Origin of the sequence: Paenibacillus sp. F411, assembly GCF_017582705.1 — a bacterium.
GTDB lineage: Bacteria > Bacillota > Bacilli > Paenibacillales > Paenibacillaceae > Paenibacillus_AQ > Paenibacillus_AQ algicola.
Window position 1 is genome coordinate 1 of record NZ_JAGFIP010000016.1, and the last position, 115,343, is coordinate 115,343.

Consider the following 115,343-nt stretch of genomic DNA (forward strand, 5'->3'; position numbering starts at 1 on the left):
GTCGCCTGGAGTTAACGCTGCATCCGACCAAAACGCGTATTGTCGGATTATGGACAGGAGAAGAAGGCTTTGACTTTCTAGGCATGCACCATCGAAAGACGAAAGCGGAGACATCTCAAGGCAAAATATATTATACGACCCAGCAGTGACTGTGCCGCAAGGCGGAGGAACGAATCAGAGAGGTCGTGAAGGAGCGACTTGCTCCGCCGAATATGCGTCACAAGACTTTCCAGGACCACCTGGAATATTTAAACCCAAAAATACAGGGGTGGCGCAACTACTACTACACAGCCTACAGCCAAAAGAAGATGGCAAAACTAGATTGGTACATCTTGCAGCGCTTAGCAAAGTGGGTTGCCAAGAAGCGTCAACGCACGCGATGGATGAGTTCGTTAAGCGAAGTGAAAGCATTGTCCAAACAATATGGACTTAAAACGCTCTTGTGATCTGCATGCACATGAATGACGAACATCGGAAAGCCGTATGAGGGAAAACCTCACGTACGGTTTGATGAGGAGGGGCAGAGATGTCTGCCCTTTACTCTAGAGAAGGAATGATGATTTAACGTGAAAGCAGAGGGTCATACAGGTTATAATACAGAGTACGGGCTGTAGATGATACCGATACGCTTGAGGTCAGTAAGGTGAATTGACGGCGCAGGCAGGGATATGATACTATAGCCATTATTCTTTACTTTATTAGCAAGGTAGCACTTTACCATAATAAAGAGTCGGGTGTTATTTTTTAGAGGATAATACCGGACTTGATCGTTTAAAAATAGAATTCGAGGTGACTACGCCATGTCTAAACCGAAAGGTTTTGAAAAACCCGCCGGTGTGCGGGACTATCTCCCCCATGCGGTATCCCGGCTGCGCCAGATTGAATCCCGGGTGCTTCAATGCATGGAGCGCTGGGGTTATCGGCAAATCATGACCCCGACGATTGAATTTTATGATACGGTGGGTGTGTCGAGCTCCACCTCTGACCAGAAGCTGTTCAAGCTGCTCAATAACCGGGGCACGACAATGGTGCTGCGTTCCGATATGACGGCCCCTATTGCCCGGGTTGTATCATCTCTATTAAAGGAAGAAGCTCTGCCGATTCGCTTGTCCTACCATGCCAATGTGTTTCGGGCGATTGAAGAGGAAGCGGGACGGGAGGCTGAATTTTACCAGACTGGTGTGGAGCTTGTGGGAGACGACTCTCCGGAGGCGGATGCCGAGGTGGTGGCGCTTGCGATTGAGAGCCTTCGGGCGGCAGGCGTGAAGACGTTCAAAATGGCTATGGGTCATATGGGCTTCCTCAACGGACTGCTCGAAGAGGTGCTGCCGGACCGTCCGGGCGATCAGGAGAGCCTGAAGCGTGATCTGCTGAACCGGGATTATGTCGGCTACCGCAGCACTATTCAAGCTCTGCAGCTGCCCCCGCAGGAGGCAGCAAAGCTTGAGGGCATTCTCCGTCTACGCGGCGGCCGGGAGGTATGCACGGAAGCGAGAGAGCTGAGCCTGAACCCGCTGGCCCGGGCCTCGATCGAGCATCTATGCAAGGTGTGGGAGGTGCTGGAGGCTTACAGTGCTTCTAGTCATGTGCTGATTGACCTGACCATGATTGGTGACTTCTCTTACTATACGGGTATGACCTTTGAAGGCTATGCGGCCGAGATCGGTTCTCCTGTAGCCAGCGGCGGACGCTATAACAAGCTGCTGCAGCAATTCGGCAGAAGCGTGCCGGCCACGGGCTTTGCTTTGAAGACGAACCGGATTCTGGATGGTGTGGATGCAGAGGACAGCGAAGCCGTGAAGCCGGTGCTGATTCAGTACACGCTGCAGCATCGCAAGGAAGGCTTGGCCAAGGCCAGTGCCCTCCGGGAAAGCGGCCGGATCGTAATTACCTCCATGATGGGGGATGGCGAGCATGGAAGCTTGCAGGATGCACGGAATGATGTTCCTGGTGCCAGCCTGCTGCATCAAGGCTATGACGAAATTATTACCTTACAATAGATCTCAATCCTAGACAGGAGGTGCCTCACATGGCAGAAACCTTAAAAGTAGCTATGCCCAAGGGACGGATATACAAGAAAGCCTCGGCCCTGTTTCGCGAGGCCGGGCTGCCGATTCCCCTTGACGTGGATGAAACGCGCAAGCTTGTGATCCCGCTGCCGGAGGCGGGAATGGAATTTATATTGGCCAAGCCTGTCGATGTTCCGACGTATGTCGAGTACGGCGTGGCGGATATCGGTATTGTCGGCAAGGACGTGCTGATTGAGGAAGACAAGGATGTATATGAGCTTCTTGATCTCGGCATTGCCCGCTGCCGCATGTCGGTCATTGGCCTGCCAGACTGGACGCCGGGCATCCGGCAGCGCGTGGCGACGAAGTATCCCAACACAGCCTCCCGTTACTTCCGGGAGCAGGGACAGCAGGTAGAGGTCGTCAAGCTGAACGGATCGATTGAGCTTGCCCCTTTGATTGGCCTGGCCGATCGCATCGTCGATATGGTTGAAACCGGTCAGACGCTGCGGGAGAACGGGTTGGTTGAGATGACGAGCATGTTCGAAATTACAAGCCGGCTCGTTGCCAACCGGGTCAGCTACCGGATGAAGAATCGGGAAATTCAGGAGCTGTGCGACCGGCTTCAGAGCGTTATTTTTGCAAATACAGACAAATAGATCGGCAGCATAATTCATAGGAAGCAGGCGGGGAGGAATCAGGAATGAGAATAGTGCCGGCAGAGGAGTTTGATTTAAAGCGGGAAAGTGACTACGGCACACCCGAGCAGAATGAGGCCGTCAAGGAGATTGTCCGGAACGTTCGCCGCGAAGGTGATGCCGCCCTGCTGCGGTATACGGAGCAGTTCGACAACACGAAGCTGACAGCAAGCGGCCTGCGGGTACAGCACAGCGAGCTGATGGCTGCGTATGACGAGGTGGAGGAGTCGTTCGTGACCGCAATCCGTTCGGCAGCAGAACGGATTCGCAGCTATCATCAGAAGCAGAAGCGCAGCTCGTGGATGGATGTGCAGCCGGATGGAAGCATCCTGGGCCAGATTATTCGGCCCCTGCAGCGAGTCGGTGTATATGTGCCCGGCGGGAAAGCAGCCTACCCCTCCTCGGTGCTGATGAACGTCATTCCGGCGCAGGTAGCCGGGGTGCCCGAAATTGTGATGGTCACCCCTCCGGCAACGGGAGGCACGGAAGGCATCAATCCGTACATTCTGGTGGCAGCAGCGGAGGCTGGTGTGACCGAGATCTACCGGGTGGGCGGCGCTCAGGCGATTGCAGCGCTGGCTTACGGAACCGCGTCAATTGCTCCTGTCGATAAAATTTGCGGGCCCGGCAACATTTATGTGGCGCTGGCGAAGCGCGAGGTGTACGGTGCTGTAAACATTGACAGCATTGCCGGCCCGAGTGAGATCGTCGTTCTGGCCGATGACAGTGCTGAGGCAGCGTATGCGGCAGCGGACCTGCTCTCCCAGGCTGAGCACGATGAAATGGCTTCGGCGGTGCTGGTGACGACGTCAGCAGCCCTCGCAAAAGCCGTCAGCGCAGAAGTAGAACGCCAGCTGGAGCTGCTGCCGCGCCGCGATATTGCCCGGGCATCGGTTGACAGCTACGGGGCGGCTATTGTGGCTCGCTCCATGGACGAGGCCATCTCGATCGTGAACAAGCTGGCACCGGAGCATCTTGAAATTATGACAGAGGACCCGATGGGCATCCTGGGCCGGATTGAAAATGCAGGTGCCATCTTCCTCGGTCCGTACAGCTCAGAGCCGGTCGGAGATTATTTTGCCGGTCCCAATCATATCATTCCGACCAACGGGACGGCACGCTTCTCCTCGCCGGTCGATCTGGACGATTTCATTAAGAAATCCAGCATGATTTACTATAGTAAGGAAGCACTGCTCCGCGACGGCGAGACCATCATGGAGCTGGCACGCCGGGAAGGGCTGGAGGGTCATGCCCGAGCGATCGAAATCCGGCTGGAGCAGGAATCACAAACAGGGGGGAATTCAGAGTGAGCTTTGAAGCTAACGGGCGGACGTCAAGCGTCAGCCGCAAAACGAATGAGACCGATATTTCCTTGAAATTCAATGTGGATGGTACTGGGGTGTCACAGCTGGAGACCGATGTGCCGTTCTTGAATCATATGCTGGATCTGTTCACGAAGCACGGACACTTTGACCTCAGCGTGAATGCGAAGGGCGACATCGAGATTGATGATCACCATACTGTAGAGGATATCGGGATTTGTCTGGGTCAGGTGCTGCGGGAGGCGCTCGGTGATAAAAAGGGCATCAAACGCTATGCCAGCGTCTTTGTTCCCATGGACGAGTCTCTCGCTCAGGTCGTCATTGATATTAGCAACCGGCCTCATTTCGAGTACCGCGCGGAATATCCGACTCAGCAGGTCGGCTCTTTTGATACGCAGATGGTGCATGAATTTTTGTGGAAGCTGGCTCTGGAGGCGCGCATTACCCTGCATGTCATCGTGCATTACGGACACAATACGCATCACATGATTGAAGCGGTGTTTAAAGCACTGGGACGCGCTCTGGATGAGGCAACGAGTATTGATCCCCGCGTTACGGGCGTGCCATCCACGAAGGGAGTGCTGTAATACATGGCCATTGCGGTAGTGGATTACGGCATGGGCAATCTCCATAGTGTCAGCAAAGCGGTAGAGCGGCTCGGCTATGAGCCGCTGATTACCGGAGTGCGGGAAGAAATCTTGTCGGCGGACGGCATTATTCTGCCAGGGGTCGGCGCATTTGGAGATGCGATGGAGCATTTGCGGGAAAGCGGGCTTGATCAGGTCATGCGTGAGGCTGCGGCCAGGACAGCGCCGCTGTTAGGGATTTGTCTCGGGATGCAGCTGCTGTTCAGTCAAAGTGAAGAGCATGGTGTGCATGAGGGCTTGAATATTTTGCCCGGCAAGGTCGTCCGGTTTACAGGTGGAGATTACAAGGTGCCGCATATGGGCTGGAACAGCCTGAGCTTCCTGCAGCCGGATGTGCCGCTGTTTGCGGGGCTTGAGGAGGGCCATGTGTACTTTGTCCACTCGTATCATGTTCTTCCTGAAGTGAAGAGTGATCTTCTGGCCGTGACGGATTACGGGCAACCGGTGACCGCCATTGTCGGCCGGGGGCATGTATACGGCATGCAGTTTCACCCGGAGAAAAGCGGGGAGCTCGGCATGAGCCTCTTGCGCGGCTTTCTGGCGTTAACGGATGGAGCAAGCTAATTATTTCTACAGAAACGGGGAATCTGCAAATGTCATCATTCATTATTTATCCCGCGATTGATATCCGCGGCGGCAAGTGCGTCCGGCTCGTGCAAGGAGATTATAACCAGGAAACGGTTTACAACGACAGTCCGCTGTCTGTAGCCCGTTCATGGGAAGAGCAGGGAGGCAAATTCATTCATCTGGTGGACCTGGATGGAGCGAAAGCGGGGCATCCCGTCAATGATGAGATCATTGCTCAAATTGCAGCCCATGTTCAGGTTCCGGTTCAGGTTGGCGGCGGACTGCGCCGGATCGAGGATGTTGAGCGTCTGCTCTCTCTCGGTGTGAGCCGGGTTATTATCGGCACAGCCGCCATTGAGGACCGGGTATTCACGGAAACGGTACTGGGCCGCTATGGAGATAAGGTGGCGATCGGCATTGATGCCCGAAACGGATATGTCGCAACCCGCGGCTGGCTGGAAACGTCAGAGGTGCAGGCTGAGGTGCTGGCGAAGGAGCTTGCGGCGAAGGGCGCGGAAAACTTTATTTTTACCGATATTTCCCGGGACGGCATGATGCAGGGACCGAATGTGGAAGCCATTGTAGCTTTAGCCAAAGCCAGCGGCCGGACGGTTATCGCCTCAGGCGGTGTGACGCGGATGGAGGATCTGGAGGCTCTGGGCAAGCACCGCGAGGACGGTGTCGGCGGCGCCATTGTAGGCAAGGCGCTGTACACAGGAAATATTGATCTGGCAGAGGCTGTCCAGAAGATTCAGAAGTAAAATTAATCGGGGGAGATGTGAAGGATGCTGGCCAAGCGGATTATACCTTGTCTGGATGTGAAGGATGGACGGGTCGTTAAAGGGGTTAACTTTGTCAATCTGCGTGATGCCGGAGATCCGGTAGAGCTAGCTGCGCTGTATGACCGGGAAGGCGCCGATGAGCTGGTCTTTCTGGATATCTCCGCTTCCGTGGAAGGCCGGGCGACGATGGAGGAGGTTGTACGGCGGACGGCGGGAGAGATTGCGATTCCCTTTACCGTCGGCGGCGGCATTTCCTCGGTGGACGATATGAAGCGGATCCTGCGCGCCGGTGCGGACAAGATCGGCATGAACACGGCAGCTGTGAGGCAGCCAGAGCTTATATCCGCTGGTGCACGGCGCTTCGGCTCTCAGTGTGTCGTCGTAGCCGTGGACGCAAGGTTCAATCCGGAGTGGGATGAGTGGGAGGTGTACACGCACGGCGGACGTACCCCTTCCGGCATTAAGGCACTGGATTGGGTTAAACAGGCGGAGTCGCTGGGGGCCGGAGAAATTCTGCTGACCAGCATGGATGCCGACGGCACGAAGGATGGCTTCGACCTGAAGCTGACCTCGGCCGTGTGCAGCACGGTGTCCATTCCGGTGATCGCCTCTGGCGGAGCCGGGAAGGAAGAGCATTTCTATGATGTGTTCACCGACGGCCGGGCAGATGCGGGGCTGGCGGCGACGATTTTTCACTATAAAGAAATCGGGATTCCTCAACTGAAACAACAATTGAAGCATAAAGGAGTGGAGATCCGATGAGCGTACATGATGACATGATGCAGGATTTGTCCTTGCAGCAGGTGTCGGAGCATATCCGCTGGGACGAGAATGGTCTGGTTCCGGCGATCGTGCAGGATGCAGAGACGAAGGAAGTATTAATGATGGCGTACATGAACCGGGAATCCCTGCAGCTGACCCTGGAAAAAGGAGAAACCTGGTTCTGGAGCCGCTCCCGAAAGGAGCTGTGGAACAAGGGGGCAACCTCTGGCAATACGCAGACGGTGATCTCTCTGTCCTACGATTGTGATGGTGACACGCTGCTGGTGCTGGTAGATCCTAAAGGACCTGCTTGTCACACCGGCGAGAATACCTGCTTCTTCAACACGATTACCGTTCAGGGACAATCGACAGTGTCCGGCGAAGATGTGCAGTCCTCGGGCAGCCAAGACCGCTTTGCAGTGCTGGGTGAGCTGGAGCAGGTCATTGCACAGCGGGAAGCAGAGCGTCCGGAAGGGGCATATACAACCTATCTGTTCGATAAAGGCGTGGATAAGATTCTGAAAAAGATCGGGGAAGAAGCCTCCGAGACGATTATTGCGGCTAAAAATCGCGATAACGAGGAGCTGCGCCTGGAGGTCAGCGATCTGATTTACCATCTGATGGTGCTGCTGCAGGAGCGCAAGCTGCCATTGGATCATATTCTGGACGAGCTGGGCCGCCGTCATGAGCGTCCACGCCGCGACGGTTAAAGAGGGCACAAGGCTATGCATATTGACTATCACACTCACCATGCCCGGTGCGGACACGCTGTTGGAGCACTGGAAGAGTATGTATTGCGGGGCATTGAGATTGGGCTGGACCAGCTGGGCCTGTCCGATCACATGCCGCTTATTCATATCAAGCCGCATGAATATTACCCGGAGATGGCGATGCCGATGGAGGAGCTTCCACGCTATGTGGAGGAATGCCTGACCCTCAAGGAGCGCTATAAAGGCCAGATTGAGATCCGTGTCGGCCTGGAAGGGGACTATATCGAAGGCTATGAAGAGGACGTCCGGAAGGTGATTGAGGCGTATCCTTGGGATTATGTGATCGGCTCGGTCCATTTTCTCGGAAAATGGGATATTACCGATTACCGCCAGACCCATGGCTGGGAGGGGCGTGACCCGATCACGGTATACAGGCGCTATTACGATGCGGTCTGCAAGGCGGCATCGACAGGCTTGTATGACATTATGGGACATCTGGATGTCATCAAGCGCTTCGGCTTTACCCCTGGGCCGGAGCATCAGGATGAGGTTGTGGCGCTGGAGAATGAGGCGCTGGCCGCTGTCCGCCGGAGCGGCAAGGCGATGGAGCTGAACGCCTCCGGTCTGAGCAAGGACTGCCGGGAGATGTTTCCAAGCCGGCGTATGCTGGAGGAGGCCCTTCGGCTCGGTATTCCGCTGACGCTCGGCTCTGACGCGCATCAGCCCTTGAAGCTCGGTGAGCATCTGGATCAGGCGAGGGAGCTGTTAATCGAGCTCGGAGTGAAGCAGGTGGCTGTCTTTGAGGGACGGCAGCGGGACATGGCTGCGCTGTAATGGAAGCGGCCAGCCTTTTTGAAGCTGTTCTAAATGTACCGCCAACCATACAGGCTGTTTCCTGAAGTCATAGTCCCGCGCTCTATGTTCTTATGAGGAGCGCGGACTGGCGTCTGATGGAGACGGCCTGCTTGCGCGACAGCGCTTTCCTGATGCGCTATAATAGAGTACAAGCAATCCCTATACTTTGGGTATTCCAGGAGGCATTCATGTATCAGAAACTTCGTCTGTTCGCCGGATCATCCAATCCGCGGCTGGCCGCGGATATCAGTCGGCAGCTGGGCGTCGAATTGGGCAAGATCAAGCTGTCCCGTTTCAAAAATGGAGAAATCTACGTCCATTATGAGGAAAGCATCCGTAATTGTGATGTGTTTCTGCTGCAGTCCTTCTCCCATCCGATTAATGAAATGTTCGTAGAGCTGCTGGTTATGATTGATGCGGCCAAGCGGGCCTCTGCACGCACGATAAATATTATTGTCCCCTACTACGGCTACGCCCGGCAGGAGAGAAAAGCTGCACCCCGCGAGCCCATATCCGCCAAAATGGTCGCCGATGTGCTGACGACAGCCGGAGCCAGCCGCGTCATTACCATTGATCTGCATGCCCCGGCTATTCAGGGCTTCTTCAATATTCCAGTCGATCATCTGACGGCCATGGATCTGATCACCAACTACCTGAGAAGCAAGCAGCTGGAGCAGCCGGTCATCGTCTCTCCTGATGCCGGCCGGGCTAAAATTGCCGAGAAGCTGGCAGGCCGGCTGGGTGCGGGCTTTGCGATGATGGTCAAGCAGCGCCCGGCCCATAATGAAGCGGTCATTACGCATGTGGTTGGAGACGTAGAAGGACGCACGCCGATCATCATCGAAGATATTATTGACACAGGTACTACCATTGTACAGGTCGTGGAGTCTCTCAAGAAGTTAGGCGCCAAGGATACGATCGTATGTGCGACGCATGGCGTATTCTCGGGGGAGGCATTGTCCCGCCTGGATCATGGCCATATCAAGGAGCTGGTAGTGACAGATTCCATCGCGCTTCGGGAGCCGCCGATGAAAGGCATGACCATCTTATCGGCAGCGCCGATCCTCGCTGAAGCCATCCATATTATTATGGAAGGCGGCAGCATTGCGACCTTATTTAAAGACGCCGGCGTCTGATGACCGGCGTCTTTTTCTCTGCAAGCGGCAGGAGATCATGGTATACTGTTGAGGATAGAGAGAAGCAAGTTAAAGGAGGTGTCTTGCTTCGATGCATGCAAACATTCCAGGTCATCAGGACCTGCAAAATATAATTCCTATCGATTACAACGCTAATTTTTTCTTTGAACGCGCCGTGAAGTCGCTGGACCGTTTCCAATATGGCAAGGCGCTGAAATATTTTCGCAAGGCTGTGGAATATGAACCGGATAATCCTGTGAATCATTGCAATATGGCGGGTATATTATCAGAGACCGGTGATTATGAGGGCTCGAACCGGGTATTGAAGCATATACTGGATCAGGTAGATTCCTCGATGACGGAATGCCATTTCTATATGGCGAACAACTACGCGAATCTGGAGCAGTTTGAAGAAGCCGAGCAGGCGCTGATTACGTATCTGGAGGAGGATTCCAGCGGCCAGTTTATGGACGAGGCCGAAGAGATGATGGAGCTGCTTCACTATGAGCTGAACCGGCCCACGAAGGTGAACAAGATCAAGAGCCGCGAGGGCATGGTGGAGCATGAGCAGGCACGGGCGCTGCTGGAGGAAGGAAAATTCGCTCAGGCTGCCAAGCTGTTGGAGACGATTGTAGAGGACTGTCCGGACTTTATGTCGGCCCGCAACAATCTGGCGCTTGCCTTCTATTACATGGGCCGCTTCGCGAAGGCGAAAGAGGTCATCGGTGATGTGCTGGACAAGGAGCCGGGCAATCTGCATGCGCTGTGCAATCTGGCGATTTTTTATCAGCATGAGAAGGATGAGGAAGGGCTTCACCGTCTGCTGGACATGCTGTCTGTTACGGTTCCGTTTCATCAGGAGCATGTCTTCAAGCTCGCGACAACGATGGGCATTCTGGGGAGGCACGAAGCGGCCTACGGCCATTTTCGCCGTCTGACGAAGGATGAGGAATTTAGCAGTGATGCAAGCCTGTATCATTATACAGCCGTTGCAGCCTGCAACAGCGGCAGAATGGAAGATGCGGTCAGATACTGGCGTCAGTGCAAGAGGCTGGACCCGGCAAATGATGTCGCTGATTTCTACCTGGCTCAGCTGGACTCTTTGCAGGAAAGTGATTCCGGAAGCTTGAAGGTCAGCTATCACTATCATCTCCCCTTTGAAGAGCAGTTTAAGGTGTGGGAGCATGATGGAGCTGCCTTGACTGAGGAAGCGAAGAGCAATCCGTTAATCCGCTCCTCCTTCTTCTGGGCGCTTCGCCATGGCGAGCCTCACATCAAGCTGCAGGTTATACAGACGCTGGAGCTGATTGCCGATGAAGAGGTTCAGCATGCGCTGCACCTGTTTCTTCAGGAGCCAGGAGAGGATGTAGAGCTGAAAGCTGCGGCGGAGCTCGTGCTAACGCGCTTGGAGGGAGCTTCAGGCCGGGAGGCAGCGGGCGAGATGCCCAGCGACTCGTTAAACGAGGTCCTTCCGGAGTGGCATAAGGAATGGCAGCAGGTGCTGGATCTGGCGGTCTCTATGGGACAACGGCAGGACCCTTACCGCAAAAGAGAGATGGAAAGGCTCTGGTCACAATTCCTGAGCCGGATGTATCCCGACCTTCCGAAGATGCGTAATCTTTCCGGCTGGGCGGCAGCGCTGGATTATACGGCCGGCAAGCTAGCGGGAGACTCGTATACGTACGAGAAGCTCGCGGAGCGCTATCAGATTTCATCCTCTACCGTGAGGCGTTACGCCCGGCAGCTGGCAATGACGGATGCCGATCGGGAAGAGGCTCGCAATAATTTTCGCCCGTTTACAGAAAAATCGTAGAACCGGGACAAGCTAACCAACAGGACCCAATAAAGGAGGCAATCTCTATGTACAAATCAATCGTAATCGGAACCGGCCCTGCCGGACTGACCGCAGCCATCTACCTGGCACGCGCGAATATGAAGCCACTGGTCATTGAAGGAATGCAGCCGGGGGGCCAGTTGACCACAACCACCGAAGTCGAGAACTTTCCGGGATTCCCTCAAGGCATCATGGGACCTGAGCTGATGGATAATATGCGCCAGCAGGCAGAGCGCTTCGGTGCGGAATTCAAGAGCGCCTGGGTAGAGTCTGTTGATTTCTCGCAGCGTCCATTCAAGATTAATGTCGAGGGCATGGGAGAATTGCAGGCTGAGTCGGTCATCATTTCTACCGGTGCCTCGGCCAAGTATCTGGGCATTCCCGGGGAGCAGGAGAATGTGGGCCGGGGTGTCAGCACATGTGCGACCTGCGACGGCTTCTTCTTCCGCGGCAAGAAGATTATCGTGGTGGGTGGAGGCGATTCCGCGATGGAGGAAGCGAGCTTCTTAACACGCTTCGCTTCCAGCGTCACATTGGTTCACCGCCGGGAAGAGCTGCGCGCTTCCAAGATCATGCAGGATCGCGCTCGCGAGAACGAGAAAATTCAGTGGGCACTTGACCGTACGCCGCTAGAGGTCGTAACGACGGAAACGGGCGTGAAGGGCTTGAAGGTTCGGAACAACGAGACTGGCGCCGAAGAGCTGATTGAAGCGGAAGGCGTATTCGTGGCAATTGGCCATACGCCGAACACAGGCTTCCTGGGAAGCCAGATCAATACAGATCCGACCGGATATATTCTGGTGAAGCCAGGCACAACGGAGACGAATATTCCAGGCGTGTTCGCCTGCGGTGACGTTCAGGATACCCGGTATCGCCAGGCGATTACCGCAGCCGGCTCTGGCTGTATGGCTGCCATGGATTGTGAGAAGTTCATTGAAGGTCATATGGTCCATGACTGGAGCGAAACGCTGAATCCGTAAATGGAGCTTTGAAGGTGAGAGGCCGGGCAACCGGCCTCTTTTTTGCGCGGCTCTATGATATGGATGATGATGGGCGAGAGCGATATGTATGTTATAATGCGGATGAAATGAGGCACGGGACAGGGTCCACGGCCGATAGAGGAGCTTACAGATGCTAAACGACTATTTAAAGAAAAATAAAATGACCTGGATTGTGCTTGCCCCTTTGCTGGGCGGCTGGTTATTTCAAGCCCTAATGACGCGGATACCTGCGTCGGGCGTGCTGATCTGGACCATTCATCTCGGATTCGTGGTGTTCTGGTTCTGGGCCGGGCGACAGTTCTCGCAGATGAAAAAGAGTACAGCGCTCAGCTTTGTCATGGGTAACTCGCTGTGGCTAATATGTCTGCTGCTGTTTCTGTGGCAGTTTATGCTGGCCGGCGACGAATCCCGAAGCCTTGTGCTTGCACTGATGGCCCAGCTGTATGTGCTGCTGATTGTAGGATTTGGAACCCAGCTGCAGCTGCTTCTGACGGGGAGTATCGATGCTGCGCAAATCATTATTATGTCTTACATACTCATGCTGCTGGTGTTTACGGCGGGCTTTGTGTATGAGCGGGTGCGCAAGCCCAAGCCCGAGAACCACACGCTGTAAGCAAGAAAGCTCACCAAGGTGGGCGGATTGCATATAATATCTCAGAACAGGACGGGTGCACACTTAAAAAGCGGACGCCATGCTGGCATCCGCTATCGGATGGACACGGCATATGGCCATGTCAGTATGACAATGCTTTATAACGTTTGCGGACCAGCCATGGCTATGCGCTGCGCTGTTAGCAGCGCTTCGACTTGGGCTTTGCGGTTCGCTTGCGCTGCAGTGAGGGGCGCGGCTTCGTCCTGGCTGGCTTGGAAGGCCCGCCTGCAGCTGCTCTTTTTTTGCGCTTCTTGAGGGTCTTCTTCGGCGTCCAGCCCTCGCTGGCCCAGCTGCAATGCTCGCTGCCGAAGGAGTGGCTGCCGCCAACACCGCTGGAGCCGTCGTATGCGCCCCACTGATCCGGCGGGTGGAGTCCATCCGGGTACAGGCCGGAATGGTGGCTCTGCGAGTGATGACCCGTAGAGGCATGGCCGCTGGAATGATGGCCGTGCGAATAGTGGCCTGCAGAGGCGTGGCCGCTGGTATGATGGCCGTGCGAAGCATGCCCGAGCGAGCCGGGGAAGCCGGATTGATGCCCATGGTGCGCTTGACTGAGCGGCTCGCCGGGGAAGTAGCCGTCGTTAGCGCCCGGGGAAGCCTGACCGCCTGAGGACGGGGTTGCGGCGATTCCCTCTGAAGCATTGCCGGCTGCGGGAGACCACGGCCAAGCGGTGAAGGCTCTGACGCGTGCGGTTGTTCTTTTGGAATATGGAGAGACTGGCTTCGTTCTATTTGTACGCACTGTCCCTACTCCTTTCAAGATGGGAATGAAATCTAACTGCCACATTATATGTAATGAAGGTCAATATGGGACTGGTTTCATGCAGGGTAGGCTGCAAGATCAGCAGCTGCCTGCCTGGGGAAGGAAGGAGGCCTGGTATGGAGCTGCCGGTGTACCGAATCCTGATTGAGGACAACAAGCTGGCCTGGCTTAACAAACACATCTGGTCGGAGCAGTTCGTCAAAGCCCGCATCTCTTATAAAGGAAAAGAGGTACCCATCTCCCTCCGTTACCGCGGAGGGCACACCCGGGAATATCCCAAGCGCTCTTACGAAATTCGTACGGCGTCAGCCACCTATCATTTCAATGCTGAGCATGATGATCCATCATTGATTCGTAATGCCCTGTCTTTTCAGCTATTCGAGACGTTGAAGGTACCGAGTCCCCGAACCCGTCATTGCCTGCTTTATATTAATCAACAGCGGGCGGGCGTGTATTTGCAGATTGAGGCTGTGCTGCCGCGATTTTTTCGCAGGCGGAGGATTCCCGTGAAGAGCATCATTTACGCGGTGAACCGCCATGCCGACTTCTCCCACAAAGAAAGCCGCGGGCTGTCCTGGTTCGCAGGATACCGGCTGATCGCCGGGGACGAAGGGGAGCGGCGGCGGTTCGTTGCCTTTTTGCAGGGAATGCATGAAGGGAGCAGGGCGGAGAGGGCGCAGAGGGCGCAGTTTCTTGAGCAGCATCTTCACGTGGAGCAGTATTTACGCTGGCTATGCGGGGCGGTGCTGACAGGGAATTATGACGGATTCAATCAAAACTATACGATCTACGAGCATGGAGAAACCCGGCGTTATCAGATGCTGCCTTGGGATTACGAGGGCACCTGGGGGCGCAACTGCTACGGAAAGAGAGTAGGGGCGGATTTGGTCCGGATTACGGGATATAACAAGCTGACCGAGCAGATTTTGAGCATCCCCTCCTACCGCAGGCTGTACCGGAGCCTGCTGCTTCACAGCATGGATACGGTGTTTACTCCGCATAAGCAGCTGGAGCAGGCGGGAGAGCGGTTTGATGCTATCGCAGGGGAGCTGTACAAGGATAAGGAATATAAATGGAGCAGGCAGGAAATCCAGGCTGATCTCGGCGTCATCTACCGCTACATTCAGGATCGCAGAGGGTATATTTACAGCCGGCTTCATCAGCTGTGAACGTATTGGTATTCCCCCGGGACATATAGTAGCTAACAAAGAAAAATAACCAGCCAGGTATAACACCCTGAGCTGGTTATTTTGCCGTATATATGCTTTTGTCTTACAGATGTGGGCATCTTCAAATATAATGATCTACTTGGGGGATGGCTCCCTTGCTGGGTTTACATTAATTGACTTCGAAGTAAGTCGCAATCTCTTCCAGCAGGAGGTTGGCTGCGAGGTAGCCGCCAGCCAGGTTCCATACAACCTCGTTCACTTGATGAACCTCGCCGGTCTTGGCCACATTCAGGCTCTGGAAGAGCGGCTCGTTCATCCACTCCTCGGCTGCCTTCTGAGCATCGGTGGAGCCTACATCCTCCTGCACGAAGTAGAACATCACGTCACCGTCCATCGCCGGAATACGTTCCTTCGTCAGCTTCTCCACGAACTCGTTCTTGTCCTGATCGGCAGGTCTGGCAATGCCGAGCTGCTCCAGCATGACGCCGCTAAAGCTGTCCTTCATGTAGGTACGGACATCTGCTGCTGTGAAACGAACGACAGACACTTTCGTATTCGCCTTCTCGCCAAGCTTGGATTTCACTTCCTCCACACGCTTGTCAAAATCAGCAAAAGCTTGCTCGCCTTCGGCTTTCTTGTTTACCGCCTCGGCATACAGCGTCATATTGTTCTTCCAGTTGCCGGACAGTTCTTCGGCAAATACAGTCGGAGCAATCTGCTTCAGCTGATCATAAATTTGCTCGTGACGAACCTTGTTGCCGATAATGAGATCCGGCTTCAGTCCCGCAATCAGCTCGATGTTCGGCTGGGTTTCCTCCCCCAGCACTTCAACGCCTTCCATCTGGTCCTTAATATGATCATACCAAGGGTCACCTACCCAGGATTGAACGGCACCGACAGGCTTCACGCCAACGGCCAGCAGCGCTTCTGTACCTTCGTTCGTCAGCACGACGACGCGCTCCGGTGTGCCTGTCAGCGTCTCTTCTCCCATTGCATGCTTGATGGTGCGGGACTCGCCTTCTGCAGCACTACCACTACCTTCGTTCGTGTTGTTATTGGAGCCGGAAGCCGCCGGCGTCTCTGCTGGAGTATCACTGCTGGAGCTTCCACCGCAGGCCGAAACGATCAGCAGCATGGACAAGGCCAACAGAACCAGCCAGGATTTATTACGGAATAAAGATGACATGTTTAATGCTCTCCCCTTATGTACATTTTTATATATGATAATGACAATCATTATCAATTAACTAAAATATAAAGTGATAACAAGCACTTGTCAAGACTTTAAATGAAAATGATTATCACATTCATTGACACGTAAAGCGCTCACATCTACAATAAAGGGGTTGATTGAACCATTAAACATCCTTTAGGGAGTGGAATACCATCATGGGAGTGCTTCAAAGCCGCAATGCCCGGCTCTGGGGATTGCTTGGGGGGCTAGTCCTGCTGCTGGCAGTCATGCTGATGAGCATCTTGCTGGGTTTGCAAAATTTCAATTTCAGCATGCTGCTGGATACCTATCAAGCCTTCAATGGCTCTACCGAGCATATGATTATTCGCGATACGCGGGTGCCGCGGACCTTGATCGGAGCCATGGTCGGTGCGGGGCTTGCAGCCTCGGGAGCCGTTATGCAGGCCATCACCCGCAATCCGCTGGCGTCTCCGTCCATATTCGGCATTAATTCCGGCGCCGTACTGTGCATCGTCATTGCGATTGCCGTTCTTGGGGGCGGTTTGACCATGAGCGGCATGATCTGGATTGCGTTTGCAGGCGCGGCCCTGACCGCTCTGCTTGTGTTCGTGCTTGGCTTTAGCGGGCCCGGGGGCTTTGCCCCCGTCAAGCTGACTCTGGCAGGCTCCGCCATTGCGGCATTTTCGGCCTCCATCACCTCAGGCATTATTCTGATTGATAAGCAGTCACTGGATCAGGCGATGTTCTGGATGATCGGCTCTGTCGTGAACCGGAGCATCGAGCACGTCACGGCGATGCTTCCGTATTTCGCAGCCGGCATGGTCGTGGCGCTACTGCTGGCAAGAGCCTTGAATGTAGCCATGCTGGGCGATGATGTGTCCAAGGGACTCGGCATCTCGTTGCTTCTGGTGCGGGCCGGCGCCTGTGTGTCGGTCGTGCTGCTCGCCGGCAGCGGCGTTGCGGTTGCGGGGCCGATTGCTTTTGTCGGGATTGTGGTCCCGCATCTGTGCCGCTCGCTGGTCGGTCACGACCATCGCTGGCTCATTCCTTACTGTGCCATTGGCGGTGGGATCCTGCTCGTCTCAGGGGATCTGGTCTCGCGCTTCATTATTATGCCAAAAGAGGTGCCTGTGGGGGTTGCCATGGCATTGATTGGCGTTCCATTTCTGATTTATATCGTACGGAGGAAGTCCTATGTCTTATAAACTGAATGCAGTCCGCCACGATCCTGCCTCCCGCCGCCGAAGAAATGCGCTCATCTTAAGCGTGCTTTCGCTGCTGGTCATCCTGCTAGTGCTGATCAGCATCTCGGTCGGCAGCACCACCATCCCGCTGCTAGAGGTAGCCGCTTCCCTGCTGGGGCTTGGAGAGAGCGGCAGTTCCTTGATTGTCATCCAGTTCCGTCTGCCCCGAGTCTTGGCTGCCTTGCTGGTAGGAGCCATGCTGGCGGTAGCCGGCGCCTTGCTGCAGGGCGTGATTCGTAATCCGCTCGCTGCCCCGGATCTGATCGGTGTCACCGGCGGGGCCTCTGTGGTGGTCGTGGCCTTCATGACTCTGTACACCGGCGCATTCAGCTATCACTTCATTCCGGTGCTGGCGATTCTCGGGGCACTGGGAGCGGGCATGCTGGTATACGTGCTGGCGTGGAAGAATGGCGTTTCACCGCTGCGGCTCGTGCTGATCGGCGTAGGCATTTCGACAGCCCTCAGCGCGATGACCACGTTCCTGCTGATCAGCGGCACAGCTTATCATGCGGCTCAGGTGCTGAACTGGATTACGGGCAGCGTCTATGGCACAGGCTGGAAGCAGGTTGCGGCCATCACGCCCTGGGCAGGTGTCATCATTCCGCTGTCCTTTCTCTTCTCCCGCTCGCTGAACGCGCAGTCGATGGGCGATACGGTCGCTATCGGGCTTGGAACGCGGATTCAGCGGGACAGGATGCTCATTATTCTGTGCAGCATTGCCCTGGCGGGAGCGGCGGTGGGCATTGCCGGCACGCTGTCCTTTATCGGCTTGATTGCTCCGCATATCGCAAGGCGACTGGTAGGCAGCGCCTACGGCATCCTGATGCCAACCGCGGCGCTGATCGGCGCGGTCATTCTGCTGCTGGCGGACCTCGCCGGGCGGATGCTGTTCCAGCCGCTGGACATACCGGCAGGCGTGTTTACCGCTGCGATTGGTGCGCCGTTCTTTTTTTACCTGTTATATAAAAGAATGTAGCTTCCCATGAAGTGCCGTTGTCTCTAGAGAGAGCGGCGCTTTTGTATATCCAACCTGTGATATAATGGACCGAAAGCCCGGCAGGGAGCCGTGACCATTCAGAATGGAGAGAGAACCGATGGAAGTACACGTTGATTTACACAAAGAAGATTTTTGGCGCTTTAACCGGTATGTGATGTTTCATATGCCGAAGTATAGAACGATGATGCTGTCAGCGCTGATTTCCGTACCGCTGCTCAGTATTCTGCTGCTGAGATTCTCCAGCTTTGACTGGGTGTATTCAGTGGTGGTGGGCGTGCTGATCGGCATTCTGTGCGACCTGCTGTTTGTATACCGGATCAAGGGCCGTACGATGAGCATGGTGAAGCATAATGAGGGCATTCTGGGAGAACGAACCATTACCGTGGACCGTACAGCGGTGCACGAGTCCAACGACAAGACCCAGCTGCGCTATGACTGGAGCGGCATTCATGATTTGCGGCGGGATGGGGATTACTTGTATATTTTCGTGAATTCGATGCAAGCGGTCATCATTCCGAAGCGTTCCTTTGGAAGTCCTGAGGCAGAGCAATCATATGTGAAGGCAGTTGAGGACTACTCCAATAAGACATTTGCATGAGCGGTCGGCGTTAAGCGGATGCTCCTAGCCAGAGGAGAAAGGAGAGGAGGTGGAATCCATGGAGCAATGGGAGTACAAGACGGTCAAGTACGCCACCAAGGGATTTCTGGGCGGAAAGGTGGACGAGGAGGATCTGAGCGAGCTGTTCAACGGTCTCGGGTACGAGGGCTGGGAGCTGGTGTCGTGCTTTGATACGAGCATTTCTCAAGGACAGTCGCGGGATATTATTGCGATCTTTAAGCGCCGTGCCTTTACAGGATTATAAATAAAGCGGCTTCTTGGCCGCCGTATAGCACGGTAAAGGCTGGATTCTCATGATGAGATCCAGCCTTTTTCTTCGGCCAGAGCAATGGCCTCCAGCCGGTTTCGGGCCCCCAGCTTGTTCAGTGCCTCTGACATATAATTGCGAACCGTTCCGTAGGAGAGGTGAAGCTGCTGTGCGATGTCACTGGAACTGCTGCCGTTCGCAGCCAGGCGCAAAATCTGCTGCTCCCGCTGCGACAACGGGTTGGCCTCTCTCACGGTGCCGAACACAAGCTCTGGCGATACCTCCCGCCGGCCGTCCATAATGCGCCGCAGCGCTTCAGCCAATCGCTCGCTGGGCTCGTCCTTCAGCAGATAGCCCTGTACACCTGCCTTCACCGCCCGCTCGAAATATCCCGGCCTTGCGAAGGTCGTGAGTATCACGCACCGGCATGCCGGGACAGCTGCCGCGATTTTTTCGGCAACCTCAAGTCCCGACAAGACCGGCATCTCGATATCCAGCAGCGCAATGTCCGGCTGCAGCTGCCGGATGACATTCAGCGCCTCCTGGCCGTCGCCCGCCTGGCCAACCACCTCAATATCCTCTTCTAAATCCAGCAGCAGGGCCAGTGCTCCCCGCACCATGCGCTGGTCTTCTGCAATAAACACCCGGATGCTCATCCTGCCTCACTCCTTTGGGGGTCCTTCACGACAATCGGTACTGAAAGCTGAAGGAGTGTGCCCTTTGCGTTCAGCAGCTCCATTTTGCCATTGACCAAGGCTAGCCGTTCTGCCATACCCTTCAGCCCGTTCTTCTCCCTGAGGTTAAAGCTTGCGGCCTCACGGGAAATCCCGATACCGTCATCCTGTACCGTCATTTGCCAGTCTCTGTCCGTCTGCTGAAAAGAGAGGCGGCAGTGGGAGGCCTGGCTGTGCTTCACGATGTTCGTAATGGCTTCTCTCAGGCAAAGACTTAGAATGTTGTGCGTCGTATCCGGCATCCTCTGAAAATGGGGCTCGCCTTCGATCGTCATCTCTATTCCCGCGCTGCTTAAAAGCACAGCGGCCTCCTGCAGCTCGCCGGCCAGCGTGGCGGTGCGCATATCGGACACAAGCTCGCGAACCTGGCGGAGCGCGGCGCGCGACTGTCTCTCGATCTCCCGGGCTTCCTCCCGGACCTGATCCGGATTTACGGCAGCAAGCTTGTCGATCACCTGGCTCTTCAAAGTAATCAAGGACAGCGTATGTCCCAGCGTATCATGCAAATCCCGGGCAATCCGCATCCGTTCCTCCCCCTTGATCAAATTGCGTATCTGCTCATTCGCCTGATCCAGCTGCGCTTTCAGCTCCAGCTTGCTGTTCATGGAGCGAATGGCGAATGGAGAAAGCAGCATAATGATCATAAAAGGAAATACAAAGAGCAGATCGGGATTCCAAGCCTGGCTGATTCGATATATCAGCGGGATCAGCTCTACCATATAGAGCAGCAGCAGGGCACTCCAGAATTTACGGGACTGGGTATACCAGCCGATAAAATTAGCCGTATAAAAGCCCATAAACAAATACGTAAGACCGTAGAGCATGGAGAACGTGAATATGATTCCCAGCTGCAGCAGCAGCCAGAATAGAAAGCCGGGCCGAGTTTCCCCGAAGTACAGCTCCCGGTATGACACGAGGAACAAGAGCAGCATGACCACGCCAAACCCGAACCTCAGGCCATCCTCGTAAGTAAACAGATTGACGATCGGGAGAAATAAATAAATGAGAAATACATAAGGGAGCAGTCCCAGCTTGCGCGGAAATAGCTCAATTGGCTGCTTCAATGGGCATCATCCTCTTAGACAGCTTGCTGTTTGTGGCGTACATACGTGGATATTACCATAAACAGGACTAAATATCCTGTCAAAATAAGCACGGACTGCAGCTCCGGCAGGCTGCCCTCGGTTATGGCCCAGCCTCCGCTTGCAAAGTGGTAGGAAGGCAGCCACTTGCCGATGGATTGCAGGAAGGAGGGCAGCATCTCCAGCGGCATCCACATGCCGCCAAGCAGCGCCAGTACCAGATAAATTCCGTTGCTCACGCCGCTGGCGGTGTCAACGCGCTTCATAGTGCCAATGAGTGTGCCGATGGCCAGAAAAGGGGCAGATGCGGCCAGGATCCATACACCGCTGCTGATCCATTGCCAGGCCTGCAGCTGAACATCATTGATCAGGACACCTGCTGAGAAAATGACAGCAATGGAGAGCAGCAGCAGCAGCGTCTGGCCGAACATTTTTCCCAGGAAATAAATGCTGGCCGGCAACGGCACGACCTTCATCAGTGTGGACCAGCCGAGCGATTGCTCCTGCACGAGCCGGATGCCGAGCGTCATGATCGCCGAGCCCATCACGCTGAATGTGGTCATGGACATCAGATAGCGAGCCTGGTATGCGCCGGGGTCCCCAGCCCCCGTATTGACGACGCGGGTAAAGATGTAATAGAACGCAATGGGCATCACGAGCGACCAAAAAATAAAATACGGGTTCCGCAGGATGCGAAGCAGTTCCATGCGGCACTGCAGGGAAATCAGCTTTCCAGTCATATCAGACGACCTCCTCTTTCCGGGCTGTGAGCTGTTCAAACGCTTCATCAAGACTGCCCTGATCCATCTGGATGTCGTGAACGGGCAGCTCCTCTTTGAAAATGATCGATAACACCAAATCAGTATTGTTAGTGTAAACGTGCAGGCGCCCCTGCTCCTGCTGGAGCCCGGTGACGTCAGGTACAGCCTCCAGCCGGGCAATGATATTCGCAGCGGTGCCGCTGCAGCACTGGAACGACAGGGATTTACGGGACAGCTTGGCTTTGATCTCAGCCGGGCTGCCGTCTGCAGCGATACGCCCGTCCTTAAACAGCACAATCCGGTCTGCATTGTCGTCGGCTTCTTGAAGGTAGTGAGTCGTAAACAGGATGCTTTTTCCTTGTGCCGCCAAACTCCGGATCGTAGACCAGAACAGCCGCCGCGCGGTCGTATCCAGCCCCACGGTGGGCTCGTCGAAGAAGAGCAGGTCCGGATTACCGGCCAGCGCCAGGGCAAAGCTCAGCTTGCGCTTTTGTCCGCCGGACATTTTGGTCGCCCGCTTGCTAAGATCTTCTTGGTTAAGCCCGGTCAGCTGCATCACCTCAGCCATTTCCATGGGCTTGGGGTAATAGCCTCTGATCAGCTCCAGGATTTCACCAGCCTTCAGGCTGTCCATCACACTGACCTCCTGCAGCATCGCCCCGACCCGGCGCCGGACCTTCAGGTCCTTCGGACTGCCGCCAAGCACCTCAACCGTGCCGGCATCCGGCTCCAGCAAGCCCAGCATCATGGATAGGATTGTGGTTTTTCCGGCCCCATTGGGACCCAGAATGGTTGTAATGCTGCCTTGCTGGAGGGTAAAGGATACCCCATCTACGGCCCGCTTGCTGCCAAACTGCTTGCTGACGTTATGAATTGCCACTGCCACCGCCGTATTTTGCGTAATATTTAAACTCAATGCAACCGCACCTTTCTATTGCTTGGTATGGTTATCTTATCGAAGAGGCCCCCGCCCTGATGAGTAAACTTTGTCATGACTTGATATGACTTTTGTCATCTCGGGACAATCTAGAAAGAGACCTGCGGGGCGAGGACGGCCAGAAGAGTGGGAGACAAGCGTTTTTGAAAATTCGGCAAATGGTTTAATGAAGTAGTATCAACCGCGGGGGCAGGCTCCGGCGAAGAGGAGGTAAGGCATATGTACGGAGATTTGCAAGGAAAGACTGTGATCGTGACGGGAGCGTCCTCCGGGATCGGGAAGGCGATCGCTCTTCGGTTCGGCAAGGAGAAGGCCAATGTGGTCATGACCTATAACAGCAATCCGGACCCAATGGAGGAAATGATCGCAGAGATTAAGGAGGCGGGAGGACAAGCCGTCGCAGTGCAGGCAAACGTATCGCAGGAGGAGGATATCCGCAAGCTGATCTCCACCGCGCACGAGCATTTCGGTGCCCTGCATGTCATGGTGAACAATGCCGGCATTGAGAATGAGGTTCCCTCCGAGAAGCTGTCCCTGGACGACTGGAAAAAGGTCATTGATGTGAATCTGACCGGGGCCTTCCTGGGATCCAGGGAAGCGATCAGCTACATGCTGGAGCATGGCATTGAGGGCTCGGTCATCAATATGTCGAGTGTGCATGAGGTCATCCCCTGGCCGCATTTTGTCCACTATGCTGCCAGTAAAGGCGGGGTCAAGCTCATGACGGAAACGCTGGCGCTGGAATTTGCCCCGAAGGGGATTCGGGTCAACAACATTGGTCCGGGAGCGATTTACACGCCGATTAATCAGGAGAAGTTCGACGATCCGGAATCGCGCAAAAGTGTAGAGGCGATGATTCCGATGGGATATATCGGCAAGCCGGAGCAGATTGCCTCTGTTGCCGCCTGGCTGGCGTCCTCGGAATCGAGCTATGTTACCGGGATTACCCTGTTTGCGGATGGAGGCATGACCAAGTATCCTTCCTTTCAGGGAGGAAACGGTTAGATTGGTGACATCTGTGTGCAATGCAGCGTCATGGCGAAGGAATTTCAAGCTTCGGGCCGAAGAGGGCTCGGAGCTTTTTTGGCGCAGGGGTCTTCTCTTGACCGAAATGATGCCTTCAATTATAGTGGGTACAGTAGAAGCAATCTATAATATAGAAGGAAAAAGGTGGCTTGTAACATGTCTGAGAACATCTACGTAGGTGTCGATTTAGGCGGAACGGCGATCAAGGTCGGGATCTGCAACGAGGAAGGGCAGCTTCTGCAGACATATGAGGGACCGACAGAAACGTCCAAGGGCGTGGAGGCGGTTATTAACAATATAGAGAAATATGTTCGTCATATTGTCGAGGAGTCTCCTTACAGCTGGGACCAGTTAGCGGGCGTGGGAGCCGGCTTTGCAGGCTTTACAAATATCCGTGAAGGCATCATCATATTCGCACCGAACGTAGGGTTCAAGGATGTTCCGATTCGCGCCATACTGGAGGAACGATTCGGCAAGCCTGTCAAAATAGACAACGATGCCAATGTAGCCGCGCTGGGAGAAGCCTGGAGCGGTGCCGGACGCGGCGTGGATAACTGTGTGTGCTTTACCCTGGGTACCGGCGTTGGCGGAGGTATTATTATCAACGGCAGGATTTATCAGGGCTTTGGCGGCATGGCCGGCGAGCTCGGGCATATTACCGTCGTGCCGGATCTGGAAGCGATTCAATGCGGCTGCGGCAAGATGGGATGCCTGGAGACGGTCTCCTCGGCAACCGGCATTATTCGGATGGCGAAGGACGCGGTGGCCCGGGGGGATCGCACCTCGCTGGCACTGGCAGACAGCATAACGGCGAAGGAAGTGTTTGATGCGGCAAAGGCTGGAGATGAGGTAGCTATGCGCATCGTCAACCGTGCGGCCTACTACCTGGGCAAGTCCATGTCTTCCGTGGCCGCGGTCCTGAATCCTGAAGTGTTCATTATCGGCGGGGGTGTATCCAAGGCCGGAGATTTCCTGTTTGATGAAATTCGTTCGGTATTTCAGAAGCTGACGCCGGAGCCGCTGCAGCGCGGTGTTCGCATCGTAGCGGCAGAGCTTGGCAATGATGCTGGAATCGTCGGCGCTGCCGGCCTTCACCTGCGCTCTTAATCAAGACGATAACGAAGGAGACGGCCTGTCACTAGAGGATAATGTTCAAGGGAGGGAACGCTGATGCTGGAAACAGAGGAACGCGGCAAGACCAATTCGATGGCCACGCTAATTATCATTACCGGCATGTCAGGAGCAGGAAAGACGCTGGCTGTACAGAGCCTGGAGGACCTCGGGTTTTTCTGTGTCGACAATCTGCCCCCGGTGCTGATTCCGAAGTTTGCGGAGCTGATTGAGCAATCGAACGGCAAGATCGGCAAGGTCGCGCTGGTCATTGATCTTCGCGGCCGGGAATTTTTCACCGCGCTGGCGGAGTCGCTGAACTACATCAAGGATCACTTTACGATCCACAGCGAAATCATGTTTCTGGATGCGACGGATTCCGTGCTCGTCCAGCGCTACAAGGAGAGCCGCCGCCGCCATCCGCTGGCGCCGGAGGGGATGCCGCTCGACGGAATCCGCCTGGAGCGCAAGATGCTGGATGAGCTGAAGAACTCAGCGACGCAGGTTATCGACACCAGCCTCATGAAGCCGGCGCGGCTGAAGGAAACGATTATTTCCCGGTTTACGCATCTGGAAAACCGCATGCTGACGGTCAATGTGACCTCCTTTGGCTTCAAATACGGCATTCCGATTGATGCGGATTTGGTGTTTGACGTCCGCTTTTTGCCGAATCCCCATTATGTAGAGACCCTTCGCCCCAATACGGGCCAGCACAGTGATGTATACGAGTATGTGATGAAGTGGCCGGAAACGCAGGCCTTTCTGACGAAGCTGCTCGATATGCTCCATTTCCTGATCCCGCAGTACCGCAAGGAAGGAAAGAGCCAGGTAATCATCGGCATTGGCTGCACCGGTGGCAAGCACCGCTCTGTGGCAATCTCGGAATATCTCGGAAAGATGCTGTCGGCGAGTGAAACCGAGAAGGTTTCGGTAAGCCACCGCGATCATGACCGGGACCGGCATTAACTGAGGGAAGTGATGAATGTGGCTCAAACAGCCGGAAAGCGTCCCCGCATCGTCGTGATGGGGGGCGGAACAGGACTGTCTGTCATGCTTCGGGGGCTTAAAGAGAAGCCGCTCGACATCACAGCAATCGTCACTGTAGCCGATGATGGAGGCAGCTCCGGCATTCTTCGCAGTGAGCTGCAGATGCCTCCTCCGGGAGATATTCGGAACGTATTAACGGCGCTTGCCGATGTTGAGCCGCTGCTGGCGGATATTCTGAAGTACCGCTTCAGCGCCGGCTCCAATCTGGCAGGCCACAGCCTCGGCAATCTGATCCTGGCAGCGCTCACCGACATGCACGGTGACTTTGTAACCGCGGTCAAGGAGATGAGCCGGGTTTTCGTCTGTCGTGGAGCGGTTTTGCCTGCGGCTGGCGAGGGCGTGGTGCTGCATGCGGAGATGGAGGACGGCAGTATCGTTTCCGGGGAATCCAAGATTCCGGAGGCTGGAGGCGTTATCAAGCGCGTATTTCTGGAGCCGGAGGAAGTGGAGCCGCTGCCGGAAGCGCTGGAGGCTGTCATGCAGGCGGATGCGATTCTGATCGGACCGGGAAGCCTGTATACGAGCATTCTTCCCAATCTGCTCGTGCCGAAGCTCGCGGAAGCAGTAGTACAGTCCAAGGCTATAAAAATATTTGTATGTAATGTTATGACACAGCCCGGAGAAACCGACAATTATACGGTCGGTGATCATCTCCAGGCCATTTATGATCATATAGGCCTTCATCTGTTTGACTATGTGATCGTCAATGACGGAGAAATTCCGCCACAGGTCCAGGATCAGTATGCGGAGCAGGGGGCGAAGCCCGTGCTTCTGGACCGGGATGAGGTCACGAGCCGGGGCTACAAGCTGATTGCCGACAAGCTCGTGCTGTTCCGGACCTACCTCCGTCATGATGCGGAACGTCTGAGCCAGCATATTTACCAGCTGGTGAACGACTGGATTTCCAGAGAGAGGTGAGTCCCTTGTCTTTTGCGGCTCAAACCAAAAAAGAACTAACCATGATCGAAAGCCAGAGCTGCTGCGAGAAAGCCGAGCTGTCCGCGCTCATTCGCATGAACGGATCCGTTCAGCTATCCAGCAAGAAGATCGTTCTGGACATATCGACAGAAAATGCCGCGATTGCAAGGCGGATTTATTCCTTGATCAAGAAGCATTTTCAAGTGCATACGGAGCTCCTGGTGCGTAAAAAAATGCGCTTGAAGAAGAATAATGTATATATCGTCCGGATTCCCGCTCAGGTTCAGGAAATTTTAAAGGGACTCCATATTGTGTCCGAGGGCTTTCTGTTTCTTCCCCGGATTGATGATCAAATTATCCGCAAAAATTGCTGTAAACGCGCTTACCTGCGCGGCGCCTTTATGGCCGGAGGCTCGGTGAACAATCCGGAGGGCTCCTCTTATCATCTGGAGATTGCCTCCATGTATGAGGAGCACTGTCAGGCCCTGGTCGATCTGGCGAATGAATTTCACCTGAACGCGCGCTGTATCGAGCGCAAGAAGGGGTTCATCTTCTACATCAAGGAAGGCGAGAAGATTATCGAGTTCCTGAATCTGATCGGGGCCCATCAGGCGCTGTTCAAATTCGAGGATGTCCGCATCATGCGGGACATGCGCAATTCGGTGAACCGGATCGTGAATTGTGAAACGGCGAATCTGAACAAGACGATCGGTGCCGCCATCCGGCAGATTGAGAACATCAAGCTGCTTCAACGAGAGGTCGGCCTCGACAAGCTGCCAGATAAGCTCCGCGAGGTCGCCGAGATCAGGCTTCAGCATCCCGATATGAATCTGAAAGAGGTCGGAGAGCTGCTGAAGGGAACCGTCAGCAAGTCGGGAGTGAACCACAGGCTGCGCAAGATTGACGAGCTGGCGGAAAAAATCCGAAACGGCTGAAGCTTTATAAACTAGTGTCCTGTATGGTAAGATGGTATAATATTAGAAATGTGAAGGCTGAAAAAGGTAATCAAGATTTTATAAATAGGGGGTAAACTTTCCATGACCAAGCACCCGGTAGTTGTTCGGCTGAAGACGGGTCTACATGCCAGACCGGCCGCGTTGTTCGTTCAAGAAGCGAATAAATATTCATCTGAAATTTTCGTGGAAAAAGATGATAAAAAAGTGAACGCCAAAAGTATTATGGGCATCATGAGCCTTGCCATCAGTTCGGGTACTGAGGTTTATATCAGCGCCGATGGCGCTGACGCGGAGCAGGCGGTTACTTCCTTAGTGAACCTGGTGAGCAAAGAAGAGCTGGAGAATCAGTAATGAAGGACGGCTCCGCCGTCCACTGTGACATAAGTAAGGAAAAGCCTTGAGCATCAAGGCTTTTTTAATATTAGCGCTGCGCTGGCACTAACGACACCGCTGTAGCGCATGATGGGGCCGCCCTCAAGATCCTTGGATCTTGAAGGCGGCCCCATTGTCGGTGTGGCGATATTCAGTATGTGTAACGCAGCGTCCTACTGCTGCATTTGCCGAAACATTTTGGGGGTGGTTCCATGCGCTTCACGGAATTTGCGGATGAAGTAAGCAGAGCTGTTGAAGCCGGTTTTGCTGGAGATGTCCTCAACAGTCAGCTCGGTCGTAAGCAGCAGCTCCTTTGCCCGGTCCATACGGACCGAATTGAGGTAGTCCACGAAGTTCATGCCGGTCTCATCCTTGAAGATTTTGCTCAAGTAACGCGGGCTGGTCTGCACGAGGTCTGCTAAATAATCCAGGGACAGCGGCATATGGTACTGCTCCTCAATGTAGGATTTAACCCGATCCACGACCTCGTAAGTCCGGTCATTGCTCTTCTTCTCCAGCATCGTCCAGGTCTTGACGATCATCCGGAACAGCAGCTGCTGAAACTCGACAATGTGCTTGACCTCCTTCAGCTCCTCCTGCATATAAGCAGACACAATATCCTTGGAGCGGAAGTTCATTTCTTTCAGGTAGCCGTAAAAAGCATTAATCGTCTCCGACCAGCGCTGCTCGCAATGATGCAGGGAGTAGCTTCCCTTGGCCATATGCTCGATGATCAGCAGCAAGGCCTGCTCCGTCACCTCCGGCTGGCGGCTGCGAAGGCTCTTGGCGAAGCTGTCTACAAGCTCCTCCGGAATCTCCTCCTGACTCTCCTCCCGGCGGAGCAGCTCAACCTCATACACCGCTTGCACTCGCGGCAGGTAGTACAGATAGCTTGACAGCTTCTCCGTCTGCTTATAGGAGTCGGGGAGCGCGAGTGCGGATTCTACAGTGCTGCCGAGCAGCACCGTAGCCTCGACCATAAAGTTGGCGTAGATGACAGACACGAGATCCTGACAACGCTCTGCCAGAGTGCTCATGGCGGGCTCCTCCAGATTGACGACGATGCCGATAATATCGCCCGGCAGGTCCGCGGCCATGACCCGCATGGTATCATGGCTGAGCTGCTCCTCCGCTTTACCCATGACATAGAACTTCACAAACTCTCGGGTTTCCGTGTCCATCTCAATCATCTGCTGCGGAGGAAGCTGAATCTGAACCGCTGTGTAGCGGCTGAAAGGGAAGGAGGAGCGCAGCAGCTTCAGGCGAGCGCTGACCTCTTCATTCGATGTATAGCCCTGCAGCAGCAATCCATATACGAAATTATGCTTCATGACCGGCAGGTTCGAGCTCAGCGTGCGCTGCAGCTCGTTCACCTGAACAGACAAGCCGCCAATCATCTCATTAATCATCAGGAACTCATTGGAGGAGCTGTTCTCTTTCCGCTTCACCTCGGCATGATCCTGCTCCAGCCACGCCCGGGCGGAGGTTACAATGGTCCGTACCGGGTTGTAGAAGCGGGAGGCGAAGATATGCGCCAGCAGCAGGCCGATGGCAATGACCGCCAGGCTCGTAAACAGCACATTGTTGCGAATGCGGCGGCCCTTGCTGTAGAACTCCTCCACGGGGGTGAAGCTGACAAGCCTCCAGCCATAGTAAGGCAGGGTCTGGTAGCCGGCAATGGTAGCCTGGCCGCCAAGATCGACAAGCTGGTGCAGGCTGGGCTGGGGCTCATTCACAATGCGACTTACCATGTCATCCCAGCCCTCACTGGGCAAAAAAGGCGCGCTGGAGGCGAGCACCTTCCCGGAGGCATCCAGCAGGAGCGTGCTGCTCTCGTCATTGGATGATTTATTGGCAATCAGCTGATCGATCAGCTGGGCATGCATATGAATCGCGATAAAGCCGCGCTGCTTTGAGCGGTCGGCTACCAGGGGATAAGGCCGGAGGAAGGTGAGCCGCTTGGCAGGCTGCTGCCCTGCCAGCCGCGTCTCGGCGTCGGTCAGCAGCCACAAGGAGGTCGGGCCTGTTTCGGCCGCGGTGGTAATCCACTCCAGCTTCTGCTTGCTGTCAGAGGCCGGATCATTCCCGTACGTGACGCCGCGCAGCGACGATACCCGCAGGGACGAGCCCAGCACGTACATGTCCACGGACTCTACAATGTCCGGTGCGGTGGCCGCGGCTGTAGACAGCAAGCTCTGGACGTTCCGGATCTTGGTATACTGTCCGTCGGCGGTATTGGTGAACAGATGCAGCAGGTCGGAATTTTGGAAGGAGTCGGTGACAAGCCCCAGGTAGATGGATTCCGCTTTCTGGACAATCGACATGTCAATCGTTGCGCTCCATTGGCTCAGAATCCGCTCATTGACCTGCTGAACCTGCTCATTATACTGCTCCGTGAACTGCAGATACGAGCCGTAGCCTACCAGCACAACCGCAAGCACGAGCAGCAGGATGTACGACAGAATGAGCCGGAAGAAGAAATTGCTTCTGCGCCGCAGTTTCGTTAGCATCGATCCTCCCCCTTATCGTACGTAGTCTTTAAAATGTAGGAAATAAGTGGATAAAAGTCAATGGATTCGCGGCATTCCGTCGCTTTTTATTATGAGGTGGAAATGTTTATATTGCCGAAATGACGCATTTTTATATGCCTGCGAATGTTTACGATGTTCAACAAGCATCAGGGCCGATATAGTTAGGCTACGCAAGCGGGATGCACGCTAAACCGCGATGAAAGACGAGGTGAACAACATATGAATAAGCTGAAGCTGCCTGCACTTCGCCCCTATGTCAGACACAAATATCTGGTGCTGTTGTTTCTGCCGGCTTTCCTCTATTATGTCATGTTCCATTATGTACCGATCTACGGACTCCAGATCGCTTTCAAGGATTATGTGTTCAGTAAAGGGATCTGGGGGAGCGAGTGGGTTGGTCTGGAGCACTTCCGGGACATTTTCGGGATGGAGAGCTTCTGGCAGGTGTTTCGCAATACGCTTATTATTAGTGCGTATAAGCTGCTGTTCGGCTTCCCGGCTCCGATCATCCTGGCAATTCTGTTGAATGAGATCCGGCTGGTGTTCTTCAAGCGGATTGTCCAGACGGTGAGCTACATGCCCCATTTTCTATCCTGGGTCGTGATCGCATCCTTATTCATCCAGTTTCTGTCCCCGTCTATCGGACCGCTGAATGCCGTGATTAAATGGCTGGGCTTCGATCCCATCTACTTCATGGCCGATCCGAAGTGGTTCCGTACGGTCCTGGTCGTTACCGACATGTGGAAAGAAATCGGCTGGAGCTCGATCATTTATTTGGCAGCGCTTACAGGTATTAATCCCGAGCTGTACGAGGCATCCAAGGTAGATGGAGCGAATCGTTATCATAACATCCGCTTTATTACGCTTCCTTCGATGATGCCGGTTATTACGATTATGTTTATTTTTGCCATCGGCAAGCTGGTGAACGACGACTTCGACCAGGTCTTCAATATGTACAACTCGGCGGTGTATGAAGTCGGGGACGTCCTGAGCACCTACACCTATCGAAGAGGTCTGGTCGATATGGAGTACAGCTTTGCAACAGCAGTGGGTTTGTTCAAGAACGTCGTCGCCTTTACATTGATCGTCATTACGAACGCCATAGTGAAACGGGTGAACGACTACGGCTTGTGGTAGGAGGGAAGCTGCAATGAAGCACAGATGGAGTTTATCGAGTGTAGCGTTTGACGTATTTAACTACGCACTGCTCATTCTATTATGTATAAGTATGCTATACCCGTTCCTGTTCCTGTTCACCCTCTCCTTCAGCTCGCCGGAATCGTCGTTCGCGACCGTTCGGCTGCTGCCGGAGACGTGGACGCTGGACAATTACGCAAAGGTGCTGTCCAATGAGTTCGTGCTGGCGGGCTTCGGCAATACGATCATAAGGACGGCCCTGGGAACGGCGCTGACGTTGATCGTAACCGTATGTACAGCGTATCCGCTGGCCAAGCGGCATTTTCCGCACCGGAATTTCTGGACGATGTTTGTTGTCTTTACGATGTTCTTCAGCGGCGGTCTCATCCCGCTGTTCCTGCTCGTTAAGTCACTGGGGATGATGAATACGACCTGGGCGCTCGTGCTCCCGACACTTCTTCATACCTTTCATATGATTATTTGCCGTAACTTCTTCATGGCGCTGCCGGAAAGCCTGGAGGAGTCTGCCAAGATTGACGGTGCCAATGACATTGTCATTCTGTTCCGGATTGTGATTCCGCTCTCCATGCCAATTCTGGCTACGGTCGTTCTGTGGACCGCGGTATGGCATTGGAATGCGTGGTTCGATTCCCTCATCTATATTACCGATCCGAACAATCAGGTGCTGCAGGTTGTCATGCGCCGAATCGTTCTGGAGGGTACGCAGCAGATGATGAATCTGAACGATGCTGAGGAGGTTGCCAACCCGGAGACCATCAAAGCGGCGACGGTGATGGTAACGACGATTCCGATTATCCTGTTCTACCCTTTCCTGCAAAAGCATTTCGTAAAAGGAATTCTTGTAGGCTCATTAAAAGGATAATAATTTATTCAGGGAGGTCCATGAAACATGAAAAACAAAGCGTCTGTATGGCTTCGAGGCTCTGCTGCACTGCTGCTGTCGTCAGCTCTGATCGTATCCGGCTGCTCCAAGGAAAGCACGAGTGCGGGGCAAGGCGGAACGAGCAGCCCAAGTACACCGGCTGTAGAGGAGGAAAAGGACAAGAAGCATACCCTTTCCATCGCATCCTATCACATCGGCCCGACAGACAAAGATGGGGAGCTTGTGAAGTATGCCAATGAAAAATACAACGTGGAGCTCGACATTCTGAACATCGAGAATAACAAATACGAGGAGCTTCTGAACCTGAAGTTCGCTTCCGGTGAAATTCCCGACCGGATGCAGGTGCGCAGCTTCGGCTCACTGCAGAAATATATCAAGTCCGATGTACTTGCAGAAATTCCGGAGGACCTGCTGAAGCAGCATGCGCCGACGCTGTATGCCAGCCTAGAGAAGAGCTTTCCTGGTATTTTTGAATATTCCAAAATTGACGGCAAGCTGTATGGCATTCCGTATGTCGTTCCACAGGGTCAGCACCGGGCACCGCTTGTGTATCGGGGCGACTGGATGAAGAACGTCGGGGTCGAAGAGGCACCGAAGACCCTTGAACAATTTGAGGAGCTCATGTATAAATTTGCAACGGAGGACCCGGACGGCAACGGCAAGAAGGACACGTACGGTCTATCCTATTCTGCGATGGCTGCAGTCTTTGGCGCCTTCGGCTATATGCCGGATATCTTCAACGGGGACAAAGGCAATGACAAGATGATCTGGCAGGTTCGGGATGACAAGCTCGTCTACTCCGCGATTCAGCCGGAAATGAAGGAAGCGCTTACGATGCTGAACCAATGGTTTAAGGACGGCATTATTGATCCGGAATTTATTACAGGGGAAAACCAGGGCGGCAACTGGGCACTGACCCATGCGTTTATTAACGGACGTATCGGTACATCTGGCCAGGGCTACTTCTATCACTGGATTCCGCAGCTGGGCAGCAGAAATGCAGGTCCGAACAATACGGAGCTGGGCAAGCTGAACAGCGCTGCAGCGGAAGCTCTCGTGCAGGGCGAGCCGCCGGTTGGCGAGGATGGAAAGCGGGGCATGTGGCAGCAAAATATGATGAGCGGCAGCTTTGTGAGCTTTGGCAAGCAAGTGGAGAAGGACCCAGACAAGATGATCCGCATGCTGGAGATGCTGGAGACGATGAACGCTACTTATCAAGAGCGCAGCATTATGTGGTACGGCATGGAGAACAAGCACTGGCATTACCAGGATGAGGATGGTGTTAAGGTAGCTACTCCGATCGATCCTGAGCATAATGCAGCCGCAATGGCGAAGCTTGGCGGTCACCTGGTTATCAATCCGTTCCAGATGCTGGAGCATCAGGATGTGGACAACAAGATGAGAAATGAATTCGGCGCAGAGCATAAGCTGGACGAGGGCGGCATCCAGAACGAGCTGTTCACGGCGCTGGAGTCAGAAGGCAAATACCGTGCGGAGCTCGACAAGCTGCAGGATGAGGCCTACATTTCGATCATTACTGGCGACAAGCCGATCAGCTACTTTGATGAATTTGTAGGGAAGTGGCGTAAGGCGGGTGGCGAGCAGCTGGAGAAGGAAGCTAATGAATGGTATTCGTCCATGAAATAAGGTTGGAATAGGGCTGGCGACGGCAGGGCTTGGAGATGACCATCTCTGAAGCCCTTCTTTCGCACCTGCCGGGCCGCATGATCATGACACCGATTCCACAGGCAGCTCCACAAAGCGTTCCACACTATGCAAGCATAAATGCTGACAGAAATGAGGCAAACGGCAATGAAGACTTTGAATACAGATGAACAGAGCATCCATGTTGGCGGACTCCGGTATTTTCTGAGCGAAGGAGAGCTGGCCAAAGCCATACAGATCTATAAAAAGCATTTCGCAGATGAGCTGGAGCAGGCGATGCAGACCGCTGACATGGCTGTCACGGGCTGCTATAAAGTACCTTTTTCCATGGCTGCGCGTGAATTTGTGCCGATTGGAGTTCCGCCCAGCTGGAGTGTAAATCCCACGGAGGATCTGGAATTCGAATGGATTCTGAACCGTCACCTGCATGTCATGAGTTTGGGGATTGCATACCTGCTGACCGGTGAGGAGAGCTACGCGGAGGTGTTTCAGCGCGATGTAATCACCTGGATTGAACAAAATCCGATGCCGGAGGGAGAGGCATATGAGGCCGCAGCGTATTTTCAAAAACGCGGGCCGTGGCGTCTGCTGGAGGTCAGCATGCGGGCACACAGCTGGCTCTGGGGTGCAACGCTGCTGCAGAGAAGCCGGGTGCTGCAGGAAGGCAGCTTCCAGGGGAAGCTGGAGGCGTCGCTGCGTCAGCATGCTCGTTACTTGACAGCCTACTTCGGTACGCCGGACATGAATCATGCCTCCATACATATGCAGGGCTTGTTCTTTCTCGGCATATGCCTGCCGGCTGCACCGGAGGCTCCGATGTGGCGTCAGCTTGCTGCGGAGCGGCTGGAGCTGTGCCTGCTGCGGCAGGTGCTGCCTGACGGAGTGCACAACGAAATGGCGACCTCTTATCATATTTCGAGCATGAACCTGTTTCTGCTTCCGGCGCTGATGGGAGCGCGCCTGGGCTATGTCCTTCCTTCTCTGTTCGGAGACCGGCTGGAGCGCATGGCACGTTATGTGGCGGCCATTACCCGCCCGGATGGCACCTGTACACCTTGGTCGGATTCGGACTGGAGCAAGAGCGGGCGCTATATGATCGGTCTGGCCGGGGCACTGCTGGAGGATTCCTCGCTGCTGGCACTAGGTGAGCTGTCCGCAGATGCCTTGTGGCAGCTTGGGCCGGAGGCCTATGAGGCCGCTTTTAACGCCATCCAGGAGTCACGGCATACCCCTTCAAATGGGGTCAGCACTGTATTTCCTGATGCCGGCTACTACATCATGCGCTCATCCAGACATTATCTGGCCTTTGATGCCGGTCCGCTGGGCGATGCTCACGGGCATGCCGATTGCCTCTCCTTCGAATGGGCGCTGGATGGCCAGCTGGTATTCGTGGACCCGGGCAGATACACGTACCAAGAGGGGGAATGGCGGAGATACTTCAAATCAACCTATGCGCACAATACGGTAACGATTGATGGCTTGGATCAGACCCCGTATGCCTCCACCCAGCAATGGGCAGAGCCCGAGGCCGTGCCGACAGTATACCGTCATCTGAGCACGGAGCAGTATGAGCTGGTGGATGCGGCTCATAATGGCTATGAACGCCTGGCTTCACCGGTCCGCCACCGCCGCTGGCTGTATGTGGACCGTCAGCTGCCGCTTATCATCCTTGCCGACTGGCTGCAGGGCACCGGCACGCACGAGGCGGAGCAGCGGTTTCAGCTGCAGGAGGGCTGGCTGGCAGTCCCGGCCGCAGAGCCGGACGAGGGCGTGCAGCCGCTTCATCTGGCTGGTGGAGGTCGCCAGCTGACGATGAGATGGTACACAGACGGCACCTTCAGCCAGGCCAGAAGCCGTGTGGGTGAGGCCTTTATTGCGCAGCAATACGGAACCAAAGCGCCAACGCTGGCCGTTTCCGTAAAGGGGGTGATTCAGGACAATGCATGTCTCTTGAGCATCATCTATGATGAGAAGGAGGTGAGCATTACGAACGCCTTGATCGAGGAGAGCGGCAAACGACTGCAGATCACGATCCGCTCCGCAGACGGAGCTTCCTCGACACTGAATCTGGATGAGCACTCCGTGGTACGGAACGACCATTAAAAGGAGGTCAAGCGTATGGGTAGTCAAGTTCACTCCCTGAAAGCACTCTCACTTTTGATCGTAATCAGCATGGTATTGGCCATGCTGCCCATGGTTACCTTTCCGACTCCAGCACATGCAGGTGCACATGACCGTGAGAACGTATCGTTAAACGGAATATGGGATTTTTACCCTAATGGCGGAGCTGCCCGGCATGATATACGGGTTCCCTCCTACTGGGACAGTCCTGACGATTTCGGGTACCCGGCGAGCTGGGAATCGCTGAATCACGGGATTTACCGAAGCAGCTTTACCGTGCCTTCCTCGATGGCGGGAAAAGAAATCTTTTTATCCTTTGAGCAGGTAGCTCCGCTGGCCAAGGTGCTGGTGAACGGTGTTCCGCTAGCTACCGAAACGGACGGCTATTTAATGACGCGGCTTCCCTACAAGCTGAATATTACGGCTGTCGCTCAAGTGGGTGGAAGCAATGCGGTGGAGGTGAGGGTGTGGAGCTCGAACCAGCTGCCTGCGGATGCGGTGGATGCCAGTGGACAATCTCTGTACCCGGTAGGCGTAGATGATCGGTCCTGGGGTCAGGGCCGTGGCATTACCGATGATGTCGAGCTCATCGCGTATCCGAAGGTGTACATTTCAGACACCCATATCCTTACTGATCTGAACAATAACAGTAATGCAGCTGATGATACCATCTCTGTATACGTGACCGTTACGAATGCGACCTCCTCTAGTCAGAGCGTGACCGTAACGAATAGTGCGTCTTTGATCGGCGGGAGCCTGGAAAAAAGCTTTGGCGACCGCACCGTAACCCTGGCTGCGAATAGCAGCCAAACGGTATCGCTGTCCAATGTACCCTGGACCGATGCCAAGTATTGGTGGACGCATGATCCCAAGCTGTACAGCCTGAATACCTCCTTGGTACAGGGAGGCGTTACAAGGGATTCCTCTGCGACCCGCTTCGGGTTCCGGGAATTTTCGGTGAACAGCAATTACTATCAGCTGAATGGAATCAAGACCAATCTGAGAGGCGATTCCCTTCAATCCAACTGGCATGTAAGAAGCGGCGCAGGAACCGCGCTCTCTGCAAAGGAATCCTATAAGGACACGAATATTGCCCAGGTTAAATTGCAGATGGATGAGTGGAAGGCCGTCTACAATGTGGCCCGAACTCATATTGGTGGAGCCATTCGGGAGCTGTACGATTATGCGGATGAAATCGGACTGCTGATTATTGATGAAACCCCTTTTTGGCAATATCACAATCGCCACAGCTTTAACCCGGCTGCGATGGACCATGTGAACAAATGGGTTCAGCAATGGGTCATTGGTAACAGAAATCACCCCAGCATTGTCATGTGGAGCGGCGGAAATGAGAATTTCCAGCATATTCCCGGCAATGCCAATACGCTGATTCCCGCAGTCACTAACGCCATCAAGGCGGTGGATACCACCCGCCCCATCATTCAGGATGACGCGACGACAGACGATCAGGAGAACCATCATTATACCGGCGGGTACCCGGACGGATGGATGAACCACAGCAATTTATACGGGCTGTATACGAACAATGCCTCCAAGCCAAAGGGCGAAGGCGAAGCCTACACCCCTTCTCAGGGCTGGACGGTGCTGGATGCAAGCGGCGCTTACACCAGCGGGAATACCAAGGATTATATGAACGATAATTTGGTTTCTCAGGCTGTCTGGCATCGTGCGGCGGATCGCATGGTCCGGGGTATGCGCTATGCAGGGTATGCAGACATCCGGTATTACCATAACTGGATTTACGCTTATGAAGTGATTGAGGATACGATTTACCCGGTATGGACCGACCTCTCTGCCAAAGGGATCAAGCCTGCCAAAATCGAGCGGCCCATGTTCAATGTCTTCTCTTCGTCGCATCCTGCCTTCATTCGTTCGGATTCTTACGAATATACCAAGAATACATTTTCTCCGGTGGCTGCCTTTGATAAGGAAGGAGACCGCTTGAACCGGATTGGCGTCCATCCTCCGGTCTTCGCGGCAGGCAGCAGTACAACCCGAACCATTATCGTGTATAACGACGAGCAGAGAGACGGAACAGGTATTGAGGTAGCCTGGGAAGCGGGCTACACGAACCCCGCGAACGGGACGTACACCAGCTTTCAGAGCGGCTCGTTCAATATCAATGTTCCCTACGGCAATAAAGGGGAGCAGGCCATCAGCTTTACGGTGCCGGCAAACGTATCGGCACGCTGGCTGCAGCTGAAGCTGACCGCTCGAAAAGGAGCTACCCTCAAATTTGAGGAGACCAATGAGATCGGCGCCATCGGCAGCATTCCGCCAGCCCAAATATATACTGCTCCTGTCATTGACATCGGCACCAAAACGATAGACAACCGGAATCAAATGCACAAAATCAAGCTGGTAAACCAAGGCGGAGGGCTCAGCACCCTGTGGTCCGCTGCCGGTCAGGGCGGAGGGTTAACCCTGTCGCAGACTTCAGGCAATCTGCGGGGAGAGCGGGAAATCTATTTCTCCATGGACCCCTCCAGTCTGGCGCCGGATACGAACTACAGCAGAGTGCTGACGTTTACGGAAGCCGGAGGCACTCAGGCACAGGTAACGGTTATGTTTCGTACCGGGCCAGATACCGGCGGCGCCTCGCCCGCCGTGCTGTTCAGCGACGATTTCGAGTCGGGGACCGCATCAGGTTGGGTGACGAATACCGGGTCATGGGCTGTGATGACAGACGGCAGCAAAGCGTATCGCCAGAGTGATACGACGGCGGTAAGTGCGAGGGCAGTACAAGGAAGTGCATCCTGGACAGATTACGAGGTGTCTGCCCGGGTGAAGGCAGGTGCCTTCGGCGGGTCTTACTCCGGAATTGGCTTGGAGGGGCGCTATCAGGATGCGGCGAATAAGTACACGTTCTCTTACTCCACGAACGGCAATATTCTCAAGATTCAGAAGACCGTTGGCGGGGTGTACACGGATCTGACCACCAAAGCGTATACCTTCAATCCTGGCACATGGTATACGTTCAAGGCTGTGTTGAACGGAAACAATCTGGAGTTTTGGGTGAACGGAGTGCTGGAGCTGTCCACTACGGACACCCAGTTTGCCGCCGGCTCCATCGGGCTGTTCTCTCACCGGAGTGATTCCCGGTTTGATGATGTGAGTGTGCTGAGCAGCATCCATTACAACTAAGGTTTGCTAATATATCAGTTCATGAGATCTGTAAAAATCTAATCATAATCCTTCTGGAGGGGATGTCCATGAAAGCTGTAATGCTCATGTTTGACACGCTGAACCGCCGCATGCTGTCCCCCTATGGCTGCGACTGGACCCATACACCGAATTTCCGCCGACTGGCGGAGCGCACGGCCGTGTTCGATCAGGCTTACGTAGGCAGCATGCCATGCATGCCTGCACGCCGGGAGCTGCACACCGGCCGGCACAACTTTTTGCATCGCAGCTGGGGGCCGATCGAGCCGTTTGATGACTCTATGCCGGAGCTGCTAAAGCGTCATGGCGTGTATTCCCATCTTGTAACAGATCATCAGCATTACTGGGAGGACGGCGGCGCGACCTATCACACCCGGTACAGCTCATTCGAGCTGATTCGGGGCCAGGAGGGCGATCCGTGGAAAGGACATGTGAAGGACCCGGTTCCTCCGGAGACGGTAACGACCCGTCCGCTGCAGGGCATGTTCCGCCAGGATTGGATCAATCGTCAATATTGCCGTCAGGAAGAAGATTTCCCGCAAGCGAAGACGTTTGCGGCCGGGCTGGAATTTATCCGCCGCAACCATGGCGAGGACCGCTGGTTCCTGCAGCTGGAAACCTTTGATCCGCACGAGCCGTTTCATGCACCGGAGAAATACCGGGAGCTGTACCCTCACACGTATGAGGGCAAGCACTTTGACTGGCCGATGTATCGGCGGGTGACAGAGACGCAGGAGGAGATTGATCATGTCCGGCTGGAGTATGCGGCACTGCTAAGTATGTGCGATGCCTACTTAGGCAAGGTACTGGACCTAATGGATGAGCTGGGCATGTGGGAGGATACGATGCTTATTGTGAATACTGACCATGGCTTCCTGCTGGGGGAGCATGACTGGTGGGCCAAGAGCAATATGCCGTTTTACAACGAGATTGCCCATATGCCGCTCTTTATCTGGGACCCGCGGACACAGGCAAGCGGAGTACGGCGCTCCAGCCTGGTTCAAAATGTAGACCTGGCCCCCACACTCCTCCGCTATTTCGGGATTGAGGTGCCCCCGGATATGACAGGACATTGCCTGCAGCAAACCATTGCTCAGGATGTACCGGTACGGGAAGCCGCGATCTTCGGCATTCACGGAGGACATGTGAATTGTACCGACGGCCGGTATGTCTACATGAGGGGACCGGCTTCTTCAGACAACAGACCGTTATATAATTACACGCTGATGCCGACGCGGATGCGCTCCCGCTTTGAGGTGGCAGAGCTGAGATCGTCTCAGCTGCACGAGCCTTTTGCCTTCACGAAGGGCGTGCCGGTGCTGCAAATACCGGTGGCTCACGGCAAGCCGATCGATGATCTCCGGACGATGCTGTTTGACGTGGAGCAGGACCCGCAGCAGCTGGAGCCGATCACTGATCCGGGCGCAGAGGAGCGAATGCTGAAGCTGCTGCAGGAGGTCATGGCCCGCGAGGAGGCGCCGGCAGAGCAGTACATCCGGCTGGGCCTTGAGCAGCATGCTGCTGTGCCTCTGGCCAGGAACGAATCTGAGTAAAGGATGGTGCTGATATGACTGCAGCCCGCTCGAATGAACAGCCTAATGTAATCGTTTTTTTTACAGATCAGCAGCGGTGGGATACTACAGGAGTCCATGGTAATCCACTGGGGCTGACGCCCAACTTTGACCGAATGGCAAGAGAAGGGACGCATGTCTATAATATGTTCACCTGCCAGCCGGTCTGCGGCCCTGCCCGTTCCTGTCTGCAGACTGGCCTGTATGCGACAGCAAGCGGCTGCTACCGCAATTCCATACCGCTGCCGCGAGACCGCCGTACACTGGCGCATCATTTCAAGGATGCCGGCTACGACACCGGATACATCGGCAAATGGCATCTGGCGTCTCAGGAGCCGGTTCCCGCTGACGAGCGGGGCGGATATGAATACTGGCTCGCATCCAATGTGCTTGAATTCTCCTCGGATGCCTACAACACGGTCATGTACGACAACGACTGTAAAGAGGTCAGGCTGCCAGGATACCGGGTCGATGCCCAGACCGATGCAGCGATTCGATACATGGATGCCCATCAGGATCATCCGTTCTTTCTTTTCTTATCCTATATAGAGCCTCATCACCAGAACCATACCGACAATTATCCTGCACCGGACGGCTCGGAGGAGCTGTATACGGACCGCTGGACACCGCCGGATCTGCGGGCGCTCACGGGCAGCTCGCCGCAGCACCTGGGAGGCTATTACGGCATGGTGAAACGTCTGGATGAGGGCTTGGGAAGAATCCGGGACGCGCTAAAAAGCCTAAATCTGACCTCGCGTACAATCATTCTCTTTACCTCTGACCACGGCTGTCATTTCAAAACGCGGAATGAGGAGTATAAGCGCAGCGCCCATGACAGCTCCATTCGCGTACCGACAGCGCTGTATGGCCCTGGCTTCCTGCAAGGCGGACAACTGCGTGAGCTGGTCAGCCTGGTGGACCTGCCTGCGACCCTGCTCGACGCCGCTGGCATTGAGGTGCCGGCAGACATGCAGGGTCGCTCGATTTTGCCGATTATTCAGAAGCAGCCGGTATCCTGGCCGGAGGAGGTCCTTGTGCAAATCAGCGAATCTCAGGTGGGCAGAGCGATTCGGACGCAGCGCTGGAAGTATGCCGTGACCGCGCCGGATGCCCACCCGAAGGATGATGCAGGCTCTGCCCGGTATGTTGAGGAGCTATTGTATGATCTGGAAGCAGATCCGTATGAGCTGAGCAATCTTGCAGGCATGGAGGCCTACCGTACTGTCGCTGACGAGCTGCGAGCACGGCTGATCACGCGAATGGTGGAGGCCGGCGAGGATGCGCCGGAGATTGTCGCTCATGAGGTGCGCAGTGGAGAACAGCGCAGAGTGTCGATTGAGGAGTGCCGGATTAAACTTTAGAGAACTCTCTTTCTTCTGCAACATTTACCAGTACAGCTTCGTCAGAAAAGTAAGGCAAGCTACAGTAGAGGGGCTGCCATATATTTGATGAAGGAGGCTGATGTTAACATGAATAGTCTGACCAAGCGTTTAGGTGCTGTCATGCTGGCTGGCTCGCTGCTGACCGGCGGCGCGGCTGTGCTTTCTACTGCTGGAGGTGCGGCAGAGGTGCTGGCTGTGGAAGCCGCGGCACAGCAGGGAGTGACGGTGATCGGTAAGGGCGAGCTTTCGGTGAAGCCGGATATCGTCTATCTGTCCATTGGAGCAGAGTCCACGGCCGCTACTGCAGAATCGGCCCAGAAGCATAACGCCGAGAAAATGGATAAGGTGCTGAAGGAGCTGAAGAACACCTGGAAGCTCCAGGATAAGGACATTCAAACCGAGCGGTTCCACGTACAGCCTAACTATACCTATACCGAAAAAGAGGGTCAGCAGGTTAAAGGCTACACGGCCCGCCATTCGCTTCAGGTGACGCTGCGCGATCTCAGCAAGGTCGGTGAGCTGCTGGATGGCGTATCCAAGGCAGGAGCGAACGCGATTGGCGATGTCCGCTTCTCCGTGGAAAACCGCGATGCGTTTGAAGCCCAGGTGATCGAGAAAGCGATGGCGAATGCAGAGATGAAGGCACAAGCTATTGCCAAGTCCGCTAAACGCCAGTTAGGTGTGGTGACCCAGGTGGTAGAAGGTCAGGTTCAGAACTACGGTTTTGAATATGTACAAAACGAAGCCAAGCTGTCGTCCTCAGCAGACTTCGCCTCCACAGCGGTGGAGCCGGGCGAAATCAAGCTGAATACACAGCTGCAGGTACAGTACGAGTTAAAGTAAAGGGATCTATATGCCTTGCAGATCCGCATGAGAGCCTAAGTGATGCCTGGCTGCCCCTTGGTGCAGCCGGGCATTTTTTGCGTGGAGTGAAGCTTGTTACAGGATGGGGCGAAAACCGCCCTCTGCAAGAGATTACATCTGACAAAAGTGTTGTGTACCGCATCAAAACAAGGTATAGTGAATATGCAAAAATCGACCATGACTATAGTCCGGACCATACCGTGTGGATATGGTCTTTTTTCTTGGTATCGCAAAAAGACGGTTTTCCGAAACGGGAAGGGGAGGAACTTATCTGTGATAGAGCTTGTCCAGATCACCAAGCAATTTCAGGGACAGACCGTCGTGCAGCCGCTGTCTCTGTCCATTCGGGAGGGAGAGTTCCTGACTCTGCTCGGCCCCAGCGGCTGCGGAAAAACGACGATTCTCCGCATGATTGCCGGCTTTGAGAACCCGACGGAGGGACAAATCTGGCTCGCAGGGCAGGATGTAACACAGCAGCCGGCGAACCAGCGGGATCTGAATCTCGTGTTTCAGCACTACGCGTTGTTTCCGCATATGACGGTAGCGGACAATATTGCCTTCGGACTGAAGATGAAGAAGCTTTCCAAATCCGAAATCAAAAAGCGCGTCGATGAGGCTGTCGCCATGACCCAGCTGGCTGCGTTCACGGGGCGCTATCCGCATCAGCTGTCCGGCGGCCAGCAGCAGCGTGTGGCTATTGCCCGGGCCATTGCGAACAAACCTAAGGTGCTGCTGCTGGACGAGCCGCTGGGAGCACTCGATCTGCAGCTGCGCAAAAGCCTGCAGTCAGAGCTGAAGCATCTGCAGCGAACGCTGGGCATTACGTTCGTGTACGTGACGCATGATCAGGAGGAGGCGATGATGCTCTCCGACCGGATCGTCATTATGAACGGAGGCCGGGTAGAGCAGATCGGCACGCCGCGGGAGATTTATGCGTCGCCCAAGACGCTGTTCGCCGCGACCTTTGTCGGAGAGAACAATATATTCTCTGCGCCGGAGGGTCTTTTTGCTGTCCGGCCGGAGAAGCTGATTCCGCTCCCTCAAGGAGACAGCCGCGCTCGCAGGGCAGGCGTCATTCAAGATATCCAGTATCTTGGCAATGTGCACAAGCTGGTGGTTCAGCTGGATCAGGAGCCGATGAAGGTGACGCTGGCGCTGGACCTGTCCCAAGAGCACCTGTATGACATCGGAGATTCTATTGGCCTAAGCTGGAACGACACGGATCAAGTGGTGATTGGGCCATGAACAGAAACAAGCTGCTGCTGACACCTGTGCTGCTGTGGATGGCTCTGTTTCTGATTGTACCGATGCTGATTGTTATCGGCATCTCTCTGCTGCAGCGGAATGCACTCGGCCAGCTTCAATTCTCGTTTAGCATAGAGGGCTACAAAACATTTTTTGACCCTCTCTATATCGGCATTTACTGGGATACCATTGTGCTGTCTGTGCTAACGACCGTTATCTGCCTGCTCATTAGCTACCCTATGGCCTACTATATAGCCAACGCTTCCCCGCGTGTCCAGACCTGGGGCCTGCTGCTGGTAACGGTACCGTTCTGGATCAATTTCCTGATCCGCACCTATGCTTGGGTGCTTCTCTTGAGAACGCAGGGTGTAGTCAATACGCTGCTGCTGGAGACGGGCTTGATTGCCGAGCCGCTGCAGATGCTGTACACGCCGGGAGCCGTGCTGCTCGGCATGGTGTACAACTTTATTCCATTTATGGTGCTGCCGATTTATGTTGCACTGGAGCAGATGGACAAGCGCCTGCTGGATGCCGCTTCCGATCTGGGCGCTTCCCGCTGGAAAGCTTTCCGATACGTGACTCTGCCTCAGAGCCGCTCCGGCATGATGACCGGCTGCGTGCTGGTTTATGTGTCTACCTCTGGCATGTTCGTCGTGTCGGACATTCTGGGCGGCGCCAAATCCAGCATGCTCAGCAACATCATTCAAGCCCAGTTTCAGGGGGCGCGGAACTGGCCTTTCGGTGCCGCGCTGTCAGTTATTTTTGTGCTGACCTCGCTGGTGATGATCCTGCTGTTTAACCGGGCCATGCAGGCCCGGCATCTGAATGTGAAGGAGGGGAGATCTTGAACAAGCGCGGCTCTGCGTTGCTAGGTCTGCACTCCTTGCTCATGATGGTGTTTTTGTATTTGCCGATCCTGATGATTGTCCTCTACTCCTTTAATAACACGCGGCTCAGCGGCAGCTGGGAAGGCTTTACGTTTGATTGGTACCTCTCGCTGCTGGATAACCGGCATGTGAAGGAGGCGCTGATAAACAGCCTGAGTATTGCACTGGTATCGACAGCGGTCTCCACGGTACTGGGCACGCTGGCGGCCTTGTCGCTCCGGACCTTGAGCCGCCGCAGCCGCGGGGGATTGAACGGACTCTTGTATTTGCCGGTCATCATCCCGGATATTATTATGGGGCTGTCTCTGCTCGTGCTGTTCTCCCAGCTGCAGCTGGAGCTCAGCAAGCTCACGGTCATGATCGCCCACATTACATTCAGCTTGTCGTATGTGTACGTGGTGGTGTCTGCTCGCCTGGCCAATATGGGCAGGCAGCTGGAGGAGGCGGCGATGGATCTGGGTGCGAGCGGCTGGCAGACCTTCCGGCATGTGACCCTGCCGCAAATTGCTCCCGGCATGATTGCCGGTGCGCTGATCGCGTTTACGCTGTCGCTCGATGATTTTATGGTCAGCTTTTTTGTGGCGGGACCCAGCTCTACCACGCTGCCGATCTATATTTATGGACAGGTCAAGCGCGGCATCTCGCCGGAGATTAATGCACTGTGTACGCTGCTTATTCTCGTCAGCGTGATATTGATTCTGCTTGCACAGTATATGCTCAATCGCGGCAAAGGACAGAAGAAGCAAAAGGCGCTTCCGTTCTAGTCTGCAAGCCACGCAGCAAATGGATGTCCGCATTGCATTCAGCTTAGCTGAGGCTGGCGGTTTATTTTGAAAGGAGATGGATGGAATTGAATCTGAAAAACAAATGGACCCGGCTCCTGCTGGCCGGAATGCTGTCTGCAGTGGCAGCTTTGTCTCTGGCCGGCTGCGGCTCGGAGAAGGAAACCTTGAATATTTATAGCTGGGCGGATAATTTTGACCCGGAGGTGCTGGCGGATTTCGAGGAGAAGTACGATGTCAAGGTGACGTATGACAACTACGCCAACAATGAGGACCTGCTGGCGAAGCTCCAGGCGGGCGGCGGCGGCTATGACTTGATTCAGCCTTCCGATTATATGGTGAAGACGATGATCAGCGAGGATCTGCTGGAGCCGCTGGAGCTGGACAACATTCCTAATTTTGCGAACCTGTCGGATACCTTCAAGAACCCGGATTTTGATCCGGGCAACAAGTATTCAATCATTTACACCTCCGGGGTTACCGGTATCGCCTATAACAAGAACTATGTGAAGGAAGACATTGGCAGCTGGGACGACCTGTGGAATCCGGAATACAGCGGCAAGCTGCTGCTGCTGGATGACAATCGCGAGGTCATCGGCATGTCGCTGAAGAAGAATGGCTATTCCAACAGTTCTGCGAATGAGGCCGAAATTCAAGAGGCAGTGAATGATCTGAAGAGCCTGGTGCCGAATGTACTGGCCTTCGATACCGACAGCATCAAGCAGAAAATGATTCAGGAGGAAGGCTGGATCGCTACTGTATGGTCCGGGGATGCCTCCTTTATTGCGAAAGAGCTGCCGGATCTCGGCTTTGTCGTGCCGGAAGAGGGGGCGACCATATTCTCTGACAACTATGCCATTCCTAAGGGAGCAGAGAACAAGGAGCTTGCCGAGAAGTTTATGAACTACATGATGGAGCCGGAGGTCAGCGCAAAGAACTACGAATATATCGGCTACAGCAACCCGAACGTCAAGGCAATGGAATTCCACAGTGAAGAATATCGCAATGACCGCATGATTAATCTTACAGCGGAAGAGCTGGAGCGCACGGAGTGGCTCAGCGATGTCGGCGAAGCGCGGCCGGTGTATGACCGGGCCTGGAGTGAGCTGAAGAGCGGACGTTAAGACCGTCAGCGGTGAGTTTGAATGTGCATAAGAGCTGCCTGAAGCGGAGAAATCCGATGCGGAGGCAGTTCTTTTTTTTGCATTGTTTTGCATTGCAGAATTGTCACTGTCATTGTTACCTTTCACCCCTGTGCCGTTAGATATAATGGGAGACGGGTAATGACATATACATAATTTTTCAAAATAAGGAAAAGGTGATGGAAATGAACATACGCAGAACATGGATCACAGCGATGCTGGCAGCAGGCGTTGCCTTGGGCAGTGTCATGGACGGCGGGGCGCAGGGCGCTGAGGCCGCGACGGTCTCCCGGAGCCACCTGCAGGCCGTGAATGAGATTACCGTAACCTGGGATGGAAAAGAGCTCTCCCGCAAGGGCATAGTCAGCCGCGGCTCTTCATATGTTCCAATCACCGAGGTGCGGGATGTTCTGGGCTTGTCCTTGCATTATGATGCCAAAGAGCGTTCCTATACGCTGAGCGGAGCTCTTCACGAAATCAAGATCTACGTGTACGGGGGAGATGAGATCGGACTGCTCGTGAACGGCTATTACAGCAACAGCAAAGACGCAAAGCTGGTCAACGGACGACTATACCTGCCATACAACCTGCTTCATCAATATATGGGCGTGCAGGGAGCTTGGAGCTCTGCAGAACAAACCTTGAGCCTGACCAGCCTGCCGCAAAATAAGCTTACCCTTGAAACCCGGACTCTTCGTGAAGTGACGCCAAAGGCAGACATCTCGGTTCGCTACCCGGTTCTGAGCGGGATGGCGAATGCCAAGGTGGAGGCGGATATGAATGCCGTCTTCAGACAGCATGCCGAGGATTTTATCTCGGAATCGGTCGAGGGATTGAAGGAGATGCCGGCTCCGCGGGAAGGGATACCGTATGAGTATACCGGAGATTTTATCGTGCACCATAATCGTGACGGTATTCTGAGCCTGACTGCACATGAGTATACCTATGCTGGCGGGGCGCACGGAATGACCTATCGCACCAGCTGGACATTCTCACTTCCAGATGGAAAGAAGCTGCAGCTTGCTGATGTAATCAACCTGCAGGGTGACCGTAAACAAAAGCTGGATACGTATGTGCTGGAAACGCTGGAGGAAGGAGGCGGTTACCTCGGCGGGTTCCAGGGTGTGCCGGCCGATGCATCGTTCTATATTCAAGGGGATGCGGCGGTGCTCTACTTCCAGCTGTATGAATATACGGCGTACGCCTACGGCTTCCCGGAGATGAAGCTGCCCTTCAGCGTTTGGAAGAAGTAGGCCTGTTTCTGGCAGGAGCATCTAGGCACATGAGAAAGGGGCGGTCCCTTGAGATTACGGATCTCAAGAGACAGCCCCTGTTCTTGCTGTGAGAAAAAGTTGATTGGATGTTAGATGCCTTGCGGCGGTGTGCTTTCCAGCACCTGATCCACCAGTCCGTACTCCTTCGCTTCGGAAGCGGTCATGAAGTAGTCACGGTCGGTATCCTTCTCGATGCGCTCCAGCGGCTGTCCGGTGCGCTCGGCAAGAATGTGGTTCAGCTTATCGCGCATCTTCAGGATGCGGCGGGCGCGAATTTCAATATCCGTAGCCTGTCCCTGAGCACCGCCCAGCGGCTGGTGGATCATAATTTCACTGTTTGGCAGCGCGAAGCGCTTGCCCTTGGCGCCAGCATTCAGCAGGAACGCGCCCATCGAGGCAGCCATGCCGACACAGATTGTGGATACGTCCGGCTTAATAAATTGCATTGTATCAAAAATAGCCATACCGGCCGTGATGGAGCCGCCCGGACTGTTAATATACAGATGAATGTCCTTCTCTGGGTCTTCCGCTGTCAAAAACAGCATTTGCGCAATGATGGAATTGGCGACCACGTCATTGACATCGGAGCCGAGGAAGATAATGCGGTCTTTCAGCAGTCTGGAATAGATGTCATAGGCCCGCTCACCGCGGTTGCTTTGTTCTACGACCATAGGGATAAAACTCATTCGTGAAACCTCCTCTAAAGTACATTCCTCATTAAAATACTGTTACCGTATTACCCATATGATAAACAATTGAAATCAAAAAGTCAAAGAAAGTCAAACTAATGGGTAAAAAAAAGAGCCGTTCAGGGCGCTTATGGGTAAAACAATATTGGGAAAACTGAAGATGGTAAGTAAAAATGGCGCGCCCGCGAGGAATCGAACCTCGATCTCAGGCTCCGGAGGCCTACGTCATATCCATTGGACCACGGGCGCATATTCAGTTAAAAATTTAGCAACAGAATTGATTATAGCAGATGACATTTTAAAATACAAGCGGGCGTTATATTTTATCTCTCATGGACATGAATAAGAAGGAGAAGGGCGGAGAAATATACTTTCGGTACACTTGCAACCGCCACGGATATTCGTTAGAATGTTAGTGGGACTGAAAAAGTTTAGCTGGGACATTTTTTGACCACCAGACCAAACTCCAAAGACGAAGTTGCGGGAGTGGAAGGTATGCGTCATTTATTAGAAATACAAGAGCAGCTTCTGCCCGATCTGATGGACACTCTGAAGCGAAGATATACGGTGCTGCGGCAGATTCGCTCTCAAGGCATGGTCGGCCGCCGAACCCTTGCAGCGTCTCTGGCTATGACCGAGCGGGTGCTGCGAGCAGAGACCGATTTCCTGAAGTCCCAGGGACTGCTGGAAATCGAGAGCCTTGGCATGCGCATCAGCCGCAGCGGTGAGCTGCTGCTGGACCAGCTGGAGCCGGCAATGAAGGACCTGTTCGGGCTGGACGATCTTGAAGAGCAGATTCGCGAGGCTTACGGGCTTCGCAAGGTCGTCGTCGTGCCAGGAGACAGCGAGTCCTCGCCGGATGTCAAGCGCGAGCTTGGCCGCGCCGGCGCGAGAGCGCTGCTGCAGGAGGCCCGCATCGGAGATACGATCGCGGTGACCGGCGGCTCCACGCTGGCTGAGGTGGCAGAGCAGATGGGCTCGCCGGCTGGCGGGCCCCTGAAGGGCGCATGGTTCGTGCCAGCGCGGGGCGGTCTCGGCGAGAGCGTGGAGATTCAGGCGAATACGATTGCTTCCAAGATGGCCAAGAAGGTGGGAGCTGAATACCGCCTGCTGCATGTACCGGATTTACTGAGCGATGATGCGTATCAGTCCCTGGTCCAGGATCCCAATATCCAGGAAATTGTAGATTCCATTCGCAGCTCCCGAATCATTATTCACGGCATCGGGGATGCCATGGAGATGGCGCGCCGGCGCCGGCTGGGGCCCGAGGCGATGGAGGACCTCCGCAAGGAGGGAGCGGTCGCGGAATCCTTTGGCTACTATTTTAGTGAAGAAGGCACCGTTGTGCACCGCATGCTGACGCTGGGCCTCAGGCTGGAGGACATTGTCCGGACGGAGATTATTATCGGAATCGCAGGCGGGGTGAGCAAGGCACAGGCCATTCACTCCGTGCTGAAGTTCGGACAAGAGGACATTCTGGTTCTCGATGAAGCGGCGGCCATGGAGCTCTGTGCAAGAATTGCATGCAGGCGCGAGCCGTAGATGTTTGGAATTCACAGAATGTGTTTTTTATGAATGTGTTGTCTCGACGGGCTTTACGGTCTGTCTTGAATAAATAAAACTTTCACTATATGGAGGGAATTACTCATGGTTAAAGTAGGTATTAACGGATTTGGACGTATCGGACGTAACGTGTTCCGCGCAGCGCTGAACAACAACGATGTAGAAATCGTAGCAATCAACGACTTGACAGACGTAAGCACGCTTGCACACCTGTTGAAATACGACACGACGCACGGCAGACTGAACGCGACAGTTGAAGCTAAAGAAGGCGTGCTGATCGTAAACGGCCGCGAAGTAAAGGTATTTGCAGAGCGTAACCCTGAAGCATTGCCTTGGGGCGAGCATGGCGTTGAAATCGTAGTAGAATCCACAGGGATCTTCACTGCGAAGGAGAAAGCAGAAGCTCACCTGAAGGGCGGCGCGAAGAAGGTTATCATCTCCGCTCCGGCAACGAACGAAGACATCACGATCGTTATGGGCGTAAACGAAGACAAGTATGATGCAGCGAACCACAATGTAATCTCCAACGCATCCTGCACAACGAACTGTCTTGCTCCTTTCGCGAAAGTGCTTGACGAGCAGTTCGGTATCGTAAAAGGCATGATGACAACGGTTCACGCTTATACCAATGACCAGCAAGTACTGGATCTGCCGCATAAAGACCTGCGTCGTGCCCGTGCTGCTGCCGAGAACATCATTCCTTCCACAACGGGCGCAGCTAAAGCCGTCAGCCTGGTTCTGCCACAGCTGAAAGGCAAGCTGAACGGTATGGCTATGCGTGTACCTACGAAGAACGTTTCCGTGACAGACCTCGTTGTTGAGCTGTCCAAGAACGTAACGATGGAAGAAGTTAACGGTGCGCTGAAGGCTGCTGCTGAAGGCCCGCTGAAAGGCATCATGAACTTCTCTGAAGAGCCGCTCGTATCCAGCGACTACAACAGCGACCCAGCTTCCTCCACCATCGACTCCCTGTCCACTATGGTTGTTGGTGACAACATGGTTAAAGTCGTTTCCTGGTATGACAACGAGTGGGGCTACTCCAACCGTGTCGTTGACCTGGCTGCTTACATCGCAAGCAAAGGTCTGTAATTATTAGATTGTGCTATAAATCGAAGAGGGGTTCCCTGAGGTGCTCCTCTTTGGTTTGTAATGAAACGTTTTTTATAGAGAAAAAGAGAGCCGCCTGCTGTTGGTGAGGAGAATAGTTTTCTTAGGAGGAACGTGGAGATGAACAAGAAAAGTGTGCGTGATGTAGAAGTAAAAGGCAAAGCGGTATTTGTCCGTGTTGATTTTAATGTGCCGCTCGAAAACGGCAAAATTACCGACGACACCCGGATCCGTGAAACGCTGCCGACCATTAAGTACCTGGTAGAGCAGGGTGCGAAGGTCATTCTGGCGAGCCATATGGGCCGTCCGAAGGGCGAGGTTGTAGAAGAACTCCGCTTGACACCAGCAAGCGAGCGCCTGTCCGAGCTGCTGGGCCAGCCGGTAGCCAAAGCCGATGAGGCTGTTGGTGAAGCGGTGAAATCCAAGATCCAGAGCATGCAGGCTGGAGAGGTGCTCGTGCTGGAGAACGTTCGCTTCTACCCGGGCGAAGAGAAGAATGACCCTGAGCTTGCGAAGCAATTCGCAGAGCTGGCAGACCTGTTCGTCAATGATGCGTTCGGTGCAGCTCACCGTGCCCATGCTTCTACAGAAGGCATTGCGCATCATCTTCCGGCCGTATCCGGCCTTCTGATGGAGAAAGAATTGTCCGTACTCGGCAAGGCGCTGTCTAACCCTGATCGTCCTTTTACAGCGATCGTTGGCGGCTCCAAAGTAAAAGACAAAATCGACGTCATCAACCATCTGCTTACCCTGGCTGACAACATCATCATCGGCGGCGGCTTGACCTACACCTTCCTGAAGGCACAAGGCCATGAAATCGGCCTGTCCCTGTGCGATGATTCCAAGCTGGATACCGCACTCGGCTTCCTGGAGAAGGCGAAGGAGCTGGGCAAGAACTTCTACCTTCCGGTGGACATTGTCGTGGCTGATGACTTCAGCGCAAGTGCGAATACCCAGATCGTAGGCATCGATGGCATTCCTGCCGGCTGGGAAGGCGTGGACATCGGACCGAAGACGCGTGAGCTGTATGCCGATGTGATCAAGAACTCCAAGCTGGTCGTATGGAACGGACCTATGGGCGTGTTCGAAATCGAGCCGTTCTCCAATGGTACACGTCAGGTCGCACAGGCTTGTGCGGAGACGGAAGCGTACACGGTGATCGGCGGTGGCGATTCCGCAGCTGCGGCTGAGAAATTCCAGCTGGCAGACCGGATGGATCATATCTCTACAGGCGGCGGCGCTTCCTTAGAGTTTATGGAAGGCAAGGCGCTTCCTGGTGTTGTAGCCCTGAACGATAAGTAGTATCTTGAGATAGAGTTATTTTGACAGCAGGGGCATGCGGGCGCACAGATGAAGGTCCGGATGCTCCAGCGAATCAAAGGAGTTGAACTGTGTGAGAACACCTATTATTGCCGGCAACTGGAAGATGTTCAAGACGATTCCGGAAGCAGAAGCATTCGTGCAAGAAATCAAGAACAGCGCTGTAGAAGGTGTAGAAAGCGTGATTTGTGCGCCCTTCACTACTCTTCCTGCACTGGTAAAAGCAGCGGAAGGCACGGGCATCAAGATCGGTGCGCAGAACCTGCATTTTGAAGATCAAGGGGCATTCACAGGCGAAATCAGCGGAGGGATGCTGAAGGACCTGGGCGTGGATTATGTCATCATCGGCCATTCCGAGCGCCGCCAGTATTTCAACGAAACCGACGAGAGCGTCAACAAGAAAATGCATGCGGCATTCCGGCACGGACTGCTGCCTATCGTTTGTGTCGGCGAAAGCCTGGAAGAGCGTGAAGCTGGAAAGACGAAGGATGTGTGCAAGGTTCAGACGGAAGCTGCATTTGCAGATGTGACTGCAGAACAAGCAGTGCAGGCTATTATTGCATACGAACCGGTATGGGCCATCGGCACCGGCAAATCCTCCACTTCCCAGGACGCCAATGAAGTTATCTCCTATATCCGTGAGCTGGTACAGGGCATGTACGGGGAGAGCGTTGCTTCCCAGGTACGCATTCAGTACGGCGGCAGCGTGAAGCCGGAGAACGTGGCAGAGTATATGGGACAAAGCGACATCGACGGTGCGTTGGTCGGAGGGGCGAGCCTGCAGCCTGCTTCGTACATCCAGCTCGTTGAGGGGGCGAAGTAAGATGTCTGCATCAAGACCCGTCGCATTAATCATTATGGACGGCTTCGGCCTGCGCAACACGACTACAGGGAATGCCGTCGCCCAGGCGAATAAGCCGAATTATGACCGTTACCTGAAGCAGTATCCTAACACGACGCTCACGGCCTGCGGCGAAGCCGTAGGCTTGCCGGAAGGCCAGATGGGCAACTCCGAGGTAGGTCATCTGAATATCGGTGCCGGCCGAATCGTATATCAGGATCTGACCCGGATTACGAAGTCGATCCGGGACGGTGAATTTTTCGAGAATGAGACGCTGGTAGGAGCTATTCGCGCGGCCAAGCAGAACAATCGGAAGCTTCATCTGTACGGCCTCGTATCGGACGGCGGCGTACACAGCCATATTGCACATCTGTTCGCGATGCTCGACCTGGCCAAGAAGGAAGGGCTGGACGAGGTTTATATCCATGCCTTTATGGATGGCCGCGATGTGGCACCGGACAGCGGGAAGCAGTTCATTCACGATCTGCTTGCCAAGATTGAAGAGGTCGGCGTGGGCAAAATTGCTACGGTATCGGGGCGTTATTTTGCCATGGACCGTGACAAGCGCTGGGATCGGGTCGAGAAGACCTATCGTGCTATGGTATATGGGGAGGGCCCGAAATATGTGGATCCTCTGCAAGCCATTCATGACTCGTATGAGAAATCGATCTATGACGAGTTCCTTGAGCCGACGGTTATGGTGGACAGCCAGGGCCAGCCGGTAGCTACGGTGGACAGCGGGGATTCGGTCATCTTCCTGAACTTCCGTCCAGACCGGGCGATTCAGCTGTCTCAGGTGTTTACGAACAAGGACTTCCCCGGCTTTGACCGCGGACCGAAGTCCCCGGAAGGGCTGCATTTCGTCTGCCTGACCCTGTTCAGTGAAACGGTAGAGGGCTTTGTTGCCTACAAGCCGAAGAACCTCGACAACACGCTTGGAGAAGTGCTCGTGCAGAACAACAAGAAGCAGCTGCGGATTGCGGAGACGGAGAAGTATCCGCATGTCACCTTTTTCTTCAGCGGCGGCCGGGATGTTGAGCTGCCGGGTGAGACTCGGGTGCTGATCAATTCGCCAAAGGTCGCTACCTATGACCTGCAGCCGGAGATGAGCGCTTACGAGGTCGCCGATGCCTGCGTGAAGGAGATTGAGGCGGATAAGCATGACGCGATCATCCTGAATTTTGCCAACCCTGATATGGTGGGACACTCCGGCATGCTGGAGCCTACAATCAAGGCCGTGGAAACGACGGATGAGTGCGTCGGCAAAGTCGTGGATGCGGTTCTTGCCAAGGGCGGCGTTGTCCTGATTACAGCGGATCACGGTAACGCGGATATGGTATTTGACGAGAACGGACGTCCATTCACGGCACACACCACGAATCCGGTTCCGTTCATCATTACCGATGAGAGCATCACGCTTCGGGAAGGCGGCATTCTGGCCGACATCGCTCCAACGATTCTCGATCTGATGAACCTGGAGAAGCCGCAGGAAATGACAGGCACCTCCATGATCGCGGCACGTGGATGAAACAGGCCCCCGGGCTGTGGTAAGCTTACACTAACATCAAGATGAAAATATAATATAAAGGAGACTCTACTCATGACCATTATTTCTGACGTATATGCACGCGAAGTCCTGGACTCCCGCGGCAACCCGACTGTAGAGGTTGAAATTTATCTGGAATCTGGCGCCATTGGCCGCGCTATCGTACCATCCGGTGCTTCCACCGGGGTGCACGAGGCGGTTGAGCTTCGTGACGGCGACAACAGCCGCTACCTGGGTAAAGGTGTTCTGCAAGCTGTGAAGAACGTGAACGAAGTGATCGCTCCAGAAGTGATCGGCATGGACGCGCTGGATCAGGTTGGCATCGACAAGCTGATGATCGAGCTCGACGGCACGCCGAACAAAGGCAAGCTGGGCGCGAACGCGATTCTGGCAGTATCCATGGCTGTAGCCCGCGCTGCAGCAGATGCGCTGGATCTTCCATTGTATACTTACCTGGGCGGCTTCAACGCGAAGCAGCTTCCGGTTCCGATGATGAACATCGTTAACGGCGGTGCTCATGCGGACAACAACGTAGACGTTCAAGAGTTCATGGTTCTGCCTGTCGGCGCTGAATCCTTCAAGGAAGCGCTGCGTATGGGCGCTGAAATCTTCCACAACCTGAAGTCCGTACTGAAAAGTAAAGGCCTCAACACGGCTGTTGGCGACGAGGGCGGCTTCGCACCGAACTTCACGTCCAATGAGGACGCACTGTCTTCCATTATCGAAGCGATCGAGAAAGCCGGCTACAAGCCAGGCGAAGACGTATTGCTCGGTATGGACGTAGCTTCCACAGAATTTTTCAAAGACGGCAAATACGAGCTGGAAGGCGAAGGCAAGTCCTACACGCCTGCAGAGTTCGTAGACCTTCTGGCTTCGTGGGTAGACAAATACCCGATCGTTACGATCGAGGACGGCTGCTCCGAGGACGATTGGGAAGGCTGGAAGCTGCTGACCGAGAAGCTGGGTGACAAAATCCAGCTGGTGGGTGACGATCTGTTCGTAACGAACACCGAGCGTCTGGGCAGAGGCATTCAAGAAGGTATCGGTAACTCCATCCTGATCAAAGTGAACCAAATCGGTACGCTGACGGAAACCTTTGACGCTATCGAAATGGCGAAGCGCGCAGGCTACACAGCTGTAATCTCCCACCGTTCCGGCGAGTCCGAGGACAGCACGATTGCAGACATCGCAGTGGCAACCAATGCGGGTCAGATCAAGACCGGTGCTCCATCCCGTACCGACCGCGTAGCGAAGTACAACCAGCTGCTCCGCATTGAGGACATGCTGGGTGAGCTCGCTCAGTACAACGGCCTGAAGTCGTTCTACAACTTGAAGAAGTAATTGAAGGCAAGCCCGGTTCCCTGCTCTAGCAGGTGAAGCCGGGCTTTTTTTTTGTCGTGGAGAAGCCCATTTCTTGATAACCAAATATAAAAGTATTGACTATATATAAACTTGGATGTATATTCTTACTAGAGACAGCTCCCTTTGCTGTTTCAAATGTAAGCGCTATATAAATGCGGTAAGAAGTATAGCGCGATGTAATCGGGAAGGGAGAGGATGACACAAGAACGAGAAAGGCCGCAGGCTGCAGGATCACTTTTAGGATGATAGAGGAGGACTATAATGAAAAAGCGTTCATGGTTAAGTAAAGCTTGTCTGGCTGTGGTACTGGTGCTAACCGCGGGAATGACTCCCGCCCCGGCATCGGCAGCGGCGGGAGATCCCGCGACCTTCCAGGGCATCGGCACCACGTCTTACGGCGGCAAGGTGTACTTCGAGAATAAAGTAACGGCGGGAAATAAAAAGCTGGTATCGCCTGGAGAGAGTCTCAGCTCGATTCAAGCCAAGCTGGATGGCGGCGGCATTATCCAGTTCGCTGCAGGAACGTACAATCTGGGTACAATGAAAATTAATACATCCAACACGAGAATTGAAGTGAACCAGGGAGCCGTCTTTAATATGTCGAGCAATATTTTGTTTGATATTCGCCCGGCAACGGTGGATGCGCCCCGTATTCAGAATATTGAGCTGTCCTCCATCGGCCCGGGCCGCTTCACAATCAATACCAAGGGCAATAAAGGCGGGGACAAGCGTCCCGTGCGCCTCACGAACGTCAAGAACTTCGCGGTCTCGGGCATTCATATTAACGGGAATTATGAAGGCCAGCCGTTCGTCGTGCTTGTACCTTATCAGGATGGCAGTCCCGGCAGGCTGCTGGTGAACGGGGAGCAGGTCTATAACCCGATCTTTGGCCTGGTTCCGACGCAAGGCGTGGTACAGGATGTCAGTGCGACTAAGATTCATGGCGGCTATGCTACGGTGCAGCTGTTTGCAGGCGATAATGTTCTGCTCCGCAACATCGACGGAGAGAACGGCGTTACCGTCCGCCTGGAGCCAGGCAGCGGCAAGGACACAGACAATACCAGCATGTCCGGACCGAACCTGGGCGCAATCCGCAATGTTGAGCTGGTCAATGTCCACAACAAGAACGGCTTTGCGGCGGTGTATCTGAAAGCGCATGCGAAGGTAAACCGGGACATTACGCTAACGAATATTACGGCTACAGACAGTGCCTTTGCGATTCATTCCGATGTGTCCGAGTTCCATGCGGATGATAAGGTGACCGTAACCTATAACGGACAAACCTATGATGTTCACCGCGACCGCGGCCGCTTCGAGAATGTGAAGCTGAAGGGCAATATCAAGCTGACGAAGCAAAGCCCGAACAAGCTGGCGTGGTTCGCAATTTCAGACCTGTTCTATATCGACTACAACAAGCGTGAGGGCAACGGAGATTACAGCGACTATGCTGTGTCTATCTGCGGCACGAAGCGGATCACCTCGCCGGTCGTTCCCGTGCTGATGCTGTCCCATGAGTACCGCAGTGATACAACCTTCAGTGTCGAGCGCGGAACCTACACGCTGGACTACAGCAATGCTAACATCCAGTCGGTCGGCTTCAGTCATTCCCTGGCTACAAACGGCGGCGTGCTGTATCGGGAGGATGCCAGAAACAAGAACAATCAGCCTCTGACTGATGCACAGATCAAGGATTACTAGGTTAGATGCAAAAAAGGCAGCGGCCGGGAGAACCGGCTCGCTGCCTTTTTACATTTCTTGAAATGAAGGGTGTCAGTCGTGCTGAGCGAACAGTAATCACATTTTAGGAATGGTGAGATGGACGAGCTTGCCAATCAAAGCGAAGTCCAATATTGCTCGGATGGCTACGTACCGCAGCGACCAAAGCTTAGTAGACGAGCGTACCGGCCGAGGCGAAGCACGAAGCATGGGGGAAAACGAAAAGCACGTTTCCCTAAACCTCGACGCGCTTCGCGGCCACGTATCCTTACAGGTTAACGAACCAATTTCTCTTCCTCATAGACGCGTTCGATTAGGAACTGCTTCATAAGCGTCTGATACCCCATATGCTTCTGCGCCGCGACTTCCTGGATGCGCTGAAGCAAATCGTGTTCAAGACGGATAGAGATCGTTTTGGTACGGCCGTGACGGTGCGGCAGATCATCCTCGGCCATAGAGGATTCAAGAAGTTCGCTGCTCATCGTGTGCGTCGCCCAAAAATCGGCAGCCTCTTCGTCGGTCATATTCGTCGGGATCTCCTCTTTAGATATTATGCGTTTCATCGTGATGACCTCCTTTTGTTATAGAGTCTTTTCTCATCAGCCTCGGCATTTCGAGCGGTAATAACCCGAATGCGATTGCCTTCCTTTCTAACAAAAATGACAACTAAACGCCGCCCCTCATCCGTTGCGCCAATCAGGCCCTTGTGGCCGCTATGAGCATGAAATGGAATTCGATCTTCATCCCAAAACGCTTCTTCGGCTTCATCAGGAAGAACGTCATGCCGCGCAATATGCTCGATATTGTGATCGTCCCAAATGAAAAGATCTTCGACGTCATTAAACATCAGTGATCCTCCAAACTGTATATACCATAGTATATACAGTTTACAGCGAAGGAATACGCTACTCAAGCCCGATTTTTAAAAAATGGAGAAAAAAAGTTACATATCGTAAAGAACTTGAAATCATAACGAACGAAAAGCTCATACAGGCAGGGTACTATGCTTTCCCTGCGCAGTATGAGCGTCTACGTCATTTGCACTTATACGGTTGAACCGCCGTATACCGGACGGTAAGTACGGTGGTGTGAGAGGTTGGCTGCTCAATTCATAGACAGCCTCCTACTCGATTGCTAAATCAGTGGCAGCCAGACCGACATATCGCTATGCCCGCGATTGTTCCAGGCGTAGTAAGGGACGAGGCTGATCTGGATGTCTTCGGTCTGTACAGGCGAGAACGGCTTGTACAGTGCATCGCTATGATCCGCAGCGGGAAGCTTCACAGCCGTTCCCTGCAGACGGGCTACACCGCCCAGCAATTCCCCGTCGTACTGGGCGCTCAGCTGGATCTGATGCGGAATCCGGATTTGATCGATGCCAGTGCCTTCCGGAAGATCAATGCTCTCCAGGCAGTAGACGAAAGGACCGTATGTGAAAGCGACTTGTCCGCGCGCTTCCTCAACCATCGGATTCGCTGCGATCATGCGGATCTGCATAGGCAGGACAAGCTCAATAACGTCGCCTGACTTCCAGGCCTGACGGATCTCGAAATAGCTTCCGGCCGCAACGCCTTCCAGCGACTTGCCGTTAACCTTCACAGAAGCTTTTTCCGCCCAGGCTGGAATGCGCAGGAAGATGGAGGTTTCCTGACTCAGGCTGCTCTTCACGGTCAACGAGACGGTTTCCTCGGCCGGGAAGGCAGTCTGCACGTCCAGCTCCAATGTTTCTCCGGATTCCAGAACCGTCTTCAGCTCATTGCCGCTGTAGAGATGAACGTACAAGCCTTCACTGGATTGTCCGTAAGCCCATTGATTCAGCTTGGCTACTGTACGCAGCACCTGCGGCGGGCAGCAGTAGCAGGTATGGGTGAACCAGCGCTGCGTCCGGAAATGCTGGGTCTGCAGCGAGGAGTGGTTAAACAGCTTGCCGCCGCGCGTTTCCAGCGGGTTGGTGTAGCAGAAATGATGGCCGTCAATGGACATGGAGCCCAGCAGGTTGTTATATACGACTCTTTCAAAGACATCCATATATTTAGGATTCTGAGTCAGGTCAAACATCCGCATAGACCACATGGCATTCCCGATGTTCGCGCACGTTTCGGTATATGCGGAACGGTTCGGAAGATGATAGTCCGTGCCAAAGGCTTCCCAGATTTTGTCCCCGTTCGGAGAAAGGCCGTTGTAGATGGAGCCGATGCCGCCGGTGATGTACATTTTTTTGAGGTACATGTTGTCCCAGATCTTCTCCAGCGCGTTCATGATTGCTTCCTCTTGGGTATGAGCATACACATCCGCTGCCCCGGCATACAGATACACCGCAGTTACCGCATGGCCAGTGGCCTCAGACTCTTCACGAAGCGGAGTGCGGTCCTGGTTCTGATCCTCGCCGCCGTAGCCTGCGCCTCTCATAGTCATGAAAATATCAGCCAGCTTCAGGTGCTGCTCATTGCCTGTAATGCGGTACAAATCCACCAGGCCCATAATGTTGGACGGGTTCCAGCCGTAGTGGATCAGATGCTTCGGACAAGGATTGAAGGTATGATTCAAATAGTCCGCCGCTTTGATCGCAACGTTCAGAAAATTGTCCTTGCCGGTCGCTGTGTGGTGTACGCATGCAGCAGTCAGGAGATGACCAAAGTTATAATCCTCGTGAAAAATCCGCTGTCCCCAGCGCTGCTTATGGCTAAGCTGGACGTTGGTGCTGATATAACCGTCCTCGTCCTGAGCCTTGGCGATAAAGCCGATATACTTGTCCATCTTCTCATCCAGTTTAGGGTCTTTCGTCAGCGCATAAACATGTGCACACGCTTCCAGGAACTTGTAGCAGTCACCGTCAGACCAGTCCTCACCATAATGTCTGTCGGATTTCAGGCCGGCAGCCACCTCGAAGTTAGGCATATAGGCACCGTTCTCCTTGACCTGGAGCGCCTCCTCCATCGAGTCGATCATTTCGTGGTGCGCAAGTCCAAAGCGGTCCGCCCAGAATCCGGACGTCCAGCGGGCATCTGTCATTTGAAGAGGTTTTACTTTACGAATGTCATGTTTCAAGGGTAGCCCTCCTGTAGAAAAAAGTAATGTTATTACAGCCATTGTAGTCTCATTCCCCTTCCCCCTCCATGCAGTAGAAAGAACAAAAGTAGTACTATTTTTACCTGTTAGGGCTAGAAGCAATGGTTGCGTTTACAATTTCCCGCTATTTAAATATAAATAGGCAATTGACATAAAAATCATATAGATATACATTGGTAAAAAAATAGTACCCTGGAGGTTTCCCATGAACATTACGGATCTGCGCGTGCACATTCTTACATCTCCGCTGGATGAGCCCTTTTACTTCTCGCAAGGCTGGGTGCACCAGCGTTCCTCGGTTATTGTAGAAATTCAGACAGATGAAGGCATTACCGGCTGGGGTGAATGCCTGTGCCATGGGCTGCAGCCGCCGGAAATTGCCGGAGCGTTTATCCGCCATGCGTTTGCTCCGCTGCTGATCGGCAGAAATCCATTCGACTCTGATGTGCTGTGGGAGGAAATGTACAATAAATCCAGACCCTACGGACAGGGCGGGGCGGCTGTGAATGCCATTAGCGGGATTGATATCGCCCTGTGGGACATTAAAGGGAAAGCATGCGGCCAGCCGGTCAGCCGGCTGCTTGGCGGCATGTACCGTCAAGAGGTCATGCCTTATGCGACAGGGTTTTACCGGACCGAGAAGGGGCGTTATCCTGAGGATGGAGTAGAGGAGGCGCTTCGCCATAAAGAGAACGGGCTGCGTGCGATGAAGCTGAAGATCGGCTTCGGCATAGAGGAGGATCTCGCGCTCATTTCTGCCGTGCGGGAAGCCATCGGGCCTGACGTACGGCTGATGGCTGATGCCAACGGAGCGTACAATGCGGGCCTCGCCCGAAGACTGATGCTGGAGTGCCGCGAGCAGAAGCTGTATTTCCTGGAGGAGCTGCTGGCGCCGGAGGATCAGGAGGGATATCTGTCCATTCGCCACCTCACCGGCACCCTGATCGCCGCCGGCGAGAATCTGTTCGGCAAAACGGGCTACCGGAGCTGGATTTCGCAAGGAGCGCTGGATATTTTGCAGCCGGATCTGTGCTCGGCCGGCGGGTTTACCGAGTGCCGCAAAATTGCAGCCATGGCGCAGGCGTGGAATACGATGGTCATCCCGCACGTCTGGGGCTCCGGCATTGGCCTTGCGGCCTCGCTGCAGTTCATCGCTACCCTGGCTCCGGCCCCTCTCGCACTGGCTCCGGAGGAGCCCATGCTGGAGTACGACCAGTCCTCCCATCCATTCCGGGCCGCGCTGATCCATAATGCCATCACCCTGCAGAACGGGATGGTTGCCATTCCAACGGCACCGGGCCTTGGTGTTGAGATTAACCGGGATATTATTGAGCAGTACGGCACCACGATATAAACAAGCCCTGCACATACAACAAACAGTCCCGGCACCATAAGGTGCCGGGACTGTTGTCATCTGCTGGCCAATGCGCCAGGACGCGTCAAGCTGTTAAGCCTTCCGTGAAGCATCGTAGCCCAGCAGCTCGGAAATGTGCCGGGCCTGCTCCAGCAGCTTCTTGTTATAGCGGTTCATGTGATCCTTGGACATCCGAAAGATCGGGCCGGAAATACCGATCGCGCCCTCGATCTCGCCGACAGCGTTAAAGATCGGCGCTCCAAGGCAGCGCAGCCCTTCGCAGGATTCCTCCATGTCGGTCGCATAGCCGGTCTCGCGGATCTGCTCCAGCTGCTCCTTCAGCCTGGAAGGATGTGCAATCGAGGAGGAGGTAACGGGCGTCAGCTCGTTATGCTCCAGGTATTGCTCCAGCACGCTGGGCGGGCTGAAGGCGAGCAGGCATTTGCCCATCGCCGAGGTGTGGGAAGGGTACTCCAGGCCCACCGTAGACAGAAACTTGATCGGCTCCAGGCTCTCCAGCTGATCCACCACGAGCGTCCGGCCGAGGGAGCCCAGCTTGGTGAGCAGGGTGGTTTCCCGGGTGTAGTCGCGCAGGAGCAGCATGGACGCTTCCGCAATATTCTTCAGCGCAATCCGGTTACCGATGGAGCTGCCGAGATAATACAGCTTGCCGGTCAGCTGGTACGAGCTGTCCAACGGGTTTTTTTGAATAAACTTCTTGTCCTCCAGCTCCTTCATAATCCGAAAGACCGAGTTGGACGAAATGCTCAGCCGCTGACTCAATTCAGTGACTGAGAAATACTTGTTCTCTTTTGCCATTAACTCCAAAATGTCCAGCATCTTCTCCGCAGCGGGAGCTTTATACTTCTTGGTCGTTGTCATGATTGAAGAGCCGCCTCCGACTTCCTGTTCTTTCGTTACTCATACTAGGGATTATACCATAAATGAAGCCCAATCATTGTAGAAAACGCATTCATTGCGTGAACTATATATAAAAACCACCTCAATATTTAAAGTTAAGCATTGACAGCTGAAAACGCTATCGTTATCATTTAAATATAGAATACAAATTTAAAAATGGAGTTGGAGGCAATGTACAGTCATTATATTGGTGGAATTGCCGTAGAGGGTCTGGGCGATGTGATGTCGGTCCACAATCCTGCGACAGAGGAGCTGGCCGGAGAACTGCGTATGGCCACAGAAGCTCAAGCCGAAGCTGCATTAAAGAGCGCCGAGAAGGCATTCCCGGCATGGTCCAAGACTCCGCTGCAGCAGCGTGGAGAGTGGATGGAGCGTCTTGCACAAGCGATTGAGGAGAAGCGGGAGCAGATCCTGGATGTGCTGATGAGCGAGACCGGCAAGCCGCTGGCTCAAGCGGAAGAGGATTTCGACATGCTGCCCCGCTGCCTGCGTTACTATTATGAGGAAGCCAAACGCCTGCATGGACGAATTATTGAAGACGAAGACAATTCATATATGAATCTGATCAAAAGACAGCCGGTCGGCGTCGTTGTCGGCTATCTGGCCTGGAACTTCCCGATGCTGAACCTTGCCTACAAGCTCGGTCCGGTGCTGGCCTCGGGCTGCACCTGCGTGCTGAAGCCGTCGCCGTTAACACCGCTCTCGACACTAATGATCGGTGCGATCGCTGAAGAAATCGGATTCCCGGCAGGTGTCATCAATGTCATTACCGGGGACACGCTGAAGCTCGCGGCCGTGATGAATCAGAGCACGATTCCGCGGATGATCACGTTGATCGGCTCAACCGCGGCCGGCAAAGCGATCATCGGGCAATCCAATACGTCGATCAAGCGCTATTCGCTGGAGCTGGGCGGCAATGCGCCGGCCATCGTGCTTGCGGATGCTGATCTGGAGCAGGCTGCGAGCCAGCTGGTATCCCTGAAGTTCGGGAACGCCGGTCAGATCTGTGTCTCCCCGAACCGCGTCTTTGTTCACGAATCCGTGCAGGAGGCTTTCAAAGCAAAGGTTGTAGAGAAGACGAAGCAGATCACTCTGGGCTGGGGACGGGAGTCCGGCGCTGGTATGGGCCCAATGATTACAGATGGGCACCGGAGCCGGGTACAGAAGCTGATTGCTTCTGCAGTAGCGGCAGGAGCGGTCATTGAAGCTGGCGGCAGCGTACCTGCAGACAAGAGCAAAGGCTACTATCTGGAGCCGACAGTCATCAGCGGTGTGCGCCCGGATATGGATATTTTTAAGGAAGAGATCTTCGGTCCGGTGCTGTCGCTGATGACGTTCCGGGAGGTTGAGGAGGTCGTCAAGGAAGCGAACAGCACGGAGTTCGGCCTTGCTTCCTATGTGTTCGGTACGAATCTGCAGCATATTCTGTACATTTCGGAGTCGCTGGAGGCCGGAACGGTATGTGTCAACGGTCCGCACTACACTGTAGCACTTCCGCATGGCGGCATGAAGGAGAGCGGCGTCGGTAAAGACTGCTCCACTTACAGCCTGGAGGAGTACTACTACATCAAGCGTATTTCTATTCGTAAATAGGATTCAACCATAAGGGATCCCATCAAGCGGGGGCGGGCTGAGACACATCTGCCCGTCCCTTGCTGTTTATTTAGGGATTTAGGGGGAAGCAATGTGAAGCTGTTAGTCATTGACTGCGGGACGACCAACTGCCGGATGAGGCTGCTGGATCACCATACACTGGTTGCAAGCATAAAGAAGCCGGCCGGGGCCAAGGATGTGGCGATTGCCGGCAGCAGCGAGCCGTTAAAGGCTGCATTGAAAGAAAGCTATACTGAGCTGTGCGCGCTCCATCCTCAGCTCATGTCACAGGTGGAGGCGGTGGTTGCCTCCGGCATGATCACGTCGAACGCCGGGCTGCATGAAGTGGCTCATGTGCCGGGGCCGGTGGATGGCAGAGCTGTAGCAGCACGGATGGAGCAGCAGCTGTTCGCTGATGTTATTCCCCACCCGATCCTGTTCGTACCGGGCATTAAATTCATTCGGGAGCCGGAAGAGGAATGTGATATGATGCGGGGAGAAGAGACGGAGCTATGCGGATATTTGAGTCGCTATGCAGCACAGGATCACGATGTATCCTCCCTGGCAGAGAGAGACAAGGAGCATCCGATCCGCCGTGACGACGGCCAGCTCGTGATGCATTACGGCTCTCACCATAAATGGATGAAGGTGCGCGGATCATCCATCGAGGGCTGCCTGACCTCTGTGTCCGGGGAGCTTCTGATGGCCGTGTCCCAGCATACCATCCTGAAGGACAGCGTGCTTTCGCTGGACGAGGTGGTGCCGGAGCTTCCCTGGGTACAGAAGGGGCTTCAGGCAGCCCGGACATATGGCACGGGTCATGCGCTCTTCTCGGTACGGACCCTGCGGCTGTTATCTGGCCACAGCAAGGGGGCAGTAAGCAGCTTCTTGCTGGGCGTGGTGATCGCCATGGATCTGGCCATGCTGACTCCGTACCTGCTGGAAGGTGTGGAGCGGATTGTGCTCTATGGTAAACCGCTGTATCCGTCGCTCACAGCCCCGATTCTCGCTGAAGCCTATCCCGGACTGCAGATTGAAGTCATTTCCGAGGAGGAGTCCGACTTGCTGAGCGTGTACGGAGCTGCTGCGCTGTATCAATATTACATGGGAGGTATGACGTCATGACAAAGACCGTACAGGAAAATATCGAGCAGCATCAAATTATTGCTATTTTAAGGAATGTTCCCCCGGACCGCTTGAACAAGGTGATGGAGGCCCTGTACGCCGGCGGAGTACGCCTGGCTGAAATTACGCTGAATTCGGAGGGTGCGCTGTCTGGCATTGCCGAGATGAGAGCAGCCTTCGAGGGACGCATGCGAATTGGAGCCGGCACGGTCATGAACGCTCAGGATGCCAAGGAGGCCATGGCGGCGGGAGCAGAGTTCCTGATCTCCCCTCACGTCAGCGAGGCGGTGATTGAGAGCGCTCTTGCGCGCGAGGTGCTGCCGCTTCCCGGTGCCATGACACCGACAGAGGTCGTGCGGGCGATGGAAGCGGGTGCCAGGTACGTGAAGCTGTTCCCGTGCTCTTCCTTCGGACCCAGCTATGTGAAGGAAATCCTGGCTCCGTTAAATCAGGCGAAGATTATTGCCGTCGGCGGTGTGAATGCGCAGAATGCCCGGGAGTATATTGGAAATGGCGCAGTCGGTGTCGGCCTGGGCAGCAGCCTGGTTACGATGAAGGAAATTCATGCCGGTGATTATGGAAGCATTGAGTCCAATACTGCCAAGATGGTGCAAAGCCTCTCCGGAAATTAAGTCGGGCCCGGCGCGGCTTCAAGGTAAGGAGAAGGAGGTGAGTGCCGGTGATAAACGGCGTTCGATTCAATCTGGATGCTCTTCCCGACGTACAAAATATGGGGCTGTTTCGCACTCAAGACGTCTGGGCCCATATGGACCGGATCGTAGACAGTGATGTGCTCATTTTCGTCAGAAAAGGGCTCGTCCATATTATTGAGGCTGACGAAGAGTACTACATCGGCCCCGGACAGGTGTTCTTCATGAAGCACGGTGTCCGGCATTACGGCCATAAGAAAACCCAGGCGGGCTCGGAGTGGAACTGGATTACGTTCACGCCGGCGCAAGCCGTTACCCCGGGCTCGGTAGAAATGAAATGGCTGGAGGTGGAGGATTACCAGCGCACCTCGGTCCGGCTGACCAAGCTGCTGGACCACTATATCAGCGGCTCGGATTATGATGACCTCAAGCTGAAGGTCGGCACGCTGGATTTGCTGCTGGATCTGTACCGGGAAATGAACCGGAGGAAGAGCGGCAATCAGAAGCTGGTCACCGACGTAAAAAAGTTCGTCCACAGCCATATTCACGAGGAAATCCGCTCGACGGACTTAACCCAGTCGCTCTCGATGAATTACTCCTATATCAGCCGGGTGTTCTCGAAGACGGCGGGTCTGTCCATCCAGCGGTACATCATGGAGCAGAAGATCAAGGAAGCGATCCGCTTGTTCAGCGAAAGCTCCATGAACATCTCGCAGATCAGCGAGAAGCTAGGCTACTCGAATCCGTACTATTTCACGCGTGTATTCAAGCAGGTCACGGGCACCAATCCCACTTCCTTTTTGAAAAAAGGATATTACGATTACACCTCCAGCGGCGATTTCACCGGATCGGGCGTTAAGGAGCGGGGAGGCGAACAGGCTTGAGACCTAATATTTTGTTCATCATGACCGATGAGCAGCGGTTCGACACGCTGGGCACCGTCAATTCTGCGGTAAGAACCCCGCACCTGGATCAGCTGGCACGAGAAGGAATCTCCTTCACGCGGGCCTATACGACGAATCCGTCCTGTGTGCCGGCAAGAGCGGCTATTATAACCGGGCGTTATCCCAGCAAGTGCGGTGCTCCAACCTATATCACCCATCTCCCTCCTCATGAGGTGACCTTTACATCTCTGCTGCAGCAGCAAGGCTACTATACCGCAGTTCTGGGCAAGCAGCATTTTGGGGATTCGCTCATTGATCGGGGCTATGATTATGCCGATATTATCGACCTGCACGGGCCGGGGGATTGGGACATCGAGGGAGAGTCGGAGACCTCATACATGAAGTTTCTGAAAGCTGAGGGATTCACCAGAACCTCACAGCTCAGCGAGCGGGTGAACCGCTACAGCCAGCGCTGGATTGCGGAGGCCAGGTACCATATTGACGATTATATCGGCGAGCTGGGCAAGTCCTGGCTAAGGCACCAGCGGCCTAAGGGACAGCCCTGGTATTGCTGCCTGTCCTTCCCCGGTCCGCATATGCCTTTTGACGGAGCGGGACTGCCGCAGGAGACAGGCTATCGGCTGGAGGACATCGACCTGCCGCTGACCGAAGAGAGCGATCTGGACAGCAAGCCGCCGCACTTTAGGCAGCAGCTCGTCACGGGGCAGGGAAATCCCGGCGGGGCTATGGCAAACGGGATGACGAAGCAGGAGCTGAGAGAGACGAGGCTCTCCTATTATGCCAACATGAGTCTTATTGACCAAAAGATCGGCGAGGTGATCACCGAGCTGAAGGCCGCCGGCGAATATGACAACACCCTGATTCTGTTTACATCCGATCACGGGGAATATATGGGCGATTTCGGGATGATGGGCAAGGGCCAGTACCTGTCCGAGGTGCTGATGCGCGTTCCGCTTCTCATCAAGCCGCCGGTTTCCGGATTTACGAGCAGAACCGAGGAGGCCTTCGTCTCCAATCTCGATATTGCAGCGACCTGCCTGAGCGCCGCAGGCGCACAGGTGCCCGGCAATATGGACAGTGTAGACCTCAGCCCTTTCTGGAAGCCGGGTGCTGAAAGGCCGGTCAAGGACATCGTGTACCTGGAAGCCGGAGATTTGCGCGCGGTACGGAATGAGTCATGGAAGCTGGTCTATTACCGGGGACGTCCGTACGGCGAGCTGTATCACCTCAAGGAGGACCCTTGGGAACGGCATAATCTGTGGGAGAATGCGAGCGCCTCTGGCGTGAAGGAGCAGCTGAAGTCCTTGCTGATGGATGAGCTGCTGGCACTTGGAGAGCGCTCTCATATGCCCTGGAATGACAAAGCTCCACAAATATAGCAGAAGGAGAGTCAACCTGATATGTCCATCAAAAAAAGACCGAATATTTTATTTCTAATGACTGACCAGCAGCGCAATGATACCTTTTCCTGCATTAATCCCGAGGTGCATACGCCCCACTTGGATAACCTGATTCAGGATAGCGTGTTCTTTAGTAACGCCCGCTGTGCCAACCCGTCCTGTGTGCCCTCCAGGGCTGCGATTATGACCGGGAAATTCCCGTCGGAATGTCAGTGCCCTTCTTATATCACCCAGCTGCCAGCAGAGGAGACGACCTTTATGACACGGCTGCAGGAGGCGGGTTATCATACGGCGGTGGTCGGCAAGCAGCATTTTGCAGGCTCCGAGATCCGGCGGGGCTTTGATGATGAGATGATCATTGATGGCCACGGCGCGTTCGCCGAGAATCAGTATATTCAGCCGTACCTGGATTTCCTTGAGCAAAACGGCATCGACCGCAAATCGGTGTACACGCGGGAATTCATCAGCGGCGGCCGGTGGAACGTGGATACGAAGTATCATTTGGATGATTTTTTAGGAGAGCTGGGCAAGACCTGGCTGGGAAAAAAGCTTCAAGAAAAGCCAGACGCAGACGCCAAGCCGTGGTTCTTCACGCTGTCCTTCTCCGGCCCGCATCATCCTTACGATCTGGAAGGCACAGAGTATGCGGATCGGTATGAGCTGGATGGCCTTTCGTCTCCGGAGACGACCTATGAGCAGCTGGACCAGAAGCCGCCTCAATTCAAGGGCATGGATTCCTATGCCCAAATATATCTGAAGGACTTCACCGAAGAACAGTTCAAGAAAACGAAGCGCTCCTACTACGCGAACATTACGTTGATGGATCAGAAGATCGGCGAAGTGATCCAAATGCTGAAGGATCATGATATGTACGAGGATACGCTCATTATTTATACCTCGGATCACGGCGATTTTATGGGCGACTTCGGCATGGTGGAGAAGCTGCAATGCCTGAGTGACAGCCTGATGCGAGTTCCCTTGTTCGTGAAGCCGCCGATCAAGGGCTTCACAGGCATGGAAATTGCGGATGAGGTGCTGAATATCGACATTGCAGCCACTTGCCTGGAAGCTGCTGAAGCCCAGGTGCCAAAGGAGCTGTCTGGCTTCTCGTACAACGGCTACTGGGATCATGCCAAGGAGATCAAGGTCAGAGATGCGGTCTATATGGAAGCCGGTGCAATCAAGGGCTGCATCTATAACGGCATTAAGACCGTGCACTATATGGACCGGGATTACGGCGAGCTGTACGATCTGAAGCAGGATCCGAAGGAGACTACCAATCTGTGGGATGATCCGAGCTATCAGCAGCATAAGCTCGAAGGCACCCGCATCATCCTGAACCACATGTACCGGGCGATTCCGAAATGGAACATTCCGTGGAATATCGGAACACCGGAGATTTAACCCTGTACCATCTTATCCGCGGGCAGCCGTTCCGCTGCCGGTTCTATAGCCGCTCTCCCGAGGAAGGGGGGGCGGCTTTTTTGGGCTTGCGATTCATTGGGAGTTCAGGTGCAGGGCAGGCGCTTTCGACTCAGGGCTGCTAATCCGGTTCGCCGGAGCGGGTGCCCCGCTTCCGGTACTCCGTCGGCGCTTCGCCGAAGTAGGAGGTGAAGGCGCGTGTGAACATGAACAGGTCGGGATAGCCCACGGTCAGGGCAATTTCCTGGATGGGCAGGCCAGGGCTCTCCAGCAGCTCCAGCGCTTTCTTCATGCGGATGGAGGTCAGGTACTGCTTGGGCGACTGACCGAAATGCTTGCGGAAGGCAGCGGAAAAATACGACCGGTGCACTCCCGCCTCTACAGCGAGCGCCTCGACGCGCAGCGGCTCGGAATAATGCAGCTGCATGTAGAGCGCGCAGTATTCCAGCCATGCGGAAGGCTCGCGTCCGGCTCCGCTCTCCTGGGTGGTTTGCAGCAGCTGCAGCAGCTCGTACAGCAGGCTCTGCTGCAGCAGCGGCGAGTCTTTGCCGACGGTGTGATGAATGCGCTCATGCAGCAGCTTCATCTGCTGGCCCCAGGGCTGCACGGCGAAGGGCTTGTGCTCTTGTATGCCGAGCATGGAAAGGGCAGGGCGTACCAGGAAGCCGTCGAGTAAGAGCCAGCATAGCTCCAGCGGCTTGTCGGAGGCTTTTTTATAGCGGTAGGTGATGTCCGGGAACAAGCAGAACATCGTGCCGGTTTCCAGAAGGTAGGTGGAATTCTCGTCCTGCAGCTCCAGGGTGCCTTTAATGACAAAATGCAAACTGTAGTGAATTAATTTCCGCGGTCCGATCTCGTAATGAGGCTTGGTCCGGCTCATGCCGGAGCGCAGCAGACACAGGCCGCTCCGCTGCTGGAACTCGCTGGGCACCTGCAGCCGGACGTCGGCATACTCCTGCGGATTCTCCTCCAGCTTCATATGCTCTTCTCCCCTTTGGCTTACAGCTAACATTTTGTACATTATTATAACATTTTGGCATGTATTAAAGGGAGAGTTGGCTATACGATCATGGATAAGAACAAGAAATGTAAGGAGTGAAATCATGAAGAAGCCCAACATTTTGCTAATCACGAGTGACCAGCAGCACTGGAATACGATCGGAGCTTTTCAACCGGAGCTGTCCACCCCGAATCTGGACCGGCTCGTGCGGGAGGGTACTACCTTTCAGCGTGCCTATTGTCCCAACCCGACCTGCACCCCGACACGCGCATCGATCATCACAGGCCAGTACCCGAGCCAGCATGGGGCCTGGACGCTCGGGACCAAGCTTATGGAGGACCGGGAGGTCGTCGGTGACTCCTTCCGGAGCGCGGGCTATCAGACTGCACTGATTGGAAAGGCTCACTTTCAGCCGCTGCGCAGCACGCAGGAGTATCCATCGCTGGAGTCGTATCCGCTGCTGCAGGACCTGGAGTTCTGGCGGCAGTTTAACGAGAATTTCTACGGCTTTAACCACGTGGAGCTGGCCCGGAACCATACGAATGAGGCGCACGTTGGACAGCACTATGCCATCTGGCTGGAGGAGAAGGGCTGCACCCATTGGAGAGACTATTTCATGGCGCCTACCGGCACCATGGATCCCAAGAAGCAGCACACCTGGGACATTCCGGAGGAATACCACTATAACACCTGGATTGCCGAGCGAACTGAGGCACAGCTGCAGCGCTACCAGCAGGAGGACGAGAGCTTTTTCCTCTGGGCGAGCTTCTTTGATCCGCATCCGCCATATCTGGTGCCGGCGCCGTGGGATAAGATGTATGATCCCAATGAGCTGAGCATTCCGGCTGTTGTGCCGGGAGAGCATGACCGCAATCCGCCGCATTTTGGCCAAACCCAGCAGGCCTCTCCGGATTTCTCCTCCTTGCGCGAGAGCGGCCAGTCCATTCATGGATACCACTCCCATCTGCTGCCGGAGGAGGAACGCAAGCAGCTGGTAGCAACCTACTATGGCATGGTCAGTATGATGGATAAATACATTGGCCGTATTCTGGATTCTCTGGACGAGCTGGGATTGGCGGACAATACGATCATCGTCTTCACCTCAGACCATGGACATTTCTTCGGCCAGCATGGGCTTCAGGCCAAGGGCGGCTTCATGTATGAGGATCTGATCAAGGTTCCGTTCATTGTCCGGTACCCGGGACAGGTGGAAGCGGATTTGCAGAGCGATGCGATGGTATCGCTGGTGGATCTGGCGCCAACCCTGTTGTCCCTTGCCGGCCTCAAGATTCCCCCTCAGATGACGGGTGTGGATCAATCCGAGGTGTGGCTGGGACGCAAGAGCCGTGCCCGGGATCACATTTTGTGCGAGTTCCGGCATGAGCCGACGACGATCCATCAAAAATCCTATGTCAATGACCGCTACAAGCTGACGGTGTATTATAACCAGACCTATGGCGAGCTGTTCGATCTGCAGCAGGACCCGCAGGAGCTGAACAATGTATGGGACGATCCGGACAGTCAGCAGCTGAAAAGCGAGCTGCTGCTCAAATATGCATGGGCGGAGCTGGGCATTGAGCCGATGCCGATGCCGCGGATTTTTGGAGCGTAACCGTGAGGGAGGAGACCGCCATGACCGATGAAGCCAGACAGGGAAGGCAGGGAAGGCAGATCATCCGGCTGAAGGATGGCTGGAAATTTACGCGCCATGCGCTGGAGGAGGCCGATCCGCTGCGGGGATATCAGGTTCACCTGGATGACAGCGGCTGGGAGACGGTCCGGGTACCGCATGACTGGGCCATTGCAGGACCCTTTCACGAGGATCATGATGTCCATGTCAATTCCGTGATGGAGGATGGCATTAAAGACCACATTACGCATGTCGGCCGGACCGGGGCGCTTCCGATCGTCGGGATGGGCTGGTACCGCCAGCATCTACAGATCCCGAAGACCTGGGAAGGCCGGCGGATTACGGTGGAGTTCGACGGGGTGATGTCCAACAGCACCGTGTATATGAACGGAGTATCCTGCGGGTCCTGGCCCTACGGCTATACATCCTTTGTCTTCGATCTCACCGACCATGTAATCTATGGCGAAGATAATGTGCTGGCGGTGCAGGTCTGCTCACTGCCCAGCGCATCCCGCTGGTACCCCGGAGCCGGCATTTACCGGCAGGTCAGGCTGGTCATCAAGGAATCCTTGCATGTCAATCCTTGGGGTACCTATATTACGACGCCTGAGGTAACAGAGCAGGGCGCAGCCATTAACATCCGTACGAGCGTAAGTAGCACCGGCGCTCAGCCGGCTCTGGCCCAGCTGGTCACGCAGCTGCTTGATCCGAGCGGCCATATGTGCGCTGAAGACACTATTATTGAGCAGATCAGCGGCCAGGCGGAGCTTGAGCAGCATCTTTATGTTGAGCATCCGGAGCTGTGGTGCACGGAGCACCCTCGGCTCTATCGGGCGGTTTCTATGCTGCTGCTGAACGGGGAGGAGGTGGATCGGTACGAGACGCCTTTTGGCATAAGGAGCATTTCCTTTGACGCGCAGGAAGGGTTTCAGCTGAACGGGAAGCGGCTCAAGCTGAAAGGGGTCTGCCTGCATCATGACCTGGGTCCGCTGGGAGCGGCTGTCCACGTAAGAGCCATGGAGCGGCAGCTGGAGCTGATGCAGGCCATGGGCTGCAACGCCATTCGGATGAGCCACAACCCGCCGGCACCGGAGCTTCTCGATTTATGTGATGAGATGGGGCTGCTGGTCATTGATGAGGCTTTCGACGAATGGGGTGAAGGGAAGGTGCAGAACGGATATCACCGGCTGTTCCAGGATTGGGCGGAAAAAGATTTACGGGCTATGATCACCCGCGACCGCAACCATCCCTCCATTATCATGTGGAGCATCGGGAACGAGATGCGCGAGCAGCGGCTGGAGAGCGGGGCCTCCACGACAGCTTTTCTCACCGCCATTGCCCATGATGCAGACCCGACCCGTCCTGTGACCGCAGGCTTCAGCATGTCCGATGATGCCATTGCGAACGGCTTGGCGGCCGCTGTCGACATCCCGGGCTGGAATTACAAGCCGCACCGGTATGAGGAATATCATCGACAGCATCCGGACTGGATCATGTACGGCAGCGAGACGGCTTCAACGGTAAGCTCCCGGGGTGTGTATCACCTGCCTGCCGTCAAAGAGATCCCCATGGAGCCGAAGCGGGATCTGCAGGCCAGCTCCTATGATCTGAGTGCTCCGCCTTGGGGGACGACACCGGATCAGGAGTTTATGGCCCAGGACGATCTGCCGTATATGCTGGGCGAATTCGTCTGGACCGGGTTCGATTATCTGGGCGAGCCGACGCCTTACCGGACAGAGTGGCCGAGCCGCAGCTCGTATTTTGGCATTGTGGACTTATGCGGGTTTCCCAAGGATCGGTATTATCTGTACCAGAGCCAGTGGAGCACGAAGCCGGTGCTGCATCTGCTGCCGCATTGGAATTGGGAAGGGGAGGAAGGCAGACCGATTCCTGTGGTCTGCTACACGACTTATCCGGCTGCCGAGCTGTTCCTGAACGGACAATCCCTCGGCATCCGGCACAAATCCCCGGCTTCGCTGCCGGAGCGCTACCGTCTGCGCTGGGATGCGGTACCTTATGAGCCCGGGGTGCTGTCGGTCATCGCGTATGATAAAGACGGATCACAGGTCATGACACATGAGGTCCATACTGCCGGAGCGCCAGCCCGCGTTCTGCTGGAGGCGGACCGGACTGTCATTCAGGCGGATGGAGAGGACCTGTCCTTTATTACAGTGAGCATTGTAGATGAACAGGGAAAACTCTGTCCCCATGCTGATCACAACGTATCCTTCCTGCTGCAGGGACCGGGTGAAATTGCAGCCGTAGATAACGGCGACCCCACCAGCATCATTCCCTTCAGTGCCCGTGACATGCAGGCGTTCCACGGCAAATGCCTGGTTATTGTGCGGTCCAGGGCGGGGGAGGGAGGGAACGCAGTGCTCCTAGCCGAGGTGCCGTCGCTCCAGTCCGGAAGACTGGAGATCGCTTGCCATATCTGACGGCCGCGGCGGATAGTCAGCAGTCAGGCTGACAAGCCACCGTATGAAGTTCCAATTCCAATATCTAGGCTTTGAATGTGATCGTGGCTTGGGTTGTAGAAAGTTTTATAGAGTTAGCACGTAGATGACCTCCGTTTTCTTTAGAGGTCATCTTTTTTTATTTTGATACCGTCTCATTTAAAAAGCGCCGGAATCCGAGTGAATTATCAGGATTCCGGCGCTTTTGATCTGTACGCTACCCGGATGCTGATATCCGGGTAGCGAACAATGCTTTTTTAGAGTTCTACGGAGATTTCTCTCTTCTGTCTGGCGCACTGGGTCAGTCCCTGGTCTGCCTTCAAGGCATCCGACACTTTGGTCCAGTTGTTCGCTTGATCCAGAATAAATTTGTACAGGGTTTTCATATTCGCCTGCTTCAGTCCCCGGTAATCGGCCAGCGGGCCTAGCCCTGCCTTCCACTCTGTCAGCTTGGACAGAAGCTGGGCTTGCTGCTGTGCGTAAGCCGGGTCATCGAACAGGTTGCGCTCCTCATAAGGGTCGTTGTGGAGATCGTAAAGCTCTCCCTCTACAAGCGGCTGATCAAAGAATGCAGAGTACTTTAGATAATGATCGCCATACAGCTTCTCATGAATGGACTCCTGCTCTGGATACACCGTCAGCTTGAAGTCATGATTCCGAATCATAAGGGCAGGCTCAACGTGGATGGAGCCGCAGAAATACTGGCTGTGCGCTTCCGTCCGGTGAACTTTGCGCTCGCCCCGGCAGACCGGCAGCAGGCTCATGCCTTGAACCTCTTCCGGGATGTCTACCCCGGCTGCATCCAGAACGGTTGGCAGCAGGTCGATGATTTCCGCGAACGTATCCAGACGAGATCCGGAATTCAGATTGCCCGGCAGCTTGACCAGCAGCGGAATGCGGACGACGGGCTCGTACATATGGCCCCATTTCTCGATAAAGCCGTGCTCCCCCATCATCGATCCATGGTCCGAAGTGAAGATAATGAGTGAATCCTCATACAGCCCCAGCTCCTTCAGCCGGGCAATGACTTTGCCGATGCGGTCATCCACATGGGTGACCAGGCCATAATAGCTGGCCAGACTCTTGCGGTAATCCTCTTCATTCAGCTTGTCAAAGCCGCGCACCTTGTGGAAGTAGCGCTGTGTAATCGGCTTGTCAGCCAGCGTGCGTCCGGCATTCTGCGGCAGCGGCAGCTCGTCAGGGTTATACATCTCCGAGTAAGGCTTGGTCGGCATGTACGGTGTGTGCGGGTCCATCAGCGACAGGTAGTGGAAGATCGGCTTCTCATCCGCAGCAATCCGTTCCATGCGCTGAATGTAGTCCTCCGTCAGACGGGAGCATGAGGTCTGATCCGGGTGCGTAGGGCTCTCGCCGTGAATGACCAACGGGATATCGCCTTCATTCTTCTTGAAGGTGGCCTTCTTGCGGACCTCCGGGTCCTGGATGCCGAGGAAGCTGGTGTTCGGGTCCGGATATCCAAACTTGAATTCATCAAAGCCGCATTCCTCCGGGGTCCGGTGGACATGAAGCTTGCCGAACATCGTGGTTGTATAGCCGCTCTTGCGAAGCAGGTCGGGAAGAGGCTTCTCATCCTCTACCATCCTCATGGCATTGTCCAGCACGCCGTTGCTCAGCGGATTGCGTCCTGTCATCATGCTGGCCCTGGCAGGGACACACATCGGACAGTTCGTGTAGGCGTTCTCAAAAATGACAGAGTCCCGGGAGAGCTCATCAAGATGAGGAGTCTGAACTACAGAATTCCCCATGAACCCCAGGCTGTCGGCTCTAAGCTCATCACACATTAGAAAAAACACATGCGGTCGGGCATTCGACGTCAACGGGATCACTCCTTTAATGATGATAGATTGTGCGGCGATAACGAACGTATAAATTAAACATACTCTTACGTTTATATATAGTCAACACTTTTATAATTAAATAGAAGCAGATCGAAAAAGATCGATGCACATAGTATAAAAGGCTTTGCACAAAGTAAATAAACTCGTGCAAAGCCTTTTGGTGTTGAGCTCAGTGCTATGAATGTCAGGAACTAGTCCTGCAGGATCCCCTGGTTCAGTACGTCAGCCGCTTTAAGCAGATGGGACTGGATGAGCTGGCTGGCCAGCCTGCTGTCTTGAGCTGATATGGCATCAAATATTGATTGGTGCTCTTGTAGTAGCAATGCGGCGGAAGACTGGTTTTTGAAAAACCACAGCTGACGAGTTTTGCCCATCGTTTCGGTCAGCCTGCAGGCGAGAGAGCTCATCAATGTATTAAGCAGCTCGTTATGGGAGGCCGCAGCTACTGCCAGATGAAACTCAATATCCGCTTGCTCACTCATTCGTGTATCATTCGCGGCCAGCGCTTGCTCCATGTGCGCCATAATCTGCTTTAGCTTCTTCAGATCCTCCTCGTTCCGGCGCTCGGCCGCGTATGCCGCACTGCCGCTTTCAAGCCATATCCGGACCTCCAGTAACTCTTTAACGTTCTTCGATTCCTTAAAAGGATCCAGCGAGCTGCTCTGTGAGGAGGGCAGCACTTGATGTACAAAAGTGCCTCCGCCATGCTTAACCTGAATCCAGCCCGTAGCCTTAAGTGCGCTCAACGCTTCTCGAATCGTAGAGCGGCCTACGCCAAAGGAGGTGCTGAGGTCTACGACAGACGGCAGCTTTTGCCCCGGAAGCAGGCGGCCTTCTTCAATCTGGGCAAGAATAGCCTTGCGCACAAGCTCATGTCCTTTTTCCGTTTCTACCTTTACCGGATCCATACCACGTACAACCTCCCGAAGATATAACTATTGACTATAATGTACAACTTTAATACATTATTATCAATACAAAGTCATCAGATGACCTGTTCAATTTTACGGTGGAGGAATGGATCATGTTGAATGAAACAGCGGTAAGACAATTGAGGGAGTGCGTAGGAGAAACCTATTTTCGGACGGATCAGGAGGCTTTAATTGCCCATTCCTATGACGGAACGCCCATGCTGCAGGCTTTGCCTGATGGTGTTATTTATCCGAAGTCCACAGAGCAGGTTTCAGAAATTATGAAAATTGCCAGCAGCCATCGAATTCCGGTTGTAACGAGAGGCTCAGGCTCCAATCTTTGCGGAGGTACAGTGCCCTTGCAAGGCGGCATTGTGATGGTCATGCACCGCATGAACCGCATTCTGGAAGTAGATTTGGACAACTTGACGGCCGTAGTCCAGCCTGGCGTCATTACCGGACAACTGATTTCCCATGTGGAAGGACTGGGGCTGTTCTATCCCCCGGATCCAAGCAGTATGAAGATCTCGACCATCGGCGGTAATATTGCTGAATGCTCGGGAGGTCTAAGAGGCTTGAAGTACGGAACAACGAAGGATTATGTGCTTGGCTTAACCGCGGTACGGGCTGATGGCTCCATCCTGGTTACGGGTGGGAAATTGACCAAGGACGTTGCCGGATACGACCTGACGAAGCTGCTGGTGGGCTCGGAAGGAACCCTGGCTGTCATTACAGAAGCGATTCTCAAGCTGATTCCTTACCCCAAGACCAAGAAAACAATGGTTGCCATGTACAAGGATATTTATGGCGCGGCGCGTACCGTATCCAGCATCATTCAACAGCAGATCATTCCGGCGACCTTGGAAATTCTGGATCATCCGACGATTCGGGTGGTGGATGACTTCGCTAACATCGGCCTGCCGCTGGATATGGCGGCTATTCTCATCATTGAGCAGGATGGGGAGCCTGAGGTGGTGGAGCGGGATATTGCGAAAATACAGCAGATCTGCAGGGAAGAGCTGGCGGACCGAATCGAGGTCGCACAGGATCGGCAGGAAGCGGAGCAGCTGCTGACGGCCAGACGGAGCGCATTTACTGCATTGGCCCGTCTGCGTCCGACGACCATTCTGGAGGACGCCACGGTTCCCCGTTCGAAGATTGCCGAAATGATTCTGCGGACCAACGCGATCGCTCAGAAGTACAATGTAAATATCGCAACCTTCGGGCATGCCGGGGATGGAAATCTGCATCCGACGGCCACGACCGATGCAAGGGATCTGGAAGAAGTGCATCGGGTGGAGGAGGCATTTGCAGAAATTTTCGAGGCTGCTATTGAGCTTGGCGGGACGATTACAGGCGAGCATGGAGTGGGTGTGGTGAAAGCACCTTATCTGGAATGGAAGGTTGGAGAAGCCGGCATAGAAGTGATGCAAGGCATTAAGCATGCTTTTGATCCATTGAACATTCTGAATCCCGATAAAATATTTGCGAAGGAACGTAAGAAAAGGGTGGTGATACAGCGTGGATAAGACAACAGGAAAACCGGCCGTCCAGCATAAGAATCCTCTCGCCCGGACGTTACTGGAGAAGCTGGACTATGATCAGCTCACGAACTGTATGCGCTGCGGCTTCTGCTTGCCGGCTTGTCCGACCTTTAGCGAAACAGGCATGGAGCCTGCTTCTCCCCGCGGACGCATTGCGATGATGAAGGCGGCGGTGGACGGCATTATGGTGCCGGACCAGCAGTTTGAGGATCAGATGAGTCTGTGTCTGGGCTGCCGTGCCTGTGAGCCGGCTTGTCCGGCAGATGTAAAGTACGGTCAATTGATTGAACAGACCCGGGAAGCGATCGAGGAGCATGCTTCTCACTCACTGCCGGTGAAGGTCGTTCGCCGAACCGTATTCAAGCACCTGTTCCCCAAACGAGGCAGCTTGAAGCTGCTCGGAGGATCGCTCTCGCTGTATCAGAAATCCGGCCTTCGAAGAGCCGTGCGCTCCACAGGCATGATGAAGCTGCTTCCCCGATCCCTATCGGAGATGGAGGCTGTACTGCCGGAGGCCAGCTCGAAGGGCGTCGTGGAGCGCCTTGGTACTTTTTATCCGGCCCAGGGTGAGCCCATTGCCAAGGTTGCCCTGTTTCGCGGCTGTATTATGGATGTGATGTTCGCAGATACCAATGTCAACACCGTGGAGCTGCTATCTGCTGCGGGGTTTGATGTGTACATTCCTGAAAGCCAGGTCTGCTGTGGGGCGCTTCATGCCCATAGTGGAGAAATGAAGGATGCCCGAAAGCTGGCTGCCACGAACATTGATACCTTCAAACAGCTGGAAATCGACTACATTGTATCGAACGCAGGCGGCTGCGGGGCACTGCTTGTGGAGTATGACCATCTGATGCAGGAGGATGCAGCGTACCGGGATCCAGCCCAATGGTTCGCTTCAAGAGTGGTGGATGTCAGCACACTGGTCGTTGAGAAGGGGCGAATTCCGACCTTTGCACAGCCTGAAGCTCCTTTGCAGGACGGCAAGCTAAAAGTGACGTATCAGGACTCCTGTCATCTGCGCAATGTGATGAAAGGGGCCAGCGCCCCGCGCGTGCTGATGAAGCAGGTAGCTAATACGGAATTCGTGGAAATGGCAGAAGCGGACCGCTGCTGCGGGTCTGCCGGGATTTATAATATCGTACAGCCCGAGATGGCGGGCTCGATTCTTGAGCATAAAATGGAGCATGCCAATAACACGCAGGCGGGCTTCATGCTAACGAGTAACCCCGGCTGTCTGCTGCAGATGAAGCTGGGCATTGAACAGCATTCATGTAATCATGACATGCAGGCGATGCATATTGTTGATTTTTTACACGAACGAATGGTCAAATCGCAGTAACCTCTTGAATTTCAGACAGCCCGCAGGGTTTGGCTATTGAAATCGGCAGTCTATGTTGTTTATGATAGTATCTACGATGTTCATTAAACCTTGAGTAGGTAGATTATGAATTTAAATGACAATATATTAATCAAGATTCGTGACATGAGAGACAGCTTGACTCCGGTGGAACGACTGGTGGGGGATTACATTCTGGAGAACAAGGAAGAAATCCCTCACTTGTCGATCAAAGAATTGGCCCAAGCCAGCAAGACCAGTGATGCCTCCGTCCTGCGTTTCTGCAAAACGATGGGCTACAGCGGCTATCGCAATTTTATTGTGAGTATATCCGCTTCTTTAGGCTCGCTGGATGAGGATACAAAAGCCCAGTATACCGATATTCAGCCAGGGGATGACCTCTCGATCATTATTTCGAACATCTCACTGAATAACTGCAAGTCGATCGAAGACACACTTCGTGTCGTGGACCGGCAAGAGATTGCAAAAGCGGTGGAAGTGCTGTGTCATAGCAAGAGAATTGTTTTCTTTGGCATCGGGGCTTCCGGGATTGTAGGGATGGACGGCGAGCAGAAATTTTCCCGGATTAACAAGATGTGTCATGCCTATACGGATGGCCACAGCCAGCTTACAGCAGCCACCTTACTTACAGAAGAGGATGTTGCCATCTTCATCTCGAACTCGGGGGCAACCAGTGATATTATTGATGCCCTGATTATTGCGCAGAAGAACAAAGCTACCTGTATTGCGATTACGAAATACAATAAGAGTGAGCTGGCCGTGCGGGCGGATATTGTTCTCAGCATATCAACACCTGAAATCACCATTCGCAGTGGCGCAATGGGCTCGCGCATCGCCATGCTGACGATCATTGATATTTTGTTTGCGGGTGTCGCGAGTGCGGAGTACGACCAGGTTAAAGCTTCCTTAACCAAGACCCATAATATTTTAAAAAAGAAGCTCCGATATTAGGTGCTATCCGAATAAGCGCAGACAAGCATGGTTCGAGCCTCTCGATCCGTGTTTTTTTGTGTCCAATTTATAAATTGAAATTGCCCTGACTACTTGTAAGCGCTTTATTTATGTGATATAAATGTGAATGACCCTTTCGAAATAAAAAATCGTAATAATATTCATTAATAAAATTTTATTTCAAAATCTATTGACGGTGATCAGGTTGTGTATTAGTATGAAGTTTATAAAGAGATGTTAATAATTCTAACAGAGAATGTGATTTATGTGTTACGTTGGATGCTGAGAAGGGGGATGGCAATGAATGATTACCTTGCGGGGCTAACGACAGAGGCCGTGAATCCAGACACCTTGTTGATTGATGAATGCACCACAGAAGAAATGGTCCAGTTAATGAATCAACAAGATGCTCTGGTATTCGCAGCCATCGCTAAAGAAACTCCGCAGATTGCAAAGGCGGTAGACGTGCTGCATCACAGGCTGTCTGCTGGCGGGAGAATGTTCTATATCGGAGCCGGCACATCGGGAAGGTTAGGGGTATTAGATGCTTCTGAATGTCCTCCTACCTTTGGTACAGATCCCTCCCTGGTGCAGGGATATATCGCTGGCGGTGACACGGCTTTACGGAATGCGGTTGAAGGCTGTGAAGACGATGAAGAGGGGGGAGTCGCCTTAATCGAGAGTATTGGTGTAACCGACCGGGATGTGGTGGTTGGCATTTCGGCAAGCGGCAGTGCGAAATTCGTGATTGGAGCACTGACGAAGGCCCGGCAGCTTGGAGCAGCAACCCTCGGTGTGTGTAACAACAAAGGCTCCAAGCTTGAGCCCATCGTAGATATTTGTATCTCACCGGTTGTAGGTCCCGAGGTCATTAGCGGTTCAACCCGGTTGAAGGCAGGCACGGCGCAGAAGCTGGTGCTCAATATGCTGACAACATGTACCATGGTCAAGTTAGGCAAAACGTATAACAATTTAATGGTGGATCTAAAGGCCAGTAACATCAAGCTGGTCGACCGCTCCATTCGCATTATTGTGAAGACGACGGGCGTCGATCCCGCAGCGGCTGCCGAGACACTGGAGAAGGCAGGCATGAATTGCAAGCTGGCTATCATGATGATCAAGACGGGGTTAGAGGCGAAGGCAGCAGAACAAGCGCTGAACGCAAATGGCGGACGGCTGAAGCAAGCGATTGTATCACTGATTTAACAAGCAGGAAGTATGAAAGACCCCGTGGAGCTTTTTGAAAATAAAGGAGGCTGCTAGGTATGAAAACGAAAAAGGTGTTCACGTTATTTATGTCAGCAATCATGATGGTTTCGCTGTTATCGGCTTGCGGAGGCAACGCTGCAGAATCTGAGAACGCCGGACAAGGAGGCAGCGGCGGTGCCGAGCAAGACACCATTACCGCACTCCTGCCGCCGGTCTCCGCGAATTACCAGGCCCGTTTTTCGGATATGGAAAAAGAATTTAATGCCCTCTATCCTCACCTGACACTGAAAATCGAACCGGCGAGCTGGGAGGACATGACGCAGAAGCTGGATACACAAGTGAACGCAGGCTCTCCTCCCGATATTGCCTGGGTCGGCTCTACAGCCATCTCCAAATACGCAGCACTGGACGTGCTTCTGGATCTGAATCCGGTGCTCTCCGACGAAGTGAAGGCAGATTATGATGAGGTGGCCATGAAATACTTCCAATTGGGAGATGCTCAATATGGCTTGCCGGCTTACCTGGCTATTCACTCCATCGGGGGTAACAAGAAGTTCCTGGAGGAAGCTGGTGTCGATTGGAAGAACGTTCAGCAAAATGGCTGGACCTATGATGAATTCCGTGAAGCCATCAATAACGGTGTAGTTAAAAGTGACAGCGGGGAAACAAGCCGCTACGGATTTGTCTTCGCTACTTCCGGCGTAACATCCAAAGACTACTTGAGCATCATGGCGAAATCCGCCGGACTGCCGGAGTACTTCGATGAAGATCTGAAGTTCACCTATACCAGCAAAAATTTCTTAGGTCTGCTGGAAGCCATTCGTCAAATGATTGATGACGGCTCCATGCCTAAAGAGCTCAGCTCGATCGATGCCGGCAAGCGCTGGAACATGTTCCTGACGGGCCAAACGATGATCACCGGTAAGGGCCTGGCCAGCTTTGAGAACTCTGCTCGACTGAACAATGAAAAAATCAAAGCAAATGATGGTTCTGCCGTAGCAGATTCCATTGAAGCCGAGTACATTGCACTGCCTGTACCAACCTTCAACGGTGCTGACTACGTTCCTACCTCGGTCGTGGATGGTTACGTTGCCCTGCGCGGTAAAAAAGAGCCATCCGAGGAGCATGTCAAGAATATCGGCCTGGCCATCCATTTCCTGTCCTCCGGTTCCATCGCGGCGAACTACAGCAATGAGCTGTTCTTGTCGCCAATCACAGAATCTGCACGTAATTCGGAAGTTCTCGAGGAATATCCTCGTAACGAAGATAATGTGAAAGCCGACGAGGCTATGATGGCTAAAGCGGTTCCGGCTCGTACAGATATTCCAACGGATAAGGCGGCTGAAGCGATTAAGATCGAGACCGAAGTCATCGTTCCTAAACTGCAGGCATTACTTGCCAATGAAATTTCTCCGCAAGAGATGTACGATGCCGTTAAAGCGGCTGCTATCAAATCTTTTGGTGAAGATGGCGTGGTAGCAGACTAGACTTCCATAGACTGTCCTGTGAAAGCTGTACGTAACTACACACGTACAGCTTTCCTTCTAAGTGTAATCAGCAGCTGGTATTTTTGTTGAAGAAGAGAGGTGCGGCCCAATGAATCAAATATTGACCAAACGAAAAAAATTAAAGCTCGAAAGTGACACGGGTTGGGGTTACGCGTTTATCGCCGTAGCGCTGATTGCATTTTCCTTATTTACCGCCTATCCGGTCATCAATGCATTTATGATCAGCCTGCAGGAATATCGTCCACTGGGGTCCACCTATGTCGGCCTGGAGAACTTCGTTAACTCCTTTTCAGACGAGCTGTTCTGGAAAGCACTGAAAAACACTTTAGTGTACACCCTGTTAACCGTTCCGTTTAATATTTTCCTGTCCTTTCTGATCGCAATTCTCATTATCCCGTTCAAGAAAAGAACACAGACGATTTTCAAGGCCGTATACTATTTGCCGGCTGTTGCGTCAGGAGTTTCGCTTGCGGTGGTTTGGCTGTGGATCTTCGATCCCTTGAAATCGGGGATTGCCAATCAAGTGGTCGGCTTCTTTGGAATTGATAATCAGAACTGGCTGGGCTCCAGTGCGACGGCCATGTTCTCCCTTGTCTTAATGTCCTGGCTCTCCAGTCATGGTACGGCAATAATTATCTATCTGGCTGCACTGCTCGGAATTGATAACAGCTACTATGAAGCAGCAGACATTGACGGCGCGACTTTTTTGCAAAAGCTGTGGTTTATCGTTATTCCTTTCCTTAAGCCAACAACGCTGTTCCTGCTGGTTACAGGGGTCATTGGTTCCTTCCAGGTATTCCAGAACGCCTATCTGATGACAGGCGGCGGACCAGACCATTCCACAACCATGGTAGGATTGTTGATCTTTAACAATGCGTTCACATATTTCGAGTTTGGTGAGGCGGCGGCCCAATCCCTGCTGCTGGCCCTTGTTATTGCATTCATCTCCTACTTCCAATTCAAGGTTCTAGGTAAAGATATAGAGTACTAAGAAAGGGGCGAAATCCGATGGGTTTGTTCAACAATAGTATTAAAAGCAAAGGGTCTCTGTTCGCCCGCAATGGTCTGATCATTACATTTCTGCTTCTCTTTGCCGCAGCGACGATTTTTCCGATCTACTTTATGATCATTTCCTCGTTCGGGGATCCGGTTGAGGCGGGGGCCATGAGCTACTCGATCATCCCTTCCAAAATTTCATTTGAATCGTATTCGTTCTTCTTTAACTTCAGTCCGCATTCATGGGACTGGCTCGTCAATTCCTTTATTGTGGCTGCGTGCATTACGGTATCTAACGTACTTTTCGCTACTTTGGCGGGATATGCTTTTGCAAAAATGAAATTTAAAGGAAAAAACATCTTGTTCGCGATTCTGCTGGGCTCCATGATGATCCCGACACAAGTAACACAGGTTCCGCTCTATATCTTGATCGTGAATATATTTGAATTGCAGAATACCTACACGGCGCTGATTATGCCGAGCCTGGTTACGGTGTACAACATTTTTCTGGTGAAGCAGTTCATGTCCTCCATTCCGGTTGAAATTATTGAGGCTGCAAAAATTGAAGGCTGTTCTCAGCCTAAAATCTTCTGGCATATCATTATGCCCCTGTCCAAAACCGTCATGGCTGTACTCGCGATTCTGACATTTATGGCAGCATGGAATGACTTCTTCTGGCCATTCCTGGTGACCAATACAATGGACATGCAAACGATTCAGGTGGGCCTTAAAAACTTCCGCTTTGCCAATACGACGTACTTTGCGCCTATGATGGCGGGAGCAACAATTTCTGCAGTGCCGATGTTCGTGCTGTTCTTCAGCTTGCAAAAGTATTTCCTTGAAGGAGTAACCGTGGGAGCGGTGAAGGGCTGATGAATCACTCCTATCCGAGTCGCAATGTAACCTACCTCGTTGGCCTTATGTCCGGAACGTCGGTAGACGGTATAGATGCCGCGGTCATTCAGATAGCGCAAAGGCCCGGACAAGAGCATGGAATCGAAGTGGAATTACTGGCCTTTGAGAACACGCCATATCCGGTGCATGTCAGAAATTCGATATTTCAGCTGTTTGATGTAACCAAGGCTACGGTCGATAAAGTAGGCGCTATGAATATGTGGCTGGGCGAGCTTTACGCCCGGGCCGCGTTATCGGTCATCGACCAGAGCGGACTTGAGCCATCACAGATTGCTGCCATCGGATCGCACGGCCAAACGATCTACCACGCTCCGGAAAAGAACATGATGGACGGCTATAACCTGCACTGTACGATTCAGATTGGCGAAGGTGCAGTAATTGCGAACCGCACCGGGATTCCCTGCGTCTCCGACTTTCGGGTTGCTGACATGGCGGCAAGTGGACAAGGGGCACCGCTGGTGCCCTTTACTGAATACTTGCTGTTCGCCCACCCGGAGACCACATCGCTGCTGCAAAATATCGGCGGTATAGGCAACGTGACCGTTCTGCCTGCGAATGCTTCTCCGAAGGAGGTGTACGCTTTCGATACGGGACCTGGAAACATGATTATGGATGCCCTGGTATCCAGGCTGTTTCCTCCCATGACGATGGATGCCGGCGGCAGCATTGCTGCAAGCGGTCAAGTCATTGATGCGCTGCTGGAGTGGATGCAGCAGGATGAATATTATACGCTGCCCCTGCCGAAATCAACAGGCCGGGAACGGTTTGGACAGCAATATGCGGATCAGATTGTGGAAATGATGAAGGCGCGTAACTGGAAGGCTGAGGATGTGATTGCTACGGCTACGCGCTTGACGGCATGGAGCATTGCGGACAGCTATGAACGGTATATTGCACCCCAGCACCAGGCTCATCAATTACTGATTGGCGGCGGGGGCAGCTACAATCCAACCCTGCTGCAGAATTTGCGGCAATTATTCGCTCCTTATGGCGTGCAGGTGCTGACCCAGGAGGATCTTGGCGGCAATAGTGATGCCAAGGAAGCCGTGGCATTTGCGGTGCTGGCCTATTATACGATGAAGCGCCTGCCGAATAATATTCCACAAGTTACGGGGGCATCGCAGCCCGCAGTCATGGGCAAGATTTCCTGGCCCTGACCAGGGGCAGGTTAGCTGCGGAATAACAATAATCTTGATGGGTAAGGGGGTGTCTCGAGGAATATGGTGCTGAACGGGATCGATTCTATCCACAAGTATCGTCATTGGTTTGAGGGCAAGCGTATAGGGTTAATTACAGCGCCCACAGGGCTGGACAAGCATTTCCGGTCCACCATTACGATCTTCCATGAAAACTTTAATCTCACGGCCATGTTCTCGCCTGAACACGGGGTTCGCGGCGATCTGGACGCCGGGGCGATTGTAGAGACGTATAGAGATCCTTATACGGACGTTCCGGTATACAGCCTATATCGGAAAGATTCCAAACGTTTAACGAAGGACATGCTGGATGAAATTGATATTCTGGTGTATGACATTCAGGATGTGGGTGTACGGTATTATACTTTCATTTATACGATGCTTTATGCGCTGGAGGACTGCGCTGCTGCGGGTGTAGAAATGGTCGTTCTTGATCGGGTAAACCCGCTGAACGGGATTCATGTTGAAGGGAATATATTGAAGCCGGGCTTTACATCCTTCGTCGGGAATTACGAGCTGGCTGTCCGGTACGCCTTGACAGCAGGTGAACTGGCCGTCATGGCCAACGATCAAATGAACTGGAAGGCCTCGCTTCGTGTTGTGCGTCTCGAAGGCTGGGAACGGCGCATGTCTTTTCCGGACACAGGCTTGATGTGGGTACATCCTTCCCTGGGGATGCCGCGGTATGAAACGGCCCTGCTATATTCCGGAACATGCTTATTTGAAGGGACGAACTGCTCTGAAGGACGGGGCACCACGTTTCCCTTTGAAATGATCGGCGCTCCCTTCATTCAGGCACAGCAGCTGGCAGATGAGATGAATGCCAAACGAATACCAGGCATTTATTTTCGGCCTGTGCACTTCAAGCCGACCTCCTCCAAGCATGCAGGGAAGCTGTGCGGCGGTGTCCAGATCTATATTACAGATCGGCATGAAGTCAAGCCGATTGAGGTTGGCGTCACCCTGTTATTGACAATAAGAGATTTGTATGAGTCCTTTGCCTTTCTCCCTCCCGTGAAAGAAGGCTCACGCCCATTTATCGATTTGCTGGGTGGAAGCAGTGTATATCGGACGGAGCATATTCAAGCCAAGCAGCTGCTTCAGCAGTTTGCAGAGGAAAGCAGGCAATTTGCAGCAATGAAACAGCCATATCATTTATATGACTAGCGGATGGTGAAGCGGTGCATGAAAACGATAGAACAGATGAGCTTGCGTGAGAAAATCGGACAAATGATCGTAACAGGCTTCCCTTCTACAGAGATGTCTCTGGAGCTGAAGCAGGTCATTGAGGAGTATAAAGTCGGTAATATTATTCTATTCTCTCATAACGTCGAGCATAAGCGTCAATTAGGCGCACTGGTGACTGAGCTGCAGCAGTGGTTCACCACACATACAGGGATCCCGGGCTTTATTACAATTGATCAGGAAGGCGGCCGGGTAACTCGAATGCCCAAGGACGCCACGAATGTGGCCGGAGCTATGGCCATTGCCTCCTCAGGACGTCCTGAGCATGCGTATACAGCAGGCAGAATAACAGCCCGAGAATTAAAAGCGTTAGGCATCAATTTCAATCTTGCACCGGTGATGGATGTGACCAACAATCCGCTGAATCCGGTCATCAACGTCCGTTCCTACGGGGATTCTGTGGAGACCGTAACAGCGTACGGAACTCAGATGATGAAGGGGCTGCTGGATGGAGGCGTCATGTCCTCGCTGAAGCATTTTCCGGGTCACGGAGATACAGACGTTGATTCACATATTGGCCTGCCTGTCATTCATAAGACTGTTGAGCAATTGGAGCAGCTTGAGCTGCTGCCGTTTAAGGCTGCGATCGAGCAAGGAGCGCAGGGCATCATGAGTGCACATATTTTGTTTCCGCAAATCGAGAAGTCGGGTGTACCGGGAACGATGTCGTATGCGATCATTACCGAGCTGCTGAAAGAGAAGCTGGGATATACCGGGCTGGTGGTATCGGACTGCTTGGAAATGGATGCGATCAAGCGCTATTATGGGACCGCAAAGGGAGCACTAGGAGCCGTCAAAGCAGGTATAGATCTTGTGTTCATCAGCCATACGGCCGCAGTCGTTAAAGAAGCGGTGCATCTCATTGAAGACGCGGTAGCAGCGGGTGACTTGGAGGAGGCGGTTATTGATGCCGCAGTTTCCAAAATTTTAGCCTACAAATCCCGGTTTGCCATAATTGAGGAGCCGGATTATGAGATCGTGGGCTGCGAAGCCCATCGCCGGGCGAATGAGTGCATGCGCCTGGAAACGATCTGTCTTGTTAAAGGGGAAATCAGCCCTATTCCACAAGGAGAGCAGAACGTCTTGTTTATGGGCTCCCATGCTTATCGGACAGATCAGGCTTCCAGCAGCATAACGGAGGAGCTTTCTTTTCCTTCCTATATGGGCAAGCATTGGGATGCAGCGTATGAGATGTTCAGGATCGACCCCGATGAGGAGGAAATCAAGGCCATGCTGCAAAAGGCGGAAGGGTACGGGCATATTGTTATTGGCCTGTTCAATGCGCGTGAACATAAAGGCCAGCTATCACTTGTGGAGAAGCTATTGGCGGCAGGCGCCCGCGTCACGGCAATTACATTAGGCCGGCCTTATGATCTAGCTCTCCTGGAAGGCGAGTTCTGCGGCATTGCAGCCTTTGAGTATACCCTGGATGCCTTTAAATCGCTGGTTCCGATCCTGAAAGGTGAGGTGGCTCCAGCTGCCCGTATGACGATTCAGCTGTAGGAGGAGAGGGGTATGGCATTTATTGTTGGCATTGACGGGGGCGGCACCAAGACTGCGGTCACGGTAACACATCAGGATCAGAATGTCGTGGTATGCACCTTTACGGCAGGTCCTATTAATTACAACGGCGGTGACGCAACAGCCATTGCCGCCTCGTTCCGGGACATGTTTCATCACATCAAGCAGGTCTGCACGCATTTAGAGGAGATTGCTCATCTGTGCATAGGAGCGGCGGGAGTGAGTCACCCGGATGTAGCCCGGTATCTGGAACAGCAGGTCAGAGAGAACGGATATACAGGTCCCTTAACGATTACCGGTGACCAGGAAACCGCATTGTACGGAGCCCACAATGATATGCAGGGTATTATTCTGATTGCCGGTACAGGCTCCATCTGCTTCGGGGTTAATGACAAGGGAGAACGGCACCGCACCGGAGGGTTTGGGCATCTGATTGATGACGGAGGAAGCGGCTACTTTATTGGGCGGGAGCTTCTGTCCATACTGGTTCAGACAGAGGACGGAAGGAAGGGAGCTTCAATCATTCCCGCGCTCGTGTACAAGCAGCTCGGGCGGAGCACGGTGCAGGAAATTATCGGCTTTGTCTATCATTCAAGCACCACGAAAAAAGAGATCGCCCGTCTCGCCCCGTTGATGACGACCGCCTGCGAGCAGGGAGATGTCCTGGCGCTGCAGCTGGCTGAGCAGTGTGCGGCCCGCTTGTTTGAGCTTGTGGTGCCTGTTATAGAGCGGCTGAGATTACATGAGAGCCCGGTTGCAGCTGCCGGAAGCGTATTGCAGCAATCCCGTTTCGTAAGAGAAGCATTGGAGCGGAGGCTTGCACAGAGCTATCCGCAGACCAAGCTGATCATGCCTCTTCATGATGCAGCCTATGGCGCGGTTCTGCTCGCACAATCACAAGCCCTCAGCGGGAAATCCATGTGATTCATGTGAATAAAGCAAGAGAAGGGTGTGTTCCAAGTCCTGCAGTCTGGACTTGGAACACACCCTTTTGATCATGTAAGCCGCCATACCGGTCGATATGAAGGCGTTGAGTCACTTAGAATTTGTCCGTCAAATAAAACACGGCGTTCTGTTTCGGGAACAGCGCCTGCAGGATATGAGATTGCCCCGCGTGAGGCTCAGGCGCGCCTTCCTCTCTGCTCTTTGCCTCATAACCGAAGAGGAGATAAGTGATCAGACTCCGTTCATCCATCTTGATGAAAACATCGGGAGAAGAAGAATTATCCTCGGAAATGACAAGCCGCTGCTGGCGGTAGTCCAGGAATATGGTATCCTCTCCGCACTGCAGCGCAATAAGCATCTCTTGACCGGCCATGAAGTCATCACGGTTTAGACGCTCCTCTAATTCTGCCTGGAGCTTGTGGAACGTCGAGTACAGGCGGAGCATTTTCCACATGGTCAAATGAATGGGTACAGGCTGTGCCTGATGCTGGTGGAAATAGGAATGCAGCTTATGGTCGTCCGGCAGCATCGCTAGTATTTGCTTGGCATTTGGACGAAGCTGGCAGAGAGCGTGAAACAAGTGTTCAACACCGTCCCCTGCTTCATCGAGATAAATGAATTCATTCATAAATACCTGCTCCGAATCCTTCTTTTCAATGATGCCGTAGGCTGCAATGCGATCCTCTTTTTTGAGCAGCAGACAGTCCCCCTTCTTCCATTCCGGCCAGCGTATCAGATCCTTCCAATAGGACTCACTGCGAACCACGCTATAGGTGCGATTCTCATTAAATTGCTCATACAACGAAGAGATCTCCTCAAGATAACGAGGCTCGAAGGGAATGATTTCGTAGTTCTCTGTCTGCTCCCGGGGCGGTGGCGGCTGAATAGCGTAAGCCGTTTGTGGTATAAGTCTCCATCCCGCCTTCTCATAGAATGCATGCTTACTGGCCAAAAGAAAGCTTAGATCGTACTGGGCTTCTTTCATGTATTGGGTCTGGGCATCCAGAATCCTGTGGGTGAGTCCCATCCCGCGATAGTTGGGATCTGCAGCGACGCTGCCTATGGCGCCTGTATGCAGGACGGCCTTACCGACCCGGATCGCAAGCGGAAAGATCTGAACATTAGCCGCGACCTGGCCGTCGACCGTTGCAAACCATGTGGTGTCCGGATGATATGTGCTGTCAAGCTCCAATCTTTCCTGAAAAAAGGCACGGCCTGCAGAAAAGCATTGGTCCAAAATATCAAAAATAGCATCGAGCTGTTCCCGGGTAGGCTGGTTCGTTACGACAATGCTTCTGCCAGGTTCTTTCGTCATCACTGATTCCCTCCTGAGCCATCAAGGTAACTTCTGAAAAATACTTTCTAATAAAGAGCTTAATATTGAAATAAAATTTCGTCAATGAAATCGGGCATTATATTTTTTAAATTCGTTGACATTTGTAAGCGCTTTTTTTAATATATAAATATGTAATGTCATTTTATATTTAATTTAAAGATCTGGAGTTAGGCTTCAAGGCAGAAGTTTTAGGGAGGTAGATTATGGAGACCAAAGTGAAGGTGAGCCTGCGGGACAGCCTGGTTGGCTATTCCTTTGTACTGCCGGCTGTCATCGGATATGTGCTGTTCATGGCCTATCCGCTGTTCCGCTCCTTATATTTAAGCTTTATGGACTGGAACATGTTCAAAGGGGCGTCAGGCTCTACATTCGTCGGGCTGGAAAACTACGGAGATGTATTTCAGAACGAATACTTTCGCATCGGCTTTGTGAACAACATTCTGCTGGTCGCGATGGCGGTTCCCGTGCTGCTGATCCTGTCGCTTGTGATTGCCGCCTTCTTGAATACGAAAATCTTGGGGCGGGGCTTGCTGCGGGCGATGTATTTCGTGCCCTACATCACAACGATCACAGCGGCGGCGCTGGTGTTCTCGGCGCTGTTCCATCCGGAGTACGGTCCTGTCAATGGGGTGCTGCGTTCTCTGGGCGTGGAAGCACTGCCGGGCTGGGCTACGAGTGTAAAGTGGGCGCTGCCCACGATTGCCTTGTTCTGGATCTGGAAAAATATCGGGTACTGCATCGTCATCTATCTGGCAGGCCTGCAGGGAATATCAAGTACATATTATGAAGCCGCCTCAATAGATGGAGCGAGCCGGCTGCAGCAATTTTTGCGGATTACGGTTCCGATGATCTCGCCGACCACCTTCTTCCTGGTCATTACGTCGATCATTTCCTCCTTTCAAATCTTCGCAGAGGTTATGGTTATGACACAGGGCGGGCCCGGTACGGCCTCGGTGACGATGGTGTATCACATCTACGATACCGCCTTCAAGCAATATGAGATGGGCTATGCGTCTGCCGTTTCCTGGGTGTTCTTCGTGCTTGTGGTCATCATCACGATGGTGCAGTGGATCGGTCAGAAGGCGTGGGTCAAATACACTTAACGTGAGGGGGTGGCAGCAGTGGTTCAACGTTTCACCATGGTATCCGGACTGATTCGTACCGTACTGCTTGCTATATTGGGCATCGTGATGGTATTTCCGCTGGCCTGGATGATCTCCGCTTCCTTCAAGTATGAGAGCGAAGTCTTCCAGATGCCGATTGTGTGGATTCCGGAAACCTTAAATACAAGCAACTATGTCGCAGCGGTGACTGAATTCCCGTTCGCACACTGGTATATGAACACCGCGCTGGTTACGGTGTACATCGTCTTCTTCGTCCTGTTCGTGAGCACACTGGCAGGCTATGCTTTTGCGAAGCTGGATTTTGCCGGCCGGAATATCATTTTCTTTCTCTTCATCGCCACGATGATGATTCCGGTGGAGGTTCGGATTATCCCGCAGTTTATGATTTTTAAGTCTCTGGGGCTGATTAACAACGTACTGAGCGTAGCGCTGCCATGGATGTTCAATGCGTTTTCCATCTTCCTGATGCGTCAGTTCTTCACCTCGATTCCGAATGATCTCATCCATGCCGCTAGAATCGACGGCTGTAACGAGTACACCACCTTCCTGAGAATCATTCTGCCGCTTGCGAAGTCCCAGATTACGGCGCTGTTCATTCTGGCGTTTACGTGGGGCTGGAATGAGTACTTCAGCGCTTTGATCTACATTAATGATCCGCTGAAGCAGGTGCTCAGTGTCGGAATTGCAAGCTTCAAGGGACAGTACTCTACGAATTTTGCGGTCCAGATGGCAGGAGCAACGCTGGCGTTGATTCCGATCATCGTGGTGTATCTGTTTGCACAGAAGCATTTTGTAGAAGGGGTTGCGTTGTCCGGCGTCAAGGGATAGCTCCTGTGCGGGCTCGGCGGCTGCCGTCTTGTGCAGTGAACTTATAATGAAATAAAAAGGGGATGTTCAATGTGAGAACTACGATGCTCAAGCTTCTTTGTCTGATGCTGGTGCTGACCTCAGTTGTAGCCTGCAGCAGCGGCTCGGAGGAGGGTAAGACCCAGGGAAGCGGTGCGAAGGGAACGGATGGGAAAGAACCTGTCAAGATGGTCATTCATCTGAACGGCATCGACGAGGATATCAAGATGAAGAAGGCGATGGAGGAAATCCAGAAGCTGGACAAGTACAGCCATGTGACGTTTGATTTCCACGGGAGAGAAGCGGATTTCCTGACCTCTGTGCCGATTGCAATCGCCTCGGGGGCCCAGGTGGACATTATCGTAGTGGCGAATCCGATGATTCAGCAGCAGTGGGCGGATGCCGGCACGATTGTACCGCTTGATGAGCTGTCCAAGTCGATCGGGGTGGATTTTAAAGAAGAGTTCGGCCCGTATGCAGACAACGCCAGCAACAATGGCGAGCTGTTCATAGTGCCGCATAACATTACAAGATGGGCGCTGTATTATAACAAATCGCTCTTTGATCAGGCGGGTGTACCTTATCCGGATGCAAAAGTCCCAATGACCTGGGATCAATACCGCGAGGTGGCCAAAAAGCTGACGACAGGGGAAGGGGCAGCCAAGAAATATGGCGCATTCTACCTGCCGTGGGGCACCTTCTGGTATGGCGATGCGATCATGGCACTGGGCGGCGGCGAGCAGTTCTATACCGCTGAAGGGCTGTCCAATATCGAGGACCCTGTGTTTACAAGATCCATGGAACGAATCTATAATATGATGCATGTCGATCAGAGTATGCCGACCCATGCCAATACCGTAACATCCAAGATCGATCCTCCGGCCTTTATGAATGGCCAGTACGGTATGAATATCCAGGGTGGCTGGGTGCTGCCATGGGCTGCAGATAAAGAGAAGTTCCCTCGCGATTGGAAGCTCGGCGTCGCTCCGCTTCCGGTAGACAGCGGCGAGAAGACCAAAACCTGGGGCATCGTAAACGGTTTCGGTATCTCGCCAACCTCGGCCAATCCGGAGCTTGCGCTGGACATTGCGATCGAGCTGAGCAGACTGGCCGCAAAGTATGCGGATTCCTCTGAATCCGCAAACCGTACGGTTTCCCAGGATGAGCTGTTCGCGGTATTCGGTGAAGCGCTCGCGGAGGATGATATTACGGTAGAGCAGCTGAAGAGCATTTTTGCGAACGAAGAGACTGAGTTTGTCGGGGAGAAGGTCATGGGTCCAAACAACGTGAAATACGAAAAGGTCATCAACGAGGAGATAGAGAAGTACCTCGTGAAGGAGCAGGACGTGCAGCAAACGATTCAGAACATCAAGACCCGGGGTGACAAGACCATCCAGGAAAAGTAAGGTACCGGCAAAAATATCCTATCCAGTGCGGCTTTTCGCACTGGATAGAGGTCTTTATGCCGGGATTTGGAGAGAAGAGGTGAGATGAAAGGTGCGATTTGCTGGGCTGAAGAAATTAAAGAACCTGTCGCTTTTTTACAAATATCTAATTTCCTATGCCTTGTTGCTGATCCTTCCTGTTATCGTCATCGGCCTTTTTTTGAATCATTATATTGTGTCAACGCTTCAAACTCAGGTGCAGCAGTCCAACCGGGCGATGCTTGAGCAGGTGAGGGATACGATGGATGGCCAATTGGCGGAGATGCGAAACATTGCCGTTCAGCTGTCCGTGCGGCGGGAATTTGATCCGGAGCGGCTGAGCAGTATTTATTCCATTTATGAAGCGAAGGACAAGATCAGCCTGTATGCGGAAGCCAATGCGTTCTTCTCGGAGGTCGTGTATAAAGCCAGAAATCAGGACCTTCTGATCTCTTCCAAAAGCACCTATCTGTCCGTCGTGTTCTATAACATGTTTCTGAGCCAGTATCTGACCTATGATCAATACCTGGTTCTGCTGGGGTCGGACGTACCGGCGGTCAATGCCGCGAATGCCAGCCAATCGCTGGAGCATCCGCGCTCGGACCGGTATATCAGCTATGCCGTTCCTGTTCCGGCCTTCGGTTCCACCAGCAAGAACAAGGGCACCCTGCTCTTTCTAATCAAGGAGAAGAAGGTCAAGCAGATGTTCTCCTCCTTCCTGCCTTACCGTAAGAGCAATGTGTACATTCTGGATGCACAGGGACAGCTGGTCGCTTCTCTAGCCGATGCCGAAGGTGTTCCGGAGGGCTTGCTGGATGTAGAGGCGGGAAGCAGTGAAATCCGCAGGCTGGATGACGACCAATATTATGTATCCAAAGTGATCTCGGCTTCCTCCGGCTGGACCTATGTGACCGTTGTGTCGGAGACGGAGCTGATGAAGCCGATTGACCAGGTGCAGCTGAAGGCCGGGATTGCACTGGCCCTTATCCTGTTTGTGGGGTCCAGCATTATTTATATCAATATGAACGTTCACTATCATCCGCTGCGCAAGCTGATTGATGTGGTAGAGAGCAAGCTCCAGCCTGCCCAGGGCGAGAGCCCCTCCGGCGGACTGGAGAAGCTGCGCTCGGCCTTCGATTATATGAGCGATCGCAGCCACACGCTGGAATCCCAGGTGGAGCGCGGACGCCCAGCCCTGCGGCAGCAGCTGCTGAATCAGCTGCTGTCGGGACAGATTCGGGAATGGTCCGCGTTTCAGGAGCAGGGGACTGCGCTTGGCATCACCTTGAAGGCCGATCAGTACCGGGTAGTCTGTATCCAGGCTCATCCGGGAGGCGAGATGAGTCTGATCCGGGAACGTCTTCCGGCGTTGTGGAGGTCGATGGTGCCGGAATCCATGGAGCTATACTCCATAGATACGATTCAGCCGGAGCAGTGGATCTGGATTCAGTCCTGCCCGCCGGAATCCGGCGGGGTCGAGAGCTGGAACGAGTGGCATCAGAGGCTGAAGGAAGCGACGGATTTGATGTGGACGATCGGGGTCGGAGAGGCCGTGGACGATCTGACCCTGCTTCCGAAATCGTATATCAGCGCAACGACAGCGCTGCAGTACCGGCTTATTCTGGGAAAAGACCGTGTTATTCTGCCGCATCAGCTGAATCAGGAGCATCAGAAGCTGCCCGTATACTCTGCGCAGCAGTTCCAGACGCTGCCGATGCTGCTGCGTGACCATGATACCGACAAGGTGAAGCAGCATATGAAGCAGCTGCTGGAGCATATTCATAGCAGCAGCTCCTCACTGCTGTCCGCGAAGTACATTTATTTTGATTTGATTAATACCCTGGTGAAGGCTGCGGCCGAGGCTGGAGCGGAGCGGGGAATGTCGGTGGCATACCCTGATGTCATTGCCCTGACCTCCTGCACCTCTTATCAGCAAATGGACGAAATCGTCTGGAGCACGTTCGAGCAGATTCGGCCGCTGCTGATGAAGGAAGCGCCAGTAGAGCAGGACCGTATTCTGCTTCAGGAGATGATCGAGCTGCTGCAGCAGAAATATGCCGATCCGCAGTTCAGCATCCAGAGCATGTCCAGTCACTTCTCCCAGTCGATTTCTTCGCTGTCGCGATATTTCAAGGAGCAGACCGGCCAGACGATCTCGGAGCATCTGCATGCCATTCGAATTAACAAGGCCCAACGGCTGCTCATCGACACCGATCTGTCGATTGCCGAAATCGTTCAAAAAATCGGTTACAGCGATCCTTCAAGCTTCATTCGCAAATTTAAGGCCGAGGTTCAGCTGACGCCGGGAGAGTATCGGAAGCGGCTGCAGCAGAATGAAGACAAGAAGTGAGCAGTCCCTCCTTAGGCAGGCCCGAAAACCCTTATCTATCAAGGGTTTTCGGGCTTTTTAAATTTCGCATATCGCTCTGAATTTCGCTGATTGCGCACTTGATCAGGTGGTTGGTATTATAATTTGCATCACGGTGAAAGCGCTTAAAACCACGATCAACATTTTGAAAACGCACGGGAGGGGAATGCTTTGCTGAAGCAATGGAAAAGGCACTATGAACTATACTTGCTGCTGCTTCCTACACTGATTTATTTCGCCATTTTTGAATATGGCCCGATTTATGGCTTACAAATCGCCTTTAAGGATTTCCTGCCATTCAAAGGTATTGCCGACAGTCCATGGGTCGGCTTCGAGAACTTCCAGCGGTTCTTTGAGAACTACAAGTTCTGGGAAATTCTCTTCAACACGCTGACGATCAGCTTGTACGAGCTCGCATTGTTCCCGATTCCGGTCATCCTCGCGCTGCTGATTAATCAGCTGACGAGCCAGCGCTTCAAGAAGCTGGTCCAGACCGTCACGTACGCACCGCACTTTATTTCCACTGTCGTTGTCGTCGGGATGCTGTACCTGTTCCTGTCGCCTAGCAGTGGAGTCATTAACCACATGCTGATGGGCCTCGGCATTGAAAGCCAGTATTTCATGGCCAAAGCGGAATGGTTCGCTTCGATCTTCGTGTGGTCCGGGGTGTGGCAGAACGCAGGCTGGGGCACCATTATTTATCTGGCAGCACTGACGTCCATCAGTCCGGAGCTTCATGAATCCGCTGTCGTGGACGGTGCAAGCAAATTAAAGCGCATCATCCATATTGATTTGCCGGGCATCATGCCTACGGTCATCGTCCTGCTCATTCTAAACATCGGCAGCTTTATGTCCGTCGGCTTCGAGAAGGTATACCTGATGCAGAATCCGCTTAACATCAACTCGGCGGAGATCATTCAGACGTATGTGTACAAGAGTGGCTTGCTCAATGCACAGTACAGCTACTCCGCAGCGATCGGGATGTTCAACTCCGTTGTAAACTGTATTTTGCTGGTCACTGTCAATCTGATTGCCAAACGCTTCGGCAAGGCGAGTCTGTGGTAGGAGGGGAAAAGAAATGGACGTATTAAACAAAAGCAGATCCGACAGGCTGTTTGACTGGTTCAATGTCCTGCTGTTCTGCGGCATCCTGTTCGTGGTCATTTATCCGCTGTATTTCATTATTGTGGCCTCCATCAGCAGCCCGGATCTTGTCAATTCCGGACAGATTCGCTTCCTGCCGAGGGATGTGACCTGGATCGGCTATGAACGGATTTTTAACGATGATGAGATCTGGCGGGGGTACTCGAACTCGATCTTTTATACCTTCTTCGGAACCCTGTTCCGTGTCAGCCTGATCATCACGGGCGGTTACGCCTTGTCACGCAAGGATCTTCCATTCTCCGGGGTGCTGATGATCCTGATCCTGTTCACCATGTTCTTTAACGGCGGATTGATCCCGACGTACCTGCTGGTGAAGGAGCTTGGCATGGTGAACACCATTTGGGCCATGATTGTTCCAGGTGCGGTCAGTGTATATCAGCTCATTATCGTGAGAACCTTCTTCCAGAACACGATTCCGGGCGAGATGCTGGAGGCCGCCATGATGGACGGCTGCGGCAACTTCAAATTTTTCATTCGGATGGTGATTCCGCTGTCTCTGCCGATCATTGCCGTTATGGTGCTGTTCAATGCCGTGGCACTGTGGAATTCCTATTTCCAGGCTCTGATTTATCTGAATGATGCGAGTCTGCATCCGCTGCAGATTGTTCTCCGCAAAATTCTGATCGTCAGCGAAGCCCAGCTGGATATGATCGACAGCTCCAAGGACGCGGTGGAAGAACAGAAGGTAGCAGGCCTGGTCAAATACGGCATGGTCGTGGTGGCAAGTCTGCCGGTGCTTGTGCTGTATCCGTTCCTGCAGCGTTATTTCGTCAAAGGTGTCATGATCGGCTCTGTTAAAGGCTAATAGAGCTTCATGAATATACAAGCTTCATTAGAAATTATACCCAGGAGGTCATGAGAAATGAGAAACAAAAAATGGTCTGCAGGCATGAGCGCCATGCTGGCTGCTGTGCTGCTGCTGAGCGGCTGCTCTAGCTCGGAAAGCACACCGTCGTCATCCGATAAGGATCAGGGCAAGGCCGCAGAGGCAACAGAAATTCAATTTCCGCTGGAGAAGCCGGTTAAGCTGGAGATTCTGGCAAGCACCCCGCCGCAGGTCAAGAAGAACTATAACGAAATGCAGATGTTCAAAGAGCTGAAAGAAATAACGAATGTCGATGTGGAATGGACTCAGGTAGGCTGGGAGCAGTTGGCTGAGAAGAAGAACATCGTTATTGCCAGCGGAGACCTGCCGGACGCATTTTACGGCCGCGGTGTACTGCTGGATCAGGAAATCGTGAAGCTGGGCAGCCAGGGAGCGATTATTCCACTGGAGGATCTCATCGAGCAGCATGCACCTAACCTGAAAAAAGTGTTTGAGCAGCGCCCTGATTTCAAAACCATGCTGACGGCTACAGACGGCCATATCTACTCTCTGCCTACGTTCGTCGAGCGTGATTTCAACGAAATTCCATCCGTTCTGTTCATTAACAAGAAGTGGCTGGACCAGCTGGGCATGGCTGTTCCGACGACGACAGACGAATTCTATGAAGCTCTGAAAGCGTTCAAGGAGAAAGACCCGAATGGCAACGGCAAGGCAGACGAGGTTCCATTCTCCTTCCTGTTCAACAATGCACAGAACGGCTCGAACTCGCTGGCCGGCTCCTTCGGAATCAAGCAGGACGATCCGCGGAACAACCTGTATGTGGATAACGGCACCGTTAAATATGCTCCGGAGCAGCCGGAATACCAGACATACCTGGAATATTTGAACAAGCTGTTCAAGGAAAACCTGGTGGATCAGGAAGTGTTCACGCATGACCAGAATACGTACCTGACAAAGGTAAGAAGCACGGATGTTCCGATTGGCGCCTTCTTCGGCTATTCCCAACGCAGCGTATTTGGGAACCTGAATGAGGATTATGTGCCGGTTCCTACGCTGAAGGGTCCGGACGGGAAGCAAGGCTGGCTGCGTATGCCAGCTGCAGTTGTTAAAGGATCTTTTGCTATCACAGCTTCGAATGAGCATCCGGAAGTGACGTTGAAGTGGATGGATGCCATGTTTGAAGAAATGCTGAGCTTCCAGTTTGAGATTGGTCCGATCGGTGTGACGGTAAAGGAAAATCCGGATGGTACGTTTGACAAAATGCCGATTCCGGACGGCATGAACTCGGGTGACTTCAAGCACTCCGAAGCGCCAGGTAACGGTGCAACGGTGATCGTGCTGCAGGATGTGGTAGACCGCCTGATCGACGAGCAGGCGGATGAGAAGCGGGAGTACTATGAAATGTACGATCCGTTCGCATCCAAGGATGTCATTCAGGATATGCTATGGTCCGCTGAGGACGGCGAGAAGCTGGCCGCCATCAACCTCGACCTGAACGGTAAAAATGGATACTATGCAAGCACCTTTGCCAAATTTGTCATGAACGGCTTCACCCAGGCCGATTGGGACAATCACCTGGCACAGCTGAAGAAGCTGAAGGTGGATGAATACGTTGCGCTGTATCAGAAGTACTACGATACAGCAAACGGTAAATAATTGAGCTCTGGAGCTGGACCTGGGTATGAACAGGTCCAGCTTTTTATTCAATTTGAAGAAGATGAAGGGAGAAATCGCTATGAGTACGCACACGATCGCCAAGTTTCAGCCCGTTAAGCTGGGAGAAGCGAAATTAACCGGAGGGTTCTGGGGAAATCGCGTAGATGATTACATGCACGTCATCAAGAGCATGGAAAGCTCTTTGATGCATCCGGACAATGCTGCGCGCCTGATTAATTTCGGCATTGCTGCCGGAGAGCTGGAAGGAACGTTTCACGACAATGACTGGTCTGATGGCGATTGCTATAAATTTATAGAAGGCTGTGCCAATCAATATGCCGTAACCAAGGATCCGCAGATTCTGGAAATCCTGGACAAGTATATTCCCTGGATCGAAGCCTCCCAGGAGCCGGATGGATACATCAACACCCAGATTCTGCTGACAGACAAGGAGCGGTGGCAGCATCCGGGTCATCACGAGCTGTATAACATCGGGCATTTATTCACGGCAGCCTGCGCACTGTATGAAGCGGCAGGGGATGACCGCTTGCTGAAGGTCGCCGTCCGTTGTGCTGATTACTTGTGCACGGTATTTATGCCGCTGAATGCGGAGCTGGGCGACTTCTGCTTCAACCCGAGTCAGATCATGGGACTCGTGGATCTGTATCGTCTGACCGGAACACAGCGTTATTTGGAGCTGGCGGACATTTTCGTGACCATGCGCGGCACGAAGCAGGGCAACGGAGACCAGAATCAGAACCGCGTCGCACTGCGTGAGGAATATAAGCCTGTCGGTCATGCGGTAACGGCTTCTTATCTGTACGCCGGGGCCGCGGATGTGTATGCCTATACCCGGGATGAGACCTTGCTGACGGCACTGGAACGAATCTGGAATGATATGATCAGCCGGAGAATTTATATTACAGGCGGCGTATGTCCGATCTATGAAGGGGTGTCCGAGCGGGGAGATCGGGTTCAAGAGGCGTTCGGCGATGAATTCAATTTGCCGAACCGAATCGCGTACAATGAGACCTGTGCGAATATCGCAGCTGCGATGTGGGCACACCGGATGCTGCATGTGACGAACAAGGCTGTATACGGCGACTGGATGGAAAGCATCCTTTACAATGCCGGCATCTCTGGCGGCAGCCTGGACATGACCCGGTACTTCTATGCGAATCCGCTGTCACACCGTGTTCATGAACGCATCAAGCCGACCTTTCGCCAATACGCGCATGCACCGAATGAACGGTTTGTCACGTTTGGTTGCTGGTGCTGTCCGCCGCAGCTGTGGAGAACCTTGACAGGCATGCCGAAGTGGATCTACTCCACCTCCGAGCAAGGGGTAGCGATTAACCTGTTCGCAGGCTGTGAGCTGGACTCCCAGCTGGCGAACGGAGCGCCGGTGAAGCTGCGCATGGAAACCCATTACCCGTGGGATCAGGAGGTCAAAATTTACGTTGACCAGGCGCCTGCAGGGGGCATGAAGCTCTCCTTCCGGATCCCGGCGTGGTGCACCGATGCGACCTGCAACGGCCAGCCGATTCAAAGCGGCATTCATGAAGTGACGGTTCAGTCGGGAGAAGAAATCAACATCCAGCTGCCGATGAAGGCACAGCTGTATCAGGCTAATCCGATGGTCGAGCAGGCGAATGGAATGGTTGCCGTGAAGCGGGGACCGGTCGTCTACTGCCTGGAGGGCTGTGATATTTCCGGGGATGCCACTCTGGATGAGCTGGCACTTCCTACCCAAGCTGTTTTCCAAGAGGTGCCAATTGCCGAGATGCCTTATCATATGGTAGGCTTGCAGACAGAGATGGTGATCCGGCCGAAGGGCGATGCACTGTATCATCCGCTGGTGCAGGATCAGAATCAGACCGTGACGGTAAGGCTGATCCCGTATTTCTCCTGGGCGAACCGGGAGGAAAGTGATATGAGCGTCTGGTTCCCGCGAGCATAATAGTTCCAGCTGAAGCCTGAAGAGGGGCTGCTCCTGAAAGATTTCGATCTCCGGGGAGCAGTCCCTTTATATTGACTGTAATCTGCCGCTCAGAGCGTTCCAAATCCCTCTGCTGAATTTCACCAATTGGGGGTTAGGAAGCTAAAAAGCTTGATATATAAGGGTTTTTGGGACTTCGAGGTTTCGCATATGCCTGGCGATTTTGGCTGATTGCGGGCAGCAGCTGTTGTCTGCTATTGTGATCTCACAACCAGATGTAAGCGCTTCATAAATGACGAGGGTCATGATAGACAAACCATTATTTTGGGAGGTTGTACACATGAGAAAGAAATGGCTGGTCCCCTGTGTAAGCGTAATGGCTGCAATGTCGCTGTTCATCGGGGGGTGCTCAGGAGGAGGCAGCACACCGACGGCTGCGGAGAAACCTAAGACTCAGGGGGAAACGCCGAACGCGAATGCGAATGCAGAGGACAAATTCAAGTTTCCACTGGCGGAGCCGGTGAAGCTAAAGGTTCTGGCCAATACGGCGCCGCAGGTCAAGAAGGACTACAATGAAATGCAGATGTTCAAAGAGCTGAATGAGATGACCAATGTAGACGTGGAATGGACTCAGGTAGGCTGGGAGCATCTGGCGGAGAAGAAAAACATTATTATCGCGAGCGGCGATCTGCCGGACGTATTTTACGGACGGGGTGTGCTGCTGGATCAGGAGATCGTCAAGCTGGGCAGTCAGGGTGCTCTGATTCCACTGGAGGGCATGATTGAGCAGTATGCGCCTAATCTGCAGAAGGTGTTCGAGCAGCGTCCGGAGTTCAAGAAGATGCTTACCGCACCGGACGGTCATATTTACACGCTTCCAACCTTTGTCGAAAGAGATTTCAATGAAATTGGATCTGTCCTGTTCATTAACAAGAAATGGCTGGATCAGCTCGGACTGTCTATGCCAGAGACAATTGATGACTTCTATAACGTCTTGAAAGCGTTTAAAGAGAAGGATCCGAACGGAAACGGCAAGCCGGATGAGGTTCCATTCTCCTTCCTCTTTAACAATGCCCAGAATGGGGCGAATGCTCTGGCAGGCTCTTTTGGCATCAAGCTGGATGATCCGCGCAACAATCTGTATGTGGACAACGGCACTGTGAAGTATGCGCCGGAGCAGCCGGAGTACGAGAACTACATGCAGTATATGAACAAGCTGTTCAAAGAGAAGCTGATTGATCCGGAGGTCTTTACTCATGACCAGAACACGTATCTGACGAAGGTGCGCAGTGAGGATGTTCCGATCGGTTCATTCTTCACCTACTCCAACCAAGGAGCATTTGGCACGTTCAATGAGGATTATGTTCCTGTGCTGCCGCTGAAGGGCGCCAACGGCGAGCAAGGCTGGCTGCGGATGCCGGTATCGCTCAGCAAGGGAGCATTCGCTATTACGTCCAATAACAAACACCCGGAAGTAACGCTGAAATGGATGGACACGATGTATGAAGAAAAGCTGAGCTTCCAGTTCGAGGTAGGACCGATTGGTTTGACCGTGAAGGAGAATCCGGATGGTACCTTTGACAAGCAGCCGGTTCCGGAAGGCATGAATTCCGGTGACTTTAAGCACTCGGAGGCCCCGGGCAACGGCGCTGCGGTAATGGTGCTGAAGGATATGGTAGATCGACTGATTGATGATCAGGCGGATGAGAAGCGGGAGCATTACAAGATGTATATGCCGTTTGCATCTACTGAGCTCATTCACGATATGCTGTGGTCTGCTGAAGACGGCGAGACGCTTGCTGCCATTAACCTGGATCTGAATGGCAAGAACGGTTACTATGCCAGCACCTTTGCCAAATTCGTTATGAACGGCTTCAGCGATGCCGATTGGGATAAACACCTGGCTCAGCTGAAGAAGCTGAGAGTGGATGAGTATGTAGCTCTTTATCAGAAATACTATGATGCAGCAAACGGGAAATAAATCTTATATGAGCGTCTGGTTCCTGAGAGCATAATGGTTCCAGCCGAAGCCTGAAGAGGGGCTGCTCCCGAAAGATTTCAAATCTCCGGGGAGCAGTCCCTTTATATTGCCTGTAATTTGCCCTTAGAGCGTTCCAAATCCCTCTGCTGAATTTAACCAATTGGGGGTTAAGAAGCTGAAAAGCTTGATACAGGAGGCTTTTTAGAACTACAAGGTTTCGCATATGTCTGGCGATTTTGGCTGATTGCGGGGAGGTTCCATTCTCTGCTAATGTTATATGTAAGCGCTTTATTAATGAGAAAGGTCATGGTAGATAATCCATCATTTCGGGAGGTTATACACATGAGAAAAAAATGGCTGGTCCCCTGTGTAAGTGTAATGGCTGCGATGACGGTGTTCATTGGCGGGTGCTCGGGAGGAGGCAGTACGCCGACGGCTGCGGAGAAACCGAAGGCTCAGGGAGAAGCACCGAGCGCGGGCGCAGAGAACAATCTCAATTTTCCATTGGCGGAGCCGGTGAAGCTAAATATTCTCGCCAATACAGCGCCGCAGGTTAAAAAGAACTATAACGAAATGCAGATGTTCAAAGAGCTGAAAGAGATGACGAATGTCGATGTAGAATGGACTCAGGTAGGCTGGGAGCAGTTGGCTGAGAAGAAGAACATTGTTATTGCCAGTGGAGACCTGCCGGACGCATTTTACGGCCGCGGCGTACTGCTGGATCAGGAAATCGTGAAGCTCGGCAGCCAGGGAGCTATTATTCCACTGGAGGATCTCATCGAGCAGCATGCGCCGAACGTGAAAAAGGTGTTCGAGCAGCGCCCTGATTTCAAAACGATGCTGACGGCTACCGACGGTCATATCTACTCTTTGCCTACGTTCGTGGAGCGTGATTTTAACGAAATCCCTTCCGTGCTGTTTATTAACAAGAAGTGGCTGGACCAGCTGGACATAGCAGTTCCTACGACGACAGACGAATTCTATGAAGCTCTGAAAGCGTTCAAGGAGAAAGACCCGAATGGCAACGGCAAGGCAGACGAGGTTCCATTCTCCTTCCTGTTCAACAATGCACAGAACGGCTCGAACTCGCTGGCTGGCTCCTTCGGGATTAAACTGGATGATCCGCGAAACAACCTGTATGTGGATAACGGCACCGTTAAATATGCTCCGGAGCAGCCGGAATATCAGGCATACCTGGAATACTTGGGCAAGCTGTTCAAGGAAAACCTGGTGGATCAGGAAGTGTTCACGCATGACCAGAATACGTACCTGACAAAGGTAAGAAGCACGGATGTTCCGATTGGCGCCTTCTTCGGTTTCTCGAAGATAAGCATCTTTGGGGGCCTGAATGAGGATTATGTGCCGGTTCCTCCGCTGAAGGGACCGGATAATAAGCAAGGCTGGCTGCGGATGCCGGCTGCGGTGAGCAAAGGCTCCTTTGCCATCACTTCTTCAAATGAGCATCCGGAAGTGACGATGAAGTGGATGGATGCCATGTTTGAAGAAATGCTGAGCTTCCAGTTTGAAATTGGCCCGATTGGTTTGACGGTGAAGGAAAACTCGGATGGCACGTTCGAGAAAATGCCGATTCCGGACGGCATGAACTCGGGTGACTTCAAGCACTCTGAGGCTCCAGGAAACGGCGCAACCGTCATGGTTCTGAAGGATATGGTAAAGCGTCTTATTGACGAGCAGGCGGATGAGAAGCGGGAATATTATGAAATGTATGATCCGTTCGCATCCAGGGAGGTTATTCAGGATATGCTGTGGTCCGCCGAAGACGGCGAGAAGCTGGCTGCCATTAACCTGGACTTGAACGGTAGAAATGGATACCATGCCAGCACCTTTGCCAAATTCGTTATGAACGGCTTCAGCGATGCCGATTGGGATAAACACCTGGCTCAGCTGAAGAAGCTGAGAGTGGATGAGTATGTAGCTCTTTATCAGAAATACTATGATGCAGCAAACGGGAAATAAATCTTTACATCAAGCTGATCCCGTATTTCTCCTGGGCGAACCGGGAGGAAAGTGATATGAGCGTCTGGTTCCTGAGAGCATAATGTGTTCCCGCCGAAGCCTGAAGAGGGGCTGCTCCCGAAAGATTTCAAATCTCCGGGGAGCAGTCCCTTTATATTGCCTGTAATCTGCCCCTTAGAGCGTTCCAAATCCATCTACAGCAATACAAGGACCACAAATGATTGTTGTTTTACACAAACTTCTTGACGCTACCAAAATGAGTTAGGCAGAGGTTCCATTGATTGTCATAGTAAGTAGAACGACTGGATAGAAGGTAGACCGCTAAAAAAATTATTGGCTCTTTATGTGGTGTCAATCATTATTTTTACGGGCTTGGGAGTTTATTATTATGCTAACCTACCGGCCTATACCTACGAAGAAGCGGTAAAGAAAGTGGAAGCGTATGAATCACAATCCGGAAAATCTGTTCAAGTACAAATTCCAGAGCATAGGGAAGATAAACTTGGCGTCGGAAAGCGATCTTACTTAAGTACAACTCACTATACCTACCACATCTATGTAACTGTCGAAGGAGAGTCAGTGACGCATCGCTTTGACCCATTGAATGGCGAATTTGAGCCATCGGCACGTAAGTTGAAATGAAATTAGGAGCCATTCCTGTAATGAATTAATTTGCGGTTTGAAACAAAAAAGCGCCTCCTGTATGCTGGGTCATGGAATGTGTACGGGTTACCTAATCTTTATTCATCCTACTATTTCGCAACGAATTGTTTGCTGTCTTTATTAAAAATATATTCTGTGGTTAATGTATCACCCTGTCCTTCTGTATTTCTCGTGGTTACGACCAGCTTTTCGCTTTTATTCATTGGAATACTATCTTTTTCATAATTGATAGTATCCTGGACCTTTTCAGCATTTTTAAAAGTGATTGCAAATGCTTCTCCATTTTTTTTATCAATGCCAAAAGCATAAGAATTATAACCTCTTGAAGCTGTATATTCAGGAGTGAGTAAGAAAACGTCCATTGATTCAAAACTGATTTTCTCGAAGGAAATAGGTTGCTCAGAAGGTTGAATAAAAACAATGTTCTGCAAATCTTTTATTTCTTTTTTATCCTCATTATGTTTGTAAATCACGGAGTAATGACCTTGGTAATAGAAGTCGCCTTCTTTCCCTAGAACACTAGGTGTAGTGACATGTCCAATTGCCTCTTTTCCATCTGAAACAACATATAACTCACCATTATCTGTATCTATCTGTGCTCGAATGGTAGGGGTTTTCTGGTTAATATCAATCTTAACTACATTAGCATAGGGCGAATCCGGAGTTTGACTTTTAATTTCATCTCTCTCATTCGTCGCTGTCGATGTTTTCCCTGTTTTATGAATCGTTTTATCTGAACTTTCAGTGCTACATCCAGACATTAAAATACTTGCTACAACTATGGAACTTAAAAAAACTGAATACTTCTTAAAAATTAAAATCGCTTCCCTTCTAAATGTTAGTCTATTCTACAAAGATTACTGTAAATCATACATAACCCATAAAAGTTGATAAAATGTAATTAATTTCTTAAAAAAGAGTGAATTACTAATTGTACTGCCAACATAAAGGAGTTGCAGGATTATTACTAATACTACGTATAGTTTAGAAAGGCTGTTTTCGTAAACTTTGTTGCTTTTGATTATGATTATTTTTGATTACAAGAACAATTGTTCTATAATTGAAATGATTGAATATGGAGATGTGGAATATGAGACCAAATCTAACACAAGATATTAGTGTAGATAGTTTTAAAGATTTCTATTGGTTGAAAGAAGAATTACAGTCATTTTGCAGGGGAAATGGAATAAGTGCTTCGGGTTCAAAAATAGAGATTTCCAATAGGATTGAAACATTTCTTCGAACAGGAGAAATAAAAAAACCTATTAGGTGCTATTGTTTCAAATGGCTAAATGTACCTTGATGAATTTCCTTGATCACGTCTTTGAGATCTATTCCATGATTATTTAGAATCATGATGGAATTTTAAGCTCTGAAGGACGCAAAAGGTCGGTAAAGTGCAACATCCTATCGGTAACGTTTAAATCCAAGCCTTGAAAAGGATTGTATATTGTATATTGAAGGAAGTGTAATCTGATACACTGTATGGAGCCGCTTGCACATGCAGCTGTCGTAAGCGGAGAAGAGGCCCCGTCAAGTGAGGGTGCGTTACAGACATCAGAGGAGGGAATATGCAATGATGAAGCTGAATGTGTATATGGCGTTATGGGGCTTGCATGGAAGCTTTGAGGAGCTGTGCAGCAAGGCCGCAGAGGCCGGCTTTACGGGTATTGAATGTCCGCTGCCGCCGCAGGAGCGGGAAGAGGAATTTCGGAAAGCGTTACAGTCTCATTCGCTGGGGTATATCGCTCAGGTGGTTAGCGGCGGAGACAGCGTGGAGGACCATATCCGAAGCTTTCAGGAACAAGTGGAGAGAGCAGCGGCATTCCAGCCGGTACATATCGTTTCGCACAGTGCGAGGGACCGTATGAGCGATGCCGAGCAGGATACATTTTTCGAAAGCGCTCTGCGTACCGAGGAACAGCATGGGATGATTATTGCTCATGAAACTCATCGTCACCGGGCCATGTTTACCCCATGGACGACGGCGAGGCTGCTGCGCAAGTTCCCGGAGCTGAAGATTACCGCGGATTTCAGTCACTGGACGAATGTGTGTGAATCGCTCCTGGGAGATCTGGAGGAGGATTTGGCTCTCGCCATCCGGCATACTCATCATATTCACGGCCGGATTGGTCATACCCAGGGGCCGCAGGTTCCGCATCCGGGCGCGCCGGAATGGACCCGGGAGCGGGAATGCTTCGAAGGCTGGTGGGAGTCTATGCTAAAGCACCGCTCAGAGCAGGGAGAAACGGTAACGACCTTTACGCCTGAATTTGGACCGGTGCCTTACATGCCGACCCTGGCGTTTACGAATCAGCCGGTGTCGAGTCTATGGGAGGTTAATCTCTGGATGGCCCATCGTGCTGGGGAAAGGTTCGCGTCCTTATAGTCTGATACGAATGGCCGGGGGGCTCTCGTCGAGAGGCCTCCGCTTTGTCATGGCATGCAGTATGCCAAATCGGGATAAAGCCCCAAACCCCTTATGCAGCAAGGGGTTTGGGGCTTTCCTGTTTTCGCATACGCCCGCAAAAAACCGCTGATTGTAGACAGGTTAAGGAATGAAGTACCATAAGTTCACAAAATGTAAACGCTTTTATAAGGAGGCCGACATGAAAAGATTATTGTCCTTATTTTTGAGCCTGAGTCTCATTGCAGCATTGGTGGTTCCACCTGCTCCGCTGCAAGCTGCCGTGATTGCGGATGCACAGCAGCTTATGGAGTATCTGCGCACGAAAGTGGACGCAGGCGGGGATGCAACCAAGATTAAACTGGCTGACGCCAATGCAACGGTGCAGGTCAGTACTCCTGTGACGCTGAACGAGACCTTTAACGTACCGAGCGGCGTGAAGCTGCAGCTATTCTTAAAGATCGGCATTCAGGATGAAATGATAGTAGACGGGAAGCTGCAGGACAGCCGGGGCCTTGATTTTCGCCGGGACGGTGTTGTCGGCACCGGCACGGGCTCGGTGCTGCTGAATTCGGGAAGCAGCTACTACCAGCAAGGCGCTGAGATTGTAGGAGCGGCCGGCGTCATTCAGTCGGGTCCGAATTCCAGCGTAAAGCTGCTGGCGAACAGCCGGCTGTACGTAGCCTCCGGGACGGTTACCGTGCCGGCCGGCAAGACGGTGACATCAGACATGTTCAAGGTGATTGAGGTTGCAGAGGGAGCCAAACTCGAGGTTAACGGAGTCATCAATAACGACGTTGCCTTGATCCTGCCTTCCCCTCCAGGATCCGGTCCGACAGCAGACAAGGCAGCACTGGTCCAGGCGATCTCTGCGGCGATGGCGAACAAGAACGCCACGGCAGTCAGCGTGGACGGCAGTGAGGTGCCATCCACCGGAAAATGGGTCACTGCCTCGGCTGCAGATGCTTTCATGACAGCCATTCAATCGGCTATCGGCATTAGAGACGATGAAGCGGCCACACAGAGTCAGGTCACGGAAGGTGAGGCTGCATTGACAGCCGCAGTCCAAGCCTTTGATGCTGCCAAGCAGAATGGCACGCGTACAGGTGTGCCTGCCGAGATCAAGACGGCACAGGATCTGGCGGATGCGCTGAAGCATATCACAGTGGATAATACGAAGGTGAAGCTAAGCGGAAATACCGTGGAGCTGTATGAAGCCATCACTATTGGAGAGCCGATGTCTATTCCGGCGGGCGTGAAGCTGCAAAGCTTTGCCGACCTGACGGTGAATACATCGGTCACTGTACTCGGCACCGTTCAGGACAGCCGTACACCGGACAAACGGGGAGCAGGTCTTGCCGGTAACGGCTCCGGTGCCGTGGTGTTCCGCACGGGGAGCAGTTACTATCAGCAGGGCACCGAGGTGGTAGGTCCAAACGGTATATTCAAGCTGGGTTCAGACTCTAGCGTAGAGGTGCAAGGAAATCATCATATGCGCATCGCTTCCGGTATAGTTACGCTGGCGAAGCCGGTGGAAGCGTCAGTGGTGCAGCGGATTACGGTAGCCTCTGAAGCCGTATTTAATGCCGTCTCTTCCCATATTGGAGCCGGTGTGGACTATACGCCGGTTAGCGCTGGCCTGGTCAGGCTGAATGAGCTGATCCGGCTGGCAGCGGCGAATCTGGACTCCACGCCGGTCAGCGTGGACGGGGCGGGACTTACGTCGGATCAATACTGGGTCACCCAAACGGACCAAGATGCCCTCGCAGACCGTGTGGATGCCGCAATCGTGACGAAGAACAACAGCTCAGCGGCGGAGAGTGATTATCAGACTGCCGCTGCCACATTAGAGGCTGCCGTTCAAGCCTTTAACGCTGCGAAGCAGCCAGGGGCGGTGCAGGCCGCAGAGATTACGACGGCAGAGGAGCTCCTGACGGCCCTGAACGGGCTGAGCGGCAGCGCAGAGCCTGTGGCTAAACGCTTGGCCGATGAGAGGGTAGGCGAGAAGACGTTCCAGGTCGTGGAAGTGTTCAAGCCGGTAACGGTAACGAAAAAGCTGACGGTGCCCGCGAACGTGCGGCTGAAGTTCACGGCTCAGATGACGGTTCATGCCATGATCCAGGTCAAGGGTCAGCTGCAGGACTTCCGGGACGAGGGCTTCATTATCGGCAATGGTATTGTCGGAGGAAGCGGCATTGGCTCTGCCGTGTTTGAGCCGGGCAGTGCGATGTATATCAAGGGCAAGGGCGAAACGATTGGGAACACCGGGATGCTCCGGGTAGAGCCAAACTCCACTCTCAGCATGTATGCAAAGAATCGCATGGAGATTACATCAGGTAAAGCAACGGTCTTGAAGCCGCTCATCACATCACTGACCACGGATTTGAGCGTACAGTCAGGTGCGGAGCTGACGGTGATCGGTTCCATTCCGAAGGAGATTGCCGTGCAATCCAGCGGAACCTACATCGATGCTAGCATTACCAATACAGAGTCCAAGCTGGGTATGGTTGGACAATCAGCTGAATCCTCGGATGAAGAGGCTCTGACCGCCAAGATTCAGTACGGACGCATCTATCTGACCGTCAAGTCGATGGAGCAGAATAAGGTGACCGTGACTGTGAAGGCGGAGGATGGCCGGACGGCGACGGTTGAAGCGGACTTAAAGAATGGCGGCGTTATATCGAAGAGTATTTTGAAATACGGCGCATTGTCCGCCGCGGAGCTCAAAGCACGCATTCAGTCCAAGATTAGCGAGCTCGAAGCTTTGATCCTGCAAGCACAGGCCCGCAAGCTCGATACCGAGCGGGAGAAGGGTGCGGTCTGGTTCGCGAAAGAGTATGACAAGTATGCCGATTGGGATGAGAAAAATATAGATGTGAACAAAAAGATGTTCGGCGTGATTCCATCCTACAGCCCGGGCGGCAAGTCACCGGAGCAGCTGGCTCAGGAGCTGCCGGAGTTCCAGC

Annotated in this window: 96 protein-coding genes, 1 tRNA gene and 1 pseudogene (1 of these 98 running past the window's edge); 80 read left to right on the plus strand and 18 right to left on the minus strand. The window is 53.3% G+C overall.

What is annotated here, in order from left to right; all coding sequences use genetic code 11:
* Window positions 1-185 precede the first annotated feature (185 nt).
* From JJQ72_RS15630 to JJQ72_RS15695, 14 genes are all read left to right on the plus strand, one after another.
* Window positions 186-446 (plus strand): group II intron maturase-specific domain-containing protein, encoded by a 261-nt coding sequence (locus JJQ72_RS15630; RefSeq protein WP_208204256.1) that lies wholly within the window; start codon window positions 186-188, stop codon window positions 444-446.
* A 354-nt stretch (window positions 447-800) separates the two neighbouring features.
* Window positions 801-2,000: an ATP phosphoribosyltransferase regulatory subunit gene (locus JJQ72_RS15635; RefSeq protein WP_208204257.1), complete on the plus strand. Its 1,200-nt coding sequence runs from the start codon at window positions 801-803 to the stop codon at window positions 1,998-2,000.
* A 29-nt stretch (window positions 2,001-2,029) separates the two neighbouring features.
* Window positions 2,030-2,668 (plus strand): ATP phosphoribosyltransferase, encoded by a 639-nt coding sequence (gene hisG / locus JJQ72_RS15640; protein ID WP_138224008.1) that lies wholly within the window; start codon window positions 2,030-2,032, stop codon window positions 2,666-2,668.
* A 44-nt stretch (window positions 2,669-2,712) separates the two neighbouring features.
* Window positions 2,713-4,017: a histidinol dehydrogenase gene (gene hisD, locus JJQ72_RS15645; RefSeq protein ID WP_208204258.1), complete on the plus strand. Its 1,305-nt coding sequence runs from the start codon at window positions 2,713-2,715 to the stop codon at window positions 4,015-4,017.
* Window positions 4,014-4,616 carry an imidazoleglycerol-phosphate dehydratase HisB gene (hisB, locus tag JJQ72_RS15650; protein WP_138224010.1) on the plus strand — a complete coding sequence of 201 codons (603 nt, stop codon included), beginning with the start codon at window positions 4,014-4,016 and terminating at the stop codon, window positions 4,614-4,616. The genes hisD and hisB overlap by 4 nt, the downstream gene beginning before the upstream one ends.
* A 3-nt stretch (window positions 4,617-4,619) precedes the next feature.
* Complete coding sequence (hisH, locus tag JJQ72_RS15655) at window positions 4,620-5,240, plus strand: imidazole glycerol phosphate synthase subunit HisH (protein ID WP_208204259.1); 621 nt, start codon at window positions 4,620-4,622, stop codon at window positions 5,238-5,240.
* A gap of 29 nt (window positions 5,241-5,269) precedes the next feature.
* Complete coding sequence (gene hisA / locus JJQ72_RS15660) at window positions 5,270-6,004, plus strand: 1-(5-phosphoribosyl)-5-[(5-phosphoribosylamino)methylideneamino]imidazole-4-carboxamide isomerase (RefSeq protein ID WP_175415119.1); 735 nt, start codon at window positions 5,270-5,272, stop codon at window positions 6,002-6,004.
* Window positions 6,005-6,028: 24 nt separating this feature from the next.
* Window positions 6,029-6,787, plus strand: coding sequence for an imidazole glycerol phosphate synthase subunit HisF (gene hisF / locus JJQ72_RS15665; RefSeq protein ID WP_138224013.1), 759 nt, complete (start codon window positions 6,029-6,031; stop codon window positions 6,785-6,787).
* Window positions 6,784-7,497 (plus strand): bifunctional phosphoribosyl-AMP cyclohydrolase/phosphoribosyl-ATP diphosphatase HisIE, encoded by a 714-nt coding sequence (gene hisIE / locus JJQ72_RS15670; RefSeq protein ID WP_138224014.1) that lies wholly within the window; start codon window positions 6,784-6,786, stop codon window positions 7,495-7,497. Before hisF ends, hisIE begins: the two co-directional genes overlap by 4 nt.
* Window positions 7,498-7,512: 15 nt before the next feature.
* The gene (gene hisJ / locus JJQ72_RS15675) at window positions 7,513-8,331 is read left to right on the plus strand and encodes a histidinol-phosphatase HisJ (protein ID WP_208204260.1); all 819 of its coding nucleotides are present in this window, start codon (window positions 7,513-7,515) and stop codon (window positions 8,329-8,331) included.
* A gap of 209 nt (window positions 8,332-8,540) precedes the next feature.
* Complete coding sequence (locus JJQ72_RS15680; RefSeq protein WP_138224016.1) at window positions 8,541-9,488, plus strand: ribose-phosphate diphosphokinase; 948 nt, start codon at window positions 8,541-8,543, stop codon at window positions 9,486-9,488.
* Between the two features lie 91 nt (window positions 9,489-9,579).
* The gene (locus JJQ72_RS15685; RefSeq protein ID WP_208204261.1) at window positions 9,580-11,301 is read left to right on the plus strand and encodes a tetratricopeptide repeat protein; all 1,722 of its coding nucleotides are present in this window, start codon (window positions 9,580-9,582) and stop codon (window positions 11,299-11,301) included.
* Window positions 11,302-11,348: 47 nt separating this feature from the next.
* Entirely contained in the window at window positions 11,349-12,302 is a 954-nt protein-coding gene (gene trxB, locus JJQ72_RS15690) for a thioredoxin-disulfide reductase (RefSeq protein ID WP_138224020.1), read from the plus strand.
* Between the two features lie 151 nt (window positions 12,303-12,453).
* Window positions 12,454-12,936, plus strand: coding sequence for a hypothetical protein (locus JJQ72_RS15695; protein ID WP_138224021.1), 483 nt, complete (start codon window positions 12,454-12,456; stop codon window positions 12,934-12,936).
* A gap of 178 nt (window positions 12,937-13,114) precedes the next feature.
* Here the strand turns inward: JJQ72_RS15695 and JJQ72_RS15700 are convergent, their stop codons facing one another.
* Window positions 13,115-13,717 (minus strand): hypothetical protein, encoded by a 603-nt coding sequence (locus JJQ72_RS15700; RefSeq protein ID WP_208204262.1) that lies wholly within the window; start codon window positions 13,715-13,717, stop codon window positions 13,115-13,117.
* A gap of 137 nt (window positions 13,718-13,854) precedes the next feature.
* Here JJQ72_RS15700 and JJQ72_RS15705 point away from each other — a divergent pair, with 137 nt between their 5' ends.
* On the plus strand, window positions 13,855-14,907 hold the full coding sequence (locus JJQ72_RS15705; RefSeq protein WP_208204263.1) for a CotH kinase family protein: 1,053 nt from the start codon (window positions 13,855-13,857) through the stop codon (window positions 14,905-14,907).
* Between the two features lie 169 nt (window positions 14,908-15,076).
* Here JJQ72_RS15705 and JJQ72_RS15710 read toward each other — a convergent pair whose 3' ends face one another.
* The gene (locus JJQ72_RS15710) at window positions 15,077-16,093 is read right to left on the minus strand and encodes an ABC transporter substrate-binding protein (protein ID WP_208204264.1); all 1,017 of its coding nucleotides are present in this window, start codon (window positions 16,091-16,093) and stop codon (window positions 15,077-15,079) included.
* Between the two features lie 203 nt (window positions 16,094-16,296).
* Between JJQ72_RS15710 and JJQ72_RS15715 the strand changes: the two genes are divergently transcribed.
* From JJQ72_RS15715 to JJQ72_RS15730, 4 genes are all read left to right on the plus strand, one after another.
* Entirely contained in the window at window positions 16,297-17,307 is a 1,011-nt protein-coding gene (locus tag JJQ72_RS15715; protein ID WP_138224025.1) for a FecCD family ABC transporter permease, read from the plus strand.
* Window positions 17,297-18,322 carry a FecCD family ABC transporter permease gene (locus JJQ72_RS15720; protein WP_208204265.1) on the plus strand — a complete coding sequence of 342 codons (1,026 nt, stop codon included), beginning with the start codon at window positions 17,297-17,299 and terminating at the stop codon, window positions 18,320-18,322. Before JJQ72_RS15715 ends, JJQ72_RS15720 begins: the two co-directional genes overlap by 11 nt.
* A gap of 118 nt (window positions 18,323-18,440) precedes the next feature.
* Complete coding sequence (locus JJQ72_RS15725) at window positions 18,441-18,941, plus strand: YcxB family protein (RefSeq protein ID WP_208204266.1); 501 nt, start codon at window positions 18,441-18,443, stop codon at window positions 18,939-18,941.
* A 58-nt stretch (window positions 18,942-18,999) separates the two neighbouring features.
* Window positions 19,000-19,206: a DUF4177 domain-containing protein gene (locus JJQ72_RS15730; RefSeq protein WP_138224028.1), complete on the plus strand. Its 207-nt coding sequence runs from the start codon at window positions 19,000-19,002 to the stop codon at window positions 19,204-19,206.
* Between the two features lie 47 nt (window positions 19,207-19,253).
* On the opposite strand, the gene JJQ72_RS15735 is transcribed toward JJQ72_RS15730, so the two are convergent.
* Genes JJQ72_RS15735 through JJQ72_RS15750 form a run of 4 tightly spaced genes read right to left on the minus strand, consistent with a single transcriptional unit; the run spans window position 19,254 to window position 22,702 of the window.
* Window positions 19,254-19,865, minus strand: coding sequence for a response regulator transcription factor (locus JJQ72_RS15735; RefSeq protein WP_208204267.1), 612 nt, complete (start codon window positions 19,863-19,865; stop codon window positions 19,254-19,256).
* Window positions 19,862-21,007: a sensor histidine kinase gene (locus JJQ72_RS15740; RefSeq protein ID WP_208204268.1), complete on the minus strand. Its 1,146-nt coding sequence runs from the start codon at window positions 21,005-21,007 to the stop codon at window positions 19,862-19,864. The genes JJQ72_RS15735 and JJQ72_RS15740 overlap by 4 nt, the downstream gene beginning before the upstream one ends.
* A 14-nt stretch (window positions 21,008-21,021) precedes the next feature.
* Complete coding sequence (locus JJQ72_RS15745; RefSeq protein ID WP_208204269.1) at window positions 21,022-21,765, minus strand: ABC transporter permease; 744 nt, start codon at window positions 21,763-21,765, stop codon at window positions 21,022-21,024.
* A gap of 1 nt (window position 21,766) precedes the next feature.
* Complete coding sequence (locus tag JJQ72_RS15750; protein ID WP_243896130.1) at window positions 21,767-22,702, minus strand: ABC transporter ATP-binding protein; 936 nt, start codon at window positions 22,700-22,702, stop codon at window positions 21,767-21,769.
* A gap of 240 nt (window positions 22,703-22,942) precedes the next feature.
* Between JJQ72_RS15750 and JJQ72_RS15755 the strand changes: the two genes are divergently transcribed.
* From JJQ72_RS15755 to JJQ72_RS15780, 6 genes are all read left to right on the plus strand, one after another.
* On the plus strand, window positions 22,943-23,728 hold the full coding sequence (locus JJQ72_RS15755; protein ID WP_208204270.1) for a glucose-1-dehydrogenase: 786 nt from the start codon (window positions 22,943-22,945) through the stop codon (window positions 23,726-23,728).
* A 177-nt stretch (window positions 23,729-23,905) separates the two neighbouring features.
* Window positions 23,906-24,856: an ROK family glucokinase gene (locus JJQ72_RS15760; protein ID WP_138224033.1), complete on the plus strand. Its 951-nt coding sequence runs from the start codon at window positions 23,906-23,908 to the stop codon at window positions 24,854-24,856.
* A gap of 63 nt (window positions 24,857-24,919) precedes the next feature.
* Window positions 24,920-25,825 carry an RNase adapter RapZ gene (gene rapZ / locus JJQ72_RS15765; RefSeq protein ID WP_138224034.1) on the plus strand — a complete coding sequence of 302 codons (906 nt, stop codon included), beginning with the start codon at window positions 24,920-24,922 and terminating at the stop codon, window positions 25,823-25,825.
* A 12-nt stretch (window positions 25,826-25,837) separates the two neighbouring features.
* On the plus strand, window positions 25,838-26,824 hold the full coding sequence (locus JJQ72_RS15770; protein WP_175415121.1) for a gluconeogenesis factor YvcK family protein: 987 nt from the start codon (window positions 25,838-25,840) through the stop codon (window positions 26,822-26,824).
* A gap of 5 nt (window positions 26,825-26,829) precedes the next feature.
* On the plus strand, window positions 26,830-27,759 hold the full coding sequence (gene whiA / locus JJQ72_RS15775) for a DNA-binding protein WhiA (RefSeq protein ID WP_138224036.1): 930 nt from the start codon (window positions 26,830-26,832) through the stop codon (window positions 27,757-27,759).
* 102 nt (window positions 27,760-27,861) lie between these two features.
* The gene (locus JJQ72_RS15780; protein WP_138224037.1) at window positions 27,862-28,131 is read left to right on the plus strand and encodes an HPr family phosphocarrier protein; all 270 of its coding nucleotides are present in this window, start codon (window positions 27,862-27,864) and stop codon (window positions 28,129-28,131) included.
* Window positions 28,132-28,325: 194 nt separating this feature from the next.
* Here JJQ72_RS15780 and JJQ72_RS15785 read toward each other — a convergent pair whose 3' ends face one another.
* Window positions 28,326-30,662, minus strand: coding sequence for an AraC family transcriptional regulator (locus tag JJQ72_RS15785; protein WP_208204271.1), 2,337 nt, complete (start codon window positions 30,660-30,662; stop codon window positions 28,326-28,328).
* A gap of 240 nt (window positions 30,663-30,902) precedes the next feature.
* Here JJQ72_RS15785 and JJQ72_RS15790 point away from each other — a divergent pair, with 240 nt between their 5' ends.
* The 13 genes from JJQ72_RS15790 to JJQ72_RS15850 all read left to right on the plus strand — a co-directional run bounded on the left by JJQ72_RS15790 (window position 30,903) and on the right by JJQ72_RS15850 (window position 48,819).
* Window positions 30,903-31,820: an ABC transporter permease gene (locus JJQ72_RS15790; RefSeq protein ID WP_138224039.1), complete on the plus strand. Its 918-nt coding sequence runs from the start codon at window positions 30,903-30,905 to the stop codon at window positions 31,818-31,820.
* A 13-nt stretch (window positions 31,821-31,833) separates the two neighbouring features.
* The gene (locus JJQ72_RS15795; RefSeq protein WP_138224040.1) at window positions 31,834-32,703 is read left to right on the plus strand and encodes a carbohydrate ABC transporter permease; all 870 of its coding nucleotides are present in this window, start codon (window positions 31,834-31,836) and stop codon (window positions 32,701-32,703) included.
* A gap of 27 nt (window positions 32,704-32,730) precedes the next feature.
* On the plus strand, window positions 32,731-34,371 hold the full coding sequence (locus JJQ72_RS15800) for an extracellular solute-binding protein (protein WP_208204272.1): 1,641 nt from the start codon (window positions 32,731-32,733) through the stop codon (window positions 34,369-34,371).
* 165 nt (window positions 34,372-34,536) lie between these two features.
* Window positions 34,537-36,492 (plus strand): heparinase II/III family protein, encoded by a 1,956-nt coding sequence (locus JJQ72_RS15805; RefSeq protein ID WP_208204273.1) that lies wholly within the window; start codon window positions 34,537-34,539, stop codon window positions 36,490-36,492.
* 15 nt (window positions 36,493-36,507) lie between these two features.
* Window positions 36,508-39,675 (plus strand): 3-keto-alpha-glucoside-1,2-lyase-like domain-containing protein, encoded by a 3,168-nt coding sequence (locus JJQ72_RS15810; protein WP_208204274.1) that lies wholly within the window; start codon window positions 36,508-36,510, stop codon window positions 39,673-39,675.
* Window positions 39,676-39,743: 68 nt separating this feature from the next.
* Window positions 39,744-41,246: a sulfatase gene (locus JJQ72_RS15815; protein WP_208204275.1), complete on the plus strand. Its 1,503-nt coding sequence runs from the start codon at window positions 39,744-39,746 to the stop codon at window positions 41,244-41,246.
* Window positions 41,247-41,260: 14 nt separating this feature from the next.
* Window positions 41,261-42,625, plus strand: a complete 1,365-nt coding sequence (locus JJQ72_RS15820; protein WP_208204276.1) for a sulfatase family protein — start codon at window positions 41,261-41,263, stop codon at window positions 42,623-42,625.
* Window positions 42,626-42,733: 108 nt separating this feature from the next.
* Window positions 42,734-43,489, plus strand: coding sequence for an SIMPL domain-containing protein (locus JJQ72_RS15825; protein WP_138224046.1), 756 nt, complete (start codon window positions 42,734-42,736; stop codon window positions 43,487-43,489).
* Window positions 43,490-43,783: 294 nt separating this feature from the next.
* Window positions 43,784-44,755, plus strand: a complete 972-nt coding sequence (locus JJQ72_RS15830) for an ABC transporter ATP-binding protein (RefSeq protein ID WP_347880766.1) — start codon at window positions 43,784-43,786, stop codon at window positions 44,753-44,755.
* A complete protein-coding gene (locus tag JJQ72_RS15835) occupies window positions 44,752-45,603 on the plus strand; it encodes an ABC transporter permease (protein ID WP_138224048.1) in 852 nt (283 codons plus the stop codon). Before JJQ72_RS15830 ends, JJQ72_RS15835 begins: the two co-directional genes overlap by 4 nt.
* 41 nt (window positions 45,604-45,644) lie before the next feature.
* A complete protein-coding gene (locus tag JJQ72_RS15840; RefSeq protein ID WP_138227560.1) occupies window positions 45,645-46,406 on the plus strand; it encodes an ABC transporter permease in 762 nt (253 codons plus the stop codon).
* Between the two features lie 128 nt (window positions 46,407-46,534).
* Complete coding sequence (locus JJQ72_RS15845) at window positions 46,535-47,548, plus strand: polyamine ABC transporter substrate-binding protein (RefSeq protein ID WP_481856859.1); 1,014 nt, start codon at window positions 46,535-46,537, stop codon at window positions 47,546-47,548.
* A 203-nt stretch (window positions 47,549-47,751) separates the two neighbouring features.
* Window positions 47,752-48,819: a PdaC/SigV domain-containing protein gene (locus tag JJQ72_RS15850; protein WP_208204278.1), complete on the plus strand. Its 1,068-nt coding sequence runs from the start codon at window positions 47,752-47,754 to the stop codon at window positions 48,817-48,819.
* A 110-nt stretch (window positions 48,820-48,929) separates the two neighbouring features.
* Here the strand turns inward: JJQ72_RS15850 and clpP are convergent, their stop codons facing one another.
* On the minus strand, window positions 48,930-49,526 hold the full coding sequence (clpP, locus tag JJQ72_RS15855; RefSeq protein ID WP_138224051.1) for an ATP-dependent Clp endopeptidase proteolytic subunit ClpP: 597 nt from the start codon (window positions 49,524-49,526) through the stop codon (window positions 48,930-48,932).
* Window positions 49,527-49,703: 177 nt separating this feature from the next.
* Window positions 49,704-49,778: transfer RNA gene (locus JJQ72_RS15860), tRNA-Arg, on the minus strand.
* Window positions 49,779-50,024: 246 nt separating this feature from the next.
* On the opposite strand from JJQ72_RS15860, the gene JJQ72_RS15865 reads away from it, so the two are divergent.
* From JJQ72_RS15865 to JJQ72_RS15895, 7 genes are all read left to right on the plus strand, one after another.
* Window positions 50,025-51,071: a sugar-binding transcriptional regulator gene (locus JJQ72_RS15865; RefSeq protein ID WP_138224052.1), complete on the plus strand. Its 1,047-nt coding sequence runs from the start codon at window positions 50,025-50,027 to the stop codon at window positions 51,069-51,071.
* A gap of 105 nt (window positions 51,072-51,176) precedes the next feature.
* Window positions 51,177-52,181: a type I glyceraldehyde-3-phosphate dehydrogenase gene (gap, locus tag JJQ72_RS15870; RefSeq protein WP_138224053.1), complete on the plus strand. Its 1,005-nt coding sequence runs from the start codon at window positions 51,177-51,179 to the stop codon at window positions 52,179-52,181.
* Window positions 52,182-52,319: 138 nt separating this feature from the next.
* Window positions 52,320-53,501 carry a phosphoglycerate kinase gene (locus JJQ72_RS15875; RefSeq protein ID WP_138224054.1) on the plus strand — a complete coding sequence of 394 codons (1,182 nt, stop codon included), beginning with the start codon at window positions 52,320-52,322 and terminating at the stop codon, window positions 53,499-53,501.
* A gap of 91 nt (window positions 53,502-53,592) precedes the next feature.
* A complete protein-coding gene (gene tpiA / locus JJQ72_RS15880; RefSeq protein ID WP_138224055.1) occupies window positions 53,593-54,342 on the plus strand; it encodes a triose-phosphate isomerase in 750 nt (249 codons plus the stop codon).
* Between the two features lies 1 nt (window position 54,343).
* The gene (gene gpmI, locus JJQ72_RS15885) at window positions 54,344-55,888 is read left to right on the plus strand and encodes a 2,3-bisphosphoglycerate-independent phosphoglycerate mutase (RefSeq protein ID WP_208204279.1); all 1,545 of its coding nucleotides are present in this window, start codon (window positions 54,344-54,346) and stop codon (window positions 55,886-55,888) included.
* A gap of 72 nt (window positions 55,889-55,960) precedes the next feature.
* The gene (eno, locus tag JJQ72_RS15890) at window positions 55,961-57,247 is read left to right on the plus strand and encodes a phosphopyruvate hydratase (protein ID WP_138224057.1); all 1,287 of its coding nucleotides are present in this window, start codon (window positions 55,961-55,963) and stop codon (window positions 57,245-57,247) included.
* A 282-nt stretch (window positions 57,248-57,529) separates the two neighbouring features.
* A complete protein-coding gene (locus JJQ72_RS15895; RefSeq protein ID WP_208204280.1) occupies window positions 57,530-58,966 on the plus strand; it encodes a hypothetical protein in 1,437 nt (478 codons plus the stop codon).
* 293 nt (window positions 58,967-59,259) lie between these two features.
* Here JJQ72_RS15895 and JJQ72_RS15900 read toward each other — a convergent pair whose 3' ends face one another.
* The 3 genes from JJQ72_RS15900 to JJQ72_RS15910 all read right to left on the minus strand — a co-directional run bounded on the left by JJQ72_RS15900 (window position 59,260) and on the right by JJQ72_RS15910 (window position 62,032).
* Complete coding sequence (locus JJQ72_RS15900) at window positions 59,260-59,547, minus strand: CopG family antitoxin (protein WP_138224059.1); 288 nt, start codon at window positions 59,545-59,547, stop codon at window positions 59,260-59,262.
* Window positions 59,544-59,831: a BrnT family toxin gene (locus JJQ72_RS15905; protein ID WP_208204281.1), complete on the minus strand. Its 288-nt coding sequence runs from the start codon at window positions 59,829-59,831 to the stop codon at window positions 59,544-59,546. Before JJQ72_RS15905 ends, JJQ72_RS15900 begins: the two co-directional genes overlap by 4 nt.
* Before the next feature lie 287 nt (window positions 59,832-60,118).
* A complete protein-coding gene (locus JJQ72_RS15910) occupies window positions 60,119-62,032 on the minus strand; it encodes a glycoside hydrolase family 127 protein (protein WP_208204282.1) in 1,914 nt (637 codons plus the stop codon).
* Between the two features lie 226 nt (window positions 62,033-62,258).
* Between JJQ72_RS15910 and JJQ72_RS15915 the strand changes: the two genes are divergently transcribed.
* A complete protein-coding gene (locus JJQ72_RS15915; protein ID WP_208204283.1) occupies window positions 62,259-63,407 on the plus strand; it encodes a mandelate racemase/muconate lactonizing enzyme family protein in 1,149 nt (382 codons plus the stop codon).
* A gap of 93 nt (window positions 63,408-63,500) precedes the next feature.
* On the opposite strand, the gene JJQ72_RS15920 is transcribed toward JJQ72_RS15915, so the two are convergent.
* Entirely contained in the window at window positions 63,501-64,289 is a 789-nt protein-coding gene (locus JJQ72_RS15920; RefSeq protein WP_138224063.1) for an IclR family transcriptional regulator, read from the minus strand.
* A gap of 210 nt (window positions 64,290-64,499) precedes the next feature.
* Between JJQ72_RS15920 and JJQ72_RS15925 the strand changes: the two genes are divergently transcribed.
* The 6 genes from JJQ72_RS15925 to JJQ72_RS15950 all read left to right on the plus strand — a co-directional run bounded on the left by JJQ72_RS15925 (window position 64,500) and on the right by JJQ72_RS15950 (window position 71,405).
* On the plus strand, window positions 64,500-65,921 hold the full coding sequence (locus JJQ72_RS15925; RefSeq protein WP_208204284.1) for an NAD-dependent succinate-semialdehyde dehydrogenase: 1,422 nt from the start codon (window positions 64,500-64,502) through the stop codon (window positions 65,919-65,921).
* Window positions 65,922-66,014: 93 nt separating this feature from the next.
* Window positions 66,015-67,046, plus strand: a complete 1,032-nt coding sequence (locus JJQ72_RS15930; RefSeq protein ID WP_208204285.1) for a 2-dehydro-3-deoxygalactonokinase — start codon at window positions 66,015-66,017, stop codon at window positions 67,044-67,046.
* Window positions 67,043-67,678 carry a bifunctional 4-hydroxy-2-oxoglutarate aldolase/2-dehydro-3-deoxy-phosphogluconate aldolase gene (locus JJQ72_RS15935; RefSeq protein ID WP_138224066.1) on the plus strand — a complete coding sequence of 212 codons (636 nt, stop codon included), beginning with the start codon at window positions 67,043-67,045 and terminating at the stop codon, window positions 67,676-67,678. Before JJQ72_RS15930 ends, JJQ72_RS15935 begins: the two co-directional genes overlap by 4 nt.
* A 47-nt stretch (window positions 67,679-67,725) precedes the next feature.
* Window positions 67,726-68,580: a helix-turn-helix domain-containing protein gene (locus JJQ72_RS15940; protein WP_208204286.1), complete on the plus strand. Its 855-nt coding sequence runs from the start codon at window positions 67,726-67,728 to the stop codon at window positions 68,578-68,580.
* The gene (locus JJQ72_RS15945) at window positions 68,577-69,980 is read left to right on the plus strand and encodes a sulfatase family protein (protein WP_208204287.1); all 1,404 of its coding nucleotides are present in this window, start codon (window positions 68,577-68,579) and stop codon (window positions 69,978-69,980) included. Before JJQ72_RS15940 ends, JJQ72_RS15945 begins: the two co-directional genes overlap by 4 nt.
* A 21-nt stretch (window positions 69,981-70,001) precedes the next feature.
* Complete coding sequence (locus tag JJQ72_RS15950; RefSeq protein ID WP_208204288.1) at window positions 70,002-71,405, plus strand: sulfatase family protein; 1,404 nt, start codon at window positions 70,002-70,004, stop codon at window positions 71,403-71,405.
* A 139-nt stretch (window positions 71,406-71,544) separates the two neighbouring features.
* On the opposite strand, the gene JJQ72_RS15955 is transcribed toward JJQ72_RS15950, so the two are convergent.
* Window positions 71,545-72,402: an AraC family transcriptional regulator gene (locus JJQ72_RS15955; RefSeq protein WP_208204289.1), complete on the minus strand. Its 858-nt coding sequence runs from the start codon at window positions 72,400-72,402 to the stop codon at window positions 71,545-71,547.
* A gap of 124 nt (window positions 72,403-72,526) precedes the next feature.
* Between JJQ72_RS15955 and JJQ72_RS15960 the strand changes: the two genes are divergently transcribed.
* Both JJQ72_RS15960 and galB read left to right on the plus strand, forming a co-directional pair.
* The gene (locus tag JJQ72_RS15960) at window positions 72,527-74,035 is read left to right on the plus strand and encodes a sulfatase family protein (RefSeq protein WP_208204290.1); all 1,509 of its coding nucleotides are present in this window, start codon (window positions 72,527-72,529) and stop codon (window positions 74,033-74,035) included.
* 20 nt (window positions 74,036-74,055) lie between these two features.
* Window positions 74,056-76,491, plus strand: a complete 2,436-nt coding sequence (gene galB / locus JJQ72_RS15965) for a beta-galactosidase GalB (RefSeq protein ID WP_208204291.1) — start codon at window positions 74,056-74,058, stop codon at window positions 76,489-76,491.
* Window positions 76,492-76,766: 275 nt separating this feature from the next.
* On the opposite strand, the gene JJQ72_RS15970 is transcribed toward galB, so the two are convergent.
* Together JJQ72_RS15970 and JJQ72_RS15975 are read right to left on the minus strand one after the other, a co-directional pair.
* Window positions 76,767-78,356, minus strand: coding sequence for a sulfatase family protein (locus tag JJQ72_RS15970; protein ID WP_138224072.1), 1,590 nt, complete (start codon window positions 78,354-78,356; stop codon window positions 76,767-76,769).
* Between the two features lie 203 nt (window positions 78,357-78,559).
* Window positions 78,560-79,276 carry a FadR/GntR family transcriptional regulator gene (locus JJQ72_RS15975; RefSeq protein WP_138224073.1) on the minus strand — a complete coding sequence of 239 codons (717 nt, stop codon included), beginning with the start codon at window positions 79,274-79,276 and terminating at the stop codon, window positions 78,560-78,562.
* A gap of 116 nt (window positions 79,277-79,392) precedes the next feature.
* Here JJQ72_RS15975 and JJQ72_RS15980 point away from each other — a divergent pair, with 116 nt between their 5' ends.
* The 11 genes from JJQ72_RS15980 (at window position 79,393) to JJQ72_RS16030 (ending at window position 92,645) form a co-directional block, all read left to right on the plus strand.
* On the plus strand, window positions 79,393-80,808 hold the full coding sequence (locus JJQ72_RS15980; protein ID WP_138224074.1) for an FAD-binding oxidoreductase: 1,416 nt from the start codon (window positions 79,393-79,395) through the stop codon (window positions 80,806-80,808).
* Entirely contained in the window at window positions 80,801-82,162 is a 1,362-nt protein-coding gene (locus JJQ72_RS15985; protein ID WP_347880767.1) for a (Fe-S)-binding protein, read from the plus strand. Before JJQ72_RS15980 ends, JJQ72_RS15985 begins: the two co-directional genes overlap by 8 nt.
* Before the next feature lie 105 nt (window positions 82,163-82,267).
* Window positions 82,268-83,131: a MurR/RpiR family transcriptional regulator gene (locus JJQ72_RS15990; RefSeq protein ID WP_138224075.1), complete on the plus strand. Its 864-nt coding sequence runs from the start codon at window positions 82,268-82,270 to the stop codon at window positions 83,129-83,131.
* Between the two features lie 300 nt (window positions 83,132-83,431).
* Window positions 83,432-84,337, plus strand: a complete 906-nt coding sequence (gene murQ, locus JJQ72_RS15995) for an N-acetylmuramic acid 6-phosphate etherase (protein WP_138224076.1) — start codon at window positions 83,432-83,434, stop codon at window positions 84,335-84,337.
* A gap of 59 nt (window positions 84,338-84,396) precedes the next feature.
* Window positions 84,397-85,827 (plus strand): ABC transporter substrate-binding protein, encoded by a 1,431-nt coding sequence (locus JJQ72_RS16000; protein ID WP_208204292.1) that lies wholly within the window; start codon window positions 84,397-84,399, stop codon window positions 85,825-85,827.
* Between the two features lie 109 nt (window positions 85,828-85,936).
* Window positions 85,937-86,839 (plus strand): carbohydrate ABC transporter permease, encoded by a 903-nt coding sequence (locus JJQ72_RS16005; RefSeq protein ID WP_138224078.1) that lies wholly within the window; start codon window positions 85,937-85,939, stop codon window positions 86,837-86,839.
* Between the two features lie 17 nt (window positions 86,840-86,856).
* The gene (locus tag JJQ72_RS16010; RefSeq protein WP_138224079.1) at window positions 86,857-87,717 is read left to right on the plus strand and encodes a carbohydrate ABC transporter permease; all 861 of its coding nucleotides are present in this window, start codon (window positions 86,857-86,859) and stop codon (window positions 87,715-87,717) included.
* On the plus strand, window positions 87,717-88,916 hold the full coding sequence (locus tag JJQ72_RS16015; RefSeq protein ID WP_208204293.1) for an anhydro-N-acetylmuramic acid kinase: 1,200 nt from the start codon (window positions 87,717-87,719) through the stop codon (window positions 88,914-88,916). Before JJQ72_RS16010 ends, JJQ72_RS16015 begins: the two co-directional genes overlap by 1 nt.
* Window positions 88,917-88,979: 63 nt before the next feature.
* Entirely contained in the window at window positions 88,980-90,122 is a 1,143-nt protein-coding gene (locus tag JJQ72_RS16020; RefSeq protein ID WP_208204294.1) for an exo-beta-N-acetylmuramidase NamZ family protein, read from the plus strand.
* An 18-nt stretch (window positions 90,123-90,140) separates the two neighbouring features.
* Window positions 90,141-91,703 (plus strand): glycoside hydrolase family 3 protein, encoded by a 1,563-nt coding sequence (locus JJQ72_RS16025; RefSeq protein ID WP_138224082.1) that lies wholly within the window; start codon window positions 90,141-90,143, stop codon window positions 91,701-91,703.
* Between the two features lie 12 nt (window positions 91,704-91,715).
* Window positions 91,716-92,645, plus strand: a complete 930-nt coding sequence (locus JJQ72_RS16030) for an N-acetylglucosamine kinase (protein ID WP_208204295.1) — start codon at window positions 91,716-91,718, stop codon at window positions 92,643-92,645.
* 115 nt (window positions 92,646-92,760) lie between these two features.
* On the opposite strand, the gene JJQ72_RS16035 is transcribed toward JJQ72_RS16030, so the two are convergent.
* Window positions 92,761-93,981 (minus strand): GNAT family N-acetyltransferase, encoded by a 1,221-nt coding sequence (locus tag JJQ72_RS16035; protein ID WP_208204296.1) that lies wholly within the window; start codon window positions 93,979-93,981, stop codon window positions 92,761-92,763.
* A 224-nt stretch (window positions 93,982-94,205) separates the two neighbouring features.
* On the opposite strand from JJQ72_RS16035, the gene JJQ72_RS16040 reads away from it, so the two are divergent.
* The 12 genes from JJQ72_RS16040 (at window position 94,206) to JJQ72_RS16090 (ending at window position 109,949) form a co-directional block, all read left to right on the plus strand.
* Window positions 94,206-95,105: a carbohydrate ABC transporter permease gene (locus tag JJQ72_RS16040; protein WP_138224085.1), complete on the plus strand. Its 900-nt coding sequence runs from the start codon at window positions 94,206-94,208 to the stop codon at window positions 95,103-95,105.
* 18 nt (window positions 95,106-95,123) lie between these two features.
* Complete coding sequence (locus tag JJQ72_RS16045; RefSeq protein ID WP_233281091.1) at window positions 95,124-95,954, plus strand: carbohydrate ABC transporter permease; 831 nt, start codon at window positions 95,124-95,126, stop codon at window positions 95,952-95,954.
* A 71-nt stretch (window positions 95,955-96,025) separates the two neighbouring features.
* Window positions 96,026-97,378: an ABC transporter substrate-binding protein gene (locus JJQ72_RS16050; RefSeq protein WP_208204297.1), complete on the plus strand. Its 1,353-nt coding sequence runs from the start codon at window positions 96,026-96,028 to the stop codon at window positions 97,376-97,378.
* Between the two features lie 91 nt (window positions 97,379-97,469).
* Entirely contained in the window at window positions 97,470-99,746 is a 2,277-nt protein-coding gene (locus tag JJQ72_RS16055; protein WP_208204298.1) for a helix-turn-helix domain-containing protein, read from the plus strand.
* Between the two features lie 189 nt (window positions 99,747-99,935).
* Complete coding sequence (locus JJQ72_RS16060) at window positions 99,936-100,829, plus strand: ABC transporter permease (RefSeq protein WP_138224088.1); 894 nt, start codon at window positions 99,936-99,938, stop codon at window positions 100,827-100,829.
* A 13-nt stretch (window positions 100,830-100,842) separates the two neighbouring features.
* Entirely contained in the window at window positions 100,843-101,733 is an 891-nt protein-coding gene (locus tag JJQ72_RS16065) for a carbohydrate ABC transporter permease (protein WP_138224089.1), read from the plus strand.
* A gap of 57 nt (window positions 101,734-101,790) precedes the next feature.
* Entirely contained in the window at window positions 101,791-103,410 is a 1,620-nt protein-coding gene (locus JJQ72_RS16070; RefSeq protein ID WP_208204299.1) for an extracellular solute-binding protein, read from the plus strand.
* Between the two features lie 79 nt (window positions 103,411-103,489).
* Window positions 103,490-105,370, plus strand: a complete 1,881-nt coding sequence (locus JJQ72_RS16075) for a glycoside hydrolase family 127 protein (RefSeq protein WP_208204300.1) — start codon at window positions 103,490-103,492, stop codon at window positions 105,368-105,370.
* 319 nt (window positions 105,371-105,689) lie between these two features.
* Window positions 105,690-107,330, plus strand: coding sequence for an extracellular solute-binding protein (locus JJQ72_RS16080; RefSeq protein ID WP_208204301.1), 1,641 nt, complete (start codon window positions 105,690-105,692; stop codon window positions 107,328-107,330).
* A gap of 342 nt (window positions 107,331-107,672) precedes the next feature.
* Window positions 107,673-109,307 carry an extracellular solute-binding protein gene (locus JJQ72_RS16085; RefSeq protein ID WP_208204302.1) on the plus strand — a complete coding sequence of 545 codons (1,635 nt, stop codon included), beginning with the start codon at window positions 107,673-107,675 and terminating at the stop codon, window positions 109,305-109,307.
* A gap of 8 nt (window positions 109,308-109,315) precedes the next feature.
* Entirely contained in the window at window positions 109,316-109,390 is a 75-nt protein-coding gene (locus JJQ72_RS20900; RefSeq protein ID WP_407669144.1) for a hypothetical protein, read from the plus strand.
* 265 nt (window positions 109,391-109,655) lie between these two features.
* On the plus strand, window positions 109,656-109,949 hold the full coding sequence (locus JJQ72_RS16090; RefSeq protein ID WP_208204303.1) for a hypothetical protein: 294 nt from the start codon (window positions 109,656-109,658) through the stop codon (window positions 109,947-109,949).
* Window positions 109,950-110,059: 110 nt separating this feature from the next.
* Here the strand turns inward: JJQ72_RS16090 and JJQ72_RS16095 are convergent, their stop codons facing one another.
* The gene (locus JJQ72_RS16095; RefSeq protein WP_208204304.1) at window positions 110,060-110,731 is read right to left on the minus strand and encodes a L,D-transpeptidase family protein; all 672 of its coding nucleotides are present in this window, start codon (window positions 110,729-110,731) and stop codon (window positions 110,060-110,062) included.
* Between the two features lie 329 nt (window positions 110,732-111,060).
* Between JJQ72_RS16095 and JJQ72_RS20555 the strand changes: the two are divergent.
* From JJQ72_RS20555 to JJQ72_RS16105, 3 genes and pseudogenes are all read left to right on the plus strand, one after another.
* A pseudogene (locus JJQ72_RS20555) lies at window positions 111,061-111,240 on the plus strand (SAP domain-containing protein); the annotation flags it as partial.
* Window positions 111,241-111,546: 306 nt separating this feature from the next.
* Complete coding sequence (locus JJQ72_RS16100; RefSeq protein ID WP_243896132.1) at window positions 111,547-112,359, plus strand: sugar phosphate isomerase/epimerase family protein; 813 nt, start codon at window positions 111,547-111,549, stop codon at window positions 112,357-112,359.
* A gap of 220 nt (window positions 112,360-112,579) precedes the next feature.
* On the plus strand, window positions 112,580-115,343 hold the beginning of the coding sequence (locus tag JJQ72_RS16105; RefSeq protein WP_208204305.1) for an S-layer homology domain-containing protein. It continues 3,371 nt past the right edge of the window; only the first 2,764 of its 6,135 coding nucleotides appear in the window; the start codon lies at window positions 112,580-112,582; its stop codon lies off the right edge, out of view.

Excerpts from the sequence above, each read along its gene's own strand:
- hisJ (WP_208204260.1), top strand. The coding sequence starts at position 7,513 with ATGCATATTGACTATCACACTCACCATGCCCGGTGCGGACACGCTGTT.
- JJQ72_RS15915 (WP_208204283.1), top strand. The coding sequence starts at position 62,259 with ATGAACATTACGGATCTGCGCGTGCACATTCTTACATCTCCGCTGGAT.
- JJQ72_RS15825 (WP_138224046.1), top strand. The coding sequence starts at position 42,734 with ATGAATAGTCTGACCAAGCGTTTAGGTGCTGTCATGCTGGCTGGCTCG.
- JJQ72_RS16000 (WP_208204292.1), top strand. The coding sequence starts at position 84,397 with ATGAAAACGAAAAAGGTGTTCACGTTATTTATGTCAGCAATCATGATG.
- JJQ72_RS15695 (WP_138224021.1), top strand. The coding sequence starts at position 12,454 with ATGCTAAACGACTATTTAAAGAAAAATAAAATGACCTGGATTGTGCTT.
- JJQ72_RS15795 (WP_138224040.1), top strand. The coding sequence starts at position 31,834 with ATGAAGCACAGATGGAGTTTATCGAGTGTAGCGTTTGACGTATTTAAC.
- gap (WP_138224053.1), top strand. The coding sequence starts at position 51,177 with ATGGTTAAAGTAGGTATTAACGGATTTGGACGTATCGGACGTAACGTG.
- JJQ72_RS16015 (WP_208204293.1), top strand. The coding sequence starts at position 87,717 with ATGAATCACTCCTATCCGAGTCGCAATGTAACCTACCTCGTTGGCCTT.
- JJQ72_RS15705 (WP_208204263.1), top strand. The coding sequence starts at position 13,855 with ATGGAGCTGCCGGTGTACCGAATCCTGATTGAGGACAACAAGCTGGCC.
- JJQ72_RS15935 (WP_138224066.1), top strand. The coding sequence starts at position 67,043 with ATGACAAAGACCGTACAGGAAAATATCGAGCAGCATCAAATTATTGCT.
- JJQ72_RS15955 (WP_208204289.1), bottom strand. The coding sequence starts at position 72,402 with ATGAAGCTGGAGGAGAATCCGCAGGAGTATGCCGACGTCCGGCTGCAG.
- JJQ72_RS15980 (WP_138224074.1), top strand. The coding sequence starts at position 79,393 with ATGTTGAATGAAACAGCGGTAAGACAATTGAGGGAGTGCGTAGGAGAA.
- JJQ72_RS15800 (WP_208204272.1), top strand. The coding sequence starts at position 32,731 with ATGAAAAACAAAGCGTCTGTATGGCTTCGAGGCTCTGCTGCACTGCTG.
- JJQ72_RS15715 (WP_138224025.1), top strand. The coding sequence starts at position 16,297 with ATGGGAGTGCTTCAAAGCCGCAATGCCCGGCTCTGGGGATTGCTTGGG.
- JJQ72_RS16005 (WP_138224078.1), top strand. The coding sequence starts at position 85,937 with ATGAATCAAATATTGACCAAACGAAAAAAATTAAAGCTCGAAAGTGAC.
- hisH (WP_208204259.1), top strand. The coding sequence starts at position 4,620 with ATGGCCATTGCGGTAGTGGATTACGGCATGGGCAATCTCCATAGTGTC.
- JJQ72_RS15685 (WP_208204261.1), top strand. The coding sequence starts at position 9,580 with ATGCATGCAAACATTCCAGGTCATCAGGACCTGCAAAATATAATTCCT.
- JJQ72_RS16025 (WP_138224082.1), top strand. The coding sequence starts at position 90,141 with ATGAAAACGATAGAACAGATGAGCTTGCGTGAGAAAATCGGACAAATG.
- JJQ72_RS15720 (WP_208204265.1), top strand. The coding sequence starts at position 17,297 with ATGTCTTATAAACTGAATGCAGTCCGCCACGATCCTGCCTCCCGCCGC.
- JJQ72_RS15680 (WP_138224016.1), top strand. The coding sequence starts at position 8,541 with ATGTATCAGAAACTTCGTCTGTTCGCCGGATCATCCAATCCGCGGCTG.
- JJQ72_RS15785 (WP_208204271.1), bottom strand. The coding sequence starts at position 30,662 with ATGCTAACGAAACTGCGGCGCAGAAGCAATTTCTTCTTCCGGCTCATT.
- JJQ72_RS16020 (WP_208204294.1), top strand. The coding sequence starts at position 88,980 with ATGGTGCTGAACGGGATCGATTCTATCCACAAGTATCGTCATTGGTTT.
- JJQ72_RS15635 (WP_208204257.1), top strand. The coding sequence starts at position 801 with ATGTCTAAACCGAAAGGTTTTGAAAAACCCGCCGGTGTGCGGGACTAT.
- gpmI (WP_208204279.1), top strand. The coding sequence starts at position 54,344 with ATGTCTGCATCAAGACCCGTCGCATTAATCATTATGGACGGCTTCGGC.
- JJQ72_RS15725 (WP_208204266.1), top strand. The coding sequence starts at position 18,441 with ATGGAAGTACACGTTGATTTACACAAAGAAGATTTTTGGCGCTTTAAC.
- JJQ72_RS15810 (WP_208204274.1), top strand. The coding sequence starts at position 36,508 with ATGGGTAGTCAAGTTCACTCCCTGAAAGCACTCTCACTTTTGATCGTA.
- JJQ72_RS16080 (WP_208204301.1), top strand. The coding sequence starts at position 105,690 with ATGAGAAAGAAATGGCTGGTCCCCTGTGTAAGCGTAATGGCTGCAATG.
- JJQ72_RS15820 (WP_208204276.1), top strand. The coding sequence starts at position 41,261 with ATGACTGCAGCCCGCTCGAATGAACAGCCTAATGTAATCGTTTTTTTT.
- JJQ72_RS15730 (WP_138224028.1), top strand. The coding sequence starts at position 19,000 with ATGGAGCAATGGGAGTACAAGACGGTCAAGTACGCCACCAAGGGATTT.
- JJQ72_RS15710 (WP_208204264.1), bottom strand. The coding sequence starts at position 16,093 with ATGTCATCTTTATTCCGTAATAAATCCTGGCTGGTTCTGTTGGCCTTG.
- JJQ72_RS16100 (WP_243896132.1), top strand. The coding sequence starts at position 111,547 with ATGATGAAGCTGAATGTGTATATGGCGTTATGGGGCTTGCATGGAAGC.
- clpP (WP_138224051.1), bottom strand. The coding sequence starts at position 49,526 with ATGAGTTTTATCCCTATGGTCGTAGAACAAAGCAACCGCGGTGAGCGG.
- hisIE (WP_138224014.1), top strand. The coding sequence starts at position 6,784 with ATGAGCGTACATGATGACATGATGCAGGATTTGTCCTTGCAGCAGGTG.
- murQ (WP_138224076.1), top strand. The coding sequence starts at position 83,432 with ATGAATGATTACCTTGCGGGGCTAACGACAGAGGCCGTGAATCCAGAC.
- JJQ72_RS15755 (WP_208204270.1), top strand. The coding sequence starts at position 22,943 with ATGTACGGAGATTTGCAAGGAAAGACTGTGATCGTGACGGGAGCGTCC.
- hisD (WP_208204258.1), top strand. The coding sequence starts at position 2,713 with ATGAGAATAGTGCCGGCAGAGGAGTTTGATTTAAAGCGGGAAAGTGAC.
- hisF (WP_138224013.1), top strand. The coding sequence starts at position 6,029 with ATGCTGGCCAAGCGGATTATACCTTGTCTGGATGTGAAGGATGGACGG.
- JJQ72_RS15790 (WP_138224039.1), top strand. The coding sequence starts at position 30,903 with ATGAATAAGCTGAAGCTGCCTGCACTTCGCCCCTATGTCAGACACAAA.
- JJQ72_RS15780 (WP_138224037.1), top strand. The coding sequence starts at position 27,862 with ATGACCAAGCACCCGGTAGTTGTTCGGCTGAAGACGGGTCTACATGCC.
- JJQ72_RS15760 (WP_138224033.1), top strand. The coding sequence starts at position 23,906 with ATGTCTGAGAACATCTACGTAGGTGTCGATTTAGGCGGAACGGCGATC.
- JJQ72_RS16085 (WP_208204302.1), top strand. The coding sequence starts at position 107,673 with ATGAGAAAAAAATGGCTGGTCCCCTGTGTAAGTGTAATGGCTGCGATG.
- JJQ72_RS15745 (WP_208204269.1), bottom strand. The coding sequence starts at position 21,765 with ATGACTGGAAAGCTGATTTCCCTGCAGTGCCGCATGGAACTGCTTCGC.
- JJQ72_RS16030 (WP_208204295.1), top strand. The coding sequence starts at position 91,716 with ATGGCATTTATTGTTGGCATTGACGGGGGCGGCACCAAGACTGCGGTC.
- JJQ72_RS15835 (WP_138224048.1), top strand. The coding sequence starts at position 44,752 with ATGAACAGAAACAAGCTGCTGCTGACACCTGTGCTGCTGTGGATGGCT.
- JJQ72_RS16010 (WP_138224079.1), top strand. The coding sequence starts at position 86,857 with ATGGGTTTGTTCAACAATAGTATTAAAAGCAAAGGGTCTCTGTTCGCC.
- JJQ72_RS16035 (WP_208204296.1), bottom strand. The coding sequence starts at position 93,981 with ATGACGAAAGAACCTGGCAGAAGCATTGTCGTAACGAACCAGCCTACC.
- trxB (WP_138224020.1), top strand. The coding sequence starts at position 11,349 with ATGTACAAATCAATCGTAATCGGAACCGGCCCTGCCGGACTGACCGCA.
- JJQ72_RS16070 (WP_208204299.1), top strand. The coding sequence starts at position 101,791 with ATGAGAAACAAAAAATGGTCTGCAGGCATGAGCGCCATGCTGGCTGCT.
- hisA (WP_175415119.1), top strand. The coding sequence starts at position 5,270 with ATGTCATCATTCATTATTTATCCCGCGATTGATATCCGCGGCGGCAAG.
- JJQ72_RS15735 (WP_208204267.1), bottom strand. The coding sequence starts at position 19,865 with ATGAGCATCCGGGTGTTTATTGCAGAAGACCAGCGCATGGTGCGGGGA.
- JJQ72_RS15875 (WP_138224054.1), top strand. The coding sequence starts at position 52,320 with ATGAACAAGAAAAGTGTGCGTGATGTAGAAGTAAAAGGCAAAGCGGTA.
- JJQ72_RS15770 (WP_175415121.1), top strand. The coding sequence starts at position 25,838 with ATGAATGTGGCTCAAACAGCCGGAAAGCGTCCCCGCATCGTCGTGATG.
- JJQ72_RS16040 (WP_138224085.1), top strand. The coding sequence starts at position 94,206 with ATGGAGACCAAAGTGAAGGTGAGCCTGCGGGACAGCCTGGTTGGCTAT.
- JJQ72_RS15975 (WP_138224073.1), bottom strand. The coding sequence starts at position 79,276 with ATGGATCCGGTAAAGGTAGAAACGGAAAAAGGACATGAGCTTGTGCGC.
- JJQ72_RS15905 (WP_208204281.1), bottom strand. The coding sequence starts at position 59,831 with ATGTTTAATGACGTCGAAGATCTTTTCATTTGGGACGATCACAATATC.
- JJQ72_RS15920 (WP_138224063.1), bottom strand. The coding sequence starts at position 64,289 with ATGACAACGACCAAGAAGTATAAAGCTCCCGCTGCGGAGAAGATGCTG.
- eno (WP_138224057.1), top strand. The coding sequence starts at position 55,961 with ATGACCATTATTTCTGACGTATATGCACGCGAAGTCCTGGACTCCCGC.
- JJQ72_RS15805 (WP_208204273.1), top strand. The coding sequence starts at position 34,537 with ATGAAGACTTTGAATACAGATGAACAGAGCATCCATGTTGGCGGACTC.
- JJQ72_RS16075 (WP_208204300.1), top strand. The coding sequence starts at position 103,490 with ATGAGTACGCACACGATCGCCAAGTTTCAGCCCGTTAAGCTGGGAGAA.
- JJQ72_RS15895 (WP_208204280.1), top strand. The coding sequence starts at position 57,530 with ATGAAAAAGCGTTCATGGTTAAGTAAAGCTTGTCTGGCTGTGGTACTG.
- JJQ72_RS15990 (WP_138224075.1), top strand. The coding sequence starts at position 82,268 with ATGAATTTAAATGACAATATATTAATCAAGATTCGTGACATGAGAGAC.
- JJQ72_RS16065 (WP_138224089.1), top strand. The coding sequence starts at position 100,843 with ATGGACGTATTAAACAAAAGCAGATCCGACAGGCTGTTTGACTGGTTC.
- JJQ72_RS15950 (WP_208204288.1), top strand. The coding sequence starts at position 70,002 with ATGTCCATCAAAAAAAGACCGAATATTTTATTTCTAATGACTGACCAG.
- JJQ72_RS15845 (WP_481856859.1), top strand. The coding sequence starts at position 46,535 with ATGCTGTCTGCAGTGGCAGCTTTGTCTCTGGCCGGCTGCGGCTCGGAG.
- JJQ72_RS15925 (WP_208204284.1), top strand. The coding sequence starts at position 64,500 with ATGTACAGTCATTATATTGGTGGAATTGCCGTAGAGGGTCTGGGCGAT.
- JJQ72_RS15815 (WP_208204275.1), top strand. The coding sequence starts at position 39,744 with ATGAAAGCTGTAATGCTCATGTTTGACACGCTGAACCGCCGCATGCTG.
- rapZ (WP_138224034.1), top strand. The coding sequence starts at position 24,920 with ATGCTGGAAACAGAGGAACGCGGCAAGACCAATTCGATGGCCACGCTA.
- galB (WP_208204291.1), top strand. The coding sequence starts at position 74,056 with ATGACCGATGAAGCCAGACAGGGAAGGCAGGGAAGGCAGATCATCCGG.
- JJQ72_RS16095 (WP_208204304.1), bottom strand. The coding sequence starts at position 110,731 with ATGTCTGGATGTAGCACTGAAAGTTCAGATAAAACGATTCATAAAACA.
- hisG (WP_138224008.1), top strand. The coding sequence starts at position 2,030 with ATGGCAGAAACCTTAAAAGTAGCTATGCCCAAGGGACGGATATACAAG.
- JJQ72_RS15865 (WP_138224052.1), top strand. The coding sequence starts at position 50,025 with ATGCGTCATTTATTAGAAATACAAGAGCAGCTTCTGCCCGATCTGATG.
- JJQ72_RS15850 (WP_208204278.1), top strand. The coding sequence starts at position 47,752 with ATGAACATACGCAGAACATGGATCACAGCGATGCTGGCAGCAGGCGTT.
- JJQ72_RS15960 (WP_208204290.1), top strand. The coding sequence starts at position 72,527 with ATGAAGAAGCCCAACATTTTGCTAATCACGAGTGACCAGCAGCACTGG.
- JJQ72_RS15840 (WP_138227560.1), top strand. The coding sequence starts at position 45,645 with ATGATGGTGTTTTTGTATTTGCCGATCCTGATGATTGTCCTCTACTCC.
- JJQ72_RS15900 (WP_138224059.1), bottom strand. The coding sequence starts at position 59,547 with ATGAAACGCATAATATCTAAAGAGGAGATCCCGACGAATATGACCGAC.